Below are 113013 nucleotides of genomic sequence, written 5' to 3' on the forward strand. Positions count from 1 at the left end.
TCTATGCCCGGCTTCTCGCCAATGGAGCTCGCAGCGCCGCCGGCGAGGACATCGATCCGCGCCCCGTCGTCAAGCTCTTCACACCGGACGCCGGCGCCACCTGGCTTCTTACCGAAGCCGATCCCGAAGACCCCGACCGCCTATTTGGCCTCTGCGATCTCGGCCTTGGCGAACCTGAGCTCGGCTATGTCAGCCTTGCCGAAATCCGCTCGCTTCGCGGACGGCTCCGGCTTCCGGTCGAGCGTGACCTCTTCTTCACGGCCGAGCATTCCTTGAGCTGGTACACTCAGCGCGCCCGTCAATCCGGCAGGATCGTCACCGACTGACGATCGCAACCGCGCCCCGCCTTCGAGCGGGGCGCTTCGTCGTGCCCATGAGGAAAGACGGCGATCAGGATGCTCGGCTCTCAGGTTCTACGGCTTTGCGCATCCTGATCCGGTCATCATTCCCGGCGCTCGCTTTCGCTCGCGCCGGTCGGGTGCTTGGGGGCGCTGCCCCCTGGCGCGGCGCAAGGGATCGCTGACGCTCGGCCGGGATGGTTTCCCCCGCCTTCCGCGCGGATGCGTGCTTCACACTCGCCCTAACAGTTCCGATCCGCTTGTGCAGGCCGGGTGATCCCCCTCCGTCCCGGCTGCCCTTGCACCTTGCACCCCCCGGTCTCGGCGACGGCCAGGGTTGCAGCGCAGCGCTGCGCTCCAACCCAAGCCAAAGGATCAAAACCATGACCGACACCATCGAAACGACCGCCACAGTTTTCGAGGCTTCCGCGATTGAGAACGGCGCGGTGCTGTTCGTGCCGTTGAACAAGTTGAAGAAGTCGCCCCGAAACGCCCGCAAGACCCCGCACAGCGAAGCCCATATCGAGGCGCTGGCGGCCAGCATCGCCGCCAAGGGGATGCTGCAAAATCTGGTGGTGGCGCCGGAAACGAACACGGACGGCGAACTGACCGGCTTCTATTTTGTCACCATCGGCGAAGGCCGCAGGCTGGCGCAGATGCTGCGCGTGAAGCGCAAGCAGATTAAGAAGTCTGAACCGATCCGCTGCGTTCTGGATACCGAGAACGATGCGATAGAGATCAGCCTCGACGAGAACGTCACCCGCGAGGCGATGCACCCCGCCGACCAGTTCGAGCGTTTCCGCGAGCTGGCGGAAAATCGCGGATGGGGCGCGGAGGAGATCGCCGCCCGGTTCGGCGTGACCGCTCATGTCGTCAGGCAGCGGCTTCGCCTCGGTGCCGTCAGCCCGAAGCTGATGCAGGTCTATCGGGACGGCGGCTTGTCGCTGGACCAGTTGATGGCCTTCGCGATCACCGAAGACCATGACCGGCAGGAGCAGGTCTACGAGAACCTGTCGTGGAACCGCGAGCCTTCGATCATCCGGCGCGACCTGACCAGGATGAATGTCGCGGCGGCGGACCGGCGCGCGATCTTCGTCGGGGCGGACGCTTATGCCGAGGCAGGCGGCACCATCATCCGCGACCTATTTACGGAGGACCGGGGCGGCTATTTCGAGGACGCCGCGCTGCTGGATCGGCTCGTCATGGACAAGTTGGAAGGCATCGCCGCCGAGGTACAGGCAGTCGAGGGATGGAAGTGGGCTTCCGTCCACATCGACTTCCCCCACGCGCACGGGATGCGCCGCAGCTATCCACATCCGGTGGACCTGTCGGAGGAAGACGCTACAGCCTACGGCGCGGCACAGCAGGACTACGACTGCCTGTCGTCGGAATGCGAGGGTTACGAAGAACTGCCGGATGAGGCGGATCGGCGGTTCGGCGAGCTTGAAGCGGAGATCGAGCGGATCGACGCCAAGCGCCACGCCTATGACACCGACGAAATCGCGCGAGGTGGTGTGTTCGTCATTCTGAACCACGATGGCACGGCCCGTATCGAACGCGGTTTCATCCGGGCCGAGGACGAGGCTCCGAAATCGACGGACGTGGAGGAGGCGACCATCACGGAAGATGGCGAAATCGTCGGGGACGAGGGAAGCGGCGAGGATGCCGAACCACAGCCGGACGACGAGGAGGAGGCCGAGGATGCGGGCAAGCCGCTTTCGGACCTTCTCATCCGCGACCTGACCGCCCATCGCACCCTTGGTTTGCGGCTCATCCTTGGCGAGCAGCCGGACATGGCGCTGATCGCCGTGGTTCATGCGCTGGCGGCGCAGACTTTCTATCGTGGCGGGGAAGCCTCCTGCCTCGAAATCCGGTTGACCAGCGCTTCTCTCGCTTCCCACGCGGATGGGATCGACGATACGCCCGTCGCCAAGGCGCTGGCGGATCGTCATGCCGGATGGGCGTCGGACATGCCGCGCGGCGTGGCGGACCTGTGGGGCTTCGTCGCCGGTCTGGACCAGGCGAGCGTCATGGCCTTGCTCGCCCATTGCGCCGCGCTGACCGTCAATGGGGTGAGGATACCGTGGGAGCAGAAGCCGAATGCCCGCGCGACGGTGGAGACGCTAGCGAGCGCGGTGGCGCTGGACATGGCGGCGCACTGGACCCCGACCGTGCAGACCTATCTCGGTCGCGTCACCAAGGCGCACATTCTCGCCGCCGTGCGGGAGGCCGTCAGCGATGAAGCGGGAGAACGGATCGCGGGCTTGAAGAAGACGGAGATGGCGCAGGCTGCCGAGCAGCTTCTGGCTGGAACCGGCTGGTTGCCGCCCGTACTGCGCACTGCAAGGCCCGCGTCGCTGGACGCGGAGCCGGAAATGTTCGTCCAAGCCGCTGAGTGAGGACCGGGCCGGGATCGCTTATGCGGTCCCGGCCTTCCTGCCTCTCACAACCTGAAAAATCTCGGTCGCGCGGGGTGATCCCCCACGCGACCGACCGATGACCGCCACGGCCATCGGCTTAGGAGGATGGTACGATGATCGCGCTCATGGTGATGATCGTCGCGTTGGTCTCCGGTCTCTGCGTCTTGGCATATGCGCTCGCCGTCTATGCGCTGCCCTTCATGCTCGGCGTAGAAGCGGCGCGTCTGGCCTACGCCTCCGGCTCCGGCCCAATTGGCGCGGGTTTGGTCGGGCTTGTCGCGGGTGTTGCTGGCTACGGCCTGCTGGCAATCCTGGTCATGACGATGCGTCCGCCAATCCTGCGCCTTGCTATGGCGCTGATCTTCGCCGCGCCCGCCACTGTTGCAGGTTACGCGCTGATCCACGGCATCGCGCGCGAGGCGGTGCCGTCCGAAATTTGGCGCGAGATATTCTGCCTGATTGGCGGCGGCATCACAGGCCTCTCGGCGCTGGTGCGGCTCGCGGCAACCGCTTCGGCAATTCACCATGGCGAATGAAAATTACAGCAACTCGCGTTACCATCGTTGGGCATGGCAGACCATCGAATGAAAGTGCCGTCCCGTGTTGAAGAACCTGTTGGACCTCACCAAACCAGATCCTTACTTTGCAGGAACCGTCGGTTTTGTCGGCTGCACGCACCAAGACCTGCACCGGGATATGACTGCGTTTGAACTTCCGACAGCAATTCCCGACTCCGTTCGGCGATCACACGATGCTGTTAGGCACGCCTACATCTACGCCTATTTCTCATATGATCTGCTGACCTTGGCAGCGAGCCAGACGTTTCCTTGCCTTGAACTGGCCTTGCGCGAACGCATCGGACACCAGTTCGCCGGGAGGGTGGACAAGAGAGGAAGGCCCCGCCCGGCAATGCTCGACGAGTTACTGAAAGCCGCCAAAGAGCAAAACCTGATTTCCTCAGAAATCGAATACCTGAGCAAAATGCGCAATATGTTCGCTCACGGGAGCGAAACCGTGTTGAACCCGCCCATGTTCCTGACCACTTTCGAGATTGTTACCGATGTCATTCGGGAACTCTACTGCGGCCCATAGGCAAGGCATTCCGTCGAGTCATCGTGTTCGATCTGGCGTTGCCCTGCGGGCCGCGCTCTCGGCTGCGCCGGAACCACGCCGATAGGCGCGTTTCCGCCATCCGGCTTCGATCGCTAACGCTAGCGACGGCGGCGGATCGCATGATGCCCCGCACGCGGCAACGGGCGGATGCGCTCCGCCTCAGTGGCCGTTGCCGTGGGAACGAGTTTGCTCGTCCCTTACGGTTCGCCTCGGCCCGCACCAGCGGATCGGGCCGAGCCTGTTTCAGCCCGCTTGACCGCCAGATTGGCAGGCCGGGGCGGGCAAGGTTCTTCAGCCGCTCCATCTGGAGGCGCGGACGATCCAAGATATGTGACCATGCGCTATGCCCATACGATCGGGACGGGCCAGCCGACGATTCCGGAATCAGGGGACAGCCGTTCCGCAGGCTCCCTCCGCCGGTCTTGACCCGCTGACGGCAACGGATCGCATCATGTCTTTGTCGTTTTGCAGAGCCACGCCCACGGCGTCCTCGAATGGATTGGGTCTGACCGAAGACCGGCTGCGCCTCGATCATCTTCCCGCAACGTCCGTCGCCAGCTTTTTTCCGCCGCCTTCGGCTTTGCATCGCGAGGCAAAAAAGCCATCGCCGGCCGCCTTCCACCGCGTTTCAGCCTTTCAGGTGCGGGGCTGATCGTCCCCGGTCGCACGACCACCATCGAGGTCGCGATAGGCGCGGCCCGAGCAACGGAGACACGACAATGGCGACCATCGGCACCTTCACCAAGACCGCAAACAGCGACATCACCGGCACGGTCAAGACCCTGACCCTCAACGTCAAGGCCAAGTTCATCCCCACCGAGGGCGACAGCGGGCGCGGCCCGGACTATCGGATCTTCGCCGGCACCACCGAGTTCGGCGCGGCGTGGAAGAAAACCGCCCGCGAGACCGGCCGCGAATATCTTTCGGTCAAGCTGGACGACCCGAGCTTTCCGGCTCCGATCTACGCCAGCCTGGTCGAGGACGAGGGCGGCGAAACCCACAACCTCATCTGGTCCCGCCGCAACGGCGACTGAAATCTGACTCTTCACGAAGCCCCGCTCGGCGAGCGGGGCTTCGTCGTGCTCATCGCCGCCTTTCAGACAATACGGCAATCAGGATGTGCGGTTTTCAGGTTCAGCGGCTTTGCACATCCCGATCAGATCCTCTTGCCCGGCACCCGCTTGCGCTCTTGCCGGGCGGGTTTGGCTAAGGGCTCCGCCCCCGCGCGGTGCAAGGGATCGCTGACGCTCGTCCGGGCCGGTATCCCCGGCCTTCCTTCATTTCATTGCGTGCAGGCCGGGTGATCCCCCTCCGGCCCAACCGCCCGTGCACCTTGCTACCCCGGTCTCGGCGACGGCCAGGGTTGCAGCGCAGCGCTGCGCTCCAACCCAAGCCCACGGAGACAGATCATGTATCACCATCTCGCCACCCGGTTCGGCCGCAATTCTCACCAGATCAGCGGGCGCGAGGCGCTCGACAATGAGGCCCTTCACCGTCATGTTCCTTCGGTGTTCGCGCGTGAGGCGCACGACAGCCGATCCGAGCGTTACGTCTATGTCCCCACGATCGAGATCGTGGAAGGGTTGCGCCGGGAAGGATGGTTTCCGTTCTTCGCCGTGCAGGCCGTTCCGCGCGACGGCACCCGCCATGGCCATGCCAAGCACATGCTGCGCCTGCGCCGTGACGACGGGATTGGCAAGTCGGAAGCAGCGGAAGTCATCATCGTCAACAGCCACGACGGGACCAGCGCCTATCAGATGTTTGCCGGGGTGCTCCGCTTCGTCTGCACCAACAGCATGATTGCGGGCGAGCGGTTCGAGGAGGTCCGGGTGCCTCACAAGGGTGGTATTCAGGATCAGATTATCGAGGGCGTCTACACCGTTGCGGAAGACTTTCCGCGCCTGATCGATGCGACCGAAGCCATGAAGGAGACCCGGCTTTCGCGGGACGAGCAGCAGGTCTTGGCCGAGGCGAGCCTTGTCGCGCGCTACGGTGAGGAGGAAAGCCCGGTTCGCCCGGATCAGATCATTGCCCCGCGCCGCCGCGAGGATGTCGGGCAAAACCTGTGGCAGACCTTCAACGTCATTCAGGAAAACCTCATTCGGGGTGGGCTGGATGGGCGACGGCAGACTACGGATGGACGCATCCGCCATAGCCGGACACGACCGATCAACGGCATCGATCAGAATATCGGGCTGAACCGCGCGCTGTGGACGTTGGCCGACGGAATGCGGCGGCTGAAGGGCGCCTGACACCCCGCAGAGCCGTGGAGCCGGAAACCCGGCTTCACGGTTTTGCGCAGAAGCGTGGATCAGATTTCGTGCCAATCCGTCTTTGCGGATCGGCGGGTTTCCGTGGAGGAGGAAATGCGCGGCTCGCCGGGCTTGGCCCGGCTCGCGAAAGAACTTCAAAAACGATCCGAATTATCTTCAAATAGTGATCGGTCAACGCGATCAACATATCGGGCAACAGTGACTTCAACGTGAGCCTCGCATCGCGAACAGTTCCCCTTTCCAGCAACGAGTAAATGCTGGACGAGAGGTGACGCCATGCCGAGTACAGATTGGCGCTCGCCGGCCGCTTATGCACATGCCAAGAGCATTTCTGCCGCCGGCTTTGCCTGGGAGTATCTTCGTCGCGATGACGATTATCGCCGCGACTTCCATCGAATGAGGCGATTGCAGCGCCTCGACGGCGATGCGCAGACGGCGTTCGCGGAACGCTGGGGGTTGCGATTTCCCGGCGGACCCAGCTCTTCCCGCCGACCGGGCCGCACTGTTCTGGAGGTCGTCGCTGCTGCCTGAAGCCTTTGAACTGTGTCCATGCGCGTGCGACGATTCTGATCCCGCCAGCATGACGATCAGCCTGCCGACGTTGTCAGGCGTCGACGCTCGTGCCGCCGAGGATGGGACGTGGCATGGCCTTTGGCGGTCGGCGGGGTCGGACCACCAGTTCTGGCTCGCAGATCCACCGCCCGGCACCAAGACGGCCTATTTCGTCATCCTGCCGCTCGACGCATTGCTGGAGCATCGCGCCGAAGCGGTGTTGCGCTTCTGGCGCGCCCTGACAGGGCGAGCGATCGGCGAGCACCGTCACGCGTTTCCAGCGCAAACCCGAGACCGGCACATCCTGATCCTGCGCGCCCTCGACGGTCGCACCGACGGCGCCAGCTATCGCAAAATTGCTGAGACCTTGCTCGGTTTTCGCGGCAACAAGACCGCTTGGGAGAGCGATCCCCGCAAGAACCAAGCGCGTCGTCTCGTGGCCGATGGCACCCACTATGTCCGCGGCGGATACCGCGAACTGCTGCATTATCCCACGCGTCTGCCGCCCCGCTGAACATTGCCGCGCGATCATCACTATTCGCGTCTCCAGGGGTGCCGAAATCGCCACCCCCTGATTCCGGCACGCTGCAAGCCGCCGTTCCTCCGCCACCGTTCGCCATGACCCGCTGCCGTCACCGGTAGCCATCCGAACCGGCCCGGAGGCCCGATCATGCTCGACCCGAAGACGGGATTGCCGCCGCGTTTCCTGCGCACGCCGGACGCGGCGCGTTTCCTCGGCATCTCGCTCAGGACGCTGGAGAAACACCGCACCTACGGCACTGGCCCGACCTATCGCAAGATCGGCGGGCGCGTCATCTATGCTCTCGAAGATCTGCAGGCCTGGACAGCCGTCGGTGCGCGCAAATCCACCACGGACCAGACTGCCGGCCGGGTCTTTCCTGCGCGTCCTCTGACGCCCGCCGAACGGGGAGCTCGCTGAATGAGCGGTGCTTCTCGACAAGATGGTAAACGCGGGAGCGAGCGCCAACGGCTCGATCCCTTCGTGGTCGCCACCGGCGACGCAAGCCCACGCGATCAGCGCGATCTCATGGAACGGCCGTTCTTCTCGCTGTCGAAGACGCCGCGCATCAAGCCGATCCTCTACAAGGCTGCCGATGTCGAGGTGCAGGTGCTGGGGATGCCCGAGCACGGCATGGCGACGATCTGGGATGCCGATGTGCTGATCTGGGCCGCCTCGCAGATCGTCGCGGCCGAGAACCACGGTCTGCGTACGTCGCGCTTCTTTCGCTTCACGCCGTACCAACTCCTGCGCGGAGTGGGCCGTCCGACCGGAAACCAGCAGTATCTTCTCCTGAAGGCTTCGCTGGCGCGGCTGCAATCGACGGTCATCGCCACGACGATCCGCAACGGCGCACAATGGCGGCGGCGCCAATTCTCCTGGATCAACGAGTGGGAGGAGATGACGACGCGCGAGGGCCGCGTCGAGGGCATGGAGTTCGTCCTGCCCGAGTGGTTCTACAACGGGGTCGTCGACCGCTCGTTGGTGCTGACCATCGACCCGGACTATTTCCGGCTGACCGGTGGCATCGAGCGCTGGCTCTATCGCGTCGCGCGCAAGCACGCCGGCCATCAGCGACACGGCTGGCTGTTCGAGATCAGCCATCTCCACGCCAAATCCGGCAGCCTCGCGCGCATCTCCGATTTCGCGCTCGATCTGCGCCGGATCGCCCTCCGTCAGCCTTTGCCCGGATATCGCCTGTTGATCGAACGCGAGGGGCGGCGTGAACTGCTCCGCATACGGCCCGTCCAACAATTCACAGTGCCTGTGGATGAGCCTGTGAACGGCATCGGCAGATCGGGCGCAACGGGTGTCGGCACATCAGGCGCAGGCCTGTCGGCAGATCGGGCGCACGGACCGCAGTTAACACTCTGGCCTGAAACGCGAAATCCGACCGCTAACCTAGAGTCTAATAGAGAATCTAACTCTTCCTTGTTGGCGCGCGCGAAACGCGGCCGTGGTGCCGGTGCCGCCGAAAGGCGGACGCCATGATCATCGCGCTCCTCAATCAGAAGGGCGGCGTCGGCAAGACGACGCTGGCGTTGCATCTCGCCGGAGAATGGGCCGGGAGGGGCAAGCGCGTCACCCTTATCGACGCCGATCCGCAGGGTTCGGCGCTGGATTGGTCGCAGCAACGTGCGCGTGAGAACGGTGTCCGGCTGTTCGGCGTCGTCGGCCTGGCGCGCGATACCTTGCACCGAGAAGCGCCCGAGCTGGCGCGCGATGCCGATCACATCGTCATTGACGGACCGCCACGTATCGCCGGGCTGATGCGTTCCGCGCTGCTGGCCGCCGACCTGGTGCTGATCCCGGTGCAGCCGTCGCCGTTCGACGGCTGGGCCTCCGCCGAGATGCTGGCGCTCGTCGCCGAGGCGCGCATCTACCGGCCGGCCTTGGCGGCGCGCTTCGTGCTCAACCGCTGCGGCGCGCGCACCGTCATCGCCCGCGAGACCGCCGAGACGCTCGCCGATCATGACCCGCCGGTGCTGGCGACGACCATCGGCCAGCGCGTCGTTTTCGCCGATGCCGCACAGTCCGGTCGGCTCGCTTCTGAAATCGATCCCGACAGTCAGGCCGCGCATGAGATTGCGGCACTCGCTGCGGAGATCGGAAGGCTGACCACTGGAAGGGCGATGCCATGAGCGCACACCCGATCCGTCGCCGCTTTGCGGCCCGGCCCGCCGATCCGGAAAACTGGATCAAGGCAGCCGATGCACCGCGCAACGACGAGGCGGCACGCTTCACCGCGCGGCTGACCATCGACATCACGCCGGCCTTGCGTGGCCGCATCAAGATCGTCGCCTTTCAGCGCGGCATCACCGTGGCCGACATGCTGCGTGATCTGCTCGCGCGCGAATTCCCGCCGACCACCGATGGAGATCGCCCATGACCGGCGCCACCGTTTCCCGTTCTGTTGGCGGTGCCGCACCGGGCACGCAGTCCGCCGACGCTTTCACGCAAGTTGAACTGACGCACATCGAGAAGCGGATCGAGAACTGGATCCGGTTCGGCCGAAAGGTGCGCGAACAGGTGCTCGACCGCAGTCGGCGTGTTTTCTTCTACCGGCCCGGCAGCGTCTTCGCCTTCGTGCGGTGGGCGTCGAACGACTTCGGCACGATCACGTCGCGCATCGACATCGTGCGCGCTGCGGCGCCGGGCGAGCCATTCCAGACGCTGCCCTTCGTGCGTCCCGGCGGCGATATCCTGCTCAGAATTGAGGGCTGGCCGAAGGTCGAGCGTGTCCTTCGGCATATTGACGCCATCGAGGCGATTGGCGTCGATGCGACCGAGGTGTCGCCCGATCACTGGCGGCACGTCCACAACCGTTTGACCGTTGGGCACGAGCCGCGCGCCTATACCGTCGATCAGCATCGGGCGTCTCTGATGCGCCGGAGGGCTGAACCGTGACGCGGTTCGGCTACGTCATGGTGACGTACTTCTCCGTGATGGGCGTTGCCGTCGCATCGTTCATTCCCACGCCGCTGCGCCTCGTCTGGAACGCATCCGCGAGTGTTCCGATCGGCCTCTACGATCTGGCCCCCACGCACAGTCTCGAGGTGGGCGATCTCGTCGCGCTCCTGCCCGACAAGCCGCTCGCCGACTTCATGGTGGAGCACGGCTATATCAGTCGCGGCGTGCCGCTGCTGAAGCGCGTCATGGCCCTGCAGGGACACGAAGTCTGTCGCATTGGTCTCACCATCACGGTCGATCATGTGCCGCTCGGTGAAGCGCTCGACCGCGACCGCAGGGGACGCGCTCTACCGGTCTGGCAAGGCTGCCAGAACATCGCGCAGGGTGATCTCTTCGTGATGAACCCGGATGTCCGCGACAGCCTGGATGGCCGCTACTTCGGCCCGATCCCAGTGCGCACCGTCGTCGGCAAGGCGACGCCGATCTACACCGACGAGGAGGGCGACGGCCATTTCGTCTGGCGTGCCTCGACGCGGTGAGTGCCGCACCACCGTTCATCCCACCACCAGCTCATGGAGGTTCCACATGCCGCAAATTGGCGAGTTCACGCGCGAAACCACCGGCTTTGTTGGGCGCGTCCACACCTTCACGCTTTTCCGCGAGATCACCATCGTTCCGGCAGAGCCGTCCGACGCCGACAACGCGCCGGACTTCCGCGTCCATAACGGCAACGAGGAAGGGCCGGAGATCGGTGCGGGCTGGAAGCGCACCGGCGAACGCGCGGGCGAATACATCGCGCTGCTGATCGACGACCCGGCTTTGCCGCAGCCGATCCGCGCCAATCTGTTCCGTGACGATGACGGCGGCGCGTCCTGGTCGCTGCACTGGAACCGCGCGCCAAAGCGCGGTGAGCGGGAGTAAGGCCATGTGCGAACCCGTCAGACATTCGCGCCAACGCCCCATCCCTTTGTTCGCGGGAATGCCGTTTCATCCCTTCACCCCGCTCGACGAACGGTCGGCCGGCGCACGCAGCGAAGGTCAAGGGCGATCGAAGATCGGCGCTTCGCGCGCACCCTTGACCGCAGCGAGCACGCTGGCAGGCTGGCGTCGCAGCGGAGAAGGCGTGCCGGTCCGCTATGCAGTCCTGCTGCTGGCGGGGCTGCTCGCCGGCAGCATCGTCCCGACCGTCACCCATGCGCAGACCGCGCCTGCGGAACGTCTGTCGCCGCACGATCCCTATGGCGATCACGTCGCCGAGGCCGCCGAACGCTTCGAACTTCCCGCCGCCTGGATTCGTGCTGTCCTCACCGCCGAGAGCAACGGCGATCCGCGCGCCGTCTCGGCCAAGGGCGCGATAGGCCTCATGCAGGTGATGCCGGAGACCTGGGCCGAGCTGCGCGCGCGTTACCGCCTGGGCGACGATCCTTACGACCCGCACGACAACATCATCGCCGGCGCGGCCTATATCCGCGAGCTGTTCGACCGCTACGGTTCGCCCGGCTGGATCGCGGCTTATAACGCTGGTCCCGGACGCTACGAGGAGGCGCTGAAAGGTCATCCGCTTCCGCCGGAAACCCGCGCTTATGTCGCTGCCCTCGCGCCGATCATCAGCGGCAGCGAGACCCCCGGTGCGGTCGTAGTCGCGTCTGCCGATCCGCTCTCCTGGACCCGTGCTCCGCTTTTCATCAGGCAGCCTTTGAGCAGGACGACGGTCCCTCCCGCGCGGCCCAACGAGCACAAGGACGAGACTACGAAGGCGGTCGTCGTGCGCGACCTGTCCGCCATCGTGCCGCAGTCGGGCGGTCTGTTCGTTTTGCGATCGGATGCGGGACGAGAGCCATGAGGCTCGTGATCGCGTCCGCCCGGCGGGAGACTTCAGTGTGCAGCGGATGGGGCTGGCAACGGTTTCATTCATCAGCAGGAGGGGCACGAAGGTGGCAAAGGGCGGAGGGCAAGATTAAAGCGGACGGCACCCCATGGGTCCGATCCGCAGGGCAAGCCCTTGTCTGCACACTGTTTGGGACGGCACCGTCTTCGGGCCGTCATGGTGCCGCGAGGCGCGGTAAAGCCAACATTTCCTGCGTTTCTCGTGGCACTCCTGTCTGTAATCGGCGGTTTCGGGCGGATCGGCCATGAGCGCCGATGACGAAAATCGCTTCCGGCCGAAGCCCGGCCGCGTCCGGTCTGACGGCGGGAAGGCCGGACAAGCTAAGAGCTTCCTCAGCAAGGTGCGAAAGGTCACGCGCCAGCAGCAGGCCGCGTCTGGCCGAAGCCGATACGCGAAGGGTGGCGGTTCCGGACAAGCGGCGAAGGGCACACTTGTTTTCGCCTCCGGCCGGGGCGTGCAGCGAGGGCGTGGCGCATCTTTCGTGCGCGCCCGCAACCTGTCGAACGGCTGGAGCCACCGCCAACCCGGCAGCCGCCGTGTCATCGTCAAATCCCGTTCCGTCCGGGGTGCGGGCAAGAGTGGAAAAGCCGCTGCGCACCTGCGCTATATCCAGCGCGACGGTACGGCGCGCGATGGCGAGCACGGTCGGCTCTATTCGGCGACGGAGGATCGCGCCGATGGCGATGCCTTTCTCGATCGCGGCATAGATGATCGCCACCAGTTCCGCTTCATCGTCTCGCCGGAAGACGCGGCCGATCTTGCCGACCTGAACGGCTATACCCGCGAGCTGATGGCGCAAGTCGAATCCGACCTCGGCACGAAGCTCGATTGGATCGCCGTCAATCACCACAACACCGGCCACCCGCACGTCCACGTCATCGTCAACGGTCGTGATGCGCTCGGCGAGGATCTCGTCATCAATGGCGACTATCTCGCCAATGGCATCCGTGAGCGGGCAAGCGAACTGGCGACGCTGGAACTCGGCCCCGTCACCGAGATCGAGCGGCGCCGCAAACTCATGGCGGAGATCGATCAAGATCGGCTCACCCGCATCGACCGGGCGATGATCGCCGAGGCCGAAGACCGGTTGCTTGACCTCCGATATGAACCGGGCGATCTGCGCGACCAGTCTGACCGGACCATGCGGCTACGGCGTCTCGGCAAACTGGGCGACATGGGCCTCGCTAAGGAAGACGCACCGGGTGTCTGGGAATTGAGTGAGCGGCTGGAGCCGACCCTGCGCGAGATGGGCGAGCGCGGTGACATCATCCGCACCATGCAGAAGGCGCTTCGAGCCGACGGTGCCGAGCGCGACCCGATGAGTTTTCAGATTCACGATGCCGCGTCAGCGACGCCGGTCCTTGGCCGCGTCATCGACAAGTATCTCTCCGACGAACTGGGTGAGAACCTGACGCTGGTGGTCGATGGCATCGACGGACGCACGCACCATGTCTCCGGCATCGACCCGGCGCGCGTCGAGGACGTCCGCATAGGCAGTATCATAGAGATCGGGCCGGCGGAGAGCACCGGCCGCCCATCCGATCGCGCCATTGCCGGCATGGCCGAAGATGGCATCTATCGGCCGAGCCGCCATCTGGAGCAGGCTCGGTTCGACGGTCGTGTGCCGGGTGGGGACTATGAGGGCTTCGTCGATGCCCATGTCCGTCGCCTGGAAGCGTTGCGGCGGGCCGGGATCGCGGAGCGGATCGACGCCGATCAATGGCGCATCCCGGCAGATTTCGAGGTGCGCGCCATCGCCTATGACGCCGGGCGTAGCGCCCGCGCCAATATCCGCGTCCTCTCGACTTTCGACCTCGAGCGCCAGATCGGATCAGACGGTGCGACCTGGCTCGATCGGCGGCTGGTCGGGGCGGGCGTGTCCGACCTGTCGTCGTCAGGATTTGGCAACCAAGTGTACGAGGCGATGGCGCGCCGGCGCGAGGCGCTGATCGACCACGGCGACGCTGTCCGCCAATCCGACGGCCGCGTCGCCTATCGGCGCAACCTGATCGCCACGCTGCAAGAGCGTGAAGTCACCCATGTCGGCGAAGAGATGGCGGCAAAGAAAGCGCTGCCGTTCCGAGCCGCTGCTGATGGCGAAGCCATCGCGGGGAAATTCACCGGAACCGTGCAGCTATCAAGCGGCAAGTTCGCGATCGTCGAGAAGTCCCGGGAGTTCACACTGGTCCCCTGGCGGCCGGTCATTGACCGCCAGCTCGGCAAGGAAGTGTCCGGCATCGTCCAGGGCGGATCGGTGTCATGGCAGTTGGGACGGCAGAAGGGATTGGAGATCTGATCTCATCACTGGGAACGATGAAGCGAAGGGGTTATCTCTCGCGATCCCACGGCGGTTCGGGCAAGAAGCGGTTCACCAATTCGTCGACCACAACACGCACCTTCGCGCTCATCTGCCGGGTCTGGGGCCAGAGAGCGTGGATCGGAAAGCCTCGCGTCGGGATCTCTGGCAGCACCGGTGCAAGACGTCCGTCGCGTAAGTGGTCGGCAATCAGCCAAGTCGAGAGGAGCGCAATGCCTTGGCCGGCGAGGGCTGCATCGCAGATGGCCTCGCTGTGGTTGAACGAGAGCCGTCCGGAGACGGGCTTCGCCATGGGCGCACCCTTCCCATCCAGGAACCACCACGGCAAGGACTGTCCGCCACGGCCGAAGACGATGCAGGCATGAGCGCTGAGATCATCTAGCGAGGTGGGGCTCTCGTGCCTGTCGAGATAATCGGGGCTGGCGCACAGCACCGATTGCTGCACGCCCAGCCTTCTGGCGACGAGCGTGGAGCTGTCATCGAGATCGCCGATGCGGATCACCAGGTCGATGCCTTCGTCAATCGGATCAATGCGCCGATCGGTCAGCGAGACTTCGAGCGACAGTTCCGGATACAGCGCGCCAATGTCGAGCAGCACGGGTAGAACCCAGCGTCGGCCGAACACCACGGGCAGATCGACGCGCAGTCGCCCGCGCGGCCGCAGGCGATGGGCGTTGAGTGCCGCCTCGGCGTTTTCCAGGTCGGCCAGGACGCGCACGCAGGTCTCGTAGAAGGGTTGGCCTTCGTTCGTCAGCGCGAAGCGGCGTGTTGTTCGGTTGAACAATCGAACCCCGAGCCGATCCTCGAGCCGCGCCACGCTCTTGGCGATACCGGATTTCGAGAGGCCGAGCCTCTCCGCCGCCAGCGTGAATCCGCCCGCGTCGGCGGCTTGGACGAAGGCTGTTATGCCACTGAGGTGTTCGGCGGAAATCATCGCGACCTATTGACGACTATGAGTCAACTCATATTGCCATATGAGGCGATTTATCGCCACTACAGTCGCCAATAAAATGCTCCGGCTAGGGTCGTCCGGCCCGCATCCCATGGAGCGGCGCCATGCCAGGACCATCACAATCCACCCATAAAGACGAAGGAAGGCAGTCGATCCCGCCGGCCCTGATCTGGCTGCTGGCGATCGGAGCCGGCGTCGGCGTCGCCAACGTCTATTACATCCAGCCGGTGGTTCCGCTGGTCCGTGAGACGTTCGGCATCGGATCGGAACCGGCGAGCCTCATCCCTGCGGTAAGCCAGGCCGGCTATGCCCTCGGAATGCTGCTGCTGGCCCCACTCGGCGATCTCATCGACCGCAAGCGGCTCGTCCTCGCCAAGTCGATCCTGCTCGTGCTTGCCCTGTTGGCGACGGCTCTCGCACCGAATTTTTCCGTGCTTCTCGCCGTCAGCCTCGGCATCGGACTGCTCGGCAGCCTCGGCCAGGACTTCGTGCCCATGGCGGCGCAACTCGCGACGGTCGAACAGCGCGGTCGCACCATCGGGCTCGTAACCACGGGCCTGCTTTGCGGCATCCTGCTGTCTCGCACCTTGGGCGGCATCGTCAGCGATCTCTTCGGCTGGCGAGCGATCTACGCGTTGGCCGCCGCCATGGTGGGGCTGGTCGGCCTCGCAGTCTGGCGTTGGTTGCCGCTCCAGCCGGCGACTGCCAGTGGTTCCTATGGCGCTCTTCTCTTGAGTCTCGCCACCTTGGTCGAGCGACATGCCGTGTTGCGCAAGGCCCTTCTGACCCAAGGCTTGCTGGCGGCAACCCTTGGCGCCTTCTGGTCTACTCTGGCGCTGATGCTGGCGGAGCCGCCGCTCCATCTCGGTGCGGGTGTGGCCGGCGCCTTCGGATTGGCCGGCGCGGCGGGGGCCTTCGGCGCCCCTCTGTTCGGACGGCTCGCCGACGCTCGGGGACCTGCCATCGCCATCCGGCTCGGCTGTCTGCTGGTCGCTCTTGCCTTCACCCTGATGCTGGTGTCGCCGCATTCGATCACCGCGCTGATCGCGGGGGCGGTGCTGTTCGACCTCGGCGTCATGGCCGCGCTGGTGTCGCACCAGACCATCGTCACGACGATCGACCCCGCAGCGCGCAGCCGGCTGAACGGGCTGCTGATGACCGCCGCCATGATCGGCATGGCGATTGGTGCGCTCGCCGGCGGCTGGGCCTGGAGCCGCTACGGCTGGGCGGGTGTGTGCCTCACAGGTGCCGCCTGCGGCCTCGTCGCGCTGCTGCGCTCTCTGCTTCCGCCATCCATCCCCTTCGCTTCAAAGGAGTACGCCCGATGACCGGCTCTGTCGCACCATCCACCTCAACCGAGCCCGACGCTCGAACCGCTCCGCTGACGGTGCTGTTCTCGTTCCTGTTGCGCGCTGATCCGGCTGCCAACGCGTCCGAACCCGATCCCAATCTCAGTTTCGAAACATGGGGTGACTACTGGCGCAAGGTGCATGGCCCGCGTTTCCTCCATCCCGACGAGGCGGACGATCGCACGACGATCAGTCGCCTGCTGCGTTACGATCAGATTCACCGCGTGGCGTCGGGACCGACGAGCTTGAACCCGCCGCCTTACCGGCCGCCGCTCGACGCGGACGGTCGCCTGTTCGAGACTATCGTCGGTCACGTCGATCCCTACCGACGTCCGCAGTGGGATGGGGTCGCGTATCTCAACTTCGCGGGGCTCGACGATCTCGGCGCGGTTCTCGGTGCCGAGCGTGTTCGCCGCAAGATCCTTCCCGAGGATCAGGCCATCTTCCGGGATCTCGGGCCGCTACTGGCCCGCCAGTTCATCATCATGCCGAACACGGCTGGTGACGACTCGATCGTCCTGATCAAGACGCACATCCGGTGCGATGATCTCGACCGCGTGACCTTCCAGCGACGCTGGCTGCACGACCACGCCAAGCTGGTGGTCGGCGAGGCCGACACGCAGCGTCTCGTGAAGCGTTATGTACAACTGCACAACATCGGTCCCGTCGCAGAGGGTGTGCCGTTCTTCCACCCCATAGCCAGTCGGATTGATGGTGTGACGCTCATGGCCTTCGCTTCGATGAAGGATGTCGAGAGCTTCCTGCTGTCCGGTGGTCATGCCGCCATCGAGGAGGCGGAACGATCCATCGCGATCGCCGACGCGGGCGAGTATTGGACTGGCCTGACCTTCACCGTTGTCGATCAACTCGCGCCGGAACGGGCATCGAGAACGCCATGAGGGGGCCGGCGACGCTGTCCGACCAACGTAGCTGGCCGCGGGCGGTTATCCAGCGCCCGCTATCCGGCCATCGCGCGGTGCTCCCGAAAGGCCGCAGCCAATGTGCGCAGCGCGGCGCGCGACTTGGGATCGGTGAGCGTCGAGTGCAGCACGATTTCGGACGAGGGCAGACGCGGCAGCCTGAAGCGCTCGCCGATTTCGACAGTGCCGGGCGGAGCAAGGCGACAGGAAAAGACGGCCATGGCGAGTCCGGCGGAGACGGCTGCCGTCACCGCCGACGAGCCGCCGCCCAGGAACACTTCCGTCCAGGCGATGCCAGCCTCGTCGAGGGTGCGGGTTGCGATATCGCGCACGCCACAGGAAGGCGACAGAGCCGCCAACCGCAGAGGTTCGCCCTGCCGATGCTCGAAATTCGGCGCGGCGAACCATCCGAAATGTTCCGGCCCGAGGACTTCGCCGTCACGCCGGTCGTCCTCGCGACGAATGATACAGGCGTCCAGCTCTCCGCGATCGAAAGCGTCGAGCAGCGTGCGCGAGTTTTCGAGACGCACCTCGATGCGCAGGCCCGGATCATGAGCGTTGAGTTGCGCGAGAAGGGTCGGAAGCTCAGGACCTGCCACATGCGCGGCGATGCCGAGCCCGAAGCGGCGCGGGGTTGTGGCGGCGAGCGCCGACAGCGCCGCTTCGTGCGCGGCGAGAAAGTCGCGGGCCCGGTCGAGAAAGATTGCACCGTGTGCGGAGAGGCGGACGTGGCGCGGCGTGCGTTCGATCAGCCGCTGGCCGATCCGCTCTTCCAGGCGCCGCAGCTTGACGCTGATCGCCCCTTGCGTGGTGCCAAGGGCCTCCGCCGCGCGCGTGAAACTCTGAAGGTCGGCGATGGCCACGAAAGCCTGCACCGACTCGACATCGAGGGATGCCATTTCAATCATCCAGATTTGCTGTCTCTGAAATACTCAGCCATATCATTCTTATATCGTCAAGTTTCGCCTACGATCAGGTCCATCAACAACAGTCGCTCGCAAGACTGCCGCGCCACCCCGGCTTCAGCCGTTGGGGGTGAACGGCCGCGCGCGGGACGCCGAGTGATCTCGGCGCTGAAAGGCCTGATCATGTCCTTTGCTTCCTCGCGGCAAGGTAACCTTGCCTTGGCCGCCATCTGTTTGTCGGCTTTGATGTTCGGCTTCGAAATATCAAGTGTTCCGGCGATCCTGCCGACGCTGGAGAAAGTCCTTCACGCCGATTTTCAAGAGCTCCAGTGGACGATGAACGCCTACACCATCGCCGTGGCGACCGTCCTCATGGCTGCCGGCACACTGGCGGATCGCTTCGGGCGCAAGCGTCTGCTCATCGTCGCCATCGTTGCGTTCGGCGCCACCTCCCTGCTGTGCGGCCTTGCCCCCAACATGATAACCCTCATCGCCGGGCGCGCGCTCCAGGGAGCTAGCGGCGGCGCCATGCTGATTTGTGGGATCGCAGTGCTCTCGCATCAGTTCAGCACGGCAGCCGATCGAGCACGAGCTTTCGGCTGGTGGGGCATCGTTACCGGGTTCGGTCTCGGCTTCGGTCCGGTGATCGGCAGCGGGATCGCCGCCCTGATGGGCTGGGCCTGGGTGTTTCTGATCCACGGTTTCATCGCCGTGCTGACCGTCATCATGGCTTGGAGCGGTGTTCGGGAATCGAAGGATCCAGCCGCTCGGCGCCTGGATCTCGGCGGCATCGCGACCCTGTCACTGGCCGTCTTTTGCGTCGCCTACGTCATTACTCAAGGCAGCGAACTCGGTTTCACCAGCCCGACCGCGCTGACCATCATCGCCATAGCCGCTCTCAGCCTCATCGCCTTCGTCACAGTCGAGCAGATCGTGCCGCACCCGATGTTCGATTTCTCGGTGTTCCGAATCCGGCCGTTTTCCGGAGCTCTGTTCGGCTCGATCGGCATGAATTTCAGCTTCTGGCCGTTCATGATCTATCTGCCGATCTGGTTTCAGGCGGGGCTCAGTCTCGACGGGCTGACCGCTGGCCTTGCACTTCTCGCCTACACGCTGCCGACGCTGGTCGTCCCGCCCTTCGCCGAACGCCTTTCGCTGCGTCTTGGCGCCGGCACCGTCATCCCGGCGGGATTGTTCGTGATCGGTCTCGGCTTTTTCGTCATGAAGATTGGAACAGGCGGTGGTTCGCTGGCCTTGGCGACGACGTTGGTTGGCGCGTTGCTGGCCGGGATCGGCCTCGGGGCGACCAACACGCCGGTCACCAACACCACGACCGGATCAGTATCGAGCGACAGGGCCGGCATGGCATCCGGCATCGACATGAGCGCTCGGATGATCTCGCTCGCCATCAACATCGCGCTGATGGGCTTTGTCTTGGTCGACGGTGTTTTGAAGCGCTTGAGTGCGGCGTCAGGAGCGTTCGACGCCACGCAACTTCGGCACATCGCCGAACAGATCGCCGCCGGAAATGTCTCCGCTCTCGATCAGTCCGCCTTGGGAGCGTCGAAGTTGATCGGTCCTGCCGCGCTGGCCGGCGGCTTCGGAGACGTGATGCTCTACGGCGCCATTGGTGTCTGGGTGCTGGCCGCACTCAGCTTCTTCACCTTCGGGAGGAGGAGGGACGCCCATGCCGCTAGGTGAGGTTGGAGACCGGCAGCCGGCCCGTCCGAGTGTCTTGCGCTATGCCGAGGTCGGCGCGGTCGAGCGACGAGCGACCTCAACGAACAGATTCCCGGCCCGCGACAACGGGCGCGCGGACGAAGCGACGAGCCCGAACTCGCGATGCAGCGGTGAGGTGAGTTTCGAAACCCGGAAGCCGCGTTGCTGTTCCGGCAGGGTGGATTCCGGCACGAGGCTCACACCCGCGCCCTCCCGCACCAGGGCAATCGCGCTCGACCAATCGCGCACCTCGATCTCAACGTTCTGGAGCGTCAATCCTTCCGCGTCGGCAAGCGAGCGGGCGTTCGTATGGCACCCGCCGGTCGCGAGAACGAAGGGCGCTGCCGCCAGTTCGGCCAACGAGACCGAAGGTCGCCGTGACAGGGGATGCGCCGCCGGCAGGATCGGAACCCAGACATCCCGTCCGAGCGGAACGGCTTTTCTGGCCGAAGACGGGTTGAGAACGACGCCGAGGTCGATCGATCCCGCTGCGAGCCAAGCCTCCACTTCCATGTCGTCGGTTTCGAGCGGCACGAGGTCGATGCCCGGATGGAGCGTACGGAAACGCCGAAGCAAGGGCGGAAGGACCGTGGCGAAGACGCTTGGAAACCCCGCCAAGCGGATGGCGCCGGTCTCCTCGCCGATCAGTGCCATTGCCTCCCTTTCGATCGCCTCCAGATGCGAGAGCGCCGTACGCGCATGGTCGAGCGCACGCTCTCCGAAGGCGGTCAACTCGACACCCCGTGGCTGGCGGGTGAGCAGTTTCACTCCCAGGCTCTCTTCGAGCGCCGCCAGGGCTTGGCTCATCCCCGATTGGGTGACGCCGAGCTTGTCCGCGGCTGCGGTGAAGCTGCCGGCATCGGCGACGGCGATCAGGCTCTGGAGCTGGGTCAGGTTCATAGTAGCTGGGCTTATACCAAAAAAATATGGGAGTAATTTTTATTATATCACGGGACCTGCCAATGTGTGTGGCGATTTTCCCCCTCAGCGAGGCCCCGACAATGAAGCTCTATTTCGCCCCAGACACCTGTTCGCTCTCGCCGCACATCGTGCTTCAGGAGCTCGGACTGCCCTACGAACTCGTCCGCGTGAACAGTCGGACGAAACGCACATCCGCAGGAGAGGATTTCCTCGCCATCAACCCGAAGGGCTATGTCGCGGCACTCGAACTCGATACTGGCGAGGTTCTGACCGAAGGACCGGCCATCGTTCAGTATCTGGCCGACCTGAAGCAGGAAGCGGGATTGGCTCCGGCCGCCGGTACGTTGGCACGGGTTCGGCTCCAGGAATGGCTCAACTTCATCACCAGCGAGGTCCATGCCGGATCGAGCCCGCTGTTCAATCGAGCCTTGCCGGAGGAGGCGCTGGTGATCTTCCGGGACCGGCTGTTCCGGCGCCTCGACTTCATCGAGGTGAACCTCGCATCTCGGGATTATCTGGTGGGCGACGCCTTCACGGTCGCCGACGCCTATCTCTTCACCGTGCTCGGCTGGATGAAGGGCTTTTCGATCGATCTCGACCATTGGCCCGCGACCGCGCACTACATGCGGCGGATCGGGGGGCGGGCGTCCGTCCAATCTGCTTTGGCACGGGAGGCGGAGCTTCCTCCGGTCAGATGACTTGCAAGTTTGGCTTCGACCCGTTGATCGGAGAGCGGTCGGCGGTCGCGGCGCGCGGCAGAGAAGATTCAGGGGGCATCACCGCGTCGGAACTTTCCCGGCGCACAGCCGACGACCCGCCGGAAAGTCGTGCTGAAGGCCGCTTCGGATTCATAGCCGATGGAAAAGCCGATCACCCCGACACTGTCGTTCGTTCGTTTGAGCCGTTCAGCCGCGAGCATCATGCGCCAGCGGATGAGATAGTCCAGGGGCGGTTGTCCAACCGCTTCCCGGAAACGCGCAGCGAAAGTGCTGCGCGACATGCCGGCGATGGCTCCGAGTTCGGCAAGCGTCCAGTGACGAGCGGGCTCGGCGTGCATGGCGCCGAGCGCTCTCGTCAGCCTCGGATCAGACAGCGCCGACAACCATCCGGCGGGTTTGTCCGTCCCGGAGGCGAGCCAGAGCCGCAAGACCTGCAAGAGCATGATCTGGGCGAGGTGCTCCGCCATCAACATGCCACCTGGAGGCCGATCTTTCAGTTCCGCAGCCAGTTGCGCCAGCGACCAGCGCAGAACGGCAGCCTGGTTCGAGGCGTCACGCACATGAACGATAGCCGGCAAGGAGCCGAACAACATTCCGGCATAATCGCCTTCGAAAGAAAAACGGCCGCCGATCAGGAAGAAGTCGCCGCCGCCATTGCAGGTCGCGATGCCGTCGACTGCCTGATCATAGATGGTGGGAGATTCGATCGGGGGCAATGCGAGGTCCGTCGCGAAGAGGAACGGACGACCGCGTGTCAGCAGGAAGCAGTCGCCGGCTTCGATCCGTCGCGGATCAGGCTCCCCATCGACCTGGACCCAACAGGCACCGCGCATGACGGCGTTGAACTTGATGCCTTCATGCGGGGGAAATCGGATCGCCCACTCACCACCGGCGTCAAGGCCCGCGCTGATCGCACTTTTCGGCTTCAGAAGCGACAGAACATCGGACAATGGGTCCAAGGCAAAGATCCAGACGATCGAGAAGGAAAGGTAGACTATACGGCATGGATCGTGCGAGTGCCACGGGTCATCATTCCCGAGAGCAAACATGCGGGCGAAACCGCACCTCTCGGAGAGACACCATGATCGACCATCAGAAACCGCTCGGGTCCGGCTTTGGGGCAAGAAGCACCGCGACGGATGTTCTCGCCGATATCGATCTCGCCGGTAAGCGCGCGATCGTCACTGGAGGACATTCGGGGCTCGGCTTGGAAACGACCAGGGCGCTTGCCGCTTCTGGAGCCCAGGTCATCGTTGCCGCGCGCAATCCAGCGGCAGCGGCGGTAGCCACGAAGGACATCGGCGGCGTGACGGTCGTGCCGTTGGACCTGTCTCACGTCGGCAGCGTGCGCGCCTTCGCCGAGCACATCCTCGCTGATGACCAGCACATCGATATTCTGATCAACAATGCCGGCATCATGGCCTGCCCGGAGACGAGGGTAGGACACGGCTGGGAGGCGCAGTTCGCCACCAATCATCTCGGGCATTTCGCGCTGACAAACGCGCTTTGGCCGCTGCTCGAAGGTGGTGCACGTGTCATCTCGGTCTCTTCGGCCGGCCACCACAATTCGCCAATCATCTGGGACGATCTTCATTTTATTGGAGGTTACAACAAATGGCGCGCCTACGGCCAGTCGAAGACGGCAAATGCGCTCTTCGCCGTCCATCTCGGCCGGCTTGGGCGCGAAGCCGGCGTGCAGGCCTTCTCGCTTCATCCCGGAAAGATCTTCACGCCGCTCCAGCGGCATCTGGCGCAGGCGGAGATGATCGCCGAGGGCTGGCTCGACGCGAGCGGCGCGCCAGCCGACCCGACCTTCAAGACGCCAGCCCAAGGCGCAGCGACGCAAGTATGGGCCGCGACCTCGCCGATGCTCGACGGTCGTGCCGGTCTCTATTGCGAGGATTGCGATATTGCCGTGCGCGCCGAGGCCGCAGGCGAACCGTTCGTCGGGGTTCGAGATTACGCCGCCGATTCCGATGAGGCCGAGCGGCTCTGGACACTCTCGGCCGAACTCACCGGCATCGATGCCTTCGATGCATCGAGGTGATGCCATGCGGTTGCGCGGTGCCAAAGAGCGTGACAGGAGCGAAGACGCCGCCGACTACGCCCTTGCGACATCGCTGTGGGGCCGCTTCGCGCTCGCTGACATGGGTCTGTTGGGCCTTACGCCTCGCGGCGTTCGATTGCCAAGCGCTTAGCGGATCGGAGGCGTGATGCGGCGACGAGCGCACAATGGCCAGGAGGTTGTCGATCAACAGAATGCGCTGTTGAGAGGCCGCATCCCCCTTGCGGCGCTGATCCAGACGCTGTCCGTGGCCGAGTATCTGAATTTCAGACACGCGGCGAATGCTCTCGGCGTCAGCCAGTCGAGCGTGAGCACCAGGATCAAGACGCTGGAAGAGGATCTCGGTGTTGTTCTGTTCGAGCGCCGCCACCGTGGCGTCCGTCTGACCGACGCGGGCCGCAGTTTCATCACGGAAGTTGCCGCGGGGATCAGCCATCTCGATCTTGCGATCAAGACGGCAGGGGCGGTTCTGAACGGTGCGATTGGTCATCTGTCGATCGGACTCCTGTCTTCGATCGCTTCGGGCTTCCTGGCCGATCTGCGCCGCCGGTATCGAGACGAGCATCCGGAGATCGAACTCGCCATTATCGAGGGGCGCGCAGACGAGATCATTCGTCAGGTCCGCGAAGCCAAGCTCGACATCGCCTTCGTGGTTGGGACCGCAGAAGTGCCCGACTGCCATTCACGGCAGCTATGGTCGGAAGCCTTAATGGCCGTGCTGCCGCATGGCCATCCGTTGGCGAACGCGGAACGTTTCGTGTGGCGTGATCTTGCCCCGGAAACCTTCTTGGTACGGCAAGACGGCGCCGGTCCTCAGGTTCTCGACCACATCGTTCGCAGACTCTCCGAACGAGAGAAGTCGCCACGCATTCGCCGATGCAATGTCGGTCGTGACACGCTGATGCACATGGTTGCTGGCGGCGACGGGATCACGCTGACAAGCGAAGCCGCGTCTCATGTCCCGTTTCCGGGCGTCGTATTCCGGCCTATCGCCGATGAGCCGGATCGGGCGAGATTCAGCGCGGTCTGGTCGCCGCACAATCGCGATCCAGCCCTTAGGCATCTGCTCGATCTTGCGACCGAGATGAGCAAATCAGCGCGATCTGGCTGATTTCTTCAAAAGCTCACCCAGTTCAATTCCAAGCGCCTCAGCAATCTGCCCAAGAACCGTGACGCTGGCGGAAACGTTGGCGCGCTTGATTGCGCTGATAAAGCGCGCTCAAACCGGGCAGGAAATCTATCTAGAGTTGCTGTGGCAGCGGAATTATTTCCCTCGCCGTATTGGCTTTGCCACCACGGGCTCGATCCTCGCCAGAAGGTCGGCGGTAGGTACGCCCAAGGCCGAAGTGATGTCCACGAACTCGATGACATCAATCCGTCGCTCGCCGTTCTCATACTTGGCGACGAAGGATTGCGGCTTGCCCAACGCCTCCGCCAACTCCGCCTGTGTGAGTCCGTTGGCCTTACGCGCTTCGACGAGGAGGGACTGCAGCAGTATTTGTCGGGGCGTGCGCAAGGACTTCTGCATTCGGAGCGGCTCTCCGTTGAAAAAGAGGAGCCATTCCGGTAATCCTGATACGGGATAATCCCATTTCAGGATTTTTGCCTGCCGAGATCCGAGGGAGGGCTGTGCTATGCGGGTGCGACCGGAGCTTGACCCCGATGTCGACGATCTCGCTCCCAGCGAGCCAGAGATCACGGACTACGACGAACGGCACTTCGTGACCTATCTGCGACTGCTTGATGCCGAGACGGATGGGGCCGACTGGACCGACGTGGCTCGTATCGTGCTGCATCGTGATCCCCGGACTGAAGGGGATCGCACGCGTCTCTGCTGGCAAAGCCATCTCAATCGCGCTCGCTGGATGACGAAGACCGGCTATCGCAAGATACTGGAACAGGCGGCGACCGAGGCGCGACCAGCGCGGCACTGAGCGTCCTTTTTCTTCGCCATGGTATCCGAAACCCCGGTGTTTCGGATTTTCTGTTGCTTCTGGCTGGCACGGCTATTCTCTGATCGGCTCCGTCTCTTTTGCGGATTGGAGCCTCTATGTCCGGAAGCCGCGTCCTGTGGGGACAAGTCGCCATCGTTCTCGTGATCGTGCTCACCGCCATCTGGTGTGCGACGGAATGGACGGCGTGGCGGCTCGGCTTTCAGGGGCAGCTCGGTGGGCCGTGGTTCGTGGTGGCGAGCTGGCCGATTTACTATCCGCCGCTCTTCTTCTGGTGGTGGTATTGTTACGACGCCTACGCCCCATCGATCTTCATCGAAGGGGCTGGCATTGCGGTATCGGGCGCGTTGGTTGCGATCGTCGTCGCGATTTCACTATCGGTGATCCGCGCGCGGGAGGCGAAGAACGTTGCCACCTATGGATCGGCGCGATGGGCTGAGCCGGCGGAGATCAAGGCGGCCGGCTTGCTCGGTCCCGATGGTGTGCTGCTCGGCCGTCTCGATGACGATTATCTCCGCCACGACGGCCCGGAGCATGTGCTGTGCTTCGCCCCGACGCGATCGGGTAAGGGCGTTGGCCTCGTCGTGCCGACGCTGCTGACCTGGCCGGGCAGTACGATCATCCACGACATCAAGGGCGAGAACTGGGGCCTGACTGCCGGTTTCCGCGCACGGCACGGCCGCGTGCTGTTGTTCGATCCGACCAATCCGGCGTCGTCCGCCTATAATCCGCTGTTGGAAGTGCGGCGCGGCGACAAGGAAGTCCGCGACGTGCAGAACATAGCCGACATTCTCGTCGATCCCGAAGGCGCGCTCGACAAGCGCAACCATTGGGAAAAGACCAGCCATTCGCTGCTGGTCGGCGCGATCCTGCATGTCCTCTATGCGGAGCCCGACAAGACGCTGGCCGGCGTCGCCAATTTCCTGTCCGATCCGAAGCGGCCCGTCGAGACGACGCTGCGCGCCATGATGAACACGCCGCACCTGGGCGAGGCCGGCGTTCACCCGGTTATCGCATCCTCGGCGCGCGAGCTGCTGAACAAGAGCGACAACGAACGCTCGGGCGTGCTCTCCACCGCAATGTCGTTCCTCGGCCTGTACCGCGACCCCGTGGTGGCGCAGGTGACGGCGCGGTGCGACTGGCGCATCGCCGATCTGGTCGCGGGTGAGAAGCCGGTCAGCCTCTACCTTGTGGTCCCGCCCTCCGACATCAACCGCACCAAGCCGCTGATCCGGCTCCTGCTCAATCAGGTCGGGCGGCGTCTGACCGAAGACCTGAAGATCTCCGCCAACCGGCACCGCCTCCTCTTGATGCTCGACGAGTTTCCCGCGCTCGGCCGGCTCGACTTCTTCGAGTCCGCGCTGGCCTTCATGGCGGGCTACGGCATCAAGAGTTTCCTTATCGCCCAGAGCCTCAATCAGATCGAGAAAGCCTATGGCGCGAACAACAGCGTGCTCGACAATTGCCATGTGCGCGTTGCCTTCGCCACCAATGACGAGCGAACCGCCAAGCGCGTGTCGGACGCGCTCGGCACGGCAACTGAGATGCGCGATTCCACCAACTATGCCGGCCATCGGCTGTCGCCCTGGCTCGGCCATCTCATGGTGTCGCGGCAGGAGACGGCGCGGCCGCTGCTGACCCCCGGCGAGGTGATGCAGCTCCCGCCGGCCGACGAATTGCTGCTGGTCGCAGGCGCACCGCCCGTGCGGGCAAAGAAGGCTCGCTATTACGAGGATGCCCGGTTTCGCGAACGTATCTTGCCGCCGCCGAAGGCGACGACAGCGACGGCACCGGCAGCGCCGCCTTCGGATGATTGGTCGGCGCTGGAGATCCCTGTGGTATCGGCTGGAGCAGCATCCGACAACGGGAATGGCGTGAGCGTCGATCCGGCCAATGCCGGGATACGCCGTGAGCCGGAATTGCCAGAACATGAGGAGATCGCGCCACCGGAGCGATCGCCCCTCAGCGAATTCGACGTTCTCGACGACGATCCCGATGTGGACGCTGCCCGGGCCAGCCGCTTGCGCCAGCAGGTCAGATCGAATGCCCGGCAGGCGACGATGGACCCGGCCGACGGCATCGACCTGTAAGGGCGACGACCATGCAGACCAAGACCCGCATGAATGTCTATTTTGATCCTGACCTTCTGAAGAAGGTCGAGGCGCTGGCGCTCCGTCGCGACATCTCCAAATCCGCCGTGATCGAAGCCGCCGTCGCCTCCTTCCTGTCGGCGGATGCGTCCGAGCGACTTGAGGCCGTGTTCGCCCGCCGCATGGATCGCATCGGTCGCCAGATCGATGGGCTAGACGAAGACCTCGCCATTGTCGGAGAGACGCTCTCGCTGTTCATCCGCTTCTGGCTGACCATCACGCCGCCATTGCCGGACAGCGCGCAGGTCTCGGCGAGGGCGAAAGGCGCAGAGCGCTTCGAGAACTTCCTGCAAACGCTCGGGCGGAGACTCGCGACTGGGGATCGCTTTCTGAAGGAGTTGTCCCGCGATGTCGAACCTCCCCGTGAAGGGTGACGGTCAGTCCAGTCTTTGTCGTGCCAGCCATTGCCTCGGTGTCATTCCGAGTTCGCTCCGGAAGGCCGTTCGCAGGGCCTGTGCATCCGGAAAGCCACAGCGCGCCGCCACGTCCTCGAGCCCGCGGGCGCCGGCCGCGAGAAGGTCTTGTGCCCGCTCAAGCCTGATGCGCCTCAGCCACTCTCCAAGATTGCCTCCGGTTCGTGCCCGGATATGACGGGTCAGGCTGCGTCGGCTCATGCCAGCGCGTTCGGCCAAAACATCGAGCGAAGGCGCAGGGAACGGATTGGCTCGAAGCGTCTCCAACACATCTGTGATCCTGCGGTCGACAGACGATCCGATCGTGGGGCGCTCGATCAGTTGCGGTTGTTCTCCGGCACGCTGGGGAGCAACGACAAGATGGCGGGCGGTCCGATTGGCCTCCGCCACTCCGGAGATCCGGCCGAGCAGATGCAGGCAGCAATCCAGCCCGGACGCGACGCCGGCGGATGTGATGACACGCCCCTCGTCGACGAAAAGCGCGCCGCTATCGACGATGACCTTGGGATATCGCGCCGCGAATGTCTCGGCGCGCGCCCAATGCGTGGTGGCACGGCGGCCGTCGAGCAGGCCCGCTTCGGCCAAGCCGAAAGCTCCGAGGCAGAGCCCGACGACGATCGCGCCGCGACCCTCTGCTGCTCGCAATTCGGATGTGATCGGTGTCGGCACAATCTCGTCCGCGTTTCGCCAACCGGGCAGGATCAGAACATCGGCCTCACGCGCAGCCTCCAGCGGGAACGGTGCTTCGATCATCAGCCCGCCAGTCGCCGAAAGACGTGGCTGGCCGGCGCACACATCAACCCGGTGACCGCTCGCCAAAAACGGCTCTCCGAACACCGCGAGCGGCGTGGACAACATGAATGGGCTAATCTGATCGTAGGCGAGAATAGCAAGTCGCATTGGCCCGATTTACATGAATACTGTCTATCGGGCCACTGATATCCGGCAGCGGGACTACGGTACGAAGACGTTAGGTTCGACGCAGCCGTTCGGGAGAGACCAATGACGCGCGCCCTTCTCGTGATCGATATCCAGAATGACTATTTTGCCGGCGGCGCCTTGCCGCTATGGCAACCGGAGGAGACCGAGGCGCGTGTCGTCTCGGCTATTGGTCGGGCACGTGCAGACGGTGATCGGATCATCCTGGTGCGCCACGTTTCGTTGGCACCCACCGGGCCGTTCGTGGCGGGAAGCACTGGCGCCGACATCCGCCAAGCTATTCTCGACGCGGCAGGCAATACCCCCCTCGTCACCAAACATTATGCCGACGCCTTCCAGGAAACGGCTCTTGTGGACCAACTGGCCGGCGTCAGCGAGCTCCTGATCACCGGAATGATGACGCAGAACTGTGTGGTCTTCACCGCGCTGTCGCGAGCGGCCGATGGCCTGCGGGTACGGATTGTCGGCGATCTCTGCACCGCACCAACCGAAGTCGTTCACCGAATTGCATTGAATGCCCTGGGCTCGAAGGTCGAGGTCGCAACCGCGGCAGATGTTTGGGCATAAGCCGCAGACCCCGCGGCGTCGGACGAGGAAGCCGCACCGTTGGACATTCCGGCGGCCGAACCCTAACCCGCCTCGCAGGGAAGGGCTGCCGGTCGGTGCTGTCGGTCGATGAGATTGACGCCGAGCGCTGCAAGCGTACAGACGCCGAGCAGAATGGCTGCATTGATGGTGTCCCCACCTCCGACCCAACTCGCGACGATCGGCGCCAGCACGAGCAGCGCGCCGTTGTTCATCGACTCCGACGACGCCAGCACGAAGCCGGCGTCCGAACCGGCGCGGCTCGCCTGAATGGCAGTGTTGGCGGGTGCGGCGAGGCCTGAGGCAAAGCCCCAGAGAGCCAGAAGACCGATCGCCAAACCGAGGCTCGGGTCGATCGCCAGGAAGGCGCTTTGCGCCACGAAGATGGGCGCGATGGCGAAGATGAGGATGGTCTCCGGACGGCCGACCCAGGCGGTGAGGCGCCCGATGGCGAGATTACCCGCCGCGAGACCGACTCCAAAGGCGGTGACCGAGAGCCCGACCATGCTGGTCGAAAGACCGTAACGGCTGCGCAGCACCTCGCCGGAGATCAAGAACCCTGCGATCGTCGCGCCGAGCCAAAAGCCCTTGGAGAGGTTGGGTCGGAGGATTGAGCCATCGAGCAGGCGAGCCGCCGAGGCTTTGAGCGGTTGGCCCTGCCGCGTAACAGACGGCGGCAGGATACGCGCTGCCAGCACGAGAACCGCGAGGCAGCCGCAGGCGACGGCGATGAACGGCGCCTGCCAATCGAAGGCGTCGGTGAGAAGCCCCGCGAAGGTCGGCCCGGTGGCAATGCCGAGGGTCAGGCCGAAGAGGACGAGCCCCATCGCGCCGGCTTGGCGGTCTTCGGGAACGGTCTCGGCGATGAGGGCAAAGGCGGTCGGCGTCAGGGCCGCGCCCGCCGCGCCGCCGAGAATGCGGGCGATGATCGCGAAGGTGAGTGACGGCGCGAAGGCGACGGCCAGCGCATCGGCGGCGAACAGCGCCAATGCTGGGAGTAGCAGACGCCGCCGGCCAATCCGGTCGCTGAGGAGGCCGATGAGCGGCGCGAGCACGGCGTAGGACACCGCATAGGCCGAGACGAGCCAGGCGATATCGGCGGGTTTCGCGGCGAAGGCCGATGCCAGCGGCGTCAGCATCGGTGCGAGCATGAATTCAACTGCTCCGACGAAATAGACGGCGAGCGCTAGGCTGAACAGGATGAGCGAGGGCGATGGGGCTGGCTTCGGCATGGGCAAGCGTCTCCGGTACGCTGGTGTCGTCCCGACCGGAGGCAGCCTTCAGGGTGATCAGAAGCTTCTGGCGACGGGTTTCGAGATCGGCCATTTGCCGTTCGATTGCCGTAAGCTTCAACCGATGTGCAGCGGCCACCTTCGGACAGGCGGTGACCGTGGCGGGATCGTCGACGATGCAGTTGAGAAAGGTCGCGATTTCCTCGGTGGTGAAGCCGAGCCGGATCATCCGGCCGATGCGGCGCACCAGAAGCACAGCGGCTTCGTCGAAATCGCGATAGCCGTTCTCCTCGCGGGTGGCGCGGATCAGGCCGACCTTCTCGTAGTGACGAATGGAGCGCACGCTCGCCCCCGTCCTTTTTGCAACGTCTCCGATCTTCATCCGCCCTCCTGCTGCATCTCGTAACCCCTGACATCAATGTCAGGGTCAAGAGCAAATCGTTCAAGGCGCAACCGCGTTCTTTTCCATGCCGACCGGGTGCTGCATGCGGGAACTGACCGCGATGCGGTTCCAGATGTTGATGGTTCCAATGGCGATCGTCAGTTTGGCGATGTCGGCCTCCGAGAAGATGGCGCGGACGGTTTCAAAGGCGGCGTCGGGAATGCCCGTCTCAGCGGCGAGCGTCACGCTCTCGGTCCATTCGAGGACCGCCCGATCGCGCGCATCGAAGAACGGGGACTCGCGCCAGACGGCGACGAGATGCAGTAATTGGGCGTCCATCCCGTCGGCCAGAGCGTCCTTCACATGCAGGTCGACGCAGTAGGCGCAGCCGTTGATCTGTGAGGCGCGTAGCTTGACGAGGTGAAGCGTGCGCTTGTCGAGGCCCGACTTGGTCACGGCGCCGTCGAGGGTACGGACGGCCTGATAGAGTTCGGGCGCCAGGGCGGCGATGTTCAGTCTGGGGTGCATGGAGGCCTCCAGTAGCGAGGGGGGTTGGCTGAGAATCGTGGATAATATATATCCATGATTAGGGCGCAATCCAATAGCGGAACGGGAGAAGGCGATGCGGCGCATGAGTGACGGGGTGGAGGCGGCTTTGCACTGTGCTCTGGTGCTGGCCGGACTGCCGGAGGGCAAAGTGCTTCCGGGCAAGAGCCTCGCCGAATTGCACGGCGTTTCGGAAACCTATCTTCTGAAGCACTTGCGGGCGCTCGCTGCGGCTTCCGTCATCGATGCCGTGCCGGGGCCGCGCGGCGGCTATCGGCTGGCGCGCGACCCGGAGCGCATCACGTTGCTCGACATCGTTGAAGCGATCGATGGGCGCGAGCCCGCCTTCGTCTGCCGGGAAATCCGCCGGCGCGGTCCCGGCAAGGCGAAGGACCCGTGCGTCTACAAGGCGGACTGCTTCATCAAGACTCGCATGATCGCCGCCGAGGAAGCTTGGCGGACTGCCCTAAGACAGCAGACCCTTGCCGATCTCGTTGCCGACGGAGCCCAATTGATCGATGCACACAACAAGAAGGCGGTGGCGACCTACGTTGAGAAGGCACAGCGCTGAGCGAAATCAATTGGCCCGTAGCGAGTATCCAATCCCGCCGATTACCGCCTTTTCTTCGCCAGGGCCGCACGGCGCCAGATCCTTGTTGAATCAGCCTAATTTCCGGCTCTTTTAATCGACCCCGTCTGGGGACCGTCTGACTTCTCCCCGGCGAGATCGGGGATCAGATGGCGGCTTCGCATCACAATACGGAAGGCTTGGCTCGTGGCGCGCGGATGCTGCGCACGGCGCTTGGGTCCGCCATCGCCCGGTTTCTCGAAGACGCCTCCGTCGTCGAGGTGATGCTGAACCCGGACGGGCGCATCTGGATCGATCGTCTTTCCGAGGGGCTGTCCGACACCGGCGAGGTGCTGTCACCCGCCGATGGCGAGCGCATCGTGCGCCTGGTCGCGCATCATGTCGGCGCCGAGGTTCATGCAGGTCGCCCGCGCGTTTCGGCCGAACTGCCCGACACCGGCGAACGGTTCGAGGGGCTGTTGCCGCCCGTGGTTGCCGCGCCGGCCTTCGCCATCCGCAAGCCCGCCGTCGCCGTGTTCACGCTCGACGATTACGTGCGTGCTGGGATCATGACTGCCGCTCAGGCCGAAGCACTGCGGACGGCTGTCTCCTCCCGCGCCAACATTCTCGTCGCCGGCGGCACCTCGACCGGCAAGACGACGCTGACCAACGCGCTGCTCGCCGAGGTGTCGAAGACTGCTGATCGCGTCGTCATCATCGAGGATACGCGCGAGTTGCAATGCGCCGCACCGAACCTCGTCGCCATGCGAACCAAGGATGGCATCGCCTCGCTCTCCGATCTCGTCCGCTCATCGTTGCGCTTGCGCCCCGATCGTATCCCGATCGGCGAAGTGCGCGGCGCTGAGGCGCTGGATCTCCTGAAGGCTTGGGGCACCGGCCATCCCGGCGGCATCGGCACAATCCACGCCGGCAGCGCCATCGGCGCGCTGAGAAGGATGGAGCAGCTCATCCAGGAAGCCGTCGTTACCGTTCCGCGCGCGCTGATCGCCGAGACCATCAATCTCGTCGCCGTGCTCGCCGGTCGTGGATCGCAGCGTCGGCTCGTCGAACTCGCCCGTGTCGATGGCCTCGGCCCGGACGGCGATTACCGCGTCTCGTCCGCTGTCAATGGCGCATCGAGCGCGATCAGCACCAACCCGGAAGGAGAAATTCCGTGATCAAAGTCGCATGCCTCGCGCGCCAACGTCTCGCCATGACCGTATCCGTCGTCGCGCTCAGCGTGGCGGTGACGGCGCCAGCCTATGCCTCCGGCTCGTCGATGCCATGGGAACAGCCGCTGCAACAGATCCTGCAGTCGATCGAAGGTCCGGTCGCCAAGATCATCGCCGTCATCATCATTATCACCACGGGTCTGGCGCTGGCTTTCGGCGACACCTCTGGCGGGTTCCGCCGCCTGATCCAGATCGTGTTCGGCCTCTCGATCGCGTTCGCGGCCAGCTCGTTCTTCCTCAGCTTCTTCTCGTTTGGCGGCGGGGCGCTGGTCTGATGGCGGGCGTCGGCGACCAGAGCGACGAAGTGCCGGGTTTCTCCGTACCGGTTCACCGGGCGCTGACCGAACCGATCCTGCTCGGTGGCGCCCCGCGCGCCATCGCGATCATGAACGGCACGCTCGCCGGCGCGGTGGGCTTGGGCTTACGCCTCTGGCTGGTCGGCATTGCCATCTGGGCCATTGGCCACTTTGCGGCGGTGTGGGCGGCCAAGCGCGACCCGCTCTTCGTCGAGGTCGGCCGCCGCCATCTGCGCATCCCCGCGCATCTCACGGTCTGAGGGGATCACACCGATGATGAGCCTCGCCGAATATCGCAACCGCAACCGCCGCCTCGCCGACTTCCTGCCTTGGGCGGCATTGGTCGGCACCGGCATCGTGCTCAACAAGGACGGCAGTTTCCAACGCACCGCGGGCTTCCGTGGTCCCGATCTGGATTCGGCCGTGCCCGCCGAGCTGGTCGCCGTCGCGGGCCGCCTCAACAACGCCTTCCGCCGTCTCGGGAGTGGCTGGGCGATCTTCGTCGAAGCGCAACGTCATGCGGCCGGCATATATCCTGCGAACCGTTTCCCTGACGCTGCCTCAGCCTTGGTCGATGCCGAGCGGAAAGCCGACTTCGAAGAAGCGGGGAGCCATTTCGAATCCAGCTACTTTCTGACCTTCGCCTACCTGCCGCCGGCCGAAGACGCCGCGCGCGCCGAGACCTGGCTCTACGAAGGCCGCGAGAAGACCGGCATCGACGCGCACGAAGTGATGGCCGGCTTTGCCGACCGCACCGACCGGCTGTTGCATCTCATCGAAGCCTTCATGCCGGAATGCCGCTGGCTCGATGACGGCGAGACGCTGACCTACCTGCACGGCTGCGTCTCCACGCACCGGCATCGCGTCCGCGCCCCCGAAACGCCGATGTATCTCGACGCGCTCCTGGCCGATCAGCCACTGACCGGCGGCCTGGAGCCGCGCCTCGGCGACCTGCATCTGCGCGTCCTCACCATCACTGGCTTTCCGACCGCTACCACGCCGGGCCTGCTCGACGAGTTGAATCGGCTCGCCTTTCCCTATCGCTGGTCCACGCGCGCGATCCTCCTCGACAAGACCGACGCGACCAAGCTGCTGACCAAAATCCGCCGCCAGTGGTTCGCCAAGCGCAAGTCGATTGCCGCGATCCTCAAGGAAGTGATGACCAACGAGCAATCCGTGCTGGTGGACACGGATGCGTCGAACAAGGCAGCGGACGCCGATCTCGCACTTCAGGAGTTGGGCGCCGACTATGCCGGCATCGCCTACGTCACGGCCACCGTATCGGTGTGGGACGTCGATCCCCGCATCGCTGACGAGAAGCTGCGGCTGGTCGAGAAGGTCATCCAGGGTCGCGACTTCACCGCGATGGTGGAGACCATCAACGCGGTCGATGCCTGGCTCGGCAGCCTGCCGGGGCATGTCTACGCCAACGTCCGGCAGCCACCGATTTCCACGCTCAATCTCGCCCACATGATCCCCCTCAGTGCCGTGTGGGCGGGGCCGGAACGGGACGAGCACTTTGGTGCCGCCCCCTTGCTTTTCGGTAAGACCGAAGGCTCGACCCCGTTCCGGTTTTCCCTGCATGTCGGCGATGTCGGCCACACGCTGGTGGTTGGTCCGACCGGCGTCGGCAAATCCGTGCTGTTGGCGCTGATGGCCTTGCAGTTCCGCCGTTATGCCGGGGCTCAGGTCTTCGCCTTCGATTTCGGTGGGTCGATCCGCGCCGCCGCACTCGCCATGCACGGCGACTGGCACGATCTCGGCGGTGGCTTGACGGACGGATCGGAAACCTCCGTCAGCCTCCAGCCGCTCGCCCGCATCGAACAGACCGCCGAACGCGCCTGGGCCGGGGACTGGATCGTCGCCATCCTCATCCGCGAAGGCGTCACCATCACCCCGGAGGTGAAAGAGCACATCTGGACGGCGCTGACCTCGCTCGCCTCGGCGCCGATCGAGGAACGCACGATCACCGGCCTCTGCGTCCTGTTGCAGTCGAACGACCTGAAGCAGGCGTTGCGTCCCTATTGCATCGGTGGTGCTTGGGGCCGGTTGCTCGACGCCGAGAGCGAACAGCTCGGCACTGCCACGGTGCAGGCGTTTGAGACCGAGGGGCTGATAAGCACGGAAGCTGCGCCTGCCGTTCTGGCCTATCTCTTCCACCGCATCGAGGATCGGCTCGACGGATCGCCGACCCTGATCATCGTCGATGAAGGCTGGCTGGCGCTCGACGACGAGGGCTTCGCCGGCCAGCTTCGCGAATGGCTGAAGACGCTGCGCAAGAAGAACGCCAGCGTCATTTTCGCCACGCAAAGTCTGTCGGACATCGACGGCTCGGCGATCGCGCCGGCCATCATTGAGAGCTGCCAGACCCGGTTGCTGCTGCCGAACGAACGCGCCATCGAGCCGCAGATCACCGCCATCTATCGCCGCTTCGGTCTCAACGATCGCCAGATCGAGATCATCGCGCGGGCCATGCCCAAGCGCGACTACTACTGCCAGTCGCGGCGCGGCAACCGGCTGTTCGAGCTGGGCCTGTCGGACGTGGCGCTCGCCCTCTGCGCCGCGTCCTCGAAGACCGATCAGGCGGCCATCGCGAAGATCGTCGCCGAACATGGCCGCGACGGCTTCCTCGACGCCTGGCTGCGCCATCGCGGCGCCGGCTGGGCCGCCGACCTCATTCCCGACCTCACCAATCTGGAGACACGCTCATGACATCGCGCCGTCTGCGCGCGGCGCGCTTCGCCGCTGCCTTGCTTTCCGCCTCCGTCGCCGTCGCACCGATGCTGCCGATGCCCGCGCACGCCATTATCGTCTTCGACCCGTCGAACTATGCGCAGAACGTCCTTCAGGCTGCCCGCGCGCTCCAGCAGATCACCAATCAGATCACCTCGCTTCAGAACGAAGCGCAGATGCTGATCAACCAAGCCCGCAATCTGGCGAGCCTGCCATATTCGTCGCTCCAGCAGCTTCAGCAGTCCGTGCAGCGGACGCAGCAGCTTCTGGGGCAGGCGCAGAACATCGCCTACGACGTTCAGCAGATCGACCGGGCCTTCCAGCAGAAATACTCGACCGCCTCGATGTCGGCGTCGGACCAGCAACTCGTCGCCGATGCCCGCTCGCGCTGGCAGAACACGGTCGGCGGTTTGCAGGACGCCATGCGCGTGCAGGCCGGTGTCGTCGGCAACATCGACACCAATCGTGCGCAGATGTCGACGCTGGTCGGTGCCAGCCAGTCGGCGACCGGCGCGCTCCAGGCGACACAGGCCGGCAATCAGCTTCTCGCCCTCCAGGCACAGCAACTCGCCGACCTCACCGCCGTCGTCGCCGCCAATGGCCGGGCACAGGCGCTCAGCGATGCCGAGCGGGCGGCCGCCGCCGAGCAGGGGCGTGAGCAGCGCCGCCGCTTCCTGACGCCGGGCACGGGCTATCAGCCCGGTTCGGCCAAGATGTTCTACGGCAGCAACTGAGGGCGCGGCGATGGACGGCAAGACCCTCGCACGCATCGGCGCCGTCGCCTTCGTCGCGGTCGCGATCACCGTCACGGTGATCGAACTGACGCGCACCGACGAGGCGACGGAGATCCGCACCGTCAGCCGTCCTCACGTCAGCGATCCCGGATCGCTGCGCGCCGCGCTCCGGCATTGCCGCGACATGGGCGAGGCCGCCAGCCGTGATGCAAGCTGCCTCAAGGCATGGGCGGAGAACCGCGACCGGTTCCTCGGTGCCAACTCGCCGGAGGCGCATTGACCATGGGCAGCTCCGGCGTCATCGACCACTTCCTGGAGGTCTTCACCCGCTATATCGATAGCGGCTTCGGTCTGTTGCAGGGCGAGGTGGCCTTCATCGCCACCACGTTGATCGTCATCGACGTAACGCTGGCCGCGCTGTTCTGGTCGTGGGGTACCGACAACGACATCATCGCGCGGCTGATCAAGAAGACTCTGTTCGTCGGTGTCTTCGCCTACATCATCGGCAATTGGAACAACCTCGCCCGTATCGTCTTCGAGAGCTTCGCAGGGCTCGGCCTGAAAGCGTCCGGCACAGGCTTTTCGGTCAGCGATCTCCTGCGTCCCGGCAAGGTGGCGCAGACCGGCCTTGATGCCGGGCGGCCGCTGCTCGATTCCATCTCCGATCTGATGGGCTGGGTGTCGTTCTTCGAGAACTTCATCCAGATCGCCTGCCTGCTGTTCGCCTGGGCGCTGATCCTGCTCGCCTTCTTCATCCTCGCGGTCCAGCTCTTCGTCACGCTCATCGAGTTCAAGCTGACGACGCTCGCCGGCTTCGTGCTGATCCCCTTCGGCCTCTTCGGCAAATCCGCCTTCATGGCCGAACGGGTGCTCGGCAATGTGATCTCGTCTGGGATCAAGGTGATGGTGCTCGCCGTCATCATCGGTATCGGCTCGACGCTGTTCTCCGAGTTCACCGCTGGCTTCAACGGCGCGACGCCGACCATCGACGACGCCATGGCGATCGTGCTCGCGGCGCTGTCGCTGCTCGGCCTCGGCATCTTCGGTCCCGGCATCGCCAACGGTCTCGTTTCCGGCGGCCCGCAACTCGGCGCCGGCGCGGCGATCGGAACAGGCCTTGCCGCCGGCGGCATGGCGATGGCGGGTGCTGCGACGGTCGGTGCCGCCGCCTCCGGTGGTGCGGCGTTGGCGGGAGGTGCAGCCGCCGCCGCTCGTGGCGGGGCGATGCTCGCCGGTGGCGCATCGTCTGCCTACAGCCTCGGCGCGGCCGGACACACTGGCGCGACAGGCGTCGCTGCGGGTCTCGGCAATGTCGCCGGCACCGGTGCTTCCAAACTCGGCTCCGCCGTCGCCAGCCCGTTCAAGCGCGCCGCCGCGTCGATGAAGGAGAGCTTCGAGGCGGGTGGCCGATCGGTCGCCGGCGAAGGCGGCGCCTCCGATACCGCAGCTTCCCCCTCTGCAACCACGGACGGCACGCCCGCTTGGGCCAAGCGCATGAAGCGCTCGCAAGCGATGTCGCACGGCGTCCAGGCCGCCGCCCATGCGGTCAAGTCCGGCGACAGCCATGGCGGCGGCTCGTCTGTCCATCTTTCTGAAAGCGACCGCTGATGTTCAAACGACCCTCCACACACTACGGCAAATCTCCCGAACCCGAGACACCCTATCAGCGCGCCGCCCAAGTCTGGGACGAGCGCATCGGTTCGGCTCGTGTGCAGGCGAAGAACTGGCGCTTGATGGCCTTCGGATCACTGGCCTTGTCGGCGGGCCTCTCCGTGGCGCTGGTCTGGCAATCGCTGAGCGGCTCGGTCGTGCCGTGGGTGGTGCAGGTCGACAAGCTCGGCGCAGCGCAGGCTGTCGCTCCGGCGACCGCCGACTACCGGCCGACCGATCCGCAGATCGCCTTTCACCTCGCGCGCTTCATCGAAGAGGTTCGCTCGATCGCGGCCGACGCCATCATCGTCCGCCAGAACTGGCTCCGGGCCTACGACTTCACCACGCAGGCCGGGGCGCTGGCGCTCAACGACTACGCCCGCGCCAACGACCCCTTCAGCAAAGTCGGGAAGACGCAGATCGCCGTCGATGTCTCGAGCGTCATCCGCGCGTCGCCCGACAGCTTCCGGGTCGCCTGGGTCCAACGGACCTATCAGGACGGCTCGCTCGCCTCCACCGAACGCTGGACCGCCATCCTAACCGTCGTCGTGCAGGTGCCGCGCGACGCCGAAAAGCTGCGGGGGAACCCACTCGGAATCTACGTCACCGCCATCAACTGGTCGAAGGAGCTGACCCAATGACGCCGACCTTCCGCAAAGCCGCCCCCGGACAAGCGGGACGTCCGGCTTTCCGTAAATCCGCCTTGCCGCTTCTCTTGGCTTTCACATCCGCTCTGGCCGGCTGCGCCACAGCGCAGAAGCCGCCCGAAATCTCCTATGACGATGCGATGCCTGCGGTTCAAACCGCCGATCCACCGGCACCGGTTCGCGTGGTGGAATTGCCGAAGCCGCTTCCGCTGCCCGGCCAGTTGAAGCCCGTCGGCAAAGACGGCAAGCCGACGCCCGAACTGCCGGACCCGGCCGCGCGGGTGAACGAGGCCAATGCCGCCGCGCGGATGCAACCGGTCCGGAACGGCTTCATCAACGCCATCCAGGTCTATCCTTTCGTCGATGGCGCGCTCTATCAAGTCTACACCGCGCCCGGGCAGATCACCGATATCGCCTTGCAGCTCGGCGAAACGCTGGTCGGCTCGGGTCCCGTTGCCGCCGGCGACACGGTGCGCTGGATCATCGGCGACACCGAAAGCGGCGCGGGCGCAACGAAGCAGGTTCATATCCTCGTAAAGCCGACGCGGCCCGAGCTGATGACCAACCTCGTCATCAACACCAATGCGCGCACCTACCATATGGAACTGCGCTCGACCGAGAAGACCTACATGGCCTCGGTGTCCTGGCAGTATCCACAGGACCAGCTCATCGCGCTGCGCCGCCAGAACGCCGAGGCGCAGGCCGTCCAGCCGGTGGCGACCGGCATCGATCTCTCTCGCGTCAACTTTCGCTACGAGGTGACCGGCGATCGCGCGCCGTGGCGGCCGCTCCGCGCCTTCGACGACGGCAAGCAGGTGTTCATCGAGTTCCCGCGCGGTATCGGTCAGGGCGAGATGCCACCGCTCTTTGTCGTCGGCCCGGAGGGCGATACCTCGGAACTGGTGAATTATCGCGTCCGCGACAACTACATGATCGTCGACCGGTTGTTCGCCGCCGCCGAATTGCGCTTCGGCGCCGACAAGAACCAGAAGCGCGTCCGCATCTCTCGCACCGACGGGAGGCCGGCATCGTGAGCGAGATCGACCCTGATCGTCAGAAGCCGGACGCGGACGACGAGGCCCGGCCGCTGACCGGAGAGCCGGTCGCGCCGATGCGGCTGCGGCCCGAACCGCCGCGCGTGACGCGCCTATCGCGAAAGGTGCTGATCGCCCTCGGCTTGCTTGCCGGCACCGGTATCGGCGGCACGTTGATCTACGCGCTTCAAACCCAGCGCGGCGGCAAGACGAACGAGGAGCTGTATTCGACCGACAACCGGACGACGCCCGACGGCCTTGCCGCCTTGCCGAAGGACTATACCGGTATCCCGAAGCTCGGTCCGCCGCTGCCGGGCGACCTCGGCCGCCCCATCCTCAGCGCCCAAAATGCCGGCCAACCGGTGCCGACACCGGGAATCGCGACGCCCAATCCAGGGATCAGCCAGGAAGAGCAGCGCCGCATCCAAGAGCTGGAGGCCGCGCGGACGGCACGTCTCTTTGCTTCGACCGAGACACGACCGGCCAACACCGCTGGGCCGCAGCCGCAAGCGACGGTCTCGCCGCAGACGGACCTTGCCAGCCTCGGGCTGGCACCCCAGCCAGCGACGCCTTCCGCGCAGGACCGTCAGCTCGCGTTTCTGAACCAAGCGCCCGACAAACGCACGGTCTCGCCAGATCGTATCGCCGCTCCCGCGTCGGCCAATGTGCTTCAGGCGGGGGCGGTGATCGCGGCGGCACTCATCACCGGCATCCGCTCCGATCTACCCGGTCAGATCACCGCGCAGGTGACGGAGAACGTCTATGACAGCCCGACCGGACGCATCCTGCTCGTGCCGCAGGGCACGCGGATCATCGGCCAGTACGACAATGGCGTCGGCTTCGGCCAGCGCCGCGTGCTGCTGGTCTGGAACCGGCTGATCTTCCCCAATGGCCGTTCGATCGTGTTGGAGCGCCAGCCGGGCACAGACGCCGAGGGCTATGCCGGGCTCGAAGATGGCGTCGACTACCATTGGGGTGAGCTGTTTAAAGCCGCGGCGCTGTCGACGTTGCTCAGCGTTGGCGCCGAGGCGGGATCATCCGGTCAGGAGAGCGATATCATCCGTGCGCTGCGCAACGGCGCGTCCGACAGCATCAACCAGACCGGCCAGCAGATCGTGCAGCGTCAGCTCAACATCGCCCCGACGCTGACCATCCGACCGGGCTTTCCCGTCCGCGTGATCGTCACCCGCGATCTCGTTCTTGAACCCTACGGGGGCTGACATGGCGAAGCTGAAACTCGGCCCGATCGCCGACGACAAGCCGGTGAAGGTCACGCTGGAGCTGCCCGCCAGCCTGCATCGCGATTTGACCGCCTATGCCGAAATCCTCGGGCGGGAGGGAGGACAAGTCGCCGCCGATCCCGTTCGTCTGATCGTCCCCATGCTGGAGCGGTTCATGGCAACGGACCGGGGATTTGCAAAGGCGCGGCGGGGCAGGCCTGACCCCCATTAAGAAATTAATGTGGGCCGCCGAACCATCGCAGTCCTCGCTTTCGGCGTGCACGCATTCTCGGTATTTCGGAGCATCCGCTTCGGAAAAGAGCTTTAGATAAAGTGCCTTACCGGCAAAGCGTGTCCGGTTGCAGCATTCCCCATACGAGTGCCGAACACTTCCATTCGCGCTTCGGGTCATCTTGTTCAGCCCACGCAGCACGGCTTCGGGCACCCCTCTGGTGAAAAGTGCATCACTTTGTTGAAGTCTGATGCGCGAGCAGGTAGGTTGATACGAGGAACCGTGGGGATGGAAATGAACGAGCGTCCGCGCAAGGCAACGCGACTGACCGTGAGTCTGGAAGAACAAGATTATCAGACTCTGTGCCAGATCGCGCTATCGAGGGACGCTTCGGTTTCGTGGGTCATCCGCCAGGCGATCCGACAATTTATCGAAAGCTCGTCCGAAGCCCGTGGCCCATCGTCTATGCCTAGACCCCCTCGGAAGGGCGGTGAGGCATGAGGCTTATTAGGAACAGCGGGACGGACCGTGCCATCGACAGATTGCGCGAATGGCTGGATCAGGGCGCCCTCATAGACATCGTTTCCCCGTCCTTTTCACTGCTTGCATTTGCCGAGCTTCGAGGCGTTCTCGATCGGATCGAGCGATGCCGGCTGTTGCTGGGAGACGCCAGTTCCGTTCTTCCTAGCCTTCTCGGCGGTGAAGCTGACATCGTCTTTCGGGGACAACTTCAAGGGCGTTGGCTTGCCCGTCTCGTCGCCGAATGGGCGCGGAAGCGGGTTGAGATTCGGCACGCACGTCGAACACCGCCACAGTCGCTAATACTCGTCAACGGCAAACCCGACTTCCACCGGGCCATGGTCGGGACATGCTCATTCACGTCCGATGGTCTGGGTGTCACCCCGAGCGGTCGATTGGGGTTGGTTCAAGCAACCGAGTCGGATGCCGAGACCTCGGATTTTTCGGAATGGTTTCGCTCGAACTGGGAGGATATCGAGGCGAGCCCATCGGCGAAGGCCCACTTTCTGAACGCACTGGAGGAAATCGCCTCGCAGCGCGCGCCATCTCTCGTCTATTTCCAGATACTCTATCAGGTCTTCAAGGACCTGGGTGATGAGCTCGACGAGGAGCGGATCATCAAGTCGGCGACGGGCATTCGAAACACCGTCGTGTGGAAGAAGCTGTTTCGCTTCCAACGCGATGGTGTCGTGGGTGCGATCGATAAATTGGAGAGGATCGGCGGCTGCATTATTGCTGACAGTGTTGGTCTCGGAAAGACATTCGAAGCGCTCGCAGTCATAAAGTACTATGAACTTCGCAATGATCGCGTTCTCGTGCTTTGCCCAAAGCGCCTCCGTGATAACTGGACCCTCTATAAGGCAAATGACCGCCGTAATATTCTGGCTTCAGACCGGTTCAATTATGATGTCTTGAACCATACGGATCTGTCGCGCGATGGCGGTGTATCCGGCGACATCGACCTCACCCACGTCAACTGGGGCAACTACGACCTCGTGGTCATCGACGAGTCGCACAACTTCAGGAACAAGCCGACCCACAAGGACCGCGACAGCCGCTACGACCACCTCATGAAACGGATCATTCTGTCAGGGGTGAAGACCAAGGTGCTGATGTTGTCCGCGACGCCGGTCAACAACCGTCTTGCCGACCTCAAGAACCAAATCGCATTTGTAACAGAGGGAAATGACGTCGCTCTTGCAGCCAACGGCATTCCAAGCATCGAGGCGACGATCCGTAAAGCGCAGGGCCAGTTCAATCGTTGGCTCGACCTTCCGGAAGGCGAACGTCGGCCCGCAAAGCTTATGGACATGCTCGGCTTTGACTACTTCAAGCTGCTCGACATGCTGACAATCGCCAGGTCGCGAAAGCATGTGCAACGCTATTACGGGATCGAGGAAACGGGGCAGTTTCCTGACCGGCTGCCGCCAGTGAACATCAAGGCAGACGTTGACCTTACGGGTGAGTTTCGGCCTATTCGCGAGGTCAACAACGAAATTCGTCGCCTTACTCTCGGTGCCTACGCGCCACTGCGATACGTGTTGCCACACAAGCAGGCGGCGTATGACGAGAAGTACAGCACGAAGATTCGAGGTGGCGATCAGTTCTTCCGTCAGCTCGATCGAGAGGAGAGCCTCATCCACCTCCTGCGCGTGAATATCCTGAAGCGTATGGAGAGTTCAGTCGCGTCGTTCTCCCTGACCATCGAACGTCAGCTCGCGGACGTTGATGCTCTGCTCGCCAAGATCGACGCCCATGACGACTCGATCGAGGAAATTCCGATCGACGACGTGGATGTGGACGATCCCGCATTCGAGCCGCTGCTCGTCGGCCGAAAGGTCAAGGTGCTTCTCCAGGACGTTGACCGTATTCGCTGGCGACAGGATCTCATCGAGGACCATGAACGCTTGGCGGCGCTTCTAGCCGCCGCGCGTCTTGTTATCCCCAAGCGTGATGCCAAGTTGGCTGCGCTCAAGCGGCTTATTGTTGAGAAAGTCCGCAATCCGATCAACCCGGATAACCGGAAGATTTTGCTGTTCACGGCGTTCGCCGATACGGCGGACTATCTCTACCGCGAGTTGGCCGATTGGGCGCGGTCGACGCTTGGCCTGCATAGTGCGGTCGTTACCGGCGCTGGGGCGAACAGGACCACATTGCCGGGCGTTCGCGGGGACATGACCAGTATCCTGAGTTCCTTTTCGCCAAGATCCAAGGAACGCCCCGCCGAGCTTGCCGCTGAGGGTGAAATCGATCTTCTGATTGCCACGGACTGCATTTCGGAAGGTCAGAACCTTCAAGACTGCGACTACCTCGTCAACTACGATATCCATTGGAATCCCGTGCGGATCATCCAACGATTTGGCCGCATTGACCGGATCGGCTCCCGCAACTCCAGAATCCAGTTGGTCAATTTCTGGCCGAATATGGAGTTGGACGAGTACCTCGACCTCGAATCCCGCGTCAGCGGACGCATGATGCTTCTGGACGTGTCGGCCACCGGCGAGGAGAACGTCATCGAGTTCCAAGCGGGCAACGAGATGAACGATCTGGAGTACCGTCGCGCGCAGCTTCAGAAGTTGCAGGATGCCGTGATCGATCTCGAAGACTTGTCCAGTGGCGTTTCCATCGCGGATCTCACACTCAACGATTTTCGGATCGATCTGGCGGGCTATCTGGGGACCAATCGGGATCGACTCGACGCGTTGCCGCTCGGCACCTATGCCGTCACGGAGGCTCCCGAAGACGGAGAGAACCCCGTGCCGCCGGGTGTCATCTTCTGCCTGCGCGCCGTCGGCGACGCGGCAGCCTCCGTTGCCGAGCCGGGCTATCCGCTGGCGCCGCATTACGTCGTTCATGTCGGAGAGGACGGAGAAGTCCTGCTTCCCTACACGCAGGCGAAGCAAGTGCTCGATCGTCTGAAGAAGCTCAGCCTCGGCCGCGACCAGCCGGACCAGGCGGCTTATGGGCGGTTCGACAAGGCGACACGTGCTGGTCGCGACATGGAACCCTACCGCAAGCTGCTCGCCCGCGCCGTCGGCACGATTGTCGGCAAACGTGAAGAACGAGCGGTTGCCAGCCTGTTCCAAATGGGTGGCACCCACGCTGTGAAGGGTGAGTTTGCCGGCATCAATGACTTCGAGGTCGTCGCGTTTCTGGTCGCTCTGGCTCCGACGACGGACGTGGCGCCATGACGGAGGTGGCGGCAACTGACCCGATCATAACGGCTCTGGATTTGCCGCCGGGCGCGCGTCTTGACATGCGCGTGCCGAAGAAGGCGCTACTTGAGCAGGGCGCGCCAACAGCGACCGACAAGCGGGCCATTCAAGACGGCATCGAAGAGATGCAGTGGATCGCGGCTCTCAAGCCCAACACCGTCGCCATACCGGCATTCGTGAACGAAGACCGGAACTACTCGGAGATTGCGGTCCTATCCGCGATGCTTCGGCCGGAGGCACGTTCGCCCCGCCTCACGGAACTCATTCATCGTGCCATTCCCTATCCGGTACTGCTGATCACTCTGTCGGGCTCGCACGCGGCTTTGTCGGTCGCACCCAAGCGGGCAGCTCAGAACGAGGGCAACAAGATCGTGGTCGAACGCATCGTGCTCGCGGACGAGATCGATCCTGGCGCCCCGTCGACGATCGAACGGTCATTCCTGGAAAGCCTGGCACTCGCACTGCAACCCGCACGCGATTTATCGACGGTGTACGATGGTTGGCTGGTTCGGATCGAGGCGCTGAATGCGGCGCGCTTGTCGGGCCAATTCGTACTCGCCAACGAAGCCGATCGAATCGACCGCCGCCGCGCGGCGCTGGAGGAGCACGCGCGGCTTTTGCGCGAGATCGCGCAGTTGCGCGCGCAGGCGGGTCGCGCCAAACAGATTAATCAACGAGTTGATTTGAACCAGAAAATCAAGGCGGTCGAAGCCGCGATCGATCGCGCCAAGCGGTTGATGCTGGGGGATGTTGAATGAAGATTTCCACGATCCTGGACCATATCGACAGTGGGCACATGGCGCTGCCCGAATTCCAGCGTGGCTATGTCTGGAACCGCGATCAGGTTCGCGGCCTGTTCGACTCGCTCTACCGGAGGCATCCGGTCGGCGGCCTGCTTGTGTGGGCGACGGAGGCCAAAACGGCTGCACATCGCGGTGACGGTCCGATCGCGGCGGGCATCGTCAAGCTCCTGCTCGACGGTCAGCAACGCATGACCTCGCTCTACGGTGTGGTGCGCGGGCATCCGCCGAAATTCTTCGATGGCAACACCCAGGCCTTCAGCGGCTTACGGTTCCATCTCGGAACAGAGACCTTCGCCTTCTACCAGCCGGTCAAGATGCAGGACGATCCGCTATGGATTGATGTCACTGCCCTGATGAAGGCGGGGAACGCCGGGCTCGGGGCGTTGATCGCTCAGCTTTCCGCCGATCCTGCCCATGTGGCGAGTGTCGGCGCCTATGTCGGTCGGCTTGGCGCTCTGCTTGGTGTCACCGAGATCGACCTGCACGTCGAGGAGGTCACCGGTCAGGACAAGACCCTTGATGTTGTCGTCGATATCTTCAACCGGGTGAACAGCGGCGGCACCAAGCTGTCGAAGGGCGACTTGGCGCTGGCGAAAATCTGCGCCGAATGGCCGGAAGCCCGCGACTCCATGAAGGCCAAGCTGAAGGAGTGGACCGCCGCCGGCTACCAGTTCAACCTCGATTGGCTGCTGCGCTCCGTCAACACGGTTCTGACTGGCGAGGCCAAGTTCAGCTATCTTCACGACAAGGGCGCGCTCGACATTCAGGATGGCTTGAAGCGCGCCGGTAAGCATATCGATGCGAGCTTGAACTTCATCGCCGGGCGCTTGGGCCTGGATCATGACCAAGTCTTCTTCGGGCGTTTCGGCGTGCCCGTTATGGTGCGCTACATGGACAAGGCGAAGGGCCCGCTGGACGCCAAGGAGCGCGACAAACTCCTGTTCTGGTTCGCGCAGGCCGGCATGTGGGGGCGCTTTTCGGGGTCGACGGAAACCTTCATCGATCAGGATCTGGCTGCCCTCGAAGAGCCGAACGGCGGCCTGGACACGCTGTTGGAACAGCTCCGGCTATGGCATGGCGGCCTGCGGGTCGAGGCGGGCCACTTCACCGGCTGGAGCCTCGGTGCGCGGTTTTATCCGGTACTCTACATGCTGACCCGCATGGGTGAGGCGCGTGATTGGGGGACGGGGTTGCCTCTGCGCGCTAGCCTGCTCGGGAAAATGAGCCGCCTGGAGGTGCATCACATCTTCCCCAAGGCGCAGCTCTACAAGCTGCGACACCGCCGGGCCGACGTGAACGCGCTTGGCAATTTCTGCTTCCTGACCAAGGACACGAACCTCAACATCAGCGATCGTTTGCCGGAGGAGTATTTCCCGGAGGTCGAGGCGCGGCATCCCGGCGCGCTGGCGTCGCAGTGGATACCGACCGATCCCGCGCTGTGGAAGATCGAGCGCTACCTCGATTTTCTCGAAGCTCGGAAGGCGTTGCTGGCCGCGGAGGCGAACCGGCGCTTCGAAGATTTGCTCCATGGCGATACGCGCTGGCTCGGCACGGCGGCGCCGGTGGCGGAAGCCGAGGCGCAGGCCGTGGGCGGCATCACGAGCGAGGTCGAGGAAGCCGAACTCGAAGCCCTCAACGATTGGGTCGACGGCCAAGGCTTGCCGCGTGGCCTGCTCGGCTTCGACTACGCCGATCCGGTTACGGGTGCGCAGAAGGCGCTGTTCGATCTGGCGTGGCCGGACGGTCTGCAGCCTGGCTTGAGCGCTCCTATCGCCGTGTTGCTCAATGAAGGCCCGGAGATCCTCGCCCTGGCGAGCAAGGCGGGATTCCGCTGCTTCACTTCCTCGGCCGATTTCCGCACCTATGTCGAAACCGAAATTCTGCACCTGGAAGCGGCCTGACCGCTGCCGTGCCCCGTTTGCACCTGATTGAGCTGGAAAAAATGAAGAAACTTGATGCCGAGAGCCCCGAGACCAAGAGCGCCGATATCGTCTCCGGCAACGTTGAGGTGTTGAAATCCCTATTCCCCGACGCATTCACGGAAGGGAAGATCGATTTCGAGGTGCTGAAGGAACTGCTCGGTGGGGCCGTCGATGAGCGCGAGGAGAAGTACGGGCTGAAGTGGCATGGCAAACGCCGCGCCCGGCAGATCGCGTTGACCCCGTCAGCCGGGACGTTGCTTCCTTGTCCCGAAGAAAGCGTTGACTGGGACACGACTCAGAACTTGATGATCGAGGGTGACAACCTCGAAGTGCTGAAGCTCTTGCAAAAGAGTTACGCTAGCAAGGTGAAGCTAGTCTATATCGATCCGCCCTACAACACTGGTGGAGATTTCGTTTATCCAGATGATTTCCGAGATAATATCAGTAACTACATGATGCGAACCGGACAGGTTGAATCGGACGGGAGAAAGAATTCTAGCAATACAGAATCGTCAGGACGTTTTCATACGGATTGGCTTTGCATGATCTATCCACGCCTAAAGCTAGCGTGGAGCCTTCTGCAACCTGATGGCTTTCTGCTGGTCAGCATTGATGATCGCGAGTCTGGAAATCTGCGGCTTGTGTTGAATGAAATTTGTGGTGAAGAAAACTTCATAGCGGTGTTGGTGTTTGATAGAAATCGGAAGAATGACGCAAAACTTGTGTCTGTAGGGCACGAGTACATGATGCTCTATGCCAAAAACAAACAACTCCTGAGTGAGCTCGATGTGCGGTTGCGCGCTCCAAAGGACGGTGTCGACGAGTTGAGGGATATCTTTGCGCAGCTTCGCCAAGAGCACGGTGATGACTGGGCGGCAATCTCCGGAGGGTTGAAAGAGCACTATTCCACGTTCGTGGAGGACGATCCACGCTTGCCGCTCGCGCGCTTTACTAAAGTCGATGAGCGCGGTCCATACCGGGATGACGGAGATCCTAGTTGGCCGGGCGGCGGAGGGCCACGATATGACGTGCTTCATCCGACAACAGGGAAGCCGTGCACAGTACCGAGCCGTGGCTGGGTATGGCCCACCTATGAGCGAATGAAGCAAGAAATAGACGCCGGGAATATCGTATTCGGTCCGGACGAAAAGCGCATCCCTTCAATTAGGAGGAATATCTTCGAGAAAGATGACCAGGTTCTACGTAGCGTAATTTTTAGCTATGCGCAGAAAGCGAGCCAGGATTTTGCCGCGTTATTCGACGGGAAGTCGGTATTCCAGAATCCAAAGAGCTACAGGGATCTTCATCGATTAGTGACTTACCTCACCGCACCCGGTGAAACGATTCTAGATTTCTTCGCAGGATCGGGCACCACTGGACACGGGACGATGCTAGCAAACGTAGAGGCGGCGCCTTCTCGACGGTTCATAATGGTGCAGTTACAGGAATTGTTGGATGCGAACGATAAGGATCAAAAGATCGCGGCTGAGTTCTGTACGTCGATCGGTAAACCTCTAAATATCGCTGAGATCACCAAGGAGAGACTGCGGCGTGCAGCCAAGATGATACGGAGCGAGACCCCTGATTGCTCCGGGGATCTCGGCTTTCGTGTATTCAAACTTGCACCGTCAAACATCCGTGCCTGGGAGCCTGATGCCATCGATCTCGAAGACAGCCTTCTGAAAAATGCCGAGCACCTCGTTCCGGGGCGTAAGGAGCAGGACGTGCTTTATGAACTCTTGCTCAAACTTGGTTTGGATCTCTGCGTACCGATCGAAACGAAGACGATGGCCGGCAAGATGGTTCATTCCATTGGCGGCGGTACGCTGATTGCCAGTCTTGCTGACGGTTTGACCAAGGACGTGGTGGAGGAACTCGCGAACGGCATCGTCGAATGGCGGAAGGCGCTGGCGCCGGCCGTTGATACGCGCGTCGTGTTCAAGGACACCGGCTTCGCCGACGATATCGCCAAGACCAATATGGCCGCAATCCTGAACCAGGCCGGCATTTCCGAAGTTCGTAGCCTGTGAGGATGGTTCGATGAAACTGCATTTCGAACCCGATCTCGACTACCAGAAACGCGCGATCGAATCCGTCGCGGACCTGTTTCGTGGCCAGGAGATCAACCGTACCGAGTTCACCGTCACCGCCTTCGGCACAGGCAAGGCCGGCGGTATTGGCCGATTGAAGGAAGATGCGGCTCTTGATGCGCAGTCAGAGCTCGGGCTGGTCGAGAGCGAACTCGGCATCGGCAATCGGCTCACGCTGCTGGATGACGAGATCATCGCCAATCTGAAGGATATCCAGCTCCGCAATGGCTTGGCGCCATCCTCCGCGCTGACCTCTGGCGACTTCACGGTGGAAATGGAGACCGGCACGGGAAAGACCTATGTCTATCTCCGCACCATTTTCGAGCTGAACAAGCTCTTTGGCTTCACCAAATTCGTCATCGTCGTGCCGTCGGTCGCGATCAAGGAGGGTGTCTACAAGACGCTCCAGATCACCGAGGAGCATTTCAAGGGCCTCTATTCGGGACAGCCTTTCGACTATTTCCTCTACGACTCCACCAAGCTCGGCCAGGTGCGCAATTTCGCGACCAGTCCCAACATCCAGATCATGGTGGTGACGGTCGGCGCCATCAACAAGAAGGATGTGAACAACCTCTACAAGGACAGCGAGAAGACGGGCGGCGAGCGGCCGATCGACCTCATCCGCGCGACTCGACCGATCCTGATCGTGGACGAACCGCAGAGCGTCGACGGCGGCCTTTCTGGCGCTGGCAAGAATGCCCTCGGCGAGATGAATCCGCTTTGCACGCTGCGCTATTCGGCGACCCACGTCGACAAACATCACATGGTGTTCCGCCTGGACGCGGTCGATGCCTACGAGCGCAAGCTGGTCAAGCAGATCGAAGTCGCCTCGCTCGAAGTGGAGGGCGGGCACAACAAGGCCTATGTCCGTTTCGTCTCCGCAAGCAACGCCAAGGGAACCATCACCGCGCGCGTTGAGATCGACGTGCTCGATGGCAAACAAGTGCGTCGCCAGGAGGTGACGGTTCAGGATGGCGACGATCTGGAGGAACTGACCAAGCGCGCGATTTACGCCGATTGCCGGATCGGCGAGATCCGCGCCGGACGCGACAATCAGTTCCTGGAGGTGAAGCTGCCGGGGAGTGAAGAGTTTCTCCAGCCCGGCCAAGCCGTCGGCGATGTTGATGCCGACGCGCTGAAGCGCCTGATGATCCGCCGTACGATCCACGAGCATTTGGTAAAGGAGAAGCGCTTGGCGCCGCTCGGCATCAAGGTGCTGAGCCTGTTCTTCATCGATGCGGTGGAGCACTACCGCTCCTACGACGCCGATGGAAATCCCGTGAAGGGCAAATATGCCCGCATCTTCGAGGAAGAGTATCGCCGCGCGGCGAAGCTTCCGGATTTCGTCAGCCTGTTCAAGGAGGTCGACGTAACGTCGGAAGCCGAGGAGGTGCACGACGGCTATTTCTCGATCGACAAGGCGCGGCGCTGGACCGATACGGCCGACAACAATCAGGCGGGCCGTGACAACGCCGAACGTGCCTATAACCTGATCATGAAGGATAAGGAGAAGCTGCTCAGTTTCGATACGAAGCTGAAGTTCATCTTCTCGCACTCCGCCCTGAAGGAGGGTTGGGACAATCCCAACGTCTTCCAGATCTGCGCACTCCGCGAGATCGGTACCGAGCGCGAGCGCCGGCAGACTATCGGCCGTGGCCTTAGACTGTGCGTGAACCAGAATGGCGAACGCCTGCGCGGCTTCGACATCAACACGCTGACCGTCATCGCCACGGAGAGCTATGAGGACTTCGCCGAGAACCTGCAGAAGGAGATCGAGAAGGACACCGGCATTAAGTTCGGCATCGTCGAAAAGCACCAGTTCGCGACCATCCCGGTGGTCAATCCGGACGGCTCGACTGGAATGCTGGGTTTCGAGGAGTCGGCCGCCATCTTCGATCACTTGAAGGCCCAGGGCTTCGTCGACACCAAGGGCAAGGTGCAAGATACGCTGCGCACCGCCCTGAAGGACGGAACGCTCGCGCTGCCGCTGGCGCTCGCCGCCCATCTCGGGGCGGTTCGGGATGTGCTGAAGAAGGTCGCCGGAAAGCTCGACATCAAGAACGCCGACGAGCGCGTCACCGTCAAGACACGGCAGGCCATTCTCGAGAGCGCCGAATTCCAGGCGCTCTGGGACCGCATCAAGCACAAGACGACCTATCGCGTTCACTTCGACAATGAAAAGCTGATCACCGATTGCGCCAAGGCGATCGCCAATGGTCCGCCCGTCTCCAAAGCCCGCGTGCGGGTCAGGAAGGCCGATCTTTCCATTGGTCAGGGTGGCGTCGAGGCCAAGGAGCACGCCAAGGACAGCGGGACGATCATCACGATCGAGGAAGGCGACATTGTCCTGCCCGACGTGCTGACCGATCTTCAGGACCGGACCCAGCTCACCCGCAAGAGCCTCGTCCGCATTCTGACCGAGTGCGGCCGCTTGACCGACTTCAAGCGCAATCCGCAAGCATTCATCGAGATCGCCGGCGAGGTCATCAACCGGACCAAGCGTTTGGCCATTGTCGACGGCATCAAATATCAGCGGATCGGCGACGAGCACTATTACGCGCAGGAGCTTTTCGCGCAGGAGGAACTGACCGGCTATTTGCGCAACATGCTCAAGGACGCGCAGAAGTCGGTCTTCGAGCACGTCGTCTATGATTCCGGAGGTGTCGAACGGACATTCGCAGAGCAGCTCGAAAAGAACGAGTCCGTGAAGATCTACGCCAAGCTGCCTGGGTGGTTCAAAGTGCCGACTCCGCTCGGCACCTACAATCCCGATTGGGCGGTTCTGGTCGAAGTCAGCGGCGAAGAGCGCCTCTATTTCGTCGTGGAGACCAAAAGCAGCCTCTTCGTGGACGACTTGCGCGATATCGAAGCCGGCAAGATCGCGTGCGGGGAGGCGCACTTCACCGCGCTCGCCTCCGGACCGAACCCGGCTCGATACATAAAGGCCAGAACGGTCGACGACCTGATGGATCACACGTAAGGCGCTCTCCTTCACGAGGACTGCCGCCCGTCAATTGCCTTGCCCCCTGGAGAGCGGCGAACATACGCCGGCACCAGGGGCAAAGTCAGAGCCTGCGCTTTGGCGGTGCCGGCGCGCAGGTGGCCGCTTCGAGGGGCAAGCGCAACGGATTGCTGTTTCCTGAAAATGTGATAAAACCTCTGCTATATTTTAAATCTGTCGAGGAAACATCACATCGCTACGGCCATGGATTCTCAACGCACTCAAGCGCTCAAGCTGCTGAAAGCGTGCCCGATGATGCGGCTGAAGGACTTTGCCGCCCACGGCATCGGCCCGGAAACGCTGGCGCGTCTTGTCCGGGACGGGGCGGTCGTTCGCCCCGCGCGCGGTCTCTATCAGCTTGCGGACAGTTCGGGGGATGCGGCTCGCATCCTGGCGGAAGCGTCGGTGCTCGTTCCCAAAGGCGTCATCTGCCTGACCTCGGCGCTGCAATTCCACGAGATGACGCTGCAAATGCCATCCGCCGTTTGGATGGCTATCGATCGCACGGCATGGCGTCCCAAGATCGACTATCCGCCTATTCGCTTCGTGCGCTTCACCGGCCCCTCGCTGACAGATGGTGTCGAGCGACACTCCATCGATGGCGTCGAGGTGGCGATCACTAATCCGGCGCGGACGATCGTCGATTGCTTTCGCTATCGAGCGAAGGTCGGACTGGACGTCGCTCTGGAAGGCCTGCGTGAGGGACTTCGACGGCGGAAAGTCACGAGCGACCAGCTCTGGACCTATGGGACGAAAGGAAAGGTCTGGTCGACCATGAGGCCCTATGTGGAAGCGACGGTAGCCGATGGCACATGAACCAAGAAAAAACGTCGGTGCTTCGGTCCGGGCTCGCCTGCTCGACCGGTCTCGTGCCGAACGCACGGACTTTCAGATTCTGCTGACGCGCTATGCGCTGGAACGGCTTCTGTATCGACTGAGCCTGTCACCTCATCGCGACCGCTTCATCCTGAAGGGTGCGATGCTGTTCGTGACCTGGGTGGCAGATCCTTTCCGGCCTACACGCGATCTCGATTTCCTCGGCTATGGCGAGAACAGCCCGGGGGCGATCGGAGAGGCCTTTCGAGCGATCTGCGGGCAGCCGGTCGATGACGACGGCGTCGTATTCGACATCGGCGCTATCACCGCTGTTCCGATCCGGGAGGATGTTGAATACGGCGGCATCCGCGTGCGCACCTCCGCGACGATCGCAGGCGCCCGCATTCCGATCCAGGTCGACATCGGTTTTGGTGATGCCGTCACGCCGGGACCGGTCGAGATCGTGTATCCGCCGCTGCTCGACGCGCCGGCGCCCCGCCTGCGCGCTTATCCGGTGACGACGGTGGTTGCCGAGAAATTCCAGGCGCTCGTTCAGCTCGGTATTGCGAACAGCCGGCTGAAGGATTTCTACGATCTCTGGCTGATCGCGCAGACGTTCGAATTTGATCGGGCATCGCTTGCAGAGGCCGTTCGCCAGACCTTTGCGCGACGCGAGACCATGCTTCCAACCGAGAAGCCGATCGGTCTGAGTGACGCTTACGCCGATGCCTGGGGGCGGCAATGGAAGGCCTTCCTGGGGCGAGAGCGAATGGCCGCAGCGCCGACGGAGCTGGCTGCCGTCGTGTCCGGCCTCGCCGGATTTCTACTTCCCCTGATCGAGCCTGCTGAAAGAGATGAGCGTTGGAAGCCCGGTGAGGGCTGGAGTGCATCGAATGCGTAGCCTGCAGAACAGCGAGGAACGCGCACGCGGCATCGTTATCTATCGCAGTCAATCGCAAGCTTTTGCGATCGGATCTAGCTATTTCTCCCGCGCTTCGTATATAATGCAAACGTACAGATCGACGCCGCGCACCGCGACACATTTATTGTGGAAAATCAATTGCGTGCGATTCTGACGGTATATCTGACGGTAATTGCCTATTTCTCCGTTTTACACTCATCGAAATTTCAAATACTTACCGCTCCGGTTAATCATCGAGTGGGAATGAACTAGGGTGGTTTCAGACCATCCCGCGCCGTGCCGGAGATCGCCCGCCTCCCACTGATTGGTGAGGGTTATTTTTCTTGTCCCGTATCGCTGCATGTCACAGTGCCGCTCGGGCAATCGGTGAGCGGGATGAGCGTTTTTTCAGTCCATAAGATGTGAAATCTCACCTGCAACGTCTGCAGCGGTCTGCCTGAGCAGCTTCAACGTCTGCACGGTTCTGCGCGCACCAGTCTCTCCAAGGAAGAACATGTGGTTGCCCGGCAGCGTCGCGCTCAGCCGCGCGGCGACGGTCCTGACGTGCTCGACCAGCGCCGCCCATGTCTCGGCGGAGAGCGCGGCGAGCTTGTCCGGTTGCGAGAAAACGAAACCTTCGCAAAGCTGCTGGGTGATGTAGACGCCCCATGTGGAGCGGTCCGTGAGCGCGTGGCGGGCGTCGATCGCAGAGGCATGCGTCATTAAGGCGAGCGGCGGAAAGGCGCGATACTGCGCGGTGCCGACCTCGCGCGCGTCTGCGGCCGGGTCGGGAACGAACGCTTCGTCCCGGTAGCGCATGGCCGATGCCGCAAGCCCGACCGGGAAATCGCCGGTCATCTCGCGGGCGAACACGTCGGCATCGAGCACCACGTGGCCCGCCGCCGCGTTCTGATCCGCAAGGCAATGGAGCAGCCAGTCGAGGTAGGCGCCCCTGATCGCGGCGAGGCCGCTTTTGGCTGGCTTCAGGTGGTCGAGGCCGGGCAGGGTATTGGGAAGCGCCGTTGCGGCGGCCATCGCGATGAAAAGCTGGATGCCCTTTCCCCGGCCGCGCAGCGCGGCATGAAGCGGCTCGGCAATTCGCCCCGCCATGCTCCAGCCGAGGACGATGGCGTTGGCCGGCAGGCCACTGCGGTTGATGTAGCGGGCGATGATCTCGGCGCTCTGCTCAGCCCAGTCGGTGACCGAGAACTGCGGGAATGCGGCGTCGAACACCCCCCTGCTGTCGATGGGATAGGACAGGACCAGCGAGGGAAATCCGTCCTCATGCAGCCAGTGGCAAAGGAAATCGGCGGCCCTTCCTCCGGGCGGTCCATAGGCGATGCGGCCGAGCACCCCGCCTCCTGTGACGAACACTACGAGGGGAAGGCCCTTCCGCCCCGGCTCGAACCGCACCAGAGCCGGGTAGCCGGCCGCCTCGGTCAACTCCTCGCCCGGATAGAGCATTGGGGATCTCGTCTGTGCTTCCGCCGGAGCGCGCCATGTCGCGCCCAAGGCTATACCGAGCGTCGCGACTTGACGACGATTGAGGTCCAATACCGCCATTGTCGAACGCTCCATGTCCCACCGGTCGCCGGGGCCCATCAGCCCACGTTGCGGCGCGTCGCATAGCCCGCGGGCAGATCCTCGGGCGCGCAGGCGATGACGCTTTCGTCGTCGCGGCCGCACTCCTCCACGAAGGTGATGTCGGCGAACTCGTCGACGAGCATGGTCGGATAGGTCGGCCCCGCATCGCGATACTGGCGCATCAGGTCGATCTTTTCGTTCTGGAAGCCGATGATCTTCTTCGGTTCCTCCTCGATCCAGCGCGGAAAGAAGGTGGCGCCGTGGGCGCGGTTCTCATTGAGATTGTAGGCGACGCTCACGCAGGTGCCGGTCGGCTCGTGCCAGGAGACCTTGTACACGCCGTCGGCGAGGCGGACGATGTGGACCTCCTGGCCCTTCACCCAGCGCCCGCCGACCATGCCGCCATGCACGCGGTAGTCGATGGTGCGGTCGTTCTTGAAGTACATCTCATACTGCCAGCCATTGGCATAAGTATAGATGATGTGCTTGCCCACGAAGGCGGCGATCTCCGCCGTATGGGTGGAGTCGAATGCGTCGGTCATGGCTGTCCTCTCTCCGGCGCCGGGCTGATGCCCGGACCAGATGCTGTTGACGTGGGATGGATGGGGACGCTTACGTGAACCCGTACTCGCTCCAGCGCCGCCGCACGCGGTCGACGATCTCCGCCGGATAGCCGTGGCGGAACGAGGCCCGCATCGGCAGGGCTTCGCCCCATTCGTCGGGCGGCAGGCAGTTGTAGACGATCTTGCCCGTATGCCCCGAGGCCTTCTCGCTCCTGCGGAGATAGGCGAGAAGCGGCGCGGCCTCGATGTCGTCGAACACGGCATGGCCCAGCAACGGGTGGCAGCGGGTCGCGAAGGCCCAGACCAGTTCCTTCAGGTCCGTCGGATCGACGTCGTCATTGAGCACGATCACCTTGGGGATCACCGCCCCCGCCTTGCTCGCGAACACCGTCTGGCCGATCCGCCGGCACAACGCCTCGCTCTCGCCGACGCCGCTCCGGCGGCGCCAGTCGCGCGGAACGGTGACCACCAGCCAGTGCAGCGCCGACTGCAACGGGATCCAGGCCGTGGTGGCCGGGATGCCGCTTTGGCGTAGGTCGTGGAGGAGCTGAGCCGAACTGGGCAGGCCCCAGGCGGTGTGGTTCTCCTCCACCGGTTCGCCGGCGACCACCACCGGCAGGATGGCGTTGTCGCGATGGCTGATGGCGGAAACCCGGTAGGTGGGCCGGCGCGCTGGCGTATCGAGAGGGATGTAGCCGGCGAACTCGCCCATGGGGCCTTCCTCGACGAGTTCGTCGAGATGGAGGTGTCCCTCGATCAGGATCTCCGCGCTGGCGGGAGCGTCAAGCTCGACCGTCCTGCACCGCACGGTCCTGATCGCGCGCCCCATCAGCGCACCGAGGCGCCCGCTCTCGTTGACATGGGCCGGCAGCGGCATGCCGCAAATGAAGGGAATGGAGGGCTCCACCCCGAGCGCCAGCGCGAACGGCATCGGCTTGCCCATGTCCGCCCAGGCCTTCGCCACCATGCCGAGGTGCTGCTCCGGCGCCACGATGCCCGAGAGGCGCGTGCCGTCGACAACCATCATCCGGGCGATGGACCAGTTGGTCCAGGCGGCGTCTGGCGTGCGTGCGACGATGCAGCCGAAGGTGTTGAGATAGCGCCCGCCGTCCCCATAGTGCAGCAGCGGCGCGGGAAGCGCGGCGAGATCCACCGCGTCCCCGGTGAGCATGTTCTCGAACACCGGCGCATCGTCTACGACCACCGGGTCGATGGGCGGCTTGTCGAGGCTCGCGGCAATGGCCTCGGCGATCGCAAGGCCGCCGGTGGTCGGCGGCAGCTCCAGCGCGACGGCAACGCGAACGAGTTCCATGCCGGGCTGCGCGCTGGTGCCGCCTGGAGCACCAAGGATGCGGAAGCGACCGGGGTGGTCGGAGAGAAGGTTGAACAGGGGCGCCGGCGCCCCTGTCTCGATGCAGAGCCGGATGATGGCACCAAGCTCCAGGTCGAGGGACACCGGTGCGTCGATCTCCTGGATTTCACCGAGGCTGCGCAGGGCCTCGATATAGAGGCGCAGATCGGTGAGGGGCATCAGGCGTCTCCCCCAGCGCGCGCGGCGGCGGGAGGAACTGCGTCCGGCTGGCTACCCCATCGATTGAACAGGCCTGCGTCGAGGTCGTACAGATCGAGCACGCGCCCGACGGTATGGTTCACCATCTCCTCCAACGAGGCGGGTCGGTCATAGAAGGCCGGCACCGGCGGGAAGACGATGGCGCCGTTCTCGGTGGCCTGCGCCATGGCGCGGATGTGGCCGGCATGCAGGGGCGTCTCGCGGAACATGAGGACCACCCGGCGGCGCTCCTTCAGGCAAACGTCCGCTGCACGGGTGAGCAGGCCGTCGGTGTTGCCGGTGGCGATGGCGGACAGGCTCCGCACCGAACAGGGGGCGACGATCATGCCCATGGTGCGGAACGAGCCGGAGGCGATGGCGGCGCCGATGTCGGCATCCAGATAGCTGAAGTCCGCCATGGCGCGGACGTCGTGCACCTTCAGCTCGGTTTCGTGGGCAAGGGTGCGCTCACCCGGCTTCGACATGACGAGATGTGTCTCGATGTCGAGGCTCCGCAGCACCTCGAGGGCGCGCAGCCCGTAGATGATCCCAGTGGCGCCGCTGATCCCGACGATCATGCGCCGGCGTGGCGCAGGAATGACGTGCTGTTGCATGGCGTGCGTCCGGTCCCGGTTCGATAGAACGGAGCCTAGCCAGCCGGGCCAGAGGCCTCATCGTCAGAACTGTCTATGCGGGACGCGGGCCGACCGAACACCCTTCAACGCCGTTGCGGAACGAGTGCGCCGAGGGTCGCCATGGTGCGCTCGAAGTCGCGCAGATTCTCTGCATCCGACTTGCCCAGGATCGATCGGATCTGGCTGCGGACGGTCATGAGCGAGACACCGCGTCCGCGCGCCACATCCTCGGCGCTGGCACCGCCGGTGAGCGCGACGGCGACCTCCGCCTCGGCGCGGCTGAAGCCGAACATCTCGCACAGCATGTCCGCCTGCGGTACCACCTTGCGATTGAGCGGCCGCAGGAGGATGAGGGCCAAGGGCTCCCTGGCATCGCCTTCGTCCCGCCCGCTCACGTCATTGGCAAGGCCCCGCGGCGCCGGGGCGACCGTCAGCGCGGCGATGGCGCCGTTGCGCGAGGTGACACGCATAGCACCCCCGGAGCCCCCTGAAGTGGAGGAGGCAACGAGCTTACGGAGCATGCCGGCCTCTTCGCGGGACATGGCCGCGAGGTACACGCCACTGCCGGCATAAGGGCCCGAGCGCATGGAGAACAGACCGGAATCGGGACCGGCCAGATACCTGCGGGCGAGATCGTTGATGAAGCGGATCTTCAACCCCGCATCGACGACGCCCACGCCCACGGGAAGCGCGTCCAGGGCGGCCCGTGTCAGGGCCACCGCCTCGTCGTCCCGCCCCAGCCGCGCGCGCAGCTCGATGGCGCGCTGCACGTGCGGCATGAGCGTCTTGAGCAGGCGGACATGGGTTTCGTCGAATGCTCCCGTGTCGTCGCCGCGGGACACCAATATCGGAGTCGCCTCCGTGAGGCCGGCCATGCCGCCGATCACATGACGACGCTCGTGATGTCGCGCAAAGTCGAAGTAATATTCGCTGCGGAGGAGTTCGGTTTCGGCGACCAGCTCGGCGCCGAGCTTCGCGTTGCCGAGGTGGTGAGCCCGCGCTGTCGCAAAGTCGTAGCGGGCCTTGGCAGCATAGGGGTCTCTGGCGTGGAAATAGGCCGAATATGCGGTCTCGCTGCCGTCGGCAGGCATCAGCAAGTTGCGAGCCCCTCCGGGACCTCCGAGGACCAGCAGGGCGCGCCGGGCATCCATGATCCGGCAAATCCGGTCGCCGACGTCGAACCAACTGCCGTCCCCGGCGCCGGCCTGGTAGATAGCGCCGACGCAATCGGCGAGCTCGCGCTCCGTGTCTTTCACGCTGGGGCAACCTTGAAGGTAGCCGGAAGATGCCAGAGAATTGCAAGCCTTACAACGCATCCTGACCTAGAGGAGGGAGTGCGGCTAAGGCGGCGTTACCCGGGTCCTCCGCTCTTCTTTCAAGTCGAACACCAATCTTGGGTACCTCACCACTTCTGTTGATGTGCGTTCCAATGCCGTAGCGATAGGCTGACGTCCCATAAGCCCACGCCGGGCGGCCCATTGGCCACCGACGGATCTGTTTCAGGGACGATCACCAGATCAGGCCGTTTACCGCATCCGGCTGATAGCCAGAGGTGACGTGAGGGAGACCTGTCGTCATGGACGCTGCATTCCTCGATTTGAGCGTCCCAACGCGCGACGCGGCCGGACACACGACGGTCGCGGATGAAGCGGACCTCATTGCGGTCCTGCAAGAGATCGTCGGTCGATCGCACGTCCTGACGAGTCCGGAGGCGACGCGGCGCTTTCGCACCGGCATAAGGTTCGGTTCCGGCCCGGTGGTCGCCGTGGTGCGGCCCGGCTCGCTGGTGGAGCAATGGCGCGTGCTGGAGGCCTCTATCGCAGCAAACAAGATCGTCATCATGCAGTCGGCCAACACCGGGGTCACCGGCGGCTCGACCCCCGACGGGGACGATTACGACCGTGGCGTCGTGCTCATCAACACCATGCGTATCGAGGGCCTGCACTTGATCAACGACGGGACGCAGGTGGTTTGCCTGCCGGGCACGACCCTGTTCCATCTGGAAAAGGCCCTGGACAAGATCGGCCGCGCGCCCCACTCGGTGATCGGCTCGTCGTGCATCGGCGCGTCGGTGTTCGGCGGCGTCTGCAACAATTCCGGCGGCGCCCTGATCCATCGTGGCCCGGCCTTCACCCAGCTCGCTCTGTTCGCACGGCTGGATGAGGCGGGCAGCCTGCATCTCGTCAATCATCTCGGCATCGCACTGGGCAATGATCCGGAGACGATCCTCCGGCGGGTCGAGAGCGGCGATTTCACCCCCGCCGACATTGTCAACGACCCCGCCCGTGCCGCCTCAGACTATGACTATGCGGACCATGTGCGCGACATCGCGGCGCCAACCCCGTCCCGCTTCAATGCCGATCCGCGCCGCCTGTTCGAGGCCTCCGGCAGCGCCGGCAAGGTGATGCTCATGGCGGTGCGGCTCGACACCTTCCCGAAGGAGAAGGAACAGGTCGTCTTCTACATTGGCTCGAACCATACCGGCGAGCTCGAAGGCATCCGCCGCCATATCCTCGGACGCTTCAAGAATCTGCCGATCGAAGGCGAGTACATGCACCGGGACTCCTTCAATTGCGCGGAGGTCTATGGCAAGGACACCTTCGTGGTGATCAACACGCTTGGCACGGACATGATCCCGAGGCTGTACGCCCTTGAGGCGGCGTTCGACAATATCTGCCGGCGCTTCAGCTTCCTGCCGAAGAACCTCAGCGCCAAGATACTGCAGGCCCTGAGCCATCTCTTCCCGAAGCATCTGCCCCGGCGCATGACCGACTATCGCGACCGCTTCGAGCACTATCTGCTGTTGAAAATGGGGGACGACGGGATCGCGGAGGCGCGCGCTTACCTCAAGTCGATCTTCCCGTCGAAGTCCGGCGACTATTTCGAGTGCACGCCCGATGAAGGCGACAAGGCCTTCCTGCACCGCTTTGCCGCTGCCGGCGCGGCGATCCGCTACCGCGCGGTGCACGACCGCGAGGTGGAGGATATCGTGGCGCTCGACATCGCGCTGCGCCGCAACGACGAAAACTGGTTCGAGACGCTGCCCGCGGACATCGAGAAGCACCTGATCCGCAAGCTCTATTGCGGCCACTTCTTCTGCCACGTCTTCCATCAGGATTACATCGTGGCCAAGGGCAGCAATTGCGAGGAGATCGAGCACGCCATGTGGAAGCTGCTCGATGAGCGCGGCGCGGAATATCCCGCCGAGCACAATGTGGGGCATCTCTACTTCGCAAAGTCCGCAATGGTCGACCATTTCAAGGCGCTCGATCCCTGCAACACGTTCAATCCGGGGATCGGTCGCACCACCAAATGCGCGCACTGGATGCCGCGCGGACAGGCCGGTGCACCCGGCACCTTCCGGTGCGACGGCTGACCATTTGAAATACCAAGTACGGCGCACGCCACTCGGCAAGCTCCGGCAAGATCATTGGAGCGAACATGACGACCCGGACCGGTGGCGAGCTCATCCAGGATTTCCTTGAGACTTATGAAATTCCGTTTGTTTTCGGCAATCCCGGAACCACGGAGACGACCTTTCTCGCGGCGGTGGCGGCCTCGAAGGCCACCTATGTGCTGTCGCTGCATGAATCGAGCGCGGTGGGCATCGCCGCCGGCTATGCGCTGATCACCGGCAAGCCGTCCATCGTCAGCCTGCACACCTATCCGGGCCTCGCCAACGGCATGTTCAACATGCGCAACGCGCTCATGTCCGGCGTGCCGCTGCTGGTCATCAACGGGCAGCAGGATTCCCGGTTCCTCATCCACAATCCGGTGCTCGGCGCGCCCAATGTCCAGTTGGCGGAGACCGCCACCAAATATGCCTATGAGGTGACGCGCACGGACGATCTCGCCGTCGCCCTGCAGCGCTGCTACCTGCATGCACGGCTCCAGCCGACCGGCCCCGTCTTCCTCTCCATTCCCATGAACTTCATGCTGGAGGAGACCGAGCATACGACGTTCAAGAAGACGCGCATCATCGAGGATGTGGTGCCACGCTCCATCGGCGAGGTGGCGGACACGCTCAAGGCGTTGCCGGTGGGCAAGCTCGCCATTGTCGCCGATTATGCGGTGGGCGCGGCGCATGGCATCGATGCCATCAGCCGCATCGCGAGCGCCCTCGGCGCCGATATCTATGCCGCGCCCTTCCATGTGCAGGGCACGGTCGATCCGCTGCATCCGAACTTCCGCGGCCAGCTTCCTCCCACCACGAAGGCGATCAACGAGACGCTCGGTCGCTACCACACCATGCTGCTGGTCGGCGAGAAGGTCGACAGCTTCACCTATGATGGCCTCCAGGCCCTGCCGCCTGAATTGCAGGTCATCCAGATCGCGCCGGCGGCCAGCCAGCTGGGCTTCGACTTTCCCTGCGACATGGCGGTGCTCGGCGACATCCGCGCGACACTCGATGCACTGGCGACCGCACTCGGCGCCGACACGGCGCAAGCCGCCGCGCGGACGGTCGACGAGGCAGCTCTGGACGCGAAATATCCCGCTTCGGGAGCGCACGCGAGCGATGCGCTGATCCTGGCGGTGCTGCGCCATCTCGACCGGTCCACCCACGTCATCACGGAAGGCTCGTCCGAGGACGCCATCGTGCAGGACATGGCGGTGAGCCTCGGCTTCCGGAACGTGCATTTCTCGCCGCGTGGCGGCGGTCTGGGCTGGGCCCTGCCGCTGGGCGTCGGCATCGGCCTGGCGAGCGGCCAGCATGCCGCCTGCTTCGTCGGCGATGGGGGCAGCCTGTTCTCCATCCACGCCCTGTGGACGGCGGCGAAGTATTCCATCCCGTCCATCTTCATCTGTTTCGTGAACAACGAATACCGGCTGCTGAAGGACCTGTGGTGCAACGTGATGGGCACGACCATCGCGACCACGCACTTCGTCGGCCTGGACTTCAGCGATCCCGATGTAGACATGCGCAAGATCGCCGAGGGGTTCGGCGCGCGCGTGGAGACGATCGACGTTGTCGAGAGCGTCAGCGACGTGCTCGCCCGCGCGCTCGCGCATCAAGGTCCGAGTTTCCTGATCATCAATCGCGAGCCGTGAGCTGGCGGCGGCGCGGCGCCGCCCGCCGCATCCCATCGAAGCGAAATTGGGAGACATCCGTGTCCGGAGATTTCGAGAAAGAACTGACGCGGCGCGTGTGGACCGACGACGCGTTCGCCGCGCAGGTGGAGAGCGACCCGGTCGGGGCGCTCAAGTCCATGGGCGTCGCGGTGCCGGCCGGCGTCAAGGTGAAGGTGGTGGTGCAGCGGCGCGACCGTGTCTATTTCACCATCCCGCCCGCGCGCGCGCCCCATGCGCCGCCGGCGGCGACGCCGCTCAACCAGATGGACCTGTGGTCCAGCCAGGGCCTGTTCATCTGGCTCGTGCCCGTGGCCGCGAAATTCAAGCTGCTGGCTCTGCGCAATGCGGCCCGCACCGAGGGAGATCAGCCGTGAGCAATGCCGATTTCGTCGAGAAGAATTACGAGCGCATCGCCACCGATCCCGATTACCGCGCAAAGCTCCTCGCCGACCCCGTCGGTGTGGTCTGCGCGGAGTTCGGCTACACGCCGGGCCCGGATTTCAGGATCGAGATCGTCGAGCAGGTGGAAGACACCATCGTCATCATGGTGCCCCCGAAGCCGGAGGCCGGAGCGGACCTGGAGCAGGCGCTCACCGCGGTGACGGAACGGGTCTTCGACCTGCTCTTTTCGTCCGGCATCGGCGGCTTCTTCATCCCGGACGATAGGCAGAAATGGATGGTGCGCGAAATGCGCCTGGCCGCGCAGAAGAAGACCGGCCTCGACATCTCTCAATTGTAGGGCGCCCCGTGCCGCGGCCTGACGCGGCGGGCTTGGAAACCGGGGGAGAACGCACATGACGGCCAAGAACGGGAAGCCGGGCTTCTGGGATAATCTCATCGCGCCGAAGGGCGGCCTGTTCGGCCCGCAGCTCGCCGGCTGGACGCCGGGACGCGCCGCGAAGTCGGGCCTCGGCTGCCGCGTCCTCGCGGACCAGATGGTCGAGGTCGCCCCATCCGTCAGCCTTGCGGCCGATGTCTACGTGCCCAAGGCACCGGGCCGCTATCCGGCGGTCATCTGCTTCGCGGCCTATTCCAAGGAGTTGCAGGCAGCCGGCGTGCCGGCCGGCAACAACGAGACCGGCAGCCCGCCGATCTTCACCGATCACGGCTATGCCCATGTCATCGTCACCCGCCGCGGCATGGGCCGCTCGGGCGGCGCCGATGCCGTCTATCTCAACGACACGGACGTGGAAGACCACGCCAAGGTCATCGCCTGGGCCGCCGCCCAGCCCTGGTGCGACGGGCAGGTGGTGCTGTTCGGCACCTCCTATTACGGGCTGACCCAGCCGCAGGTGGCGCGGCTGCGCCCGCTGGCCCTGAAGGGCTTCTTCACCAACGAGATGTGCACGGATTACTTCCGCCACATCGCCATGTTTGGCGGCGCGCCGCAGCCGGATTTCTTCTCGCTCTGGATGGGCGCGAACTTCACGCCCCTGCAGTTCAGGCTGTATCTGCCACCACTGCTGCGCGCGGTGATGAGCCACATCACCAACTCGCCCCTCAAGCACGTGTGGTGGCCACAGCTGAAGAAGCGCATGACGCGGATCATGAGGACCTTCCAGCGGGAGGTGCCGGCGCTCCAGACGCGCCGCCTGTTCGCCGCCCTCATGCTCGACGGCAAGACCCGGGCGACGAGCGTGCTGCCGTCCGGTCCGTCCGGCGCGCTGGGGGACATCGAGATGCCGTTCGTGGTGGTGCAGAATGCCGGTTACCTCAACCTGCACCAGTTCGGCGCCTACGACCTGTTCGAGAATGCCGGCACGCCGAAAGATCACCGCTGGCTCATCATCGGCCCCGCGACCTATGACCTGCCGGTCTATGCCTGGCAGTTGGAGGCGCTCGCCTTCTTCGACCATCTCGTCTACGGCGCGGACAACGGCTATGCCGCCCAGCCGCGGGTGCGATACTGGACGGAAGGCGCCAAGGAGTATCGCAGCGCGCCCGACTGGCCGCTGCCCGGCAGCACGGCGCTCCGCCTCTACCCAGCCTCCAATGGCGCCGACGCCGCAACCCACCGCCTCGACAACGCGCCGGGCGGGGGCGGGACGAACCGATGGGCGGCGGTGCCCCTCGGCGCCATCGTGACGGCGGGTTTCGACGAGGTGGAGACCCAGCGCCTCACCTTCGAGCTGCCGATAGAGGAGGAGACGGAGCTGACCGGCCCGGTGACGCTGAGCCTCTCCTTCAGCTCCAACGAGATCGATTCCTACGTGGTGGCCCGCACCGGCATCGTCTCGGCCGACGGCGGCTACCAGATCCTGTCCATGGGCGCGATCCGCCCTGCCTGCCGCAGGATCGACGCGGCGCGCTCTACTGCGACCGAGATCGCCATCGACATCGACCAGCCCGAGCCGCTCACCCCCGGCGTCCCGGTGACGCTGCGCTTCAGCCTCACGCCGCAGCCCGTGGTGCTGAAGCCAGGCGAGCGGCTGCGCCTCGACATCGCCAGCCGCACCGATCTCCTGCGCAGCGACGTCAGCCACGGGCACGCGCAGTTCGACATGCAGGTGCCGCCCTATTACGCGCGCAACACCCTCCATTACGGACCTGACACCTACATCGAACTCGCCCGGGCCGGCGAGTGCAGGAGCGATCTTTATGTCTGAAGCGACCCCCGCGCTCGTATCCACCGCGTTGAGCGGGTACGAACTGCTGGCCGACCCCCAGCTCAACAAGGGCACGGCCTTCTCCGAGGAAGAGCGCGACGCCTTCCATCTGCACGGATTGCTGCCGCCGCATGTCTCGACCCTGGACGAGCAGATCTACCGCGCCCTCCAGTCGCTGCGCCAGTTCGAGACCGATCTCGAACGCTATGCCTTCCTGCGCGAGTTGCAGGACATCAACGAGACCCTGTTCTACGCGACGCTGGTCGGGAACCTGGAAGAGCTGCTGCCCATCGTCTACACGCCGACCGTCGGCGCCGGCTGCCAGCAGTTCAGCCGCCTCTACCACAAGCCGCGGGGCCTGTTCCTCAGCATTCCGCACCAGTCAAGGCTCGACCAGATCTTCGCTCAGCCGCGCTTCGACGCGGTGGAGGCGATCGTCGTGACCGATGGCGAGCGCATCCTGGGGCTGGGAGACCAGGGGGCGGGCGGCATGGGCATCCCCATCGGCAAGCTCGCACTCTATTCGGGCTGCGGCGGCCTGCATCCGGCGACCACCCTGCCGATCCTGCTCGATGTCGGGACCGACAATGCCGACTGCCTCGCCGATCCGCTCTATGTGGGCTGGCGCCACGAGCGGGTGCGGGGGCAGGCGTATGACGACTTCATCGAGGCATTCGTCTCAGCCGTCATCCGGCGCTGGCCCAAGGTTCTCCTGCAATGGGAGGATTTCGCCAAGGGCAATGCGACGCGCATGCTGGAGCGCTATCGCGACCAGCTCTGCACCTTCAACGATGATGTCCAGGGCACGGCGGCGGTGGCGACCGGCACCTTGCTGGCGGCCATCAACGTCACCGGCGTGCCACTGACCGAGCAGCGGGTGGCAGTGTTCGGCGCCGGTTCGGCCGGCTGCGGCATCGCCGGCCTGATCCGCTCTGCCATGTGCGATGCCGGCTTGTCGGAAAGCGAGGCGGCGGCGCGCTTCTTCATGGTGGACCGTGATGGGCTTCTGACCGAAGACATGCCCGGCCTCGCGTCCTTCCAGGCGCCCTTCGCCCAGAACCGGGCGGCAATCGAAGGCTGGACGCTCGACCATCCCGACACGATTGCGCTCCTCGACGTGGTGCGCAATGCACGGCCGACCGTGCTGATCGGCGTCTCCGGCCAGGCGGGCGCCTTCGGCGAGCCGGTGGTGCGCGCCATGGCCGCGTGCAACCCGCGGCCGGTCATCTTTCCTCTGTCGAACCCCACCTCGCGCGCGGAAGCGACGCCGGCGGATATCGAGGCCTGGACCGACGGGCGGGCTCTGGTGGGCGTCGGCAGCCCGTTTCCCCCGCTCCCGCGCGACGGCACCCGCTTCAAGGTGGACCAGACCAACAATTCCTACATCTTTCCCGGCGTTGGCCTCGGCGTTCTGGCGGTCGGCGCCAGCCGCGTGACGGATGGCATGTTCATGGCGGCAGCGAAGGCGCTGGCAGACGCGTCGCCGGCGCGCGACAACCCGAAGCACAATCTTCTGCCTCCGGTGAGCGCCCTGCGCGAGGTCGCGGCCAAGGTCGCCCTCGCGGTCGCGATGCAGGCGCACCGGGAAGGCGACGCCCCCGACGTCAAAGTCGATCAGATCCAGCAGCGCTTGCGTGCCAAGATCTGGACACCGCGTTACGTTCCGCTCGCTGCGAAGTAGACGTAACCTCGCACCCGCGCCCCGCGCGGGTGCGGGGTCTCTATTGTTCGCAGACCGAATCGAGCCTCCTGACGAAGCCGTCCGAGATGGCGCGGATCGTTGCAGGAGTGGCGAACGTTTCCACATAGACGATGTTGGCGATCAGCGTGCCGTCATAGACCGACACGGAGACATTCGGGAATTTCTTCATCCAGCCCAAGGCATACTCGAATCCGGTCACGGCCAACCGCTCGAGAGGCCAGTGAAACTGCACCGTCTGGATATCGGAAACATTGATGGCGACCGGCGCCTGCTGTGGGCTGCCGAATGCCTTGGGATAATTGATGTAGTCGTGAAAAATGCTGCCGTTGGCCAGTCCCTGATGGACATCGTCAAAGATGAAGCGGGCGATCTCGATCATGGGCCGGTCGAGGTCGGGGACGGGCGTGATGTGCCCGGTGATGGCGGTGAAGACCAGTTCGGGGGAAACGTGGGGCTCGAGCCGCCGGCGCATGTCCACCGATGATCGCATGAGAATCTGACGCGGGTGTCCGTCCGCGATATCACCTATGGCGAGCGCGAACGCGGCCAGCAGCAGCGCGTGCACGGAAGAGCCGGTGGCATGGCTCGCCTCCTTGATCCGATGCACCGCGTCCGCCCCGATCACGACCCGCTCGAGCCGATGGGTCACGGGGCCGCCATCATGGGGCGCGGCCATGGGAATCTCGGCGAACACTCCGGAATAGGAAGACGGCGGCGCATCCGTTCCAAGCGCCGCCAGGCTGCGGCTCACGGCTTCATCGACCGGGGTCGGGAACGGCTGCACGCCGAGGGCCGGGGCCTCGCCGCGCACGACGCAATCGCACATGTGGGCGAGACAGGAATGCAGCTCGATCAGCGAGATCGCGTCCGTGATCGCATGGGATGTGAGCATGAAGACATCGAGCGCGTCATCGGCGGCGATGACGTGGATGGCATAGAGGGTCTTTCCGGTGTCGAGGTCGGCGTTCAGCAGCTGGGCGTAGAGGGGCTCGGCGGAGCAGCTGTCGGCGGGCAACCAGGCCTCGATCGCCGATCGGTCATCGGACCGCTCCACGAAATACCCGTCCTCGACCACCGAGCGCAGGATTCCATATCGCGCTTCGAGATGCGCGACGGCCGCCTCGAACTGGGCCCTGCCGATCGTTCCGGAGATGCTGCTGCGGCTCACCACGATCATGCGCGTGGCGATGTAGATCAATTCCGTTGGCGAGGCTTCGCGATACACGCGCCGATCCGCCGGGCCCTGTCCGGCCGGCGTCGCTTCATCGAGATCATTGTGCATGTGCGGTTCCTTTAAGCAGGTCAGATCGGCGCCCGCTGGCCATCCGTCCCCCTGCGCTACCCGGCGAGCCGCGCGATCTCGCCGATGACACGCACGCGCACGCGGCGCGCATTGCCGGGGAGATAGGCGATCGGAATGTCCTCCACGTCGAGCGTCTGAACGCTGCCCACTTCGGCGCCCGCCTCGATCGCCCGCCGCGTCGCCTCCCGGCGCGCTTCATCGAGCGCCGCGTCGCGCTCGACACCGGAGAAGATGCGGTCCACCTCGCCGCTCACCTGCGCAATGGCGGCGCCCACCGCATTGGCCACGGCATGGTGCTCGATACGCACCACCTCCGAGACGCCCTCCATGTGATCGGGCACCAGAAAGCTCCCGCCGCCCACCGCGATGAGGGGTATAGGCGCGGCATCGGTCTTCATGCGGTCCACCACCTCCGCAACCATGTGTTCCATGTGTCGGAGGCTGTCGGCCACCAGGGGGCGGGGCAGCCTGCCCACGAGGCCCGGCTCTCCCAGCGCGATCCGTCCGGCCGCGACCGCGATGTCCGTGGCGGTCAGCGTATCGCCTCCGAAGCACAGCGCCTTTTCCGGCAGCCGGAAGCCGACGCTGCCTGGACCGATCCGGCGCCCGTCATCCGCGATCTCCGTGCCGCCGCCGAGGCCGATGGAGATCAGGTCCGGCATGCGAAACAGGGTGCGCACCCCGCCGATCTCGACCATCGCATTGGCCTGGCGCGGAAACCCACCCTTGAGGCAGCCCACGTCGGTGGTGGTGCCACCCACATCCACCACCAGCGCGTCGGTCAGGCCCGAAAGGAAGGCGGCGCCGCGCATGCTGTTGGTGGGACCGGAGGCGAAACAATAGACGGGATGGCGCTCCGCCACCGCCCCCTGCACGATGGTGCCGTCATTCTGCGTGAGATAAAGCGGCGCCGTGATGCCGCTCTCGCGCAGCGCCCGCACGAAGGCGGCGGCGGTGCGCTGGGCAAGCCCCTGCAGCCCGGCATTCAGCAGCGCCGCATTCTCCCGCTCGAGCAGGCCGATCCGCCCGATCTCGTGGGAGAGCGTGATGCGGGCCGCGGGCATCACCTCCCGCACGATCTCGGCGGCCTCGCGCTCGCAGGCATCAGTGAGCGGCGAGAACACGCTGGTGATGGCGACTGAGCTGATGCTGCTCTCCGCGATGCGCTGCGCCTCGCGCCGCACGGCCGCGCGATCCAGCGGCACCAGGGTCCGCCCGTCATATTCGTGACCGCCCGCCACCATGTGGATGCTTCCCCGCATGGCTGCCGCGAGGTCCTTCGGCCAGCCGATGAAGGGCGGCAGGCCGGCATTGGCGGGCAGGCCGATGCGCAGCGCCGCGACCCGGTCCAGATGGCGGCGCTCCACCACGGCATTGGTGAAATGCGTGGTGCCGATCATCACCGCTTCGATCCGCTCCAGGGCCGGATGGCCTGCAGCCGCGGCCACCAGATCCACCAGCGCCCGGCGCACGCCGTCCGCGACATCGACGGTGGTCGGTCGCTTCAGCGCGGCGAGCACCTTGCCGCCTTCGAGCAGGACGGCATCGGTATTGGTCCCGCCGACGTCTATTCCGATGCGGCTCATGCCGGCTCCTCCCCGAAGACGCTGTGGAAGTCCACGTCATGGCCGAAGGCGCGCGGGCCGACATGCCGCAGCCCCTCCGCGCTGCGATGGATCGGCTGCGACGGTAGGGCGATGACCGTGACCCTCTGGCCGTAGCGCAGGCTCTCCGTGCCGATGGCCTCGCCGGAGAGGGTGTCGAGCACGCAGATCAGGTCCGGCGTCGTGACGATCACCGCGCCGTCGCGCCGCCCGATGGTGAACTCGTTCTGGAAGGCGATGTCGAAGGAGGCGCCGGCATCCTCGCCGAGGCCCGCGAGGATGAGGGAGCCGCGCAGGAAGCCCTCGGTGGTGCGCCGCTGCACATCCATCACCTTGCCGGTGAACAGCCGCTTGCCGCCGGCGGCGGCCACGGTCGCCTCGACCGGATCCTCATGCGCCGTCTTCGCCCGGCGCACCTCGCGCCCCAAAGCGATGGCGTGCGACAGGCTGCGCAGGACCGCGTGACGCTTCACCTCCGCGCCGGTGCGCGGGGCCTGGCAGGTGGTCGCGACCGATCCGTATTCCGTGCAGACCCTGCGCCTCACGCGCTCCATCTCATGCCAGCCGGACGCGGTGGGGATGATGACGTCATTGTCGCGGATGTCGGAAACGACGTGCGGGACCATCTGCAGCCCGGCGATCGAGAAGGTCTGCATCTGGGCCTCGGGGTAGGCCCGCCCCATGGCGTCCGCATCCACCACCGGCAGGCCCGATGCCGCGGCGACGAGAAGTGGCTGGAACGCGTTGCAGCCGCCGATCTCCACCGTCATCACGGCGCGGAAAGGCCGGCCCAGGAAAGCCTCCATGATGCGAACCGGCTTCAAGGCGAAGGCGGCATCGGTCATCCGCTCCTGGAACACCAGCGGCGCGCCCATGGTCGAGACCACGGCGACGACGTCGTCATCGGCCAGTTCGTCCGGGTCGAGCAGGGCGATCCGGCCGCCGTCCTCATAGAATTGCCGGGCGACGAGGTGGGAGGCATAGGGCGACCCGCCGCCTCCGGTCCCGAGAATCCAGGCGCCGATGGCCAGCAGGTCAAGCTCTTCCGCATCGAGGAGGCGAGGCATCGCAAGTCCTTCAGCTGTGAAGCGAACGGTCGTTTCGCCCGCCGCAGCCATTCGGGGATGGTTTCACGCGAGGGGCGGGCACTGCTCCGCCCCGATCCGCTGGAGATAGGGCACGAGGTCCTGCCAGTCCGCGTCCTCCACCTGGGCTGCGAGGTAGCCGTCCGGCCGGACCAGCGAGACGAAAGCTCCGCCGTCAGATCGAGGCGACGCAGCGGCCACGAGCTGGGGAAAGCGCGCGGCGAGTTCGGCCGCGCCGGCACCGCCGCACGCGGTGAACAGCGGCGTGTCGCCCGCGCCGAACGGCGTTTCGCCCGCCACCGGCGGCACCCGCGCGCCCGCCTTCGCTTCGCCTTGGCAGGGTCCGTTGAGCGGGCTGTCCGGATAGCCGATGGAGACTTCCGCCATCAGCCCCGTGATGGCCCGCCGCACCGGCGAAAGCCCCATCACGATATGGGCGACGAAGTCGCGCACATGCTGCAGCGTGTGGTCGGCCAGCGTGCCGATCCGGGTCATGCGCCCCGAGGCCGCGATCACCATCGCGCCGACCGGGCGGCGTTCCAGATCATAGCTCTCCAAAAGCGCCGGCGCGCTGGCGATGCCGCGGATCACGAGGGCCAGCTTCCACGCCAGATTGATGGCGTCCTGCATGCCGGTGTTCATACCCTGCCCGCCGGCCGGGCTGTGGATGTGAGCCGCATCGCCGGCGAGGAAGACCCGCCCGGACCGATAGTTCTCCACCTGCCGCTCGTTGATGCGGAAGGCGCTGACCCATTCCGTCCCGGTGAGGGTGATGCCCCCGGGGCCACGGGCGTCAACCATCTTCTGGAACGCCTCCTGGTCCAGCGCGACGGGCGGCGTTGCGCTTGAGGGGCCGAGGCTGGTGATGATGCGCGCGCGGTCGGGCGCCATGGGGAAGAACAGCAGTGGCCCGTCCTCGTGCCACAAGATGGCCATCTGCGAGGAGGGAAAGGGATACCCGCTCAGGTGAAAGTCACCCTGCGTCCAGTCGAGGCCGAGGGTATCGCCCAGGAAGTCGAGGCCGAGGTGATGGCGCACGACGCTGTGCGCGCCGTCGCAGGCCACCAGATAGGCATATGGCTCGGTGCGCTCCGTGCCGTCGGGCTCCCTCATGCGGGCGGAGAGGCCATCCTCGTCCTGCTCGAAACCGAGGAGCTCGACGCCGAGGTCGGGCGTGACGCCGTGAGCTGCGAGGTGACGCCGCAACACGGCTTCGGTGTCGTACTGCGGCACCATCAGCGCAAACGGATAGGGTGAAGGAATCTGGTCGAGCGACAGCGAGGCCACCGGACGGCCACCCGACAGGATGTTGGCAACGGTGACCTTGTTGCCCATGGCGATGATGTCCGCCGCCGCCCCGGAGCGGTCGAGCAGTTCCAGCGTTCGTGGCCACACCGCGACGGCCCGGGACGTGTGGGTCGCCTCGGGGACCTTGTCGATGATCCGTACCGGGACGCCGTATCGGGCCAGTTCCAGGGCCATTGTCAGGCCGACCGGCCCCGCGCCGGCGATGAGCACCGGATCCTTCATCCTGTCCTCCCCCTGATGTTGTGCTTCGGCCCGCCTAGCGGGGCGAACCTCGATCTTGCGTCGATGGTGGCTGCGCGGCGGCGCATTATTCCGTGGGCTGATCGTTCCTGTTGACGGGCGGCCCCAGGAATTCCACGTGCCATTTCAGCCCGAAGGCATTGAGCGCGGCCTGGTCGGGGATGCCATCGTGCATCACGCCGGCCAGCTCGGTGAAGAAGGCTGCCGCATCAAGCGCCGGAGCCATGAGGATGTACTGGCGCGCGGGCTTGTCGGTCACGTTGCAGAAGCCGTGCTCGACCCCACCGGGAATGCTCACCACGTCACCGGCCTCGGCATAGAAGCGCTGGCCGTCCGCCTCATAGAGATACCGGCCCTCGATGACGCGGAAGATCTCCGCCTCGCGGTGGCGATGCCGGGGCGGACCCGCGCCGGGGGCATTGATGGTCTCGATGAAGCAGAACTCGCCCGAACTCGCCGCCGGCGGCATGCGCACGAACAGGTCGAGCCCGATGGCGGGGATCTTGATGGGCGCTTCGGTTCCTTTCGAATGCAGGAACGAGATGGGCATGGGAGCCTCCGTGAGACCGCAGGTGATGGGATGATATCGATTTGATCCTAGTTTTCTTCCTCGAACAGCCAGATCTCGGCGGTGGGCTGGGGCAGGCCGCCGGTGCCTTCGCGCAGTCCGAGGAAGGCGGGGATGCGCCGCTGCTGCTCCGGCGTGAGAGACGCGATGAGAGGCTTCAGCGCGGCTGTCACGGTCTTGAGGTCCCGCGCCCGCAGCGCCTCGGCATCGGCGATGCGGTCCAGGATCTCGACGAAATCAGCCGGCGGAGGCGCCTTTGCCCGCTCGGCCCGGCGCTCGGCGGACAGCTTCGCCACCGCGCGGATGGCGGCCTCCACCGGCGGCCAGAGCTTCTGCTGTTCGGGACTGAGGGTCATCACCGTCTTCAGCGCGAGAAGGCGCGCCTCGAGCACGGCCTGGGCATCCGCCGCGCTGTAGAGTTCCACGACGGGCGGCGCCGGCGGCGCGCCGGCCGGCGGTGCCGTCTGGGCCTGCGCTGCGGGCATGGCGATGAGAAGAGCGCCCGTCAGGGCGGCCACAAGAGTGCAGTTCATGGTCAGGATCTTCCGTGTCGCTGGATTTGAGAGGAGACGGCCGTTGCCGTCACTGCCATCCGCCACCGGGCAGCCGACCGTGATAGGGGGTGTCGCGGCAGTGGCCCCACGGCCCGTGCCAGTAGCCCGGAGGGCAGCCATTGCCGAAGTAGCCGTAGGCGGGGGGCAGGTCGTAGACCCACCCGCCGCCCGGCACGCGGCCGGTATAGGGGGTGTCACGACAATGCCCCCACGGCCCACGCCACCAGCCCGGACCGCAACCTTGGGCGATGGGGGTCACGACGGCGGACTCTGGCACGGGAGGGCGCGCCAGAGGCATCGCCGAGGCCGGCAGCACCGCCAGCGTACCGAGCCACAGGCCGGAAATCAGTCCGAAGGTGTTTCGCATGGGATCACTCGCAGTGAGACGTCCCGGGCCTCGAAGATCGCAGCCCGCACCAAGGGGCCCCTTTGCGGACCCGGTGCCAGGGAATTATCTCCACCGCGCTCACGGCGCATCGACAGAACTGGTGATGCGCCCTGTCGTCTCCCGGCGCTCCGGCATCAAAACAGCCGCGACCATCGGCGCCACCGGGGGCCGAGGCCGAATAGATCAAGCTAGATTCAGATCCGCACAATCGAGGTGCGGATCTGCATCAGCGGCGATCAGGTGTTGAGCTGTCCCCCATGGAGCCTGCCTTCTCGTGAACCTCGTTTATGGTGCGCTCACGTTTATGGCGAGCAGGACCAGCATATCGGATTCGCAAATATACTGCCCATCAATTGATGGTATCTGACTTGATACATACTTGAATCACACGCGGAAATATCAAGAATTACAATGTTCAGCCAACCCCATCGACCATCGAATGGGAGTTAAGTTGCTCAAGGGAGGTCAATTTACGCGACCACAGCCCTAGGCGGCGGAGCAGGCCGACGCCGCGGGTGCCGTGGCGGGGGATCTCCGCATCCCGCCGCTAGAAGCGCCAGGCCAGATTGGCCTGGACGGCATTGACCGTCACGCTGTCTGCGAACTGGCCGACATAGGCCATGCCGAAGCGGACCTGTTCGCCGATGCGCAGGTCGGCGCCTACTTTCACCAGCGCGGTGTTCTGCGCCAGCGGCACGCCGGCGACGGTGAAGTTCGCGCTCGGGACGCTGAGGAAGGCGAGCCGGGCATCGGGGGTGAGGTCGCCGAAGGCATATTGCCAGGCGAGCGAGGCATGGGGCTCCAGCGCCATGCCGCGTGACAGCTCCACGGTGCTCGCCAGCCGCAGGCCGAGCGAGGAGTAGCCGACGCCCATCGAGTTGGACGCACCGAACAGGCCGGCCGATGCGCCCGTCTCGGTGAAGCCGTCGGTGTTCAAGTGGACGTAGGCAAGGCCCGCGAAGGGCTCCAGCGCCAGCTGCTGGACGGCGAAGCCGTAGCCGACCTCTGCGAACACCTGCCCGGTCCCGCCGGAATAATCGGCGTTCGCCCGCTGGAAGAAGCCGGGATAGGCGATGGTGCGCGAAGCGTCGATCTGGTTGAAGGCGTAGCTGGCGGCAAGGCGCAGCTTCCATGGCCCGGAGCTGGTGCCCGCATAAAGCGCGACCAGCATGCTGTCGGTGTTGGACTGGCTCGCCAGCGCATCCATCTGCGCATTGGAATGCGTGTAGCCGATCGCAGCGCCGAGCATCCAGTTCTCGACCTTCACGTCAGCGCCGGAAATGATCCCGCCGATGTTGGCATCGACGTCGGCGGTGTCGCGGCCGCCGCCATAGGCGCTCCACCCGCCGAAGGCCTGCGCCCAGATGGTGCCGTTGAACGCGGGTTCGGCGGAAGGCTGCGCTTTGGCGGGGAATGGCACGCCGGACGTGGTCGGCGCGGCATAGGCGAGCGCCGGCCCGCCAAAGCCGAGCGCGGCCGTCGGGCCGCCCTGGCCGGCATAGGAGCCCTGGCGCAGGCGTCCCAGCAATGCGTCGCGGCTGTACGCGCTGTCGCCCAAGAGAACGGTCTTCGTGCTGGCATAGGCCTCGCCGGAGAGGGCGGTAAGCGCGCCGGGCAGTTCGGCCACGGTGAGGCCGTAGAGCGGGCTGAGCGCCGTGGGAAGAGTCGTCAGCAGGCCGTTGGTGGTGGTGTTGATGACGCGATCGAGGGCACCGCCGACCGCGCGCTGGTTCGGCGTGTTGCCCGCCTTGCCGGCGAGATCGGCCGCGACCGTCATGGTCACCGCGTTCGGGGCATAGGCCACGCTCGCGTCGAACAGCGCCGGCAGGCCGGGGGTGACCACATGATCGAAGGTGCCGGTGATGCCGTCGGTGGCGACGATGAGCGTCGTGGTCGGGGCGAAGCTGGTGTCGAGGAAGGACGCCTGCAGCGTGCCGTCGAGCCGTATGGTGCCCGTCACCTCCAGGAAGTCGCTGCCCTTGTCCGTCACGCGCGCGGCGTAGGTGCCCGTCGCGGTCTGCACGAAGGTGCCGCTGAGGAGGTGGGTGATGGTCGGGCCGGTGCCGCTGACGCCGAGCCAGCCGGCGTTCTCGAATCTCTTGTCCGGCCCCGCCGTCGCAGCCAGCCGGCCATCGATGATGCCCGCGTTCACGATCACGGTGCCATGGCTGTCCGGGCCCGTGCGCAGGGCATCGGCCTCGACCGTGGTCTTCAGGATCCCGTAGTTCAGGAAGGTGCCGTAATCGCCATGCAAGTCCACCGCCGCCCCGGCGATGCCGGTGGCGGTGATGGTGCCCTTGTTGGTCAGCACGCCATAGGTCTCGCCACGCATGCCGATGCCGCCGTTGCCGGTGACATTGATGGTGCCGCTGTTGATGATGTCGTCACCCTTCATGCCCGACAGAGCGGCGGCATTTTCGCCCGCGAAGTTCAGGGTCCCGATGTTGCGGATCGGGTTGTACATGCCGGGAATGGTGGCGATGAAGCCGTTTATGGTGGTCGTGCCGCCCGCGGTCGAGACATAGATGCCCACGACATTGTCGCCATAGGCCGAGTTGGACGACACGACTGCCCCGGGGATGTCGATCTCGTACCAGGTCACGACGCCGAGGGCGTCGATGTGCATGACCGCGGGATGCACCACGCCGTCCGCCGTCACCCAGTTGGTGACGAGGTTGTACTCGCCGGAGCGGCCGGCCCCGGTGATGCCCTCGAAATGGGTCGCGACGGCGCCGGGGTGGTCGTAGGTCTGATAGGTGCCGGTGGTCTGGTCGTAGATGTAGCCGTGCTCGGCGTGCAGCCCGCCGCCGACCTCGACCTCGCCATAGCCGCCGGCGATCTTGTCGCCGTAGATGCCATAGGCGGTGGTGCTGACCGCGCCTGGTATGTTGTTGGTGGTATAGGTTTTTGTGTCGATATTGTAGATGAAGGCGTTACCGGTCGCGAGCCGGGTGTCGTAGTCGCCGACCACCTGGTTGCCGAAGTTGCTGTGGGCAATGGTGTAGAGCGTGTCGGCGCCCGGATAGGCCAGCGGCGTCAGCGTCTGCCCCGGCGCCGCGGCGGCGTCGTAGAGATAGCTGAGGTCATACGGGGCCGACGTTTCGGTCTGATAGCTGCCCACCACACGCAGGATGCCGCCGGGGGTTCCGAAGCTCGGCCCGTAGGGCGACGAACCGATGGCGCCGGGATAGTTGACCCCGTTGTTGGTGGTTTCCGGCATGGGCGACCAGGTGCGGCTGGTCATGTTGTAGTAGAGGCCGCCGGTCTCGGTGCTGCCGGGAATGGTGTAGTTGCCGACGATGTTGTCGCCGCGAATGCCGGTGAGGAACGTCCCGTTCGTCCCGTAATTCAGCGTCTCATAGGTCGTCGGCGAAGACGGCAGGGGCTCGGCCAGCGCGCTCTGCGCAAGGCTGCCGGCACCCAGGCCCATGGCGACGAGCCCGAGTGCGCGTGTGCGCGACACGTCGCAAAAAAACGATCGAATTGTCATGAAATGCCCCGCCGCCCTGGCTCAGGGCAATGGCAGGCTATCCCAGGGTAACTGGAATAGCTATTTCACATTTCGATCTTGTTTCGCCGGAGCAATCCCCGCGCAAGCCACGGTTTGTCGCGTACTTCCAGCGCCGACATGGTGCCCCCGCGCTGCTCGATCGAAATTCATGCAGAGGCGGAGGCAGGGCACCAAGGCGCCCTGAACCGGCTGCAATCAGCCTCGTCGAGGCTCGAAGCCGAAGCGTAGCGGGCGCACGATCTGCTCCGCCAGCGCCTCGCGGTCCGCGGCCGTCTCGCCGGCCTTGGGGCGATACCAGATCGACATCCAGTTGATGGCGCCGAGGGCAGCCTTGATGGTGATTGAGGGAGATTCGCTTATCGCGCTGCCGTCTTCCAGAGCCGTGTCGAGCATGGATCGAAACAAGCGTTCGTAACGACGGCGCATGTCCATCACGGCATCAAGGGTGCGCCGCTGGGCCGGGGTGGTGGCCGCCAGCCGGTGCATGTGCACGCCCTGCACCACAACCGCGATGTAGGTATGGTTCTCCATCGACGCCAGCGCGTGTGCCTTGAGCATTCGAGCAAGGCGCGAGCCGGCCGTGCCCGGCATCGCCGACGCCGTCTCCACCGCGGCGAACAGGCGGTCCATGCCCTCGCGGTGCACGTCGAAGAAGAGGTCCGTCTTCGAGGCGTAGTAATGATAGATGCGGCCCTTGGTGGCGCCGAGGCGGCGCGCCACGTCGTCGATGCTCGTGGCGGAGAAGCCCTGCTCCATGAAGCACGCGGCCGCCGCCTCGAGGATGTCGGCATTGCCGGTGCCGTCGCTCCGGATCTCCAGCGTGCTCCCGCCCGCCATCGCTTCGCCCGCCGTGCCGGCGCCCGTCTTGCCCGTGACTGCCTTAGTCGTCGCCGTCTTGCCCGAGACCGTCTTGCCCGTGCCCGTCTTGGCTTTGCCAGCGTTGCCTTTTCCTGCCATGTCCTGCCCAGACCCTTGCTAAGTGCGCCTGCACGCTAGGCTGCCGCGCGCCCGCAGCCTAGCGAACGATTGCAAATCCTTCACCCGGATGAGGTGGCTGGACAAAGCCCCTCTCAAATGCATACTACCGAGTATGTTGTAAGCCAACGTCCCGCCCGTGCGCGATGCCGCCGCAGGACAAGCCGGAACAGGTCCCGATGTCCCTTCCCATCCCCTCCCCCGGCGCTCCGCCTCTCGTGAGCGGCTGGCTCGACGTGACCCAACCTCTCGTCGATCTGTTTGCGGACGCCATTTCCGACCATCAGTTCATCCATGTGGACCCCGAGCGCGCAGCGCGGGAGAGCGCCTTTGGCGGCACCATCGCCCACGGCTTCCTGGTGCTGTCCCTGCTGTCGAAGCTCGGCGCCGAGGTGATGGAGCTGCCCGGACCGGGCGAGGTGGGCATCAACTACGGCTTCGACAAGGTGCGCTTCCTCATGCCGGTGCCGGTGGGCCAGCGCATCCGCGGCGTGTTCCGCGTCGCGGCGCAGGAGCCCAAGGGCGGCGGCATCCTCAATCGCTTCGACGTGACCGTCGAGCTCGAACACGCCGCCAAGCCGGCCCTCGCGGCGGAATGGCTGGTTCTGATTCTCAAGGGAGACAAGGCATGAGCATCTCGTTCGAGGGGCGGGTGGCCATCGTCACGGGCGCCGGCGGCGGGCTCGGCCGCGCGCACGCGCTGGAGCTCGCCCGCCGCGGCGCCAAGGTGGTGGTGAACGATTTCGGCGGCGCGCGCGACGGCACCGGCGGCTCTACCGCCGCGGCGCAGGCAGTGGTGGACGAGATCCGCTCCGGCGGCGGCGAGGCGATCGCGGACGGCGGCAACGTCACCTCCGCTTCGGACATGGAAGCGATGGCAGCGGCTGCCCTGCAGGCGTTCGGCCGCATCGACATCCTCATCAACAACGCCGGCATCCTGCGCGACCGCACCTTCGCCAAGATGGATATGGCGGATTTCGCGGCCGTGGTCGCGGTGCATCTGCTGGGCTCGGCCAACGCCACCAAGGCGGTGTGGGAGACCATGCGCGCGCAGAAATACGGCCGCGTGCTGATGACCTCCTCCACCTCCGGCGTCTACGGCAATTTCGGCCAGTCCAACTACGGCGCCGCCAAGGCCGGGCTCATCGGCCTCATGAACGTGCTGCATTTCGAGGGCGAAAAGTACGGCATACGCGTCAACGCCGTTCTGCCCACGGCCGCCACCCGCATGACCGGCGACATGCTGGACGAGCAGACCCTCGCCCATCTCGCACCCGAGAATGTCACGCCCGCCGCCCTCTACCTCGTGAGCGAGGAGGCGCCGAGCCGCACCGCTTTGCTCGCCGGCGCGGGCACCGTGTCACGCATGGCGATCGTGGAGACGGAAGGCGTGTTCCTGCCGCAGGGCCAGCGCACCCCCGAAGCGGTCGCGGCCGCCTTTGCCGATCTCGCCCGGCTGGACAATGCGATCGAGACCGAGGCCGGCCTTGCCCATGTGGAGCGCATCATCGCGCGCGCCAAGGCCGCAGCCATCGCGGCGGCCTGAAGGGAGCTTCCATGAGCGAGCCTCGCCCCGCCCCCGAGGGGCGGACGGCGTTCCCGCGCCTGTATGCCATGCAGACGCGCTGGAACGACGTGGACCGCTACGGCCACATGAACAACGTGGTCTATCTCGAATATTTCGACAGCGCCCTCAACCGGGCGCTGATCGGGGCGGGTGCGCTCGACTTCGCCGGCACCGGGCCCATCGGCATCGTCGCCAAGGTCGGCTGCGACTACTTCTCCGAGGTGAGCTACCCGGACGAAGTGGAGGTTGGCGTGCGCATCGAGCGCATCGGCAGCTCCAGCCTCACCTGGGGCTTCGGCCTGTTCCGGTCCGGCGCTCCCCTCACCGCCGCGGTGGGGCGCACCATCCATGTCTATGTGGACCGCGCCAGCCGCCGCCCGCAACCGCTCAGCCCGGAGCTGAGGGCCCTCGCAGCAACGCTCCACGTTCCCCGGAAGGATCCCGCATCATGAGGGAAGCCGTCGTCGTCTCCACCGCCCGCACGCCCATCGCCAAGGCCTATCGCGGTGCCTTCAACGACACCAGCGCCCCTCAGCTCGCCGGCCACGCCATTGCGAGCGCGATCGCCCGCGCCGGCATCGAGGGCGGCGAGGTGGAGGATGTCATCATGGGTGCCGCCCTGCAGCAGGGCACGACGCACATGAACATCGGCCGTACCGCCGCGCTGCGCGCCGGCCTGCCCGTCCATGTGCCCGGCCAGAGCGTCGACCGCCAGTGCGCCTCGGGTCTCATGGCCATCTCCATCGCTGCCCGGCAGATCGTCGGCGAGGGCATGGAGATCGCGGTCGGCGGCGGTGTCGAGCAGGTCTCGCTGGTGCAGAACGAGCGCATGAACGTCTTTGGCTGGCACGACGCCTGGCTGGATGCTCACGTGCCCTCGACCTACATGAGCATGATCGAGACCGCCGAGATCGTGGCCGCGCGCTACGGCGTCTCCCGCGCGGCGCAGGATGCCTATGCCCTCCAGTCCCAGCAGCGCACGGCGCAGGCGCAGGCCCGCGGCGCTTTCGACGACGAGATCGTGCCCCTCGACACCGTGAAGGTCATCACCGACAAGGCCACGGGCGAGACCCGCCGCGAGGCGGTGCGCCTCACGCGGGACGAGGGGAACCGCGCCGACACGACCGCGGAAGGCCTCGCGGCGCTGAAGCCGGTGTTCAAGGGCGGCATCGAGGTGGCGGAAGGCCGCTGCGTGACCGCGGGCAACGCCTCTCAGCTCTCTGACGGGGCCTCCGCCTGCGTGCTGATGGAGGCCAGGGCGGCCGAGCGGCGCGGACTTTCTCCGCTGGGCATCTACCGCGGCATGGCGGTGGCGGGCTGCGCGCCGGAAGAAATGGGGATCGGCCCGGTCTTCGCCGTGCCGAAGCTGCTGGCCCGTCACGGATTGACGGTGGACGACATCGGCCTGTGGGAGCTGAACGAGGCCTTCGCTGCCCAGCTCCTCTATTGCCGCGACCGGCTCGGCATTCCCGACGAGCGGCTGAACGTGAACGGCGGCGCCATCTCCATCGGCCATCCCTACGGCATGTCCGGCGCCCGCATGACAGGCCATGCCCTCATCGAGGGCCGCCGCCGGGGCGCACGCTACGTTGTGGTCACCATGTGCGTGGGCGGCGGCATGGGCGCGGCCGGCCTGTTCGAGGTGGCGTGAGTTTCTCCCGAGCAGCCTGAAGGCCCCGGAGCAATCCGGGGCCGGTCTTTTGGCGTCCCAGGATCAGCCCCGTGCCGAAAGGCCGATGCGCCTGTCGAGCCAGGCCGGGCGCGGGAGGGGGGCGTGGGCCGCCGCATCGGCATCAAGGCGCATCTGCACGTGGGCGGGAAAGGGCGCGGCCCGTGGCGCGCCCGCGGCGCGGGAGACATGCATCAGCACCTGTTCGCACAAGGCGAGCGCCACGCCCTCGGCATCGATGAGCCGCATGAGGATGTGCATGCGCTTGGCATCCGCCGCCAGCACCACCAGCTCGACCGAAAGTGCCGTGCCCTCGTGGCATTCGTGAAGGTATCCGATCCGGCTGTCGAGCGTGTAGAGAGTTGCGGCCTGCGCGGTGCGATAGTCGGCGTCCAGCCCCAGGCGCTCCATGTAGGCCGTGGCGGCATCGGAAAAGACGATGCCATAGGCGAAATCGCCCATATGGCCGTTGTAATCCACCCATTCCGGGCGGACGCGGTCAGCCAGAATGACGATGCCGGAAACGGCAGCCTTCTGCTGCGAATGGTCCACGACGGCTCCCTCCCTCACTGAAGACGGGGAGGCCGCGACGGCCTCCCCGGTCCTGCACGAAGTCCATTTCTCTTGCGCCCGCATCCAGGGGCTGCGGGCGCCCGACCCGTTCCGTCCGGAGAGACCCTCAGCCCTTCACCAGCGGGCAGGCGCTCTCCTCTATGGGGCGGAACGCTTCCTTTCCGGGGATGGTGCGCAGGACCTTGTAATAGTCCCACGGCCCCTTGGAGTCCTTCGGCGCCTTCACCTCCACGAGGTACATGTCGTGCACGAGGCGACCGTCCTTGCGCAGATAGGCGTTGCGGGCGAAGAAATCGTTGATGGGGACCTCGCGCAGCTTGGCCATCACCTGCGATCCGGTGACGGTGCCGGCCGCCTCGGCGGCCTTCAGGAAATTCGTCACCGCCGAATAGACGCCCGCATGCACCATGGTCGGCATCCGGCCGTTCATGCGCTGCGCATACCGCTTCGACCAGGCACGCGTCGCGTCGTCATAGTCCCAGTAGAAACCGGTGGTCAGCGTCAGGCCCTTGGCGATGTCGAGCCCGACCGCATGCACGTCGGTGAGGAACAGCAGCATCCCGGCGATGCGCTGGCCACCCTGGGTGATGCCGAATTCCTGCGCCTGCTTCAGCGCCGTCATGGTGTCGCCGGAGGAGTTGGCCAGCGCCACCACCTTGGCGCCGGAGGCCTGCGCCTTCAGCAGGTAGGAGGAGAAATCCGAGGTCTCGCGCGGGTGCCGCACGCTGCCCACCACGGTGCCGCCCGCCGCCTTCACGGCCTCGCTCGTGTCCTTCTCCAGCGCGTGGCCGAAGGTGTAGTCCACGGTGATGAAGAACCAGCTCTTGCCGCCGTCCTGCGTCATGGCGCGGCCGGTGCCGTTGGCGAGGGCATAGGTGTCCCACGTCCAGTGGGCGGTGGAGGGCGAGCACGCCTTGCCCGTCAGCTCCGAGGAACCCGCGGTGGAGACGAGGAATGCGGTGTCGGTGTTGCGCGTCACCTCCTGCACCGCCATGGCGACCGAAGACGTCGGCACATCGATGATGGCCTTCACGTTCTGCTGGTCGATCCAGCCGCGCGCCAGGCTGGCGCCCACGTCCGGCTTGTTCTGGTGGTCGCCGACGATGACCTCGACGTCACGGCCGAGCAGCTTGCCGCCGAAATCCTCCACCGCCATCTTCGCCGCAGCGACGGAACCGGGACCGGCGAGGTCCGCGTTCATGCCGGACATGTCCGTGAGCACGCCGAGACGCCAGGTCTCCGCAGCCGCCGGACCGCCTGACAGGACGAGCGCCGCCAGAGCGGCGCAGCCGAAAAATCCGCGCGTCATCAGATATCCTCCCTTGGGTGCTTTTGGGGACGCGGCGGTTTGAGCCCGCCGTCGTTGCTTGACGGGACGACCCGTTAGCTGGTCGCCTCCGAAACCAGCCTGGACAGCAGGAACTGGTCGGCCTCGTAGGCCGCGGCCCAGTTGCCACCCGCCGAGCCATCAAGCGCGCGCTTGGTCATGGCGAGGGCGAGGGGTGGGCAGGCCGCGATCTCGCCGGCCCACGCCCGCGCGGCGTCGAGTGCGCCGCCCTGCGGTGCGCGCCTGTCGGCAAGGCCCATCGCCACCGCCTCGGCGGCGGAAATGGTCTCGTCGCAGAAGAGGAGCCGCTTGGCGCGGGCCGGCCCCACCAGAGCGGAGAGCAGCGGCAGGCCGCCCCAGCCCAGCGTCATGCCGAGGCGCACCTCCGGAAAACGGAAGAAGGCGCCGTCCGCCAGAACCCGGAAGTCGGCCGCCAGCGCCAGGATCGCGCCGCCGCCGATGGCCGGCCCCTCCACCGCGGCGATCACCGCCTGCGGCAGGCGGCGCCAGCGCTCGGACATGCGTCCGCCTGCGGCCATGGCATGATGGCGCGCTGAGATGTCGTCATCCGGCCGCCAAAGGGCCTCGTCCTTGAGGTCCACCCCGGCGGAGAACCGGGTGGGCGTGCCGGCAAGCACCACGACCCGCACCGTCGTGTCCGCTTCCAGCTCCGCCGCGGCGGCCGTGAGCGCCTCGATGGCGGCAAGGCTCAGCGCATTGGCCTTGCCGCCGCGGTCGTAGCGCGCGACGGCGATGGTGCCGGCCCGCTCGATCTCCACGATTTTCATGGCGCCGCAGGCCCTCCGAACAGCCCGTCCTTTACATACTACTGAGTATGTTGCATAAGGATTGAGCCTTTGCAACAGGCTCCAAGGGCGTCACGAATACGCCGGCCAAGGGGGAGGACGAGGATGAGCGAGCAGGAAGCAGCGCTGTCGCGCGACCATGCGGTGCTGCGCGCCATGCTTGAGCGCCGCGCGGCGGAGCGGCCGCAGGCGCCCTTCGTGCAATTCTGGCCGGGGCCTGCCGAAACCTGCACCTGGAGCTATGCGGAGACGCTCGCCCGCGTGCGTCGGCGCGCGGCCACGCTCGTCCGCCATGGCGTCCGGCGGGGCGACCATGTGCTCTGCTTCATGGGCAACGGGCCCGAGCTGCTGGCCACCTGGTTCGCCATCAACTACCTCGGCGCCGTCTATGTGCCCCTCAATACTGCGAGCCGCGGCCGGCCACTGGAGCATATCCTGAACGATGCCGACGCCCCGCTGATGATCGCGGAGGCAAGTCTTCTGCCCCGCCTGCGGGAGGTGGCGCCGGGCAAGCTCTCCGTCGTCCTCACGGTGGCGGGCGCGCCTGAGCCGGTGCCGGGCCTCGATGTCGTGGCCCTGGAAGACCGGGACGATTTCGCCCCCGCCGATCTCGACCTCGACCGCCCCATCGAGCCGTGGGACACCCAGGCCATCATGTACACCTCGGGCACGACGGGGAGCCCGAAGGGCGTGATCTCGTCCTACACCCAGCTCTACACCATGGGCCCCGACGCGTTCGCCGTGGCGGACGACGAGCGCTGCCTGATCTGCGGCCCCATCTTCCACTGCGGATCGACGCTCTACGTCTACGCCCAGCTCGCGCGCGGCCTTTCCATCGGCATGATGCGGGAGTTCCGCACCCAGGACTTCTGGCCCGCCGTACGCGAGACCGGATCCACCTACGTGCTGCTGCTTGGCGTGATGGCGAGCTTCCTCCTGAAGGCGCCGCCGGCCGCGACCGACCGTGACCATCCCCTGCGCCGCGCCTTCATCACGCCCTTCGGCGAGGATGGTCCTGCCTTCGCCGAACGCTTCGGCGTCGAGGCCTGGACCATCTACAACATGACCGAGATCGCGAGCCCCCTTCACGCCGGCCCCGGCATCACCGAAAAGGGCATCGCCGGCCAGCCCCGCCCCTGGTTCGAACTGCGCATCGTCGACGAGCACGACCTCGAGGTGCCGGAGGGGGCGACCGGCGAGCTCGTCATCCGCGCCCACCGGCCGTGGGCCCTGATGAAGGGCTACTACAACAATCCCACGGCCACCGCCGAGGCGATGCGCAACGGCTGGTTCCACACCGGCGACGGCTTCCGCCGAACCGCCGATGGCAACTTCTTCTTCGTCGACCGGCTGAAGGACGTCATCCGCCGCCGCGGCGAGAACATCTCCTCGTTCGCGCTGGAAGCCGAGGTGCGCACCCATCCAGCCGTGAAGGAATGCGCCGCGGTGGCCGTGCCCAGCGCCCTCAGCGAGGACGAGGTTCTGGTGGTGGTGACGCCGGTGGACGGTGCGACTCTCGACGCCGAGGACCTCATCCGCTTCCTGGCCGCCGGCATCCCGCACTACATGGTGCCGCGCTATGTCCGGCAGGTGGAAGCGCTGCCCAAGACCGCAAGCGGCAAGGTGCAGAAGCACGAGTTGCGCGCCGCCGGCGTCACCTCCGACACCTTCGACCGGGAAGCCGCGGGCATCCGCATCGGTCGCGGCTCCTGACGGCGGAAAGGCAGACCATGGCAGGTTTCGTCTTCAACACCACGCGCTCCATCGTGCTCGAGCCCGGCGCCGCGCGCCGGATCGCAGATCTGGCCGGACCGCTGCTCGGCCCGCGCGTCGTCCTCGTCACCGACAAGAGCCTGCGCACGGCCGGGCTTGTCGCTCCCGCCCTCGCCTCCCTCGCTGCCGCCGGGATCGCGGTCGCCATTTTCGACGACGTGGTGGCGGACCCGCCGGAGGCGAACGTCGCCGCCCTGACCAACCTCGTCGCAGCGCACCGGGCGAGCGGCCTCCTTGCCATCGGCGGCGGATCGCCGATGGACGTGGCGAAGGTGGCGGCACTGATCGCCGGCAGCGGCGAAGCACTCGCGGACATCTACGGCGTCAACCGCGCCCGCGGGCCGCGCTTGCCGCTGGTGCTGGTGCCCACCACCGCCGGAACCGGCTCGGAAGTCACACCCATTTCCATCATCACCACGGGCGCCGCCACGAAGATGGGCGTCGTGACACCGCATCTGCTGCCCGACATGGCGATCCTCGACGCCGAGTTGACCCTGAGCCTGCCTCCGGCGGTGACGGCCGCCACCGGCATCGACGCCATGGTTCACGCCATCGAGGCCTACACTTCCGCCTCACCGAACAACAATCCGCTGTCGCGCACACTCGCCCGGCAGGCCTTGGGGCTGCTTGGCGGCGCCATCCGCACCGCCACCTTCGACGGCGCGAATATCGCGGCGCGCAGCGACATGCTGCTCGGCTCGCTTCTCGCCGGGCAGGCGTTCGCCAATTCCCCGGTCGCCGCGGTGCATGCGCTCGCCTATCCCATCGGCGGGCATTTCCATGTGCCGCACGGATTGTCCAATGCGCTGGTGCTGGCCCCGGTGCTGCGCTTCAACATGCCCGCCGCCGCCACGCTCTACGGCGAGATCGCCGCGGACGCCTTCCCAGAGCTGGCCGACGTGCCTGCGACGGAACGGGCCGCCGCGTTTGCCACGGCATTGGCGGAGCTGAGCCGCGCCCTCGACCTGCCCCCGGGGCTCGCCGCCGTCGGCATCACCCGCAACGACCTGCCGCTTCTGGCTGCGGAGGCGATGAAGCAGATGCGCTTGCTGGTCAACAACCCGCGCCCCGTCACCGAGGCGGACGCTCTCGCCATCTACGAAGCCGCGCTGTAGACGCGCGGGCGGCGCCTTCGATGTCGCTGTGGCCGTCGAGACGCCGCGCGAGCGCGCGACCGTGATACGCGAAGCTCTCGACCGCGCCCCTTTCGACGTCGACCTGCTCAGTCTCGCACGGCATGAAGCGCTGCAATCGGGCGACACAGACCGCGTGCGCGATGCTGCGTCAAAGCGGATGCGCCTGTGCCCTGACGACAAAGAACCCGCCCGCATTCAGAAACTCTGACGTGAGCCCCTTTTCTCCGCCGGTTCAGGGAGCGAGACCGCCGGTTGTTTTGTGGCCCGGGCGGGCACCCGCCCGGGCCAGCGTCGCGTCTCGTCAGGCTCACATCATGCATCCCATGCCGGTGAGCAGGTCGTTGGCCTTCTTCTTCTGGTCATCGCTGAGCGCGGCGTAGAGGTTGCTTAGCGGCTGCTTCATATCCTTGAGAGCAGCGGCGCGGGCTTCCATCACCGAAATGCGGGATTCAAGACGATCCATCGGCGTGTCCGCGTCAAAGCTGGCGCGCATGGCCTGGCGCAGGCCCTGCATGCTGATAAAATTGTTCTTCATCGCCGCCACATAGGCGTCCCACACCTTGGCCTGCGCATCGGTGACGCCGAGCTCGGCCTTCAGGAAGGCGACACGCCCCTCGATGAAGGCGGGCAACTGGCCGTCGGCATCACCCGTCATCCAGCCTCCGCAGCCACCCATCATGCTCCGAGCCGAGCGGTGGAATCCGGGGCCCCACCCTCCCTGGCCGGGCCCCATATAGCCCTCACCCTGGCCCATCATGCCCGGACCAGAGCCGGGCCCACCACCCATCTGGGCGCTCGCCGGCACAGCAGACAATGCCGCGGCCAGCGCGAGCGCTGCGAACCGCGCAACGGAAACGGATTTGATCTTCATGACGCTCTCCCTACCTCTGGGCGGACATGTCCGCCCTCCGAACTGCGCCGGGGGCGAGCCCGAACATCTTAGGCCGCGCCTGCGCCTTCCTGCCGGATCCATGAGGCGCGGCACCACACTTGCGATGCATCGCGGACAGCTTCCCCGTCCTCCCGCGCGAACCAGAGCGGCGAGCCGTCAGACCCGAAACGGTCGTCCTCGATGGCCGAAACCTCCGCACCACCGACAATGACATATTTTATGCGCTTGCACGCATATGCGCATGAGCGTAAATTAAAGCCATGGACTCCACGCTCACCCTTCTGTCGGCCCTGGCCGAACCCACCCGCCTCGCGGCGGTCCGCCTCCTGTGGGACGGGCGCGAGCATTGCGTCTGCGAGCTTGTGCGCGTCCTCGGCGTCACCCAATCTCGCATGTCGCGCCATATGGCGGTGCTCAAGCAGGCCGGCATGGTGATCGACCGGCGGGATGCCCAATGGGTGCGCTACCGTCGCAACCCCGAATTACCGGCCGAGCAGGCCGCCATCGTCGATGCTGTTCTCAACAGCCTGAATGCTTCGTCCGATAGGAGAGCAGCATGAGCGCTGACCTGTCATTGACCGAGCGCAAGCCGCCGCGGGAGGCATCGCCTTTGGCCTGGGCGGCGGTGACGATCGCGGCGATCGCCCTGTGGTTCGTGGTCTATGCCCAGCTCGCGCCGTTCTCCCAATGGCTGGTGGCCCGTCTGCCGGTTGAACCCGGCAGCCATCTGGCCGAAGCGGTCGCGTTCTTCATCTACGATACGCCCAAGGTGCTGATGCTGCTGACGCTGGTGGTGTTCGCCATGGGCGTGGTGCGCAGCTTCTTCTCCGCCGAGCGCACGCGTGCGCTGCTCGCCGGACGGCGCGAGGGGCTCGGCAATGTCGCCGCCGCCGGTCTCGGCATCGTCACGCCCTTCTGCTCCTGCTCGGCGGTGCCCCTGTTCGTCGGTTTCGTCTCCGCCGGGGTGCCCCTCGGCGTCACCTTCTCCTTCCTCATCGCCGCGCCCATGGTCAACGAAGTGGCGCTGGGCCTGCTGTTCGCGCTCGTGGGGTGGAAGGTGGCGCTCACCTATCTGGCCTTCGGCCTTGCGGTGGCCATCGTTGCCGGCTGGGTCATCGGCCGGCTGCACCTGGAAGGCTGGCTGGAAGACTGGGTGCGCAACGTGCGCGCGGCTCCCGTCGATTTGCCGCCGAACGGCATGACGCTGGTGGATCGCATCAAGGCCGGCCTTGAGGCCGTGCGCGACATTGTCGGCAAGGTGTGGATGTGGATCATCGCCGGCATCGCGGCGGGCGCCTTCATCCACGGCTATGTCCCGGCGGACCTCCTCGCCTCCATCATGGGGCGGGATGCGTGGTGGTCGGTGCCGGCCGCGGTCCTGCTGGGCATTCCCATGTATTCCAATGCCGCGGGCATCATCCCGGTGGTGGAGGCTCTGCTGGCCAAGGGCGCTGCGCTGGGCACCGTGCTCGCCTTCATGATGGCGGTGATCGCTTTGTCCCTGCCGGAGATGATCATCCTGCGCAAAGTCTTGAGCCTGAAGCTGATCGCCGTGTTCATCGGCGTGGTCGCCACCGGCATCCTCGCCGTGGGTTTCCTGTTCAACGCGCTGTTTTCTTGAAACCGGAAAGGCTGGAGTCATGAAAGACGTGAAAGTGCTCGGCCCCGGCTGCTCCCGCTGTGAGGCGACGGCGCAGATGGTGCGGGACGCGGCGGCCAAACTCGGGCTCGATGTCACGGTGGAAAAGGTCACCGACTATGCGGCGATCGCCGGTTACGGCATCGCTTCGACCCCCGGCATCGTCATCGACGGCAAGGTGGTGCATGCCGGTGGCCTGCCGAAGCCGGACGACGTCGCCCGCTGGCTCGCGGCTTGAGCGCCGCATGCCGAAACACAAGATCCGCGCGACACGGATCGACACACACGGCAGGCGCTCGATCTCCGCGAGGGCAGGCGCGTGATCGACCTCTGTATGGACAAGCGAATGTCCATGGCTGCCTCATCGAGAACAGCGACACGGTCAGGGCGTCGATCCGGGTTTCCCAGATTGTGCATTTGCTGATGCGCCTCGGTCGGCGTGAGGCTCCGGCGAGCCGTGGGGTCGCCCATGGGAACGGGCAGAGTTCCTCCAAGTGGAAGGAAATGCACGAGGTTGGACTACCGGTGGGGCACCCACCCAGACCATCTAGAAATGAATGTCAGATCAATCTGTTAGTCTGGCAGACTGGCGGAGAGAGAGGGATTCGAACCCTCGATACGGTTTCCCGTATACACGCGTTCCAGGCGTGCGCCTTCAACCACTCGGCCACCTCTCCAGCCGCATGCGCAGGGCGCACGCAGAACTTCACTCAGGGATGGCCGCCGAAGGCGATCTGTGCGCCTTCAATCCCTCGACCACCTCTTCAGCCACATGCACCGAGGCGCACGCGGAACACGGGGGTTACGATCTTGTGGCGGGCTGGTTGAAGGCCCGCAATCCCGTCGCCCCTGTTTCCAGCCATCGCCGCAGGGGCGGGGCCGGGTCTCGCCGGTCGTCTCCAAGATGGCTCGGGGAAGGGAGCGTGCCGCGAAGGCGTCGCATCCAGGCGAGGCGGCGGAATATAGCGGCTCGGCCTTGGTTGGCAAGCCGGAATCTCCGCCTTGCCAACAGGTCGCATTCCTCGCCCCGCGGCGCCGGCACGCCACCGGGGAAACCCCTCCGCAGCCCCTCCCCGGCCGGCGCGCTCTCAGTCGCGCAGGAGGTCGTTGATGGAGGTCTTGGAGCGGGTCTGCGCGTCCACCCGCTTCACGATCACCGCGCAATAGAGCGAGGGGCCGGGCGTGCCGTCGGGCAGCGGCTTGCCGGGGAGCGCGCCGGGCACCACCACCGAATAGGCCGGCACCTCGCCGATGAACACTTCGCCGGTCTGCCGGTCGATGATCTTGGTGGAGGCTGAGATGAACACGCCCATGGAGAGCACGGAGCCGCGGCGCACCACCACGCCCTCCACCACTTCGGAGCGGGCGCCGATGAAGCAGTCGTCCTCGATGATGACAGGGCCGGCCTGGAGCGGCTCCAGCACGCCGCCGATGCCGACGCCGCCGGAGAGATGCACGTTCTTGCCGATCTGCGCGCAGGAGCCGACGGTGGCCCAGGTGTCCACCATGGTGCCCTCGCCCACATGGGCGCCGAGATTCACGAAGGAGGGCATCAGCACCACGTTGGTGGCGATGAAGGCGGAGCGGCGCACGATGGCGCCGGGCACGGCGCGGAAGCCGGCGGCGCGGAACTCGGCCTCGCCCCAGCTGGCGAACTTGGAGGGCACCTTGTCCCACCAGTGGGCGCCGCCGGGACCGCCGGGGATGGCTTCCATGTCGTTGAGGCGGAAGGAGAGCAGCACCGCCTTCTTGAGCCACTGGTTCACCGTCCAGGCGCCGTTGGCGCCCTGCTCCGCCACGCGGGCGGCGCCGCTGTCGAGGAGGGTCAGGGCCTCGTTCACCGCGTCGCGCACGATGCCGGTGGTGGAAAAGCCGATCTCGGCGCGCTTCTCGAAGGCGTCGTCGATGATGGTGGAAAGCTCGGCAAGGCGGGCGGCGTCGGCCATCGGGTCCTCCAGTTGGGCGGCATCAGGGGCCGCGTCCAGCGCGCCCCGGCTCAGGTCAGGAAAAGGGGGTCAGGCGCGTTCCTTGACGGCCACGAACTTCAGCTTGGGGTATTCCTCGATGGCGCGGTCCAGCACCCACTGGCTGCGGGCGAGATAGACCGGCGCCTCGTCGCGGTCGCGCGCGGTGGAGGAGCGGTTGAGTTCCAGGAAACGCTCCACCTCGGCCCGCTCGCCGACGATCCAGCGGGCGGTGACGAAAGAGGTGGTCTCGTAGCGGATGGGCACGCCGTATTCCTTCTCCAGCCGCGCGGCGAGCACGTCGAGCTGGAGGGTGCCCACCACGCCGACGATGGGCGCGGGATCGGAGACGGGCTTCAAGACCTGCACCACGCCCTCTTCCGCCATGTCCTGCAGCGCCTTTTGCAGCTGCTTGGCCTTCATGGGATCGGAGAGCAGCACGCGGCGCAGGATTTCCGGGGCGAAGTCCGGCAGCCCCTCGAACTTGATGCTCTCACCCTCGGAGAGGGTGTCGCCCACGCGCAGCATGCCGTGGTTGGGAATGCCGATGATGTCGCCGGCCACCGCCTCGTCCACCGTCTCGCGCTCCTGGGCGAAGAAGAAGATGGGGTTGGCGATGGCCATGTTGCGCTTCTCGCGCGGGTTGAACAGCTTCATGCCGCGCTTGAAGCGGCCGGAGCACAGGCGCACGAAGGCCACGCGGTCCCGGTGGTTCGGGTCCATGTTGGCCTGCACCTTGAAGACGAAGCCGGAGACGAGATCCTCCGCCGGCTCCACGGTGCGGTCGCCGGCGGCGGAGCGCGGCAGCGGGCTCGGGCCCACCGAGCCGAGCCCGAACAGGAGTTCGGCCACCCCCGCCTCCTTCAACGCCGAGCCGAAATAGACCGGGGAGAGATGGCCCTCGCGGAAGGCGGAAAGATCGAACGGCGGCAGCACGCCCAGCGCCAGCGTGAGGCTCTCCACCGCCTCGGTGAGGATGCGTTCCTCCACCCCGTCGAGGCCGATGAGGTCCTCCGGCGTCTCGAACGGCACCTCGCGCACGAGCGGGCCGCCGCGCTCGGTGGCGAGCAGCGCGCGCTTGTTGGCGATGTCGATGAGGCCGCGGAAATCCACGCCCATGCCGATGGGCCAGGTGAGCGGGGTAAGATCGAGGGCGAGGGTGGAGGAGACCTCATCCATCAGCGCGATGGGGTCGAGGCTTTCCCGGTCCACCTTGTTGACGAAGGTGAAGATGGGAATGTCGCGCAGGCGGCAGACCTCGAACAGCTTGCGGGTCTGGCTCTCGATGCCCTTGGCGGCGTCGATCACCATCACCGCCGCGTCCACGGCCGAGAGGGTGCGGTATGTGTCTTCGGAGAAGTCCGAGTGGCCGGGCGTGTCGAGCAGGTTGAAGACGATGCCGTCGCGCTCGAACGTCATCACCGAGGAGGTGACGGAAATGCCGCGCTGCTGCTCGATCTCCATCCAGTCGGACCGGGTGCGGCGGCGCTCGCCGCGCGCCTTCACGTGGCCGGCCATGCGGATGGCGCCGGAGGCAAGCAGGAGCTTTTCCGTCAGCGTGGTCTTGCCGGCGTCCGGATGGGAGATGATGGCGAAGGTGCGCCGGCGGGCAAAATCGGGCAGGTCCGCGAGGGCGGCGTTGGGCGTCTGGTCGAGCATGGGCGCCTTATAAGGGCAAATCGCGCGCCATGAAATGCCGTGTTGAAACGGCATCGGGGCGCGGCGCCGCGCACCGCACCCCGATCCCGTGAGGATGGCCCCGGCGGGGCCGGCACCTCAGAACTTGTAGACGATGCCGCCGTTCACATAGGCGCTGGACACCTGGTCCTGGCCGAGCTGTTCACCCACGGTGAAATTGCACGACAGGCCGTTGGCCGCCTCCACCGTGAGGCCCGCCGCGAGGTTGGTCCACGCGCGGCCGGGCTGGTAGACCGGCATGGCGAAGGTGACGGGGGCGGTGAGAAGGCCGGCGGTGACGGAGCGGTCCTGGTTCAGGAAGTCGTAGTTCCAGCTCGCCTGCACATTGGGGCGGATGGTGACGCCGGACACCACGAAGGCATAGCTCGCCTGCCCGCCGAGGGTCACGTAAAACAGTTCGCGCAGCTGGTTGCCGAATGACATGGCGCTGGAATTGCCGACGGTCTCCGCATAGCCGTCCACCGTTGCCTGCTGGTAGGTGAGCTGCGCCAGCGGCGTGAGCGTCGCCTGGCCGAAGGTGAAGTCGTAGCCGGTGGCGAGGCGGGCGCCGTAATAGATGCCGCTGGTGTTGCCCATGTCGGTGCGCAGAGCCGCGCCGAGCGCGAACTGGCGCTGGATCGAGTTGTAGTCGATGGAACCCATGGTGCCGGACAGCTGGGCGAAGGCGCCGCCGAAGCGGGCGTTGGCGTAGATCGTGCCGTTGAACATGTCGGCGTCATAGCCGCCGCTCAGCGCGCTGAAATTGTAGCTGCCGCTGGCATAGCTCAGCAGGGCGCCGACGCTGACGCCGTTGCCGAAGCCGTATTCCAGGCCCACATAGCCGGCGGTGGCGCTGCCGTCCGAGCCCGAATGGTCGCGGGTCGGGTCGAGGCTGTAGGTGCTGTAATCGATGTTGGTATAGAGCTGGAAGCCCTTGGGCGTGCCCGTGCCGATGCGGGTGTCGAGGGTGCGGTAGATGCCGCGGCCCACATAGATCGGGCTTTCCGCCAGCATGCCGATGAGGCCCGGCGCATCGATGATGGACTCGATGTATTCCGCCAGCAGCGCATGGCCCGCGGGGGTCGGATGCACGATGTCGGCGAAGAGGTAGTCGTTCTGGGCATTCGGCGCCACGAGGGTGCTGGCGGTGCAGGTGAGCGAGAACTCCTGCTGGCACGCCTTGTCGGTCACGTTGGTGAAGCCGTACATGTGCGGGTTCGCGATCACCTCGTTCACCAGCGCATAGTCATCCACGAAGATGATGTTCGAGCCGCCGAGGTGGCGCAGGTCCTTGTAGAGGGTCGCGTTGTAGGCGGTGACAGCCGCGCTGAAGAACTGGCCCTCGGGCAGTACGCTGGTGACGGGCGCCTTGGAGATGTCCGGCAGGTTCGGCACGATGATGTACCGCGCGCCGGCCTTCGAGAGCGTGTGGATGTTGTCCACGTGCTGGTTGGCGGCCGCCACCACGTGCTCGATGGCCTTCTCCTCGCTGATGGCGCCGAGGTTGAGCAGGATGGCCTGGGTGAAGATGTCGTTGGCGCCGGCCCACATGGAGTAGAGCGCGTTCGGCCGGGCGACGCCGCCGGTGGAATCGAGATAGGTCTCGAGCTGCTGCGTCTCGCCCAAGGTATTGCTCGGGTAAACGAAGCACTTGGGAATATTGTAGCCCGAATCCACGCAGGCGCCGCCCTGGGCGTAATTGGTGCCGCCCACCACCGTGCTGGTGCCACTCACCGTGTCGATGGCGAGATAGGGCGAGACGTCGATCCCGTAATGCTCGCCCACCCGCATGTCCCAGACCTGGCCGGGGTTCACCGTGAACCGCACCGACTGGAGCTGGCCGTCGACGACCACGTAATAGGTTCCCGCATCGCTCAGGCTGTCCCCGAACACGTAGAAGTTCGAGAATTCGTGCGCCTGGGCGGTTTCCAGGGCACCGAACGAGACGGATGAAAGCAAAGCGGCAAGGGCAATCGACGAACGCGAAATCATGCTGTTTCCCCCCAAGGCAGCCCCTTGGAAGGGCGATGGTCCCCTGCCAGACTGTGAGAGGATACCGCCCGATCCCGCCGCAAAAGGACCACGGCCAAGATCGTGTTTCCACCGGGCAGAGCTTCCGCTTGTTCAATTTCGGCGATGTGATGCCGTACCGACACACCTCCCCCATCGGAAGGCCGTCGACGCGCAGGCTCAGCCGGCGAAAGCCTGCGCCGCGCTCAGGACGGGTAGAGCCGCCCCATCTTCTCCACCGTCTCCCGGATGCGCGCCCGCAGCTCCGGCGGCTCCAGCACCTCCGCCTCGGTGCCGAAGCGCATCAGCTCGCTGGATGCTTCCCACAGCGAGCCGACGCGCAGGGTGACCACCCGATGGCCGTCGGCGTCCGGCTCTCCCACCACCATGCCGGCCCGCGAGACGGCGGAGGTGACGTGCTCCAGCAGGCGCAGGCCGAGGGGCGAGAGGCGCACCGTCGCCCGGTTCGGATACATCTCCTCTTCCAGCCGCCGCGTGCTCTCGCCCCACCAGGCGGCGAGGTCAAAGCCGGGCGGCGGCTCGAATCGCTCGGTCAGCGGCTCCAGCGCCCGGATGCGGCTGATGCGATAGGTCCGCACGCTGGCGTCCACCGCGCCGACGAGGTACCAGGCGCCGCTTTTCAGCACCATGCCCAAGGGCGCGACGCGCCGGCGCTTTTCGGCCCGCCACGACTGGTAGCGGATCTCGATGACATGCTGCTCCCACGCCGCCGCTGCGACGGCCTGGAGGAAGGGCGGCTCTTCCGCCGCATGGAACCAGCCGGGCGCATCAAGGTGGAAGCGCGTGCGCATCAGGGCTGCCGCGCTGCGCAGGTTGGCGGGTAGGCCCGCCGTGACCTTGGTCTGCGCCGCCGCGAGCACCGCGCCGAGGCCCAGCGCGGTGGCCGCCCCGCCAAGGCCGGAGAGGAACAGGGCCTGCGCCTCCTGCGCGGAAAGGCCGTTCAGCCGCGTGCGATAGCCTTCCAGCAGCCGGTAACCGCCGCCCGCGCCGCGCTCGGCATAGACCGGCACGCCCGCCGCGCTCAAAGCATCGATGTCGCGATAGATGGTGCGGAGCGACACCTCGCACTCCTCCGCGAGGGCCTGGGCGGTGACCGCCCCGCGGGCCTGGAGCACCATGAGGATCGACAGGAGGCGGCTGGCGCGCATGGAAAGAGTGCTAGCAAACCTGACAGAAGGTGTCAGCCTTGGCCGGTTAGAGGGGTGTCGTCACACGTGCTGACGACAGGAGCCTCCATGACCGCCGACGACACCGTCACCCTCTTCCACTCGCCCAACACGCGCTCCTCCGGCGCGCTCACCCTCATCGAGGAGCTGGGCGCGCCCTATCGCCTCCATGTGCTGAACATGAAGGCCGGCGAGCAGCGCCAACCGCCCTATCTCGCCATCAACCCCATGGGGAAGGTGCCGGCCATCCTGCACCGGGGCGAGCTGGTGACCGAGCAGGTGGCGATCTTCATCCATCTCGCCGACGCCTTCCCCGAGGCCGGGCTGGCGCCGGCCATCGATGCTCCGGGGCGCGGGCCGTATTTGCGCTGGCTGGTCTATTACGCGGCCTGCTACGAGCCCGCCCTCATGGACCGGGCGCTGAAGCGGGAATCCGGCCCCGCCTCCATGTGCCCCTATGGCGACTTCGAGACCATGCTCGATAGTGTGACGCGCGAGCTGACGGGGAAGCCCTATCTCCTCGGCGACCGGTGCACGGCGGCCGATATCCTCTGGGGCAACGCCTTCCATTGGGGCGTGATGTTCAAGCTGGTGCCGGAGATGCCCGTCATCGCCGATTACGTCCGGCGCATCATCGAGCGGCCGGCGGCGCTGAAGGTGGCGGAGCTGGACGCTAAGCTTGCCGCCGAGCACCAGCAGGCGGTCGATGCCGCCGCGACGCCCGGCTGAGCGGCGCATCCCTCCCCTGCGAAAGGCGCCTTTGCAAAAGGGCGGAAATCGCTCCAGAACGGACTGCAAGAACAGCCGGGCATCGCATCGGACGGTGGCGGCGCGAGCGGCAAGGGCGGGAGGAGCGCATGGATCACAGGACGGACCACAGACGCGTCGCGGGGTCCGCGCCGCAAGCGCTCCGCCGCCCCCTCCGCAAGGCCGCCCTCGCGGCGGTGCTGCTCCTGGCCGGAGCGGCGCCGGCGCTGGCGTTGATGTCGCCGCAGGTCTACGCGTCCGCCCGCGACGGGGCGAAGAGCGTCATCGTGCTGGAGGTGGAAGCGGTCACCATCACGCCGCGCGCGTTCGGCACCTGCGGGGTGACGGGAACGGTGAAGCTGGTGGAGCGCGGCGCGGCCTACTCGGTCGGGCAGAAGGTGACGCTCGACATTCCCTGCGCCCGCCCCAACGCTTTGCCGCCGCTGGGCGGCACCATCTACCAGGAGACCGACAGGCTGCAGGCCTCCAAATTCGGCCGCGCCTATCTCGACGCCGACGGCAAGCTGGTGCTCTCGCAATATGAGCGGCTGGAGGCGCTGCCCTGAGGGGGCTCAGCTCATTATGACCCTATAGAAGTGCCCTTCGATGGGCTCGACGGACAAGTCCATACTGGGGGCCTTGACGTGACCGCCCGGCGCGACAGGGCAATGGTCGCGATCAAGCACGGGGCAGGGGTCCGTGCGGACACCGTCGGTCTCGTCATAGACGACCGCTTCAATGAGCGTTGCCGTCACGAACAGGGACAGGTCGCGCCATTCCAGAACCAGCCGGACGGGCGATGCCGGGTTCCGGGCGCGCGCCTCGTCAATCATCCGCTCATAGCGGGGTAGGTGCGCGCGGAACCAGAAGGCCTGGGCGGACGCACCAACGGCGGGCAGGCTGAACAGGGTGGCGAGCACGGCCGAGACGCCAAGGATGCAGGCCAGCGCCTGACGGGGGCGTCGTCTCCACGAGAGGATCGGAACCGCGATCGTCGCAACGACCAGGAAGCCGAGGACGGGGAACGCTAGCAGGATCGCAGCGGCGTTCAGCTCGAAAAAGACAACGAGCACCATCGCAACGCAGAGCGCGCCCGCAATGGCCGATACTCGTGGCGACCACCGTGGTGGCCGCGGCCGGGTATCGCTCCCATTGTCTGTCGACCGGACAGGATCGGGACGCACTCTGGCCGTCCCGCCTCGCGCCCGCTCAGTCGCCCTGGCCGGGCTCCGGGGAGAACAGCTCTTCCTTGCCGGGCTTGCCGTCCCATTCCTTGGCGTCGGCGGGGGCGTCGCGCTTCAGGGTGATGTTGGGCCAGGTCTTGGCGTATTCGGCGTTGAGCGCGAGCCACTTCTCCAGCCCCGGCTCGGCATCGGGCTTGATGGCCTCGGCCGGGCATTCCGGCTCGCAGACGCCGCAGTCGATGCACTCGTCGGGGTGGATGACGAGCATGTTCTCGCCCTCGTAGAAACAGTCCACCGGGCACACGGACACGCAATCCATGTATTTGCAGCGGATGCAGTTCTCGGTGACGACATAGGTCATGGGCAATCCCTTTCGAGGGGCTCGGGTAGCGCAGGCGCACGCGCCACGCAAGCGGCGGCAGGACGCAGGCCGTTAAAACTGCGCGTGCCGCAGCCCCTAAATCCCGTCACGCTTCTGTTATTTCTTCGAAAAGCGCGAGGGCGGATGTAGCATCTCCCCGGCGTTCCGCAAAGGCGACCACGCGCAACACCCGCACCTGCCGGTCGAGGGCGATGGTGAGTACCTGCCCCGCCCGCACCATGTGGCCGGGGCTGGTCACCCGCGCGCCGTCGAGCCGCACATGGCCCGAGCGCACCAGATCGGCGGCGTCCTCGCGGGCGCGCACCACGCGGGCATGCCAGATCCAGCGGTCGAGCCTCTGCCGCTCCGCTGGATCCGCCACGGATCAGCTGCCCTTCTTCTCCGCCTCCAGCCGTGCCTTGAGCGCGGCGAGGGCGGCAAACGGGCTGTCGGGGTCCGCCGGCTTCTCGCGGCGGCGCTCCTGATGGGCGGGACGGTTGTCCGCCCGCTGCTCGGGACGCGGGCCGCGATGCTCGCGGTTGCCCTCGTTCTCGCGCGGGCCACGGAACGGCGGACGGTCGCCGCGCGGCGGACGCGGCGCGCGCTCGCCCTCGGGCGCACCGGCCTCGGCGGGGGCATGCTCGGGACGGCGGTGGGGCGGACGGCCATCGCGGCGCTCGCCGCGGCCGCCACCCTTCTCACCACCGCGCTCGCCGCGATCCCCGCCGGGACGATCGCCGAAACGGCGGCCTTCGCCAGCCGGACGCTCGCGACGCGGCGCGCCGGGCGGACGGCCGGGACGCCACACCTCGATCATCTCGGGCTCGGCGGGAGCGGCATCGGCAGCAGCAGCCTCGGCCACCACGGCGACACCTTCCACCGCCTCGGGACCACCGGGGGCGGCGGGCGCCTCCACCTCGGCCGCGACTTCGGCAGCGGTGGGATCGCCGGACACCTCGACCGCCTCGGCGGAAGCCTCGGCCTCGGCCGCGTCGGCCAGAACCACGTCAGCGGGGGTTTCCTCGACGGGCACATCCTCGGCGGGGGCCTCAATGAGTGCCTCGTCCGCCGATTCGGCCGGCGCGTCGGCATCCTCGCCGACGGGCTCGTCCGCAGGCGCGGGCGCTTCCGCCGGGGCGTCGAACAGGAGGTCGGCCTCGATGGCGCCTTCCGGCAGCGGGGCGAGTTCCGCGGGGGCGGCTTCCGGCGCGGCGGCGGGGGCCTCGGCCTCCGGCGGCGGCGGGGGGCGGCGCTCCATGCGGTAGCCCAGCGACTTCAGGATGGAGGCGAAATCCTCCCCCGAGCAGCCGGCCAGCGAGGTCATGCCCACGGTGACGGTGAAGCCACGGCCGTCCACCGCCCCTGCCGGCTTGGGGCCGGGGGAGTTGGGCCGCCACGCCAGCGCCGGACGGATGAGGTCGGCGAGGCGCTCCAGAATATCCACGCGCACCGCGCGCTCGCCGCACACGCGGAAGCCGACGGCGCGGTACAGACCCTTCTGCACCTCGTGGTCCACGGGGATGGAGGTGCGGCCGGAAGCGGCGAGGTGCGGCAGCTCGTCGAGGCCCTTCTGGGCGAGGCCGCCGTGCTTCAGCGCATAAAGCTCCGCCGCCAGCGCGCGCGGGGCGGGCTTCAGCAGGGCCGGCAGATAGATGTGATGGGCACCGAAGCGCACGCCATGGCCGCGCAGCGTGGCGCGGGCAGCCTGATCCAGCCCCTTCACCTCGTCGGCGACACGGGCGCGCTCCAGCACGCCGAGGCTCTCGACGATCTGGAAGGCGATGCCGCGGGCGATGCCGGTGATGTCCTCGGCGGTGCCGAGCTTGGTGAGCGCGCCGAGCAGCTTCTCGATATGGGCGGCCACCCACAGGGTGAGGCGCGCCTCCACCTGGTCGCGGGCCGGGCCGGTGAGGTGCTCGTCGGCGATGATCTTGAAGCGCGGCTTCAGCACTTCCTCGCCGGGGATGAGCTTGGCCACCGCCTCGCCCGTCCAGCGGATGGTGCCGTCGAAGGTGAGGACGAACGCCTCGTCCACCGCCTGCGACAGGCGCTGGGCGCGCTGCTCGATTTCGCCGGCCAGAGCCTGCTGGGCGGCGGCGCGCAATGCCTTCGCTTCCTCGCCACCGGCCGCGGCTGCGGGGTCGGGGGCGAACTGGAAGCCGTGGAGGTGGCCGATGACGTGGCCTTCGACGGTAACGTCACCGGTCTTGCTGATTTCAGTTTCGAGCATCGTGTTCTCTCGCAGGCGCCGCATGAGCACGCTGGTCCGCCGATCCACGAAACGCTGGGCTAGCCTTTCGTGCAACGCATCCGACAGCTTGTCCTCGACCCCTCTCGTGACGCCTTGCCAGTGCTCCGGATCCCTGAGCCAGTCGGGCCGGTTCGCAACGAAGGTGAGGGTCCTCACCTGCGCAATCCGGTTCGACAACGTGTCGATGTCGCCTTCTGCGCGATCGGTCAAGGCGATTTGACGCGCGAACCACTCATCGGGGATGCGACCACCCCCCTTTATGTGCCCGAAAAGGGTGCCCACAAGCTCCGCATGGGCCCCCGGGGAGACCTTGCGATAGTCCGGCACCTGGCAGGCATCCCACAGCCGTTCCACGTCGGCGGCGCCGTCGAGACGGCCCGTCACCTCCATGTCCCGGCTCATGATTTCAAGCACCGCAACGTCATCGGCGGTGGGCGCGCGGGCCAGCCCCTCCTCCTTCGGCAGGCGCGAAAGGGAGGCGAGGAGCGCGGTGGGCGACTGGAAATCCGCGACGGCGTTGCGCCATTGCAACACCTTCGCAGTGTCGAACACATGCTCCTCCAGCCGGGAGACCAGTTCCTCCTCAAGCGGTGGACAACGTCCCGTCGTGCCGAACGTGCCGTCCCGCGTCGCGCGGCCGGCGCGCCCGGCGATCTGCGCCATCTCGGAGGGGTTGAGCTTGCGATACTGCCAGCCGTCGAACTTCCGGTCCGAGGCGAAGGCCACATGGTCCACGTCGAGATTGAGGCCCATGCCGATGGCGTCGGTGGCGACGAGGTAATCCACGTCGCCGGACTGGTAGAGCTCCACCTGGGCGTTGCGGGTGCGCGGGGAAAGCGCGCCCATCACCACGGCCGCTCCGCCCCGCTGGCGGCGGATGAACTCGGCGATGGAATAGACCTCGTCCGCCGAGAAGGCGACGATGGCCGAGCGGCGCGGCAGACGGGAAATCTTCCGCTCGCCGGCGAAGGTGAGGGTGGAGAGGCGCGGACGCACCACCACGTTCACGCCGGGAATGAGCTTTTCCACAAGCGGGCGCATGGTGGCCGAGCCCAGCAGCAGCGTCTCGTGCCGGCCGCGCCGGTTCAGGATGCGGTCGGTGAAGACGTGGCCGCGATCGAGGTCGGTGGCGAGCTGGATCTCGTCGATGGCGACGAAGGCCACGTCGAGATCGCGCGGCATGGCCTCCACGGTGGAGACCCAGTAGCGCGGGCCGGCCCCGTGGCGGCCTTTCGGCTTGATCTTTTCCTCGCCGGTGATGAGGGCGACGTTCTCCGCGCCCACCCGATCGACGATGCGCTGGTAGACCTCGCGCGCGAGCAGGCGCAGCGGCAGGCCGATGATGCCGCTCTCATGGCCGAGCATCCGCTCGATGGCGAGGTGGGTCTTGCCCGTATTGGTTGGGCCAAGGACCGCGCTCACCCCCCGCGCCCTCAGATTGCGCGGCAGCACGGCCCATCGGGTGACGTCGTCCATCGGCTCAGGCGCAATCCACGTAAAGGAGGGGTGTCCTGTATCATATCGGGACGCGACGGCCATGGCGAAAGGGGGCCGGCGGACATTCGCGGAACGGGACGGGGCCGAATCAGTTTCGGGGCGAGGTTCACGGGGCGTTCTCGGTGCCGCGAGCAGACGTCCTCCCCTCACCCGTCTCGAGGCGGAGCCGTGATCCACCCTCTCCCGCAAGGGGAGAGGGGAAGCCCCTGGGCCGAGGCATGTCCTGCTGACCCCAGACCCTTGACATCATGCGGCTTTTCCTTCCCATGGAGGTAGGGCGGCGCGGGCTGGCGCGCTAGGGGGCGGGAGGCGGACGGTGTTTCTGAAATGGGCTGAACTTTCCTCACCGGCACTCGCAGCGCTGGACAAGACCCGCATGGTCGCCGTCCTGCCCGTCGCCGCCGTGGAGCAGCATGGCCCGCATCTGCCGCTGGGCACCGACCTGTTCATCGCCGAGGGCTATGTGGAGCGCATCGCCTTCATGGTGCCGCGCGAGGTGGACGCAGTGTTCCTGCCGGTGCAGGCGGTGGGCAAGTCCGACGAGCACATCTCGTTCGCCGGCACGCTCACGCTTTCGCCCGCCACCGCCATCGCCGCCTGGGTGGAGCTGGGCCGCAGCCTCGCCCGCGCCGGCGTGCGCCGCCTCGTGCTCATGAACACCCATGGCGGCAACGTGCCGGTGATCGATCTCGTTGCCCGCACGCTGCGGGTGGACCACAAGATGCTGGCCGTCACCTGCTCCATGCACCGCTTCGGCTATCCGGTGGGCCTGTTCACCGATCATGAGCGGGCGCACGGCATCCATGGCGGGGAGATCGAGACCTCGCTGATGCTCGCCTTCCGCCCCGAGCTGGTGGACATGAGCCACGCCGGGCCGTTCCCGCCCTATTCCATCGCCATGGAAAGCGAATTCCAGCGCCTGCGCGCCAACCACCCCGTCGGCTTCGGCTGGCTGGCGGAGGATCTCAGCCCCGACGGCGCCATGGGCGACGCCACCCACGCCACCGCGCTGAAGGGCGAAGCCGCCTTCGAATACGGCTCCCGCGCCTTCGTGGAGCTGCTGAGGGACGTGGCGGCGTTCGATCTGGCCCGGCTGGAGCCGCATGCGTGAGGGTGGGATAGGTCGGCAGTCGGCGCGCTTGCTTCGCCGTCATGCCCGGCCTTGTGCCGGGCATCCACGTCGGGCCGAATTTACATCGCTGTGAGACGGGTCCCCGGCCCAACCACGTGGATGGCCGGGACAAGCCCGGCCATGACGGCGGTGAGGGGCGGCAACGGGGGTGCGGGTCTCAGCGCCCCCCTACCCCCGCTCCGCCGCCGCGATCAGCTCCGGCAGCCGCGCGCGGTTGAGCGCGAGCCATTGGAGGGCGAGGATCAGCACGCCATTGAGGCAGCGCCCCTCGGCAATGGCGGCGAGGGCCTCGTCCACTGGCAGCGCGAAGGGCTGTGTCATCTCCGTCTCCTCCCGCGACCCCGCCCGCTCCGGCAGGCGGGAGGCATCGAGGACGCCGAGAAAGATGGAGGCCAGCTCGTCCGTGATGCCGGGGCTGGGCGTAAAGGTCAGGATGGGGAGCAGAGCGCGGGGTGCGACGCCCGCCTCCTCCACGCACTCGCGCCGGGCCGCGTCCTCCAGCGCCTCGCCCGGCTCCACCATGCCGGCGACGATCTCCACCAGATCGCCCCGGTTGCTGGAGAGGTGCGCGGACAGGCGGAATTGGCGGATCATCACCACCAGGTCGCGCTCGGGATCGTAACCCAGCACGGCAATCACCTTCCCACCGCGCACGATGTCGCGCACCTGATGGTCGCTGGTGCCGTCCGCATGGTGCAGCACGAGGCGGTAACGCTCATAGGGGCGGAAGCCCTTGGCCAGCAGCTCCGGGCCTTCCACGTCCACCCGCGCGGGGCGATCTTCCATTTGCGTCACTGGCGCACCACGCCGTGGCCGGTGGCGTCGAGATTGAAGGCGGCCGCGAACAAGGCGCGGGTGTAGTCCTCCTTCGGGTGCTCGAACACGTCGTGCGCCGGCCCCTCCTCCACCATCTTGCCGTTGCGCATGACGAGGATGCGGCTCGCCAGCGCCGAGACCACGCGCAGATCGTGGGAGATGAACATGAAGGTGAGGTCGCGCTTCTTCTGGAGCGCGCGCAGCAGATCGACGATCTGCGCCTGCACGATCATGTCGAGCGCGCTGGTCGGCTCGTCCAGCACCACGAAGGAGGGCTCCAGCGCCATGGCGCGGGCGATGGAGATGCGCTGGCGCTGGCCGCCGGAGAATTCGTGGGGATAGCGGTGGCGCGTCTCGGGATCGAGCCCCACGTCGGCGAGCGCCGCCACCACCCGCGCCTCGCGCTGATCGGCGGTCAGTTGGCGCTGGTGCACCAGCAGCCCCTCCTCCACGATCTCCGCCACCGACATGCGCGGCGAGAGCGCGCCGAAGGGGTCCTGGAACACGATCTGGAGGTCCGACCGCAAGGGCCGCATGGCCTTGAAGCTGAGCCCATCGATGGGCTTGCCGAGGAACGCGATGGGCCCGGTGCTGGAGATGAGCCGCAGCAGCGCGAGGCCGAGGGTGGTCTTGCCCGAGCCGCTCTCCCCCACCACGCCCAAGGTCTCGCCCCGGCGGATGGCGACGGACACCCCGTCCACCGCCTTCACATGCCCCACCGTCTTGCGCAGGATGCCGCGCTTGATGGGGAAATAGACCTTGAGGTCGTTCGCCTCCACCACCATGGGCGCATCGGGGGCGATGGGGGCCGGGTCCGGCTTCGGCTCGGCCTTCAGCAGCGCCTGCGTGTAGGCATGCTTCGGATGGAGGAAGGTTTCCTCCGCCCCGCCCTGCTCCACGATCTCGCCCTTCTGCATCACGCACACCCGGTCGGCGATCTTGCGCACGATGCCGAGGTCATGGGTGATGAACAGCATGGCCATGCCGAGCCGCGCCTGAAGCTCCTTGAGCAGCTTCAGGATCTGCGCCTGAACGGTCACGTCGAGCGCCGTGGTGGGCTCGTCGGCAATCAGCAGGTCCGGTTCGTTGGCGAGCGCCATGGCGATCATCACGCGCTGGCGCTGGCCGCCGGACAATTGGTGCGGATAGGCGGAAAGCCGCTCCTCCGGCTGGGGGATGCCCACCTCGGCGAGCAGTTCCAGCGTGCGGGCGCGCGCCGCATGGGCGGACATGCCGCGATGGAGGATCAGCATCTCCCCCACCTGCCGCTCGATGCTGTGGAGCGGGTTCAGCGAGCTCATGGGCTCCTGGAACACCATGGTGATGTTGTTGCCGCGGATGCCGCGCAATTCCCGCTCGGAGACGGTGAGGAGGTCACGCCCCTTGAACAGGATCTCGCCCGAGGGGTGGCTCGCCGTGGGATACGGCAGCAGCTTCAGCACCGACAGCGCCGTGACGGACTTGCCGGAGCCGGATTCACCGACCAGCGCCAGCGTCTCGCCCTTGGCGAGGTCGAACGACACAGTCTTCACCGCCAGCGCCGGCGGCGCGCCATCGCCACGGCGGAAGGCGACGGAGAGGTCGCGGACGGAAAGGAGGGGTTCAGCGGTCATGCGAGGCGACCTTCTGGAGGAGCGCGCGGACGTTTTCTTCGGTCGGTTCGAGCCTGTCCAAGCCCTCGTGTGGCTTGATGCGCTGATCCGAAGAGAGGAACACGCTGCATTTCATCCCAAGCGCAGTGGCAACATGGATCGCGTCGGGGAGCTTCAGTGTCTTGTCACGGGAGCGGATGAATGCGGCATCGTGCAGGACTTGCCGGAAGACAGGGACGACCTCGATGTGACGGTTCGAGATGGTCCAATTGTCATAGACTTGGACGAGGTCGTCCCGGCGCAGTTCCAGCGGCTTCACCAACAACTCGCTGTGCGTCAGCTCGCTGGTGACCAGTGGCGGCACGCCCGATTCCCATTCGGAGAGCAGGAGAGAGACCAGAAGTTCGGACGCGGGTCCGCGCCCTTCAAAGGCTTTGACGAAAACATTGGTATCCCAATAGATCCGGAAGGCCATCGCAGGTTCAGTCGTCCCACTCGTCCCGCAACTGCCGGATTCGCTCCACCGGGTCGTCGCCGATCGGCTCGATATTCCGCGCGAGCGCTAGCAGCTCCCGGAGCTTCGCCTCCGAAACCGGCGCGGGCACGGCCTCGACGATGACGCGCAGGCCGTCGCTCTTCTCGCCGACCTTCTGCAAATCCTCAGGCAGCTTCTCAACAGGGTAGTTCTGGCGCACGATCGTATTCATCTCAGTCAACCTCGCGCATTCATTCTACCACACCCGTCCCCTCACCCGAACGTCTTGCGCGGATCGAAGGCATCACGCACCGCCTCGCCGATGAAGATGAGGAGGCTCAGCATCACCGCCACGGTGAAGAAGCCGGTGAGGCCGAGCCAGGGGGCCTGGATGTTGTTCTTGCCCTGGGAGAGCAGTTCGCCCAGCGAGGGCGAGCCGGGGGGCAGGCCGAAGCCGAGGAAGTCCAGCGCCGTCAGCGTCATCACCGAGGATGACAGGATGAAGGGCAGCATGGTGAGCGTCGCCACCATGGCGTTGGGCAGCATATGCCGCGTCATGATGGTGAGGTTGCCCACCCCCAGCGCCCGCGCGGCCTGCACATATTCGAAATTGCGCGCGCGCAGGAATTCGGCGCGCACCAGCCCCACCAGCGACACCCACGAGAACAGGAGCAGGATGCCCAGCAGCACCCAGAAGCCCGGCACCAGCACCGAGGAGATGATGAGCAGCAGGTAGAGCGAGGGAATGGCCGTCCATATCTCGATGAAGCGCTGGAACAGGAGGTCCACCCAGCCGCCGAAATAGCCCTGCACCGCGCCCGCCGCCACGCCCACCACGGACGAAACGAGGGTGAGGGCGAGGCCGAACAGCACAGAGATGCGGAAGCCGTAGATGAGGCGGGCCACCACGTCGCGGCCCTGATCGTCCGTGCCGAGCCAGTTCATTTCGAGGCCCGAACAGCCGGACACGCCTTTCTTCTCCGCCGCCGCCTTGCACTGGGCCTCGGTGAGCATCCAGGTGGGCGGCGAGGGGGCGGGGGTGGGCAGGTCCAGATTGTGGGTGGAATAGGAGAAGCGGATGAAGGGCCACACCATCCAGCCGCCCTTCTCCGCGATCAGCTTCTGGAGGAAGGGGTCGCGATAGTCCGCATCCGTCTCGAAATCGCCGCCGAACGCGGTCTCGGGATAGGCCTTCACGACGGGGAAGTAATAGCCGCCGTCATAGGAGACGAGGATGGGCTTGTCGTTGGCGATGAACTCGGCGCCGAGGCTGAGCACGAAGAGCACCATGAAGACCACGAACGACCAGTAGCCGCGCCCGTTGCCACGAAAGTTCGCCAGCCGCCGCCGGTTCAGCGGCGAGAGGGCGAAGCGGCTCTTGGGCTTGGTCTCGCCGGGCGGCGGCAGCGGGCCGTGGGCGGTGTCGCGGGCGGCGGGCACGTCGGTGGGCGCGCCAGGCTGGAGCACGGGAACGGCATCCATGGCTCAGACCTCCCGCGTCTCGAAGTCGATCCGGGGATCGACCAGCATGTAGGTGAGGTCCGAGATGAGGCCGACGATGAGCCCCGCCAGCGAGAAGATGTAGAGGGTGGCGAACACGACGGGATAATCGCGGTTGAGCACGCTCTCGAAGCCCAGCAGGCCGAGGCCGTCCAGCGAGAAGATGGTCTCGATCAAGAGCGAGCCGGAGAAGAAGGCGGCGATGAAGGCGCTGGGGAAGCCGGCGATGACGATCAGCATGGCATTCCTGAACACATGGCCGTAGAGCACCCGGCTCTCGGACAACCCCTTCATGCGCGCCGTGGTCACGTACTGCTTGCGGATCTCTTCCAGGAACGAGTTCTTGGTGAGCAGCGTCATGGTGGCGAAGGCGCCGAGCACCATGGAGGTGAGCGGCAGCACCAGGTGCCAGGCATAGTCGGCGATGCGCTCGGGCCAGCTCATCTGCCAGAAATTCTCGGAGGTGAGGCCGCGCAGCGGGAACAGATCGAGGAAGGAGCCGCCGGCGAACAGGATGATGAGCAGGATGGCGAACAGGAAGGACGGGATGGCATAGCCGACGATGATGACCGCCGAGGTCCACACGTCGAAGCGCGAGCCGTCGCGCATGGCCTTGCCGATGCCGAGCGGGATGGAGATGAGATAGGTGATGAGCGTCATCCACAGGCCGAGCGAGATGGAGACGGGCATCTTCTCGCCGATCAGCTCCAGCACCGAGATGTCGCGGAAGTAGGACTTGCCGAAGTTGAAGGTGGCATAGTCCGTGATCATCTTCAGGAAGCGCTCGTGGGGCGGCTTGTCGAAGCCGAACTGTTTCTCCAGCTCCTTGATGAAGGCCGGGTCGAGGCCCTGGGCGCCGCGATACTTGGACGACATCTCCGCCGCCGCCCCCGCCTGCGCCGCCGCGCCCGCCCCGCTGAAGTCGCTGCCGCCGCCGGAGACGCGGGAGGTGGCGGAGACGTCCTCGCCGGTCAATTGCGCGATCACGCGCTCCACCGGCCCGCCGGGGGCGAACTGGATGACCACGAACGACACCAGCATGATACCGAGAATGGTCGGCACCATGAGGGCGATCCGGCGGACGATGTAAGCGAGCATCAGGTGTCCCGTTGCGGCACTTCGGTTCAGGCTAGACCATATTGGCGGGAAAAGGTTGCCGCTTCACATGAAGATTCATCCATATGACGCCGCCCCTCAGCCGCCACGGGCGGGATCAAGGCCGGTGCTCCACCAGGTGTCGAGCACGCCCAGCTCGTAGCGCGGCTTCACCGCCGGGCGGGCGAACTGGTTCCAGTAGGCGATGCGGTTCTGGCCGGAATACCACTGGGGAATCCAGTAGCGGCCGGACCGGAGCACCCGGTCCAGCGCCCGGCAGGCGGTGACGAGGGCGGCCGCGTCGGGGGCGGCCAGCGCCGCGTTGATGAGGCCGTCCACCGCCGGGTCGGCGATACCAGCCACATTGTAGGAGCCGCGCGTGCGCGCCGCCTCGGTGGAGAAATAGGCGCGCAGCTCGTCGCCGGGATAAGGCGCGAAGCTGTAGCGGCGCACCACGAGGTCGAAGTCGAAATTCTGCAGCCGCTGCTGGAACTGGGCCGGGTCCACGATGCGGAAGGTGGCCTCGATGCCCACCTTCTTCAGATGGCCGATGAAGCGGGCGGTGTGGCGCTCCAGCCCGCCGTCATCGTCCAGGAACTCCATGGTGAAGGCCTCGCCCTTGGCATCCACCAGCTTGCCCTGCTGCACGCTGTAGCCCGCCTCCTTGAGGAGGTTGAGGGCCTGCCGGCGCAGGTTGCGGTCCTCGCCGGAGCCGTCGGACTGGGGCGGCACGTAGGGCTCGCCGAAGACCTCCTCGGGCAGGCGGTCGCGGTAGGGGTCGAGCAGCTTCAGCTCTGCCGGCGAGGGCAGGCCCTGCGCCATCATCTCCGAATTCTGGAAGAAGGAGACGGTGCGGGTGTAGCTGTCATACATCAGGTTCTTGCGGGTCCAGTCGAAATCGAACAGGAGCCCGACGGCCTCGCGCACGCGGCGATCGAAGAATTTCGGACGGCGGGTGTTGAGAAACCAGCCCTGCACGCCGGAGAAGCTCTCGTCCGGCAGCGTCTCCACCTTCACCCGCCCCTCGCGCACGGCGGGGAAATCGTAGCCGGTGGCCCATTCGCGGGCGGTGAATTCCTCGCGGAAGAGATAGACCTTGGCCTTGAAGCCTTCGAGGCCCGCCACCCGGTCACGGAAATATTCGTAGCGCACCTGATCGAAGTTGAAGCGCCCCTTCATGACAGGCAGGTCGCGACCCCAATAGG

General features: G+C 65.5%; 108 protein-coding genes, 1 tRNA gene and 1 pseudogene (2 of these 110 cut by a window edge). 66 read left to right on the top strand and 44 right to left on the bottom strand.

The features are described from left to right. From V5F74_RS16680 to V5F74_RS16760, 17 genes are all read left to right on the top strand, one after another. A protein-coding gene (locus V5F74_RS16680; RefSeq protein ID WP_394009277.1) for a DUF2958 domain-containing protein crosses the window boundary here: on the top strand, window positions 1-326 show its 3' portion. 28 nt of this gene lie to the left of the window's left edge; only the last 326 of its 354 coding nucleotides appear in the window; its start codon lies off the left edge, out of view; the stop codon is at window positions 324-326. Between the two features lie 395 nt (window positions 327-721). Further along, window positions 722-2737, top strand: coding sequence for a ParB/RepB/Spo0J family partition protein (locus V5F74_RS16685; protein ID WP_394009279.1), 2016 nt, complete (start codon window positions 722-724; stop codon window positions 2735-2737). 134 nt (window positions 2738-2871) lie between these two features. Further along, entirely contained in the window at window positions 2872-3294 is a 423-nt protein-coding gene (locus tag V5F74_RS16690; RefSeq protein ID WP_394009281.1) for a hypothetical protein, read from the top strand. A 64-nt stretch (window positions 3295-3358) separates the two neighbouring features. Beyond that, on the top strand, window positions 3359-3850 hold the full coding sequence (locus V5F74_RS16695; protein ID WP_394009283.1) for a hypothetical protein: 492 nt from the start codon (window positions 3359-3361) through the stop codon (window positions 3848-3850). 740 nt (window positions 3851-4590) lie between these two features. Next, window positions 4591-4905, top strand: coding sequence for a DUF736 domain-containing protein (locus V5F74_RS16700; protein ID WP_394009285.1), 315 nt, complete (start codon window positions 4591-4593; stop codon window positions 4903-4905). A 375-nt stretch (window positions 4906-5280) separates the two neighbouring features. Then, window positions 5281-6123: a DUF932 domain-containing protein gene (locus tag V5F74_RS16705; RefSeq protein WP_394009286.1), complete on the top strand. Its 843-nt coding sequence runs from the start codon at window positions 5281-5283 to the stop codon at window positions 6121-6123. A gap of 297 nt (window positions 6124-6420) precedes the next feature. Continuing rightward, entirely contained in the window at window positions 6421-6675 is a 255-nt protein-coding gene (locus V5F74_RS16710; protein WP_394009288.1) for a transcriptional regulator domain-containing protein, read from the top strand. A gap of 49 nt (window positions 6676-6724) precedes the next feature. Beyond that, entirely contained in the window at window positions 6725-7210 is a 486-nt protein-coding gene (locus tag V5F74_RS16715; RefSeq protein WP_394009290.1) for a DUF2285 domain-containing protein, read from the top strand. A 156-nt stretch (window positions 7211-7366) separates the two neighbouring features. Further along, complete coding sequence (locus V5F74_RS16720) at window positions 7367-7636, top strand: helix-turn-helix transcriptional regulator (protein ID WP_394009292.1); 270 nt, start codon at window positions 7367-7369, stop codon at window positions 7634-7636. Further along, window positions 7637-8707, top strand: a complete 1071-nt coding sequence (locus tag V5F74_RS16725) for a replication initiator protein A (protein WP_394009293.1) — start codon at window positions 7637-7639, stop codon at window positions 8705-8707. Then, a complete protein-coding gene (parA, locus tag V5F74_RS16730; RefSeq protein ID WP_394009295.1) occupies window positions 8704-9357 on the top strand; it encodes a ParA family partition ATPase in 654 nt (217 codons plus the stop codon). The genes V5F74_RS16725 and parA overlap by 4 nt, the downstream gene beginning before the upstream one ends. Then, window positions 9354-9605, top strand: coding sequence for a hypothetical protein (locus V5F74_RS16735; RefSeq protein WP_283481739.1), 252 nt, complete (start codon window positions 9354-9356; stop codon window positions 9603-9605). The genes parA and V5F74_RS16735 overlap by 4 nt, the downstream gene beginning before the upstream one ends. Next, window positions 9602-10123 (top strand): DUF2840 domain-containing protein, encoded by a 522-nt coding sequence (locus V5F74_RS16740; RefSeq protein ID WP_394009297.1) that lies wholly within the window; start codon window positions 9602-9604, stop codon window positions 10121-10123. Before V5F74_RS16735 ends, V5F74_RS16740 begins: the two co-directional genes overlap by 4 nt. Further along, a complete protein-coding gene (locus tag V5F74_RS16745; protein WP_394009298.1) occupies window positions 10120-10665 on the top strand; it encodes a S26 family signal peptidase in 546 nt (181 codons plus the stop codon). Before V5F74_RS16740 ends, V5F74_RS16745 begins: the two co-directional genes overlap by 4 nt. Before the next feature lie 46 nt (window positions 10666-10711). Then, window positions 10712-11047, top strand: coding sequence for a DUF736 domain-containing protein (locus tag V5F74_RS16750; RefSeq protein WP_394009299.1), 336 nt, complete (start codon window positions 10712-10714; stop codon window positions 11045-11047). A gap of 4 nt (window positions 11048-11051) precedes the next feature. Then, window positions 11052-11969, top strand: coding sequence for a lytic transglycosylase domain-containing protein (locus tag V5F74_RS16755; RefSeq protein WP_394009300.1), 918 nt, complete (start codon window positions 11052-11054; stop codon window positions 11967-11969). A 1186-nt stretch (window positions 11970-13155) separates the two neighbouring features. Further along, a complete protein-coding gene (locus tag V5F74_RS16760) occupies window positions 13156-14310 on the top strand; it encodes a DUF3363 domain-containing protein (RefSeq protein ID WP_394009658.1) in 1155 nt (384 codons plus the stop codon). 31 nt (window positions 14311-14341) lie between these two features. On the opposite strand, the gene V5F74_RS16765 is transcribed toward V5F74_RS16760, so the two are convergent. Next, window positions 14342-15265 (bottom strand): LysR family transcriptional regulator, encoded by a 924-nt coding sequence (locus V5F74_RS16765; protein WP_394009302.1) that lies wholly within the window; start codon window positions 15263-15265, stop codon window positions 14342-14344. A 122-nt stretch (window positions 15266-15387) separates the two neighbouring features. Between V5F74_RS16765 and V5F74_RS16770 the strand changes: the two genes are divergently transcribed. Both V5F74_RS16770 and V5F74_RS16775 read left to right on the top strand, forming a co-directional pair. After that, window positions 15388-16611: an MFS transporter gene (locus V5F74_RS16770; protein ID WP_394009303.1), complete on the top strand. Its 1224-nt coding sequence runs from the start codon at window positions 15388-15390 to the stop codon at window positions 16609-16611. After that, the gene (locus tag V5F74_RS16775) at window positions 16608-17531 is read left to right on the top strand and encodes a hypothetical protein (protein ID WP_394009305.1); all 924 of its coding nucleotides are present in this window, start codon (window positions 16608-16610) and stop codon (window positions 17529-17531) included. Before V5F74_RS16770 ends, V5F74_RS16775 begins: the two co-directional genes overlap by 4 nt. 59 nt (window positions 17532-17590) lie before the next feature. On the opposite strand, the gene V5F74_RS16780 is transcribed toward V5F74_RS16775, so the two are convergent. Then, a complete protein-coding gene (locus tag V5F74_RS16780) occupies window positions 17591-18451 on the bottom strand; it encodes a LysR family transcriptional regulator (RefSeq protein ID WP_394009307.1) in 861 nt (286 codons plus the stop codon). A gap of 189 nt (window positions 18452-18640) precedes the next feature. Between V5F74_RS16780 and V5F74_RS16785 the strand changes: the two genes are divergently transcribed. Beyond that, a complete protein-coding gene (locus V5F74_RS16785; RefSeq protein WP_394009659.1) occupies window positions 18641-20158 on the top strand; it encodes an MFS transporter in 1518 nt (505 codons plus the stop codon). A gap of 39 nt (window positions 20159-20197) precedes the next feature. On the opposite strand, the gene V5F74_RS16790 is transcribed toward V5F74_RS16785, so the two are convergent. After that, window positions 20198-21076: a LysR family transcriptional regulator gene (locus V5F74_RS16790; protein WP_394009309.1), complete on the bottom strand. Its 879-nt coding sequence runs from the start codon at window positions 21074-21076 to the stop codon at window positions 20198-20200. Window positions 21077-21177: 101 nt separating this feature from the next. On the opposite strand from V5F74_RS16790, the gene gstA reads away from it, so the two are divergent. Then, the gene (gene gstA / locus V5F74_RS16795; RefSeq protein WP_394009311.1) at window positions 21178-21795 is read left to right on the top strand and encodes a glutathione transferase GstA; all 618 of its coding nucleotides are present in this window, start codon (window positions 21178-21180) and stop codon (window positions 21793-21795) included. A 68-nt stretch (window positions 21796-21863) separates the two neighbouring features. On the opposite strand, the gene V5F74_RS16800 is transcribed toward gstA, so the two are convergent. Continuing rightward, window positions 21864-22775: an AraC family transcriptional regulator gene (locus V5F74_RS16800; RefSeq protein ID WP_394009313.1), complete on the bottom strand. Its 912-nt coding sequence runs from the start codon at window positions 22773-22775 to the stop codon at window positions 21864-21866. A gap of 122 nt (window positions 22776-22897) precedes the next feature. Here V5F74_RS16800 and V5F74_RS16805 point away from each other — a divergent pair, with 122 nt between their 5' ends. Continuing rightward, a complete protein-coding gene (locus tag V5F74_RS16805; RefSeq protein WP_394009314.1) occupies window positions 22898-23863 on the top strand; it encodes an SDR family NAD(P)-dependent oxidoreductase in 966 nt (321 codons plus the stop codon). A 166-nt stretch (window positions 23864-24029) separates the two neighbouring features. Further along, window positions 24030-24992, top strand: coding sequence for a LysR family transcriptional regulator (locus V5F74_RS16810; protein ID WP_394009316.1), 963 nt, complete (start codon window positions 24030-24032; stop codon window positions 24990-24992). 153 nt (window positions 24993-25145) lie between these two features. Here V5F74_RS16810 and V5F74_RS16820 read toward each other — a convergent pair whose 3' ends face one another. Continuing rightward, window positions 25146-25409 carry a helix-turn-helix domain-containing protein gene (locus tag V5F74_RS16820; RefSeq protein ID WP_394009318.1) on the bottom strand — a complete coding sequence of 88 codons (264 nt, stop codon included), beginning with the start codon at window positions 25407-25409 and terminating at the stop codon, window positions 25146-25148. Between the two features lie 106 nt (window positions 25410-25515). On the opposite strand from V5F74_RS16820, the gene V5F74_RS16825 reads away from it, so the two are divergent. The 3 genes from V5F74_RS16825 (at window position 25516) to V5F74_RS16835 (ending at window position 28357) form a co-directional block, all read left to right on the top strand. Beyond that, window positions 25516-25815: a DNA -binding domain-containing protein gene (locus V5F74_RS16825; RefSeq protein ID WP_394009320.1), complete on the top strand. Its 300-nt coding sequence runs from the start codon at window positions 25516-25518 to the stop codon at window positions 25813-25815. 116 nt (window positions 25816-25931) lie between these two features. Then, a complete protein-coding gene (locus V5F74_RS16830) occupies window positions 25932-27923 on the top strand; it encodes a conjugal transfer protein TraG (protein WP_394009322.1) in 1992 nt (663 codons plus the stop codon). 11 nt (window positions 27924-27934) lie between these two features. Next, window positions 27935-28357, top strand: a complete 423-nt coding sequence (locus tag V5F74_RS16835; protein WP_394009324.1) for a ribbon-helix-helix domain-containing protein — start codon at window positions 27935-27937, stop codon at window positions 28355-28357. Between the two features lie 3 nt (window positions 28358-28360). Here the strand turns inward: V5F74_RS16835 and V5F74_RS16840 are convergent, their stop codons facing one another. After that, window positions 28361-29296 carry a GlxA family transcriptional regulator gene (locus V5F74_RS16840; protein WP_394009326.1) on the bottom strand — a complete coding sequence of 312 codons (936 nt, stop codon included), beginning with the start codon at window positions 29294-29296 and terminating at the stop codon, window positions 28361-28363. A 102-nt stretch (window positions 29297-29398) separates the two neighbouring features. On the opposite strand from V5F74_RS16840, the gene V5F74_RS16845 reads away from it, so the two are divergent. After that, window positions 29399-29902, top strand: coding sequence for a cysteine hydrolase family protein (locus V5F74_RS16845; RefSeq protein ID WP_394009328.1), 504 nt, complete (start codon window positions 29399-29401; stop codon window positions 29900-29902). Between the two features lie 62 nt (window positions 29903-29964). Here V5F74_RS16845 and V5F74_RS16850 read toward each other — a convergent pair whose 3' ends face one another. The 4 genes and pseudogenes from V5F74_RS16850 to V5F74_RS16865 all read right to left on the bottom strand — a co-directional run bounded on the left by V5F74_RS16850 (window position 29965) and on the right by V5F74_RS16865 (window position 32062). Continuing rightward, entirely contained in the window at window positions 29965-31152 is a 1188-nt protein-coding gene (locus V5F74_RS16850; protein WP_394009330.1) for an MFS transporter, read from the bottom strand. Then, entirely contained in the window at window positions 31076-31351 is a 276-nt protein-coding gene (locus tag V5F74_RS16855) for a hypothetical protein (RefSeq protein ID WP_394009660.1), read from the bottom strand. Before V5F74_RS16855 ends, V5F74_RS16850 begins: the two co-directional genes overlap by 77 nt. A 45-nt stretch (window positions 31352-31396) precedes the next feature. Beyond that, window positions 31397-31534, bottom strand: a pseudogene (locus V5F74_RS16860) (MerR family DNA-binding transcriptional regulator); the annotation flags it as partial. Between the two features lie 60 nt (window positions 31535-31594). Continuing rightward, on the bottom strand, window positions 31595-32062 hold the full coding sequence (locus tag V5F74_RS16865; protein WP_394009332.1) for a carboxymuconolactone decarboxylase family protein: 468 nt from the start codon (window positions 32060-32062) through the stop codon (window positions 31595-31597). A gap of 103 nt (window positions 32063-32165) precedes the next feature. Between V5F74_RS16865 and V5F74_RS16870 the strand changes: the two genes are divergently transcribed. From V5F74_RS16870 to V5F74_RS16965, 20 genes are all read left to right on the top strand, one after another. Then, the gene (locus tag V5F74_RS16870; protein ID WP_394009661.1) at window positions 32166-32651 is read left to right on the top strand and encodes an Rrf2 family transcriptional regulator; all 486 of its coding nucleotides are present in this window, start codon (window positions 32166-32168) and stop codon (window positions 32649-32651) included. Window positions 32652-32818: 167 nt separating this feature from the next. Then, window positions 32819-33826 (top strand): P-type conjugative transfer ATPase TrbB, encoded by a 1008-nt coding sequence (gene trbB, locus V5F74_RS16875; RefSeq protein WP_394009334.1) that lies wholly within the window; start codon window positions 32819-32821, stop codon window positions 33824-33826. Window positions 33827-33861: 35 nt separating this feature from the next. Next, window positions 33862-34155, top strand: coding sequence for a TrbC/VirB2 family protein (locus V5F74_RS16880; RefSeq protein ID WP_394009662.1), 294 nt, complete (start codon window positions 33862-33864; stop codon window positions 34153-34155). Next, the gene (locus V5F74_RS16885; protein ID WP_394009336.1) at window positions 34155-34436 is read left to right on the top strand and encodes a VirB3 family type IV secretion system protein; all 282 of its coding nucleotides are present in this window, start codon (window positions 34155-34157) and stop codon (window positions 34434-34436) included. The genes V5F74_RS16880 and V5F74_RS16885 overlap by 1 nt, the downstream gene beginning before the upstream one ends. A 13-nt stretch (window positions 34437-34449) precedes the next feature. Next, window positions 34450-36888 carry a conjugal transfer protein TrbE gene (trbE, locus tag V5F74_RS16890; RefSeq protein ID WP_394009338.1) on the top strand — a complete coding sequence of 813 codons (2439 nt, stop codon included), beginning with the start codon at window positions 34450-34452 and terminating at the stop codon, window positions 36886-36888. Then, window positions 36885-37643 (top strand): P-type conjugative transfer protein TrbJ, encoded by a 759-nt coding sequence (gene trbJ, locus V5F74_RS16895; RefSeq protein WP_394009340.1) that lies wholly within the window; start codon window positions 36885-36887, stop codon window positions 37641-37643. The genes trbE and trbJ overlap by 4 nt, the downstream gene beginning before the upstream one ends. Before the next feature lie 10 nt (window positions 37644-37653). After that, a complete protein-coding gene (gene trbK-alt, locus V5F74_RS16900) occupies window positions 37654-37923 on the top strand; it encodes a putative entry exclusion protein TrbK-alt (protein WP_394009342.1) in 270 nt (89 codons plus the stop codon). 2 nt (window positions 37924-37925) lie between these two features. Continuing rightward, the gene (trbL, locus tag V5F74_RS16905) at window positions 37926-39251 is read left to right on the top strand and encodes a P-type conjugative transfer protein TrbL (RefSeq protein WP_394009663.1); all 1326 of its coding nucleotides are present in this window, start codon (window positions 37926-37928) and stop codon (window positions 39249-39251) included. Beyond that, window positions 39251-39934, top strand: a complete 684-nt coding sequence (trbF, locus tag V5F74_RS16910) for a conjugal transfer protein TrbF (protein WP_394009344.1) — start codon at window positions 39251-39253, stop codon at window positions 39932-39934. Before trbL ends, trbF begins: the two co-directional genes overlap by 1 nt. Next, complete coding sequence (trbG, locus tag V5F74_RS16915) at window positions 39931-40974, top strand: P-type conjugative transfer protein TrbG (protein ID WP_394009346.1); 1044 nt, start codon at window positions 39931-39933, stop codon at window positions 40972-40974. Before trbF ends, trbG begins: the two co-directional genes overlap by 4 nt. Next, the gene (locus V5F74_RS16920; RefSeq protein WP_394009348.1) at window positions 40971-42194 is read left to right on the top strand and encodes a TrbI/VirB10 family protein; all 1224 of its coding nucleotides are present in this window, start codon (window positions 40971-40973) and stop codon (window positions 42192-42194) included. Before trbG ends, V5F74_RS16920 begins: the two co-directional genes overlap by 4 nt. A gap of 1 nt (window position 42195) precedes the next feature. Further along, window positions 42196-42426: a DUF2274 domain-containing protein gene (locus V5F74_RS16925; protein WP_394009350.1), complete on the top strand. Its 231-nt coding sequence runs from the start codon at window positions 42196-42198 to the stop codon at window positions 42424-42426. Window positions 42427-42720: 294 nt separating this feature from the next. Beyond that, window positions 42721-42927 carry a ribbon-helix-helix domain-containing protein gene (locus V5F74_RS16930; RefSeq protein ID WP_394009664.1) on the top strand — a complete coding sequence of 69 codons (207 nt, stop codon included), beginning with the start codon at window positions 42721-42723 and terminating at the stop codon, window positions 42925-42927. 41 nt (window positions 42928-42968) lie between these two features. Further along, window positions 42969-46136 (top strand): helicase-related protein, encoded by a 3168-nt coding sequence (locus V5F74_RS16935; protein WP_394009352.1) that lies wholly within the window; start codon window positions 42969-42971, stop codon window positions 46134-46136. Continuing rightward, the gene (locus tag V5F74_RS16940) at window positions 46133-46918 is read left to right on the top strand and encodes a DUF4391 domain-containing protein (protein WP_394009353.1); all 786 of its coding nucleotides are present in this window, start codon (window positions 46133-46135) and stop codon (window positions 46916-46918) included. The genes V5F74_RS16935 and V5F74_RS16940 overlap by 4 nt, the downstream gene beginning before the upstream one ends. After that, a complete protein-coding gene (locus V5F74_RS16945) occupies window positions 46915-48864 on the top strand; it encodes a GmrSD restriction endonuclease domain-containing protein (RefSeq protein ID WP_394009355.1) in 1950 nt (649 codons plus the stop codon). The genes V5F74_RS16940 and V5F74_RS16945 overlap by 4 nt, the downstream gene beginning before the upstream one ends. Before the next feature lie 41 nt (window positions 48865-48905). Continuing rightward, window positions 48906-50915 (top strand): site-specific DNA-methyltransferase, encoded by a 2010-nt coding sequence (locus V5F74_RS16950; RefSeq protein ID WP_394009356.1) that lies wholly within the window; start codon window positions 48906-48908, stop codon window positions 50913-50915. Between the two features lie 10 nt (window positions 50916-50925). Beyond that, window positions 50926-53955: a type III restriction-modification system endonuclease gene (locus V5F74_RS16955; protein ID WP_394009358.1), complete on the top strand. Its 3030-nt coding sequence runs from the start codon at window positions 50926-50928 to the stop codon at window positions 53953-53955. A gap of 225 nt (window positions 53956-54180) precedes the next feature. After that, window positions 54181-54792 carry a type IV toxin-antitoxin system AbiEi family antitoxin domain-containing protein gene (locus V5F74_RS16960; protein ID WP_394009360.1) on the top strand — a complete coding sequence of 204 codons (612 nt, stop codon included), beginning with the start codon at window positions 54181-54183 and terminating at the stop codon, window positions 54790-54792. Beyond that, window positions 54782-55693 (top strand): nucleotidyl transferase AbiEii/AbiGii toxin family protein, encoded by a 912-nt coding sequence (locus V5F74_RS16965; RefSeq protein ID WP_394009362.1) that lies wholly within the window; start codon window positions 54782-54784, stop codon window positions 55691-55693. Before V5F74_RS16960 ends, V5F74_RS16965 begins: the two co-directional genes overlap by 11 nt. Window positions 55694-56101: 408 nt before the next feature. Here V5F74_RS16965 and V5F74_RS16970 read toward each other — a convergent pair whose 3' ends face one another. From V5F74_RS16970 to V5F74_RS16990, 5 genes are all read right to left on the bottom strand, one after another. Then, a complete protein-coding gene (locus tag V5F74_RS16970) occupies window positions 56102-57256 on the bottom strand; it encodes a hypothetical protein (protein WP_394009363.1) in 1155 nt (384 codons plus the stop codon). Window positions 57257-57294: 38 nt separating this feature from the next. Continuing rightward, entirely contained in the window at window positions 57295-57819 is a 525-nt protein-coding gene (locus V5F74_RS16975) for a phenolic acid decarboxylase (RefSeq protein WP_029557054.1), read from the bottom strand. A 70-nt stretch (window positions 57820-57889) separates the two neighbouring features. Continuing rightward, the gene (locus V5F74_RS16980) at window positions 57890-59371 is read right to left on the bottom strand and encodes a UbiD family decarboxylase (protein WP_029557053.1); all 1482 of its coding nucleotides are present in this window, start codon (window positions 59369-59371) and stop codon (window positions 57890-57892) included. Further along, a complete protein-coding gene (locus V5F74_RS16985) occupies window positions 59371-60003 on the bottom strand; it encodes a UbiX family flavin prenyltransferase (RefSeq protein WP_081837580.1) in 633 nt (210 codons plus the stop codon). Before V5F74_RS16985 ends, V5F74_RS16980 begins: the two co-directional genes overlap by 1 nt. Before the next feature lie 104 nt (window positions 60004-60107). Beyond that, window positions 60108-61280, bottom strand: coding sequence for a PAS domain-containing protein (locus tag V5F74_RS16990; RefSeq protein ID WP_156026316.1), 1173 nt, complete (start codon window positions 61278-61280; stop codon window positions 60108-60110). Window positions 61281-61600: 320 nt separating this feature from the next. On the opposite strand from V5F74_RS16990, the gene dld reads away from it, so the two are divergent. From dld to V5F74_RS17020, 6 genes are all read left to right on the top strand, one after another. Beyond that, window positions 61601-63400: a D-lactate dehydrogenase gene (dld, locus tag V5F74_RS16995; RefSeq protein WP_394009367.1), complete on the top strand. Its 1800-nt coding sequence runs from the start codon at window positions 61601-61603 to the stop codon at window positions 63398-63400. Window positions 63401-63465: 65 nt separating this feature from the next. Beyond that, window positions 63466-65073, top strand: a complete 1608-nt coding sequence (locus tag V5F74_RS17000; protein ID WP_029557049.1) for a thiamine pyrophosphate-binding protein — start codon at window positions 63466-63468, stop codon at window positions 65071-65073. Between the two features lie 59 nt (window positions 65074-65132). Then, window positions 65133-65468 (top strand): hypothetical protein, encoded by a 336-nt coding sequence (locus tag V5F74_RS17005; protein ID WP_029557048.1) that lies wholly within the window; start codon window positions 65133-65135, stop codon window positions 65466-65468. After that, entirely contained in the window at window positions 65465-65833 is a 369-nt protein-coding gene (locus V5F74_RS17010) for a hypothetical protein (protein ID WP_029557047.1), read from the top strand. Before V5F74_RS17005 ends, V5F74_RS17010 begins: the two co-directional genes overlap by 4 nt. Window positions 65834-65888: 55 nt before the next feature. Next, window positions 65889-67700, top strand: a complete 1812-nt coding sequence (locus tag V5F74_RS17015) for a CocE/NonD family hydrolase (protein WP_394009370.1) — start codon at window positions 65889-65891, stop codon at window positions 67698-67700. Next, window positions 67693-69381 carry an NAD-dependent malic enzyme gene (locus tag V5F74_RS17020; protein ID WP_394009372.1) on the top strand — a complete coding sequence of 563 codons (1689 nt, stop codon included), beginning with the start codon at window positions 67693-67695 and terminating at the stop codon, window positions 69379-69381. Before V5F74_RS17015 ends, V5F74_RS17020 begins: the two co-directional genes overlap by 8 nt. A 40-nt stretch (window positions 69382-69421) precedes the next feature. Here the strand turns inward: V5F74_RS17020 and V5F74_RS17025 are convergent, their stop codons facing one another. The 9 genes from V5F74_RS17025 to V5F74_RS17065 form a co-directional block, all read right to left on the bottom strand. Next, window positions 69422-70684 carry a phthiocerol/phthiodiolone dimycocerosyl transferase family protein gene (locus tag V5F74_RS17025; protein ID WP_394009374.1) on the bottom strand — a complete coding sequence of 421 codons (1263 nt, stop codon included), beginning with the start codon at window positions 70682-70684 and terminating at the stop codon, window positions 69422-69424. 56 nt (window positions 70685-70740) lie between these two features. After that, on the bottom strand, window positions 70741-72291 hold the full coding sequence (locus V5F74_RS17030) for a hydantoinase/oxoprolinase N-terminal domain-containing protein (RefSeq protein WP_394009376.1): 1551 nt from the start codon (window positions 72289-72291) through the stop codon (window positions 70741-70743). Then, window positions 72288-73376 (bottom strand): DUF917 domain-containing protein, encoded by a 1089-nt coding sequence (locus tag V5F74_RS17035; protein ID WP_394009377.1) that lies wholly within the window; start codon window positions 73374-73376, stop codon window positions 72288-72290. The genes V5F74_RS17030 and V5F74_RS17035 overlap by 4 nt, the downstream gene beginning before the upstream one ends. Before the next feature lie 63 nt (window positions 73377-73439). Further along, entirely contained in the window at window positions 73440-74924 is a 1485-nt protein-coding gene (locus V5F74_RS17040; RefSeq protein ID WP_394009381.1) for an FAD-dependent monooxygenase, read from the bottom strand. Window positions 74925-75009: 85 nt separating this feature from the next. Beyond that, on the bottom strand, window positions 75010-75492 hold the full coding sequence (locus V5F74_RS17045) for a cupin domain-containing protein (RefSeq protein WP_029557040.1): 483 nt from the start codon (window positions 75490-75492) through the stop codon (window positions 75010-75012). Window positions 75493-75539: 47 nt separating this feature from the next. Continuing rightward, window positions 75540-76043: a Spy/CpxP family protein refolding chaperone gene (locus tag V5F74_RS17050; protein ID WP_374251457.1), complete on the bottom strand. Its 504-nt coding sequence runs from the start codon at window positions 76041-76043 to the stop codon at window positions 75540-75542. Between the two features lie 49 nt (window positions 76044-76092). Continuing rightward, a complete protein-coding gene (locus tag V5F74_RS17055) occupies window positions 76093-76431 on the bottom strand; it encodes a GCG_CRPN prefix-to-repeats domain-containing protein (RefSeq protein ID WP_250167611.1) in 339 nt (112 codons plus the stop codon). 568 nt (window positions 76432-76999) lie between these two features. Further along, window positions 77000-79915 carry an autotransporter outer membrane beta-barrel domain-containing protein gene (locus V5F74_RS17060; protein WP_394009385.1) on the bottom strand — a complete coding sequence of 972 codons (2916 nt, stop codon included), beginning with the start codon at window positions 79913-79915 and terminating at the stop codon, window positions 77000-77002. Between the two features lie 243 nt (window positions 79916-80158). Continuing rightward, window positions 80159-80920 (bottom strand): TetR/AcrR family transcriptional regulator, encoded by a 762-nt coding sequence (locus tag V5F74_RS17065; RefSeq protein ID WP_394009387.1) that lies wholly within the window; start codon window positions 80918-80920, stop codon window positions 80159-80161. A gap of 197 nt (window positions 80921-81117) precedes the next feature. Between V5F74_RS17065 and V5F74_RS17070 the strand changes: the two genes are divergently transcribed. The 4 genes from V5F74_RS17070 to V5F74_RS17085 are packed head-to-tail and all read left to right on the top strand — an operon-like array spanning window position 81118 to window position 84156. Further along, window positions 81118-81570 (top strand): MaoC family dehydratase, encoded by a 453-nt coding sequence (locus tag V5F74_RS17070; protein ID WP_051679428.1) that lies wholly within the window; start codon window positions 81118-81120, stop codon window positions 81568-81570. Then, window positions 81567-82484: an SDR family NAD(P)-dependent oxidoreductase gene (locus tag V5F74_RS17075; RefSeq protein ID WP_394009389.1), complete on the top strand. Its 918-nt coding sequence runs from the start codon at window positions 81567-81569 to the stop codon at window positions 82482-82484. Before V5F74_RS17070 ends, V5F74_RS17075 begins: the two co-directional genes overlap by 4 nt. 11 nt (window positions 82485-82495) lie before the next feature. Further along, window positions 82496-82957 carry an acyl-CoA thioesterase gene (locus V5F74_RS17080; RefSeq protein WP_024277402.1) on the top strand — a complete coding sequence of 154 codons (462 nt, stop codon included), beginning with the start codon at window positions 82496-82498 and terminating at the stop codon, window positions 82955-82957. Next, window positions 82954-84156 (top strand): acetyl-CoA C-acyltransferase, encoded by a 1203-nt coding sequence (locus V5F74_RS17085; protein WP_394009391.1) that lies wholly within the window; start codon window positions 82954-82956, stop codon window positions 84154-84156. The genes V5F74_RS17080 and V5F74_RS17085 overlap by 4 nt, the downstream gene beginning before the upstream one ends. A 63-nt stretch (window positions 84157-84219) precedes the next feature. On the opposite strand, the gene V5F74_RS17090 is transcribed toward V5F74_RS17085, so the two are convergent. The 3 genes from V5F74_RS17090 to V5F74_RS17100 form a co-directional block, all read right to left on the bottom strand. Then, the gene (locus tag V5F74_RS17090) at window positions 84220-84726 is read right to left on the bottom strand and encodes a thioesterase family protein (RefSeq protein ID WP_394009393.1); all 507 of its coding nucleotides are present in this window, start codon (window positions 84724-84726) and stop codon (window positions 84220-84222) included. A gap of 127 nt (window positions 84727-84853) precedes the next feature. Next, window positions 84854-86056, bottom strand: a complete 1203-nt coding sequence (locus tag V5F74_RS17095; protein ID WP_394009395.1) for an ABC transporter substrate-binding protein — start codon at window positions 86054-86056, stop codon at window positions 84854-84856. A 74-nt stretch (window positions 86057-86130) separates the two neighbouring features. After that, window positions 86131-86862, bottom strand: coding sequence for an enoyl-CoA hydratase/isomerase family protein (locus tag V5F74_RS17100; protein ID WP_394009397.1), 732 nt, complete (start codon window positions 86860-86862; stop codon window positions 86131-86133). A 123-nt stretch (window positions 86863-86985) separates the two neighbouring features. Here V5F74_RS17100 and V5F74_RS17105 point away from each other — a divergent pair, with 123 nt between their 5' ends. Genes V5F74_RS17105 through V5F74_RS17115 form a run of 3 tightly spaced genes read left to right on the top strand, consistent with a single transcriptional unit; the run spans window position 86986 to window position 89997 of the window. Continuing rightward, window positions 86986-88593 (top strand): AMP-binding protein, encoded by a 1608-nt coding sequence (locus V5F74_RS17105; RefSeq protein WP_394009399.1) that lies wholly within the window; start codon window positions 86986-86988, stop codon window positions 88591-88593. Window positions 88594-88610: 17 nt separating this feature from the next. Continuing rightward, a complete protein-coding gene (locus V5F74_RS17110; protein WP_394009401.1) occupies window positions 88611-89768 on the top strand; it encodes an iron-containing alcohol dehydrogenase in 1158 nt (385 codons plus the stop codon). Window positions 89769-89796: 28 nt separating this feature from the next. Next, a complete protein-coding gene (locus V5F74_RS17115) occupies window positions 89797-89997 on the top strand; it encodes a hypothetical protein (RefSeq protein ID WP_394009403.1) in 201 nt (66 codons plus the stop codon). A 99-nt stretch (window positions 89998-90096) separates the two neighbouring features. Here the strand turns inward: V5F74_RS17115 and V5F74_RS17120 are convergent, their stop codons facing one another. Beyond that, window positions 90097-90660, bottom strand: coding sequence for a Spy/CpxP family protein refolding chaperone (locus V5F74_RS17120; RefSeq protein WP_250168486.1), 564 nt, complete (start codon window positions 90658-90660; stop codon window positions 90097-90099). Between the two features lie 281 nt (window positions 90661-90941). On the opposite strand from V5F74_RS17120, the gene V5F74_RS17125 reads away from it, so the two are divergent. The 3 genes from V5F74_RS17125 to V5F74_RS17135 are packed head-to-tail and all read left to right on the top strand — an operon-like array spanning window position 90942 to window position 92558. Then, window positions 90942-91241, top strand: coding sequence for an ArsR/SmtB family transcription factor (locus V5F74_RS17125; RefSeq protein ID WP_029557027.1), 300 nt, complete (start codon window positions 90942-90944; stop codon window positions 91239-91241). Further along, on the top strand, window positions 91238-92302 hold the full coding sequence (locus tag V5F74_RS17130; protein WP_394009406.1) for a permease: 1065 nt from the start codon (window positions 91238-91240) through the stop codon (window positions 92300-92302). Before V5F74_RS17125 ends, V5F74_RS17130 begins: the two co-directional genes overlap by 4 nt. A gap of 19 nt (window positions 92303-92321) precedes the next feature. Beyond that, a complete protein-coding gene (locus V5F74_RS17135) occupies window positions 92322-92558 on the top strand; it encodes a thioredoxin family protein (protein WP_394009408.1) in 237 nt (78 codons plus the stop codon). Window positions 92559-92907: 349 nt separating this feature from the next. Here V5F74_RS17135 and V5F74_RS17140 read toward each other — a convergent pair. From V5F74_RS17140 to V5F74_RS17160, 5 genes are all read right to left on the bottom strand, one after another. Continuing rightward, window positions 92908-92997, bottom strand: a tRNA-Ser gene (locus V5F74_RS17140). Window positions 92998-93408: 411 nt separating this feature from the next. Then, window positions 93409-94266, bottom strand: coding sequence for a 2,3,4,5-tetrahydropyridine-2,6-dicarboxylate N-succinyltransferase (gene dapD, locus V5F74_RS17145; RefSeq protein ID WP_394009410.1), 858 nt, complete (start codon window positions 94264-94266; stop codon window positions 93409-93411). Between the two features lie 69 nt (window positions 94267-94335). Continuing rightward, on the bottom strand, window positions 94336-95943 hold the full coding sequence (locus V5F74_RS17150; protein WP_394009412.1) for a peptide chain release factor 3: 1608 nt from the start codon (window positions 95941-95943) through the stop codon (window positions 94336-94338). A gap of 117 nt (window positions 95944-96060) precedes the next feature. Beyond that, complete coding sequence (locus V5F74_RS17155; RefSeq protein WP_394009414.1) at window positions 96061-97953, bottom strand: autotransporter domain-containing protein; 1893 nt, start codon at window positions 97951-97953, stop codon at window positions 96061-96063. Between the two features lie 224 nt (window positions 97954-98177). Then, window positions 98178-99140: a helix-turn-helix transcriptional regulator gene (locus tag V5F74_RS17160; RefSeq protein ID WP_394009416.1), complete on the bottom strand. Its 963-nt coding sequence runs from the start codon at window positions 99138-99140 to the stop codon at window positions 98178-98180. A gap of 87 nt (window positions 99141-99227) precedes the next feature. On the opposite strand from V5F74_RS17160, the gene V5F74_RS17165 reads away from it, so the two are divergent. Both V5F74_RS17165 and V5F74_RS17170 read left to right on the top strand, forming a co-directional pair. Continuing rightward, a complete protein-coding gene (locus tag V5F74_RS17165; protein ID WP_394009418.1) occupies window positions 99228-99887 on the top strand; it encodes a glutathione S-transferase family protein in 660 nt (219 codons plus the stop codon). 128 nt (window positions 99888-100015) lie between these two features. Beyond that, window positions 100016-100471: a hypothetical protein gene (locus V5F74_RS17170; protein WP_394009420.1), complete on the top strand. Its 456-nt coding sequence runs from the start codon at window positions 100016-100018 to the stop codon at window positions 100469-100471. A 6-nt stretch (window positions 100472-100477) separates the two neighbouring features. Here V5F74_RS17170 and V5F74_RS17175 read toward each other — a convergent pair whose 3' ends face one another. The 4 genes from V5F74_RS17175 to V5F74_RS17190 all read right to left on the bottom strand — a co-directional run bounded on the left by V5F74_RS17175 (window position 100478) and on the right by V5F74_RS17190 (window position 105177). Next, on the bottom strand, window positions 100478-100981 hold the full coding sequence (locus tag V5F74_RS17175) for a hypothetical protein (protein WP_038193040.1): 504 nt from the start codon (window positions 100979-100981) through the stop codon (window positions 100478-100480). Window positions 100982-101114: 133 nt separating this feature from the next. Continuing rightward, on the bottom strand, window positions 101115-101450 hold the full coding sequence (gene fdxA / locus V5F74_RS17180; RefSeq protein WP_024277374.1) for a ferredoxin FdxA: 336 nt from the start codon (window positions 101448-101450) through the stop codon (window positions 101115-101117). A gap of 106 nt (window positions 101451-101556) precedes the next feature. Further along, window positions 101557-101832, bottom strand: a complete 276-nt coding sequence (locus V5F74_RS17185) for an RNA-binding S4 domain-containing protein (protein WP_029556969.1) — start codon at window positions 101830-101832, stop codon at window positions 101557-101559. A 3-nt stretch (window positions 101833-101835) separates the two neighbouring features. Continuing rightward, window positions 101836-105177, bottom strand: a complete 3342-nt coding sequence (locus V5F74_RS17190; protein WP_394009423.1) for a helicase-related protein — start codon at window positions 105175-105177, stop codon at window positions 101836-101838. A 337-nt stretch (window positions 105178-105514) separates the two neighbouring features. Here V5F74_RS17190 and V5F74_RS17195 point away from each other — a divergent pair, with 337 nt between their 5' ends. Then, window positions 105515-106309 (top strand): creatininase family protein, encoded by a 795-nt coding sequence (locus V5F74_RS17195; RefSeq protein WP_029556967.1) that lies wholly within the window; start codon window positions 105515-105517, stop codon window positions 106307-106309. Between the two features lie 189 nt (window positions 106310-106498). Here V5F74_RS17195 and V5F74_RS17200 read toward each other — a convergent pair whose 3' ends face one another. From V5F74_RS17200 to V5F74_RS17230, 7 genes are all read right to left on the bottom strand, one after another. Continuing rightward, window positions 106499-107116, bottom strand: coding sequence for an NUDIX domain-containing protein (locus V5F74_RS17200; RefSeq protein WP_394009425.1), 618 nt, complete (start codon window positions 107114-107116; stop codon window positions 106499-106501). Window positions 107117-107121: 5 nt separating this feature from the next. Continuing rightward, a complete protein-coding gene (locus V5F74_RS17205; protein WP_394009427.1) occupies window positions 107122-108759 on the bottom strand; it encodes an ABC transporter ATP-binding protein in 1638 nt (545 codons plus the stop codon). Continuing rightward, window positions 108749-109213 carry a type II toxin-antitoxin system VapC family toxin gene (locus V5F74_RS17210; protein WP_394009429.1) on the bottom strand — a complete coding sequence of 155 codons (465 nt, stop codon included), beginning with the start codon at window positions 109211-109213 and terminating at the stop codon, window positions 108749-108751. The genes V5F74_RS17205 and V5F74_RS17210 overlap by 11 nt, the downstream gene beginning before the upstream one ends. Before the next feature lie 7 nt (window positions 109214-109220). After that, complete coding sequence (locus V5F74_RS17215) at window positions 109221-109445, bottom strand: hypothetical protein (protein ID WP_374252520.1); 225 nt, start codon at window positions 109443-109445, stop codon at window positions 109221-109223. Between the two features lie 41 nt (window positions 109446-109486). Then, the gene (locus V5F74_RS17220; protein ID WP_394009432.1) at window positions 109487-110695 is read right to left on the bottom strand and encodes an ABC transporter permease; all 1209 of its coding nucleotides are present in this window, start codon (window positions 110693-110695) and stop codon (window positions 109487-109489) included. 3 nt (window positions 110696-110698) lie between these two features. Continuing rightward, window positions 110699-111811, bottom strand: a complete 1113-nt coding sequence (locus V5F74_RS17225) for a microcin C ABC transporter permease YejB (protein WP_024277367.1) — start codon at window positions 111809-111811, stop codon at window positions 110699-110701. Between the two features lie 96 nt (window positions 111812-111907). Continuing rightward, window positions 111908-113013, bottom strand: partial view of an extracellular solute-binding protein gene (locus tag V5F74_RS17230; protein WP_394009434.1) — the 3' portion only. It continues 793 nt past the right edge of the window; only the last 1106 of its 1899 coding nucleotides appear in the window; its start codon lies beyond the right edge, outside the window; it ends in the stop codon at window positions 111908-111910.

Source organism: Xanthobacter aminoxidans, assembly GCF_043193615.1.
GTDB classification, from domain to species: domain Bacteria; phylum Pseudomonadota; class Alphaproteobacteria; order Rhizobiales; family Xanthobacteraceae; genus Xanthobacter; species Xanthobacter aminoxidans.

Bases quoted from the DNA above. Each gene is read 5' to 3' on its own strand.
- V5F74_RS16755 (WP_394009300.1), top strand. From the start codon at position 11,052: ATGTGCGAACCCGTCAGACATTCGCGCCAACGCCCCATCCCTTTGTTC.
- V5F74_RS17065 (WP_394009387.1), bottom strand. From the start codon at position 80,920: ATGGCAGGAAAAGGCAACGCTGGCAAAGCCAAGACGGGCACGGGCAAG.
- V5F74_RS17200 (WP_394009425.1), bottom strand. From the start codon at position 107,116: ATGGAAGATCGCCCCGCGCGGGTGGACGTGGAAGGCCCGGAGCTGCTG.
- V5F74_RS17085 (WP_394009391.1), top strand. From the start codon at position 82,954: ATGAGGGAAGCCGTCGTCGTCTCCACCGCCCGCACGCCCATCGCCAAG.
- V5F74_RS17220 (WP_394009432.1), bottom strand. From the start codon at position 110,695: ATGGATGCCGTTCCCGTGCTCCAGCCTGGCGCGCCCACCGACGTGCCC.
- V5F74_RS16720 (WP_394009292.1), top strand. From the start codon at position 7,367: ATGCTCGACCCGAAGACGGGATTGCCGCCGCGTTTCCTGCGCACGCCG.
- trbL (WP_394009663.1), top strand. From the start codon at position 37,926: ATGGGCAGCTCCGGCGTCATCGACCACTTCCTGGAGGTCTTCACCCGC.
- V5F74_RS17015 (WP_394009370.1), top strand. From the start codon at position 65,889: ATGACGGCCAAGAACGGGAAGCCGGGCTTCTGGGATAATCTCATCGCG.
- trbJ (WP_394009340.1), top strand. From the start codon at position 36,885: ATGACATCGCGCCGTCTGCGCGCGGCGCGCTTCGCCGCTGCCTTGCTT.
- V5F74_RS16835 (WP_394009324.1), top strand. From the start codon at position 27,935: ATGCAGACCAAGACCCGCATGAATGTCTATTTTGATCCTGACCTTCTG.
- V5F74_RS16750 (WP_394009299.1), top strand. From the start codon at position 10,712: ATGCCGCAAATTGGCGAGTTCACGCGCGAAACCACCGGCTTTGTTGGG.
- V5F74_RS17105 (WP_394009399.1), top strand. From the start codon at position 86,986: ATGAGCGAGCAGGAAGCAGCGCTGTCGCGCGACCATGCGGTGCTGCGC.
- V5F74_RS17035 (WP_394009377.1), bottom strand. From the start codon at position 73,376: ATGCCTCGCCTCCTCGATGCGGAAGAGCTTGACCTGCTGGCCATCGGC.
- V5F74_RS17020 (WP_394009372.1), top strand. From the start codon at position 67,693: ATGTCTGAAGCGACCCCCGCGCTCGTATCCACCGCGTTGAGCGGGTAC.
- V5F74_RS16985 (WP_081837580.1), bottom strand. From the start codon at position 60,003: ATGCAACAGCACGTCATTCCTGCGCCACGCCGGCGCATGATCGTCGGG.
- V5F74_RS17050 (WP_374251457.1), bottom strand. From the start codon at position 76,043: ATGAACTGCACTCTTGTGGCCGCCCTGACGGGCGCTCTTCTCATCGCC.
- trbF (WP_394009344.1), top strand. From the start codon at position 39,251: ATGTTCAAACGACCCTCCACACACTACGGCAAATCTCCCGAACCCGAG.
- V5F74_RS16740 (WP_394009297.1), top strand. From the start codon at position 9,602: ATGACCGGCGCCACCGTTTCCCGTTCTGTTGGCGGTGCCGCACCGGGC.
- V5F74_RS17150 (WP_394009412.1), bottom strand. From the start codon at position 95,943: ATGCTCGACCAGACGCCCAACGCCGCCCTCGCGGACCTGCCCGATTTT.
- V5F74_RS16770 (WP_394009303.1), top strand. From the start codon at position 15,388: ATGCCAGGACCATCACAATCCACCCATAAAGACGAAGGAAGGCAGTCG.
- V5F74_RS16690 (WP_394009281.1), top strand. From the start codon at position 2,872: ATGATCGCGCTCATGGTGATGATCGTCGCGTTGGTCTCCGGTCTCTGC.
- V5F74_RS17055 (WP_250167611.1), bottom strand. From the start codon at position 76,431: ATGCGAAACACCTTCGGACTGATTTCCGGCCTGTGGCTCGGTACGCTG.
- V5F74_RS16945 (WP_394009355.1), top strand. From the start codon at position 46,915: ATGAAGATTTCCACGATCCTGGACCATATCGACAGTGGGCACATGGCG.
- V5F74_RS17040 (WP_394009381.1), bottom strand. From the start codon at position 74,924: ATGAAGGATCCGGTGCTCATCGCCGGCGCGGGGCCGGTCGGCCTGACA.
- V5F74_RS16825 (WP_394009320.1), top strand. From the start codon at position 25,516: ATGCGGGTGCGACCGGAGCTTGACCCCGATGTCGACGATCTCGCTCCC.
- V5F74_RS17075 (WP_394009389.1), top strand. From the start codon at position 81,567: ATGAGCATCTCGTTCGAGGGGCGGGTGGCCATCGTCACGGGCGCCGGC.
- V5F74_RS17100 (WP_394009397.1), bottom strand. From the start codon at position 86,862: ATGAAAATCGTGGAGATCGAGCGGGCCGGCACCATCGCCGTCGCGCGC.
- V5F74_RS16885 (WP_394009336.1), top strand. From the start codon at position 34,155: ATGGCGGGCGTCGGCGACCAGAGCGACGAAGTGCCGGGTTTCTCCGTA.
- V5F74_RS17190 (WP_394009423.1), bottom strand. From the start codon at position 105,177: ATGGACGACGTCACCCGATGGGCCGTGCTGCCGCGCAATCTGAGGGCG.
- dapD (WP_394009410.1), bottom strand. From the start codon at position 94,266: ATGGCCGACGCCGCCCGCCTTGCCGAGCTTTCCACCATCATCGACGAC.
- V5F74_RS16765 (WP_394009302.1), bottom strand. From the start codon at position 15,265: ATGATTTCCGCCGAACACCTCAGTGGCATAACAGCCTTCGTCCAAGCC.
- V5F74_RS16715 (WP_394009290.1), top strand. From the start codon at position 6,725: ATGACGATCAGCCTGCCGACGTTGTCAGGCGTCGACGCTCGTGCCGCC.
- V5F74_RS17205 (WP_394009427.1), bottom strand. From the start codon at position 108,759: ATGACCGCTGAACCCCTCCTTTCCGTCCGCGACCTCTCCGTCGCCTTC.
- dld (WP_394009367.1), top strand. From the start codon at position 61,601: ATGGACGCTGCATTCCTCGATTTGAGCGTCCCAACGCGCGACGCGGCC.
- V5F74_RS17110 (WP_394009401.1), top strand. From the start codon at position 88,611: ATGGCAGGTTTCGTCTTCAACACCACGCGCTCCATCGTGCTCGAGCCC.
- V5F74_RS16955 (WP_394009358.1), top strand. From the start codon at position 50,926: ATGAAACTGCATTTCGAACCCGATCTCGACTACCAGAAACGCGCGATC.
- V5F74_RS17135 (WP_394009408.1), top strand. From the start codon at position 92,322: ATGAAAGACGTGAAAGTGCTCGGCCCCGGCTGCTCCCGCTGTGAGGCG.
- V5F74_RS16710 (WP_394009288.1), top strand. From the start codon at position 6,421: ATGCCGAGTACAGATTGGCGCTCGCCGGCCGCTTATGCACATGCCAAG.
- V5F74_RS16760 (WP_394009658.1), top strand. From the start codon at position 13,156: ATGCGGCTACGGCGTCTCGGCAAACTGGGCGACATGGGCCTCGCTAAG.
- trbK-alt (WP_394009342.1), top strand. From the start codon at position 37,654: ATGGACGGCAAGACCCTCGCACGCATCGGCGCCGTCGCCTTCGTCGCG.
- V5F74_RS17120 (WP_250168486.1), bottom strand. From the start codon at position 90,660: ATGAAGATCAAATCCGTTTCCGTTGCGCGGTTCGCAGCGCTCGCGCTG.
- V5F74_RS16700 (WP_394009285.1), top strand. From the start codon at position 4,591: ATGGCGACCATCGGCACCTTCACCAAGACCGCAAACAGCGACATCACC.
- V5F74_RS17160 (WP_394009416.1), bottom strand. From the start codon at position 99,140: ATGCGCGCCAGCCGCCTCCTGTCGATCCTCATGGTGCTCCAGGCCCGC.
- V5F74_RS16775 (WP_394009305.1), top strand. From the start codon at position 16,608: ATGACCGGCTCTGTCGCACCATCCACCTCAACCGAGCCCGACGCTCGA.
- parA (WP_394009295.1), top strand. From the start codon at position 8,704: ATGATCATCGCGCTCCTCAATCAGAAGGGCGGCGTCGGCAAGACGACG.
- V5F74_RS16725 (WP_394009293.1), top strand. From the start codon at position 7,637: ATGAGCGGTGCTTCTCGACAAGATGGTAAACGCGGGAGCGAGCGCCAA.
- V5F74_RS16685 (WP_394009279.1), top strand. From the start codon at position 722: ATGACCGACACCATCGAAACGACCGCCACAGTTTTCGAGGCTTCCGCG.
- V5F74_RS16810 (WP_394009316.1), top strand. From the start codon at position 24,030: ATGCGGCGACGAGCGCACAATGGCCAGGAGGTTGTCGATCAACAGAAT.
- V5F74_RS16960 (WP_394009360.1), top strand. From the start codon at position 54,181: ATGGATTCTCAACGCACTCAAGCGCTCAAGCTGCTGAAAGCGTGCCCG.
- V5F74_RS17215 (WP_374252520.1), bottom strand. From the start codon at position 109,445: ATGAATACGATCGTGCGCCAGAACTACCCTGTTGAGAAGCTGCCTGAG.
- gstA (WP_394009311.1), top strand. From the start codon at position 21,178: ATGAAGCTCTATTTCGCCCCAGACACCTGTTCGCTCTCGCCGCACATC.
- V5F74_RS16950 (WP_394009356.1), top strand. From the start codon at position 48,906: ATGAAGAAACTTGATGCCGAGAGCCCCGAGACCAAGAGCGCCGATATC.
- V5F74_RS17225 (WP_024277367.1), bottom strand. From the start codon at position 111,811: ATGCTCGCTTACATCGTCCGCCGGATCGCCCTCATGGTGCCGACCATT.
- V5F74_RS17080 (WP_024277402.1), top strand. From the start codon at position 82,496: ATGAGCGAGCCTCGCCCCGCCCCCGAGGGGCGGACGGCGTTCCCGCGC.
- V5F74_RS16980 (WP_029557053.1), bottom strand. From the start codon at position 59,371: ATGCCCCTCACCGATCTGCGCCTCTATATCGAGGCCCTGCGCAGCCTC.
- V5F74_RS16850 (WP_394009330.1), bottom strand. From the start codon at position 31,152: ATGCCGAAGCCAGCCCCATCGCCCTCGCTCATCCTGTTCAGCCTAGCG.
- V5F74_RS17095 (WP_394009395.1), bottom strand. From the start codon at position 86,056: ATGACGCGCGGATTTTTCGGCTGCGCCGCTCTGGCGGCGCTCGTCCTG.
- V5F74_RS16780 (WP_394009307.1), bottom strand. From the start codon at position 18,451: ATGGCATCCCTCGATGTCGAGTCGGTGCAGGCTTTCGTGGCCATCGCC.
- V5F74_RS16805 (WP_394009314.1), top strand. From the start codon at position 22,898: ATGATCGACCATCAGAAACCGCTCGGGTCCGGCTTTGGGGCAAGAAGC.
- V5F74_RS16975 (WP_029557054.1), bottom strand. From the start codon at position 57,819: ATGACCGACGCATTCGACTCCACCCATACGGCGGAGATCGCCGCCTTC.
- V5F74_RS16735 (WP_283481739.1), top strand. From the start codon at position 9,354: ATGAGCGCACACCCGATCCGTCGCCGCTTTGCGGCCCGGCCCGCCGAT.
- V5F74_RS16880 (WP_394009662.1), top strand. From the start codon at position 33,862: ATGACCGTATCCGTCGTCGCGCTCAGCGTGGCGGTGACGGCGCCAGCC.
- V5F74_RS16830 (WP_394009322.1), top strand. From the start codon at position 25,932: ATGTCCGGAAGCCGCGTCCTGTGGGGACAAGTCGCCATCGTTCTCGTG.
- V5F74_RS17175 (WP_038193040.1), bottom strand. From the start codon at position 100,981: ATGGTGCTCGTTGTCTTTTTCGAGCTGAACGCCGCTGCGATCCTGCTA.
- V5F74_RS17070 (WP_051679428.1), top strand. From the start codon at position 81,118: ATGTCCCTTCCCATCCCCTCCCCCGGCGCTCCGCCTCTCGTGAGCGGC.
- fdxA (WP_024277374.1), bottom strand. From the start codon at position 101,450: ATGACCTATGTCGTCACCGAGAACTGCATCCGCTGCAAATACATGGAT.
- V5F74_RS16940 (WP_394009353.1), top strand. From the start codon at position 46,133: ATGACGGAGGTGGCGGCAACTGACCCGATCATAACGGCTCTGGATTTG.
- V5F74_RS16925 (WP_394009350.1), top strand. From the start codon at position 42,196: ATGGCGAAGCTGAAACTCGGCCCGATCGCCGACGACAAGCCGGTGAAG.
- V5F74_RS17045 (WP_029557040.1), bottom strand. From the start codon at position 75,492: ATGCCCATCTCGTTCCTGCATTCGAAAGGAACCGAAGCGCCCATCAAG.
- V5F74_RS16705 (WP_394009286.1), top strand. From the start codon at position 5,281: ATGTATCACCATCTCGCCACCCGGTTCGGCCGCAATTCTCACCAGATC.
- trbB (WP_394009334.1), top strand. From the start codon at position 32,819: ATGGCGGCTTCGCATCACAATACGGAAGGCTTGGCTCGTGGCGCGCGG.
- V5F74_RS17025 (WP_394009374.1), bottom strand. From the start codon at position 70,684: ATGCACAATGATCTCGATGAAGCGACGCCGGCCGGACAGGGCCCGGCG.
- V5F74_RS16845 (WP_394009328.1), top strand. From the start codon at position 29,399: ATGACGCGCGCCCTTCTCGTGATCGATATCCAGAATGACTATTTTGCC.
- V5F74_RS16785 (WP_394009659.1), top strand. From the start codon at position 18,641: ATGTCCTTTGCTTCCTCGCGGCAAGGTAACCTTGCCTTGGCCGCCATC.
- V5F74_RS16970 (WP_394009363.1), bottom strand. From the start codon at position 57,256: ATGGCGGTATTGGACCTCAATCGTCGTCAAGTCGCGACGCTCGGTATA.
- V5F74_RS17030 (WP_394009376.1), bottom strand. From the start codon at position 72,291: ATGAGCCGCATCGGAATAGACGTCGGCGGGACCAATACCGATGCCGTC.
- trbE (WP_394009338.1), top strand. From the start codon at position 34,450: ATGATGAGCCTCGCCGAATATCGCAACCGCAACCGCCGCCTCGCCGAC.
- V5F74_RS17210 (WP_394009429.1), bottom strand. From the start codon at position 109,213: ATGGCCTTCCGGATCTATTGGGATACCAATGTTTTCGTCAAAGCCTTT.
- V5F74_RS17125 (WP_029557027.1), top strand. From the start codon at position 90,942: ATGGACTCCACGCTCACCCTTCTGTCGGCCCTGGCCGAACCCACCCGC.
- V5F74_RS17000 (WP_029557049.1), top strand. From the start codon at position 63,466: ATGACGACCCGGACCGGTGGCGAGCTCATCCAGGATTTCCTTGAGACT.
- trbG (WP_394009346.1), top strand. From the start codon at position 39,931: ATGACGCCGACCTTCCGCAAAGCCGCCCCCGGACAAGCGGGACGTCCG.
- V5F74_RS16870 (WP_394009661.1), top strand. From the start codon at position 32,166: ATGAGTGACGGGGTGGAGGCGGCTTTGCACTGTGCTCTGGTGCTGGCC.
- V5F74_RS17165 (WP_394009418.1), top strand. From the start codon at position 99,228: ATGACCGCCGACGACACCGTCACCCTCTTCCACTCGCCCAACACGCGC.
- V5F74_RS16820 (WP_394009318.1), bottom strand. From the start codon at position 25,409: ATGCAGAAGTCCTTGCGCACGCCCCGACAAATACTGCTGCAGTCCCTC.
- V5F74_RS16790 (WP_394009309.1), bottom strand. From the start codon at position 21,076: ATGAACCTGACCCAGCTCCAGAGCCTGATCGCCGTCGCCGATGCCGGC.
- V5F74_RS17155 (WP_394009414.1), bottom strand. From the start codon at position 97,953: ATGATTTCGCGTTCGTCGATTGCCCTTGCCGCTTTGCTTTCATCCGTC.
- V5F74_RS16865 (WP_394009332.1), bottom strand. From the start codon at position 32,062: ATGCACCCCAGACTGAACATCGCCGCCCTGGCGCCCGAACTCTATCAG.
- V5F74_RS16965 (WP_394009362.1), top strand. From the start codon at position 54,782: ATGGCACATGAACCAAGAAAAAACGTCGGTGCTTCGGTCCGGGCTCGC.
- V5F74_RS17130 (WP_394009406.1), top strand. From the start codon at position 91,238: ATGAGCGCTGACCTGTCATTGACCGAGCGCAAGCCGCCGCGGGAGGCA.
- V5F74_RS16930 (WP_394009664.1), top strand. From the start codon at position 42,721: ATGAACGAGCGTCCGCGCAAGGCAACGCGACTGACCGTGAGTCTGGAA.
- V5F74_RS17170 (WP_394009420.1), top strand. From the start codon at position 100,016: ATGGATCACAGGACGGACCACAGACGCGTCGCGGGGTCCGCGCCGCAA.
- V5F74_RS16840 (WP_394009326.1), bottom strand. From the start codon at position 29,296: ATGCGACTTGCTATTCTCGCCTACGATCAGATTAGCCCATTCATGTTG.